Genomic DNA, 115,343 nt, shown 5'->3' with positions numbered 1-115,343 from the left:
AAAAATGGGGTCTCTAAAATCTTTTTACCTGGATTATTTGATAAAAAGGATCAACCTGCACTTGTATATTACAGCTTAGAAGAAGGACCCAACTATCATGGTTGGAAGGAAATTGATGGTAAAAAATATTATTTCAAGAGTGGCATACACTATACTTTCGATGGTAATGAAACTATTGACGGAAAAAAATATTACTTTAATCAAGAGGGACAAGCACTACCGACAGGGGTTGTTGACATTGACGGTATACCATTCTATCTGAATGATAAATCTGAAAAGGTAACAGGTGTTCATAAAATCGATGGCAATTTATATCTCTTCTCCCAAGGTGACAACCTTCGTGCATATGGAGAAAAGGTAAGAAATACAATTTATAAATTTGACGGAAAACGGTATTATACTGATCATACTGGTGTAATTTCCCAAAACTACAAGGGTTATGTTTATAGTCATAATCATGATTACTACATTGAAACGAACAATGAGGGAGTTATTACCAAGATATGGGAAAAGTAAGTATATAATAAAATTGAATAGAATAACGGATTTTTATTAGCCTTCACTCTTTATAAAGAGTGAAGTACTATGTGTGAAAATGGGTCATATTATGAAGCTTATGCCTATTGTATGACCCATTTTATTTTTAAACATTTCTCTGAGGTGTAACAAAATGCAACAAATACATATAAGATTATCTCTTATACAATTATTTCTGTTAGTACTGAACTTATTTATATTTTCTTCAGCCATGCCATTTTTACCTTGGTTTATCGAAAGCGCTTTTGAATGGTTAGGGATCTTGGCTACCGCTCCTTTATTGTTAATCATTGGTAGAATCATGCCACAGCTTAAAAAAAGCGAAGGATTTTGCATAACAAGAACAAGACAAGTTGTTCCCTTTATTGCATCCATTGTTTCACTATGCATCATGTTATTACCTACTATGGAATTATCGATTGTAATAGCTCTTATAATTAATGGTCTAATGGCTCTTATAACTATTGTATATTTGTTGCAAGATTTCTATAGACTCAATAAAAATATGAGTTCATAAAGTTGATTATCTAATATCATAAGTATTTTGCTGCTAAAATATTTGTTTTACTTATAAGAAAAGATGGAGCAATCGTAACGGAGAGTGTAAAGTATTTTTTGATATATGTATCCACAACAAGAAACAAAGGCTTTTGTAGATAGCTTGTTTGTTTTACTAATCTTACAGAACTGTCATCTTTATGTAAGGTTAGTAGATAGTTCATTTCAACGTTTAAATGTAATAATAAAATCATAAGAAGTGATAATAAATTTTAAAAATGATAAGAAAGTGCTGTTCATAGTTGTAACAGCAAATAAAAAATGACTAAGAAAAAATTCAATATATGTATAATAAGTGGAGGTAAATATAATGGCGTTAAAATTATTCGGTATCGTTTTTGGAGTGGTATTAATCTTATGGGGCGTATATAGAATGAAAAAAGATGATGCATTCGTAGGAAAAACCCAAACAAGAAAGAATCTTTTCAATTTGTTGATTCTTGGAGAGGCTTCTGGATTAGGACAATTATTAGGTGGAATTCTGCTTGTCATTTTAGTAATCGTATCCTTTATAATTAAATAATTTGCAAATAAGAGGAGCTAATATCTATAGTTTAGCTCCTTTTGTTGTGATAAAGTCTTTAAGCAAGAACGTGAATTTTTTAGAAATGGATATATTCTATAGAAGCATAGATGGTACTCGTTATCAATAAATTGCCTAATAATCATTTCGTTTTAATGTGCGATAAATAGTAGTTCTGTCAACATTTAAAAAATCAGCAATCTCCTGTTTCGTTTTTCCCTGATCAAGTAACTCAAGTATCAAATCAGTTTTAGACTTATTGATTTTAGGCATTCTCCCCAGTTTCCCGCCATTTTCTACATACTTCATACGACCAGCTTGTGTTCGCTCCAGTATATAATTTCGTTCAATATCAGCAAATAAAGATAAGATTGTAACCATTACTTTAGTAGTCATGTCATCTTTCTTCCGAGTATCAATGTTATCATTAATAGCAATGACTCCAATATCATTTTTAATCAGTTTTTCATGAGTACGAATCATATCAGAAAGATTTCTACCTAAACGATCTAGTTTATATATAATAAATGTATCTCCTGGATTTAATTGTTCCATAAGAATTTGGAATTGTTCCCTCTCCATATTTTTTCCACTTTTCTTTTCTTCAAAAATACATTCTTCCAACAATTTAATTTGATTAGTTTCACAATATGCAAGAATTTCCTTTTTCTGAAATATATAGTCTTGTTGTGGAGTGGATATTCGAATATATGCGTAATTCATTTTTGTTCTCCTAACGTTGCGTAAATCTATTTTTCTATTTTGCTACAAATCTTGTATCATTTTCAGGATTTAATTTGCAACGTAATATATGCAACGTTGTAGCGCTATAAAAATCAACCCTTAGGCAAGTGTTGCATAAATGTTAATTTTTGCAACGTTTTACTTAGGTCTATTTTACCCTTAGCGTACAGGGTATTGACTTAAATGTGTCTAAATTGTATCGTAACGTACAATTTTCTTTTTTTGATATGGTGACCCCATGCCCATCAACTTAACATTTTGAAGTATCCCCAAAATGAAAAAAATTGTACTGTCAAAGGTAAATATAGAATTAGAATGTGAATTTTCAAGAATTAATAATTAGTAATGTAGAAGCTTTCAATTAAAATTGGTACAATAATAACCAAGTATTGAAATTAGAAACAGGACTGTATTAAAAAAGGAGATTCTATACTATGGAGCAAATTATTTCAAACAATAAGAACGGATCTACAGAGATATATTATAAATTATTCTCTATGTTATCTTTGTTAACTTTTCATAAGATCACATCCATTGAAAAGAAAAAGAAAAGTCTTAAGCTTTCCCTCGAAAACGAATTGGAAAATTTAACGAAAAATAATCCTTATAAATTATAATACCGTTCCCAAAAATTAAACTCTACAAGAGAATTTATTTATAGGATATTATTAAACCAATATAACCTCATATTAATTTGACCTCAAAAACGCTATTCTTTTTGTAGAAATATACAGAAAGGATGGCGTTTGTTATGAATCTTTCGATTCAAGGTGAACTACAATTATTTGCTGAAGAGTTACATCAACATCTTACTCCCTCATTTTTAGAGAATCTTGCTAGAGAACTAACTTTTGTACAACGAAAGCGTAAATTTTCAGTTCATGATTTAGCTATTATCTGTGTCTGGATTAGTCAACGTGTCGCGAGTGATTCCTTAGTTCGACTGTGTAGTCAACTTCATGCTGTTACAGGAACTCTTATGAGTCCAGAAGGACTAAATAAACGTTTCAATAAGAAGGCGGTTTGCTTTTTAAAACATATTTTCTCCACATTATTAAAAAATAAAATTTGTGAAATATCAGTGATTCCAAGCTCTTCAATCACCTATTTTCAACGGATTCGTATTTTAGATGCAACGATTTTTCAAGTGCCAAAACATTTAGCTAGTGTGTATCCTGGGTCAGGTGGTTGTGCACAAACAGCGGGTATAAAGATTCAATTAGAATATGATTTACATAGCGGACAGTTTTTAAATTTTCAAGTTGAACCGGGGAAAAACAATGATAAGACCTTTGGAACAGAATGTTTAGCGACATTACGACCTGGCGATCTATGCATTCGGGATTTAGGCTATTATTCACTGGACGATTTAGATCAAATGGACCAACGTGGCGTGTATTATATATCGCGGCTTAAACTAAATAATATGGTGTATATCAAAAATGAGTTTCCTGAATACTTTCGAAATGGGACAGTAAAAAAACAGTCTCAGTACACCAAAGTTGATTTAGAACACATTATGAATACCTTAAAACCAGGACAGGTCCATGAAATAACAGACGGTTATATTGGAAAGGATAAAAAACTATTCACACGAGTGATTATGTATCGATTAACTGAAAAACAACTTCGTGAGCGTATGAAAAAACAAGTGTATACAGAAAGTAAGAAGGGCATTACATATTCAGAGAAAAGCAAAAGATTAGCCGGCATTAACATATATGTTACCAATACACCTTGGGAGATTGTTCCGATGGAACAAATACATGATTTTTACTCTCTCCGCTGGCAAATTGAAATCATTTTTAAGACTTGGAAATCCTTATTTCAAATTCATCATTGGCAAAATATCAAACAAGAGCGATTAGAATGCCATGTTTATGGAAAGCTCATTGCCATTTTTCTATGTTCTTCTACTATGTTTAAGATGCGACAATTGATTTTACAAAAGAAACAAAAGGAATTAAGCAAATATAAAGCACTTGGAATGATTCAAGATCATTTATACATTTTGTATCAAGCCATATAACAAAACACCCAAGAAATAACAAAGACTCTTATCCGTCTGTTCCACCTCCTACAGAAGAATGGACGGAAATCTCACCGATATGAGAAGAAAACAGTCTTTGATATTTTGGGTGTTGTCTATGAGTATAATGGATTGAGAAGACAAAAGAAATCTGCATAATTTTTGAAATTTGGCCGATTGAGGTTTATTTGGCATGTTCATTATTAATGGGTACAAAGTATTTTAAGAGTTTTTTCGTCCATATGAACGAAAGTTCATTTTATGTCCATTCTTAAGTTGATGGGCATGTATGGTGACCCCATCTAGGAGAATCAGGTATGAGATATTTTAAAGGAAAACAATTCAAACGGACCAAGCGAACCAGGATCTTGGTTTCATCTTGTCCTTTGTTGAATTTATTATGTATTAATTGCACATTAAAATTCATCATTCATAATTAAATTTCCTGCATCATTATCTTTCGTTAATCTTTGCTTCAGATAATTTTCTTTCGTTGTCCGATCATTTTTATGACCTACTGCAGCTGCGATAACATGAGGTGCAAGTCCCTTGTAGTCATATAAGTACTGCACATAGAAATGTCGGAAGAAGTGGGGAGTAATACGTATATTCTCCGTAAAGGACAATTTTGTATCTTTTATGATCTTAGAAATATATTGTGATAGATAATTTTCCCTATAAGCAGTATGGTTCTTCGTTTGAAATATGGTCCCACCATTTATATTTTCGATATCTACAGGCAATCTTCTACGTATTCGGAACGAAACGATACGGTTAAAAATCTCCTTATTAATAGAAACAATCCGTTCATTATCTCCCTTTGTATCAACTGTTAAATAGTAACGTTCACGTATAGCGTCATATTCGAGGTCTTTCCACATTGCGTGCGCTACTTCTGCAACACGTAATCCCGTGGTAGCCAGGACTGACAATAACGCATAGTTAATTTCGTTATCCTTATAGTAGTTTAGCAGCTGCTTCACTTCTTCATAGGATAACTCGCGCTTGGGTTTATGCTGTTCGTTTACTGTGGTACTAAGAATCTCCACATGAAGAGGTTCCTGGATATATTGAATATCATATAACCATCTTAAGTAAGAACGTATAACCCCCAATTTCCTACTAACTGTAGATGCTTTATATTTTTCTTTTGATTGATAGGAGATTGCCTCTTGGGATAGCCACTTTTGATAGTTACGGATATGCCGTTTTCTTAGATTTCTCCAAACTTGGCCATTTTTAAAATCTTTTACATCTTGCTGCAGAAATTCTGTGCTTTGTTTGATGAAAAAATAGAACTGGCTTAGATCACGTGCATATAGAGTCCTGGATGCATCCTTTATACGTTTTTCTTGGTCAAAATGTGTTTGCCGATTTAAGTAGTAGTACAATATTTCTTCATCTGAAAATCCCTCATATGTATATGAATCTTCTCTTTCGTTATTTTCCTTTTTAAATTCAGCTTCATTTATATAATCACGATTCCATAATGCAATTATGTTTGCAAAATTTTGTTTTTGTTTTTCTATATTTTCTAAAGAAGTTTCACTATGAATTGTATTCAATTCAAATTTCATTATTCTTCAACTCCTTATTAATTACCTTTATACCTATTATTATAACTTAAGTTTATTCAAAATTATTTAGAAAGTAAAATTAAACTTTATAAAAATGAAAGTGTAAAACAACTGTAGAAAATGTTCTATTTTCTATACTTATACTTAAATTAATTTTAAATATAATTTTATATATGTTTTTTAAACATAAAAAAGTTAATTTAGTTAGAAAACGTAGTTGCATTTCTTATCATTTTAAAAATAAATTAAGTGTTAATTGTGTTATAATTAATTGGAATTATATACTTTAGTAATTTAACTTTACATAATAAGATTATAAGTTTCACATAAAAGAATTATACTCGTAGGGGGAAAGAAAATGTTTGAAATGCAAGAAACGAATATGAATACGAATGAAGTAAAGGCTTATTTAGAAATTAGTAGCTTCATTTTCAGTACTCTTATGAAGCAAGGCCAATTAAATCCAATTAATAGAGATACCTGGCGTTTAGATGGTAGTTTTTTATTTAGGCGAGAAGATATAGAAAAATTGAAAGAAGAACGTGAAATAGAAGGGATTACCTTATATCAAGCAACCAAAAGTTATAATTTGAGTATGTATCAGCTTGAAAAGTGGATTGAAGAAAAGGATTTAACTTATACTATACAGAAACATCGTAATCGTGAAACAAAATTTGTAAAAGAAGATGAAATACAAGAATTGGTGCAGCAATTGGATCAGACAAATACTCTCTACACATTCTCACAAAAGCATAATGTAGTATTGTTCCAAAAGTTTATGGAGGGTAATAAATTAGCACGAATAATATCCATTCCGAAGCGTGGGGATATTATTCTTATTGATGAGTTTGGAAACAATATGACATTAGAGGATGCACTAAAAATGGGGTATGAACCTTCATATGTTCTATCAGATAAACCAAGAAGCCATCATCAAAGGTTTGTGAAATTTCGTTTTCCTAAATCTGATCAATTACGTAGTAATATTTTTCAATTAATTGATTTGATACTACAGTATGTATCACCACGAAATATAAGAGTTTCTGAAGAAGATGGATTCTGGTATTTTGATATTCGTCAATCTATTATTCAATTACCAGTGCAAATGCAGATAGAATGGATTGATTGTTTAAGCCCATATATAATAGAAGGGAAATTAACAAAACGTGTTAATAATAGCGTGTATCTAGATAGCAGCAGCGTGACTAAGTCAGTAACGATTACAAGCAATGAATACCATACAATCACAAAAATTGTAAATGACACGAACAGTTCTATTGAAGAATTTATCGCAAGCGCAATCCGAGATAAAATTAATCAACATATGTTGTATAAAAGCTAAAATTTTCATCATATTAGAAAGATACCAATGAAAAGAGAACCACTGTACTTCTAGTGGTTCTCTTTTCATTACAATAATCTAGAAATGTTTTAATATGGGTAATTTGTCTGTTTATATTTAGTGTAAGGAAAAATCAATAATAAAAAAAGCCTTCTTTCTGGCTTTAAATTTTGTATTTTACAAAGTTACTTTGCGTTCTATGACAGCAACCCTGTCACTACGCCTGAAAAGATGAAGGAGTATTTGGAAGAACAAAAACGTTCAGGTAAACAAACTTCATTCATGCTTGATGTAGCTCCTGGATTTGGTGAAATAAAACAAGGGATTGAACTCTTTACAGGTAAAGATCTAGTAACTGGTGAAAAATATGGTCCAAGTGACTTTGTATATGGAACGCTTACTGCAGTTACTGGTGGTACAACGAAAGTAATCGGTCGTACATTTGGTAAACTAGGCGATTTTGAGAAAAATGCACAGAAACTTGGTACAGTTTCAAAAGGTGCTCAATCTGGTGAAATTGATGAATTCTAAAACATGAAATATAAAAAGAAATACCTTATAGAAATATAAGGTATTTCTTATACAAAAGGCGCCTATATAGGCGCCTTTTGTATCTTTTAAGATGACTTATGATACGTTTACTTGAGTTCATTAGGTAGTTAGTTAGGGTTTGGCATACTAACTTAAACGAACAATGTTGAGCAGTTCATTTTCATTATACATCATTATATCCAAATAAAAGATGCAATTTTGCATCAGAGATACTTATCTCATCCTAGTAAAGGACAAGCATACAATTTCTATATCATTAGTTCCAAATTTGACTCACATATAGAAAAACAATAATAATGATACTTATCCGATACATCCATAGATTTTCTTCTTTTTCTCCCGTTTCTTTTCTTTATTTTGTAGTATTCCCAAAGTGGTAATAGCCATACTAAGGAAAGGACTTATGAAGCAAAGTTGAACTGTTAAAAAAAGTCGCACCGTTTTTATATTATCAAGACCTAAATCTAAAAAACTTTAAAAGATAAGGGATACAACATATTATACATGCCAATATTATGTAATAAAGAAGTTACGCTAAATTAGAAGAAAATAAATAAGGGAGAGAAGCTACTATTATGAGATTTGCGAATCAACACGTAGATAACACGATTTTAGAAGAGGATGTAGAGCTTTTAAAAGTTATGGCACACCCAATGCGTTTAAAACTAATCAGTGCGCTTTCTAAGCATAAAACACTAAACGTGACTCAAATAACCGAAATTTTAAACATTCCACAATCAATAGTATCCCAACACTTATCTAAAATGAGAGGGAAGGTTTTAAAAGGTGACCGCCAGGGTTTAGAAATTTACTACAGCATTAAAAATCCAAAAGCTGAAAAAATTATGGGGTTATTATGTCCGATACAATAAGAAGTTATTGAATTTGAATAATACAAGTTGAAAGATCAATTGGATATTTTTTACACAATAAAATAATTGATTTGTTACTTAAAATAATCTGTTTAAATAATCTATTAAATTCCTTTCCAAACTTTAAATTCTTTTTAAAAGTTTGGAAAGGAATTTATGTCATGATAATGTTATATTTTATCTATAATCTCAAAAATCAAGAATACTTTACATTTTGAGATGTGGTTTTTTTATTCTCATTTATATAAGCCTGGTAATTCATAAAATAAAACATAGAGTGATGTGGTTCTGCGATAATCTATAAATTTCCCATATCAATAAGATAAGATAACTTTTAATTTTGAGACATAATTTTTTTCACACTTTACAACTGATGATAATATATCTTATGTAAACTAGATGGTGATAAACTCATATAGAAAGCTCATACAATTGTATGAGCTTTCTCGTTTTGGGGAAGAATGTATTTCTTAACTTGATGACGATGGGGACGAGTCCTTTCATGCACTTTACAAACAAAAACGAAGTCATTCGTAAGACCACGTTTTTTGGCATACCAGGAATTGCAACCGTTAATAGGGATTTCTTAAACCCTATACCTAATATATCGACATACTTTATACTTTTTTAAACTTTGCAACAGAAATCTTGGATTTCAGTCTTTCCAAACCGCGTAAACAACGTTTTGTGGTATTTAAACTATGCATATGATCAAGAAGGGACAAACTCTTCAAGGAGAGAAGTCTGTTCGAAATCAGATACAACTTATCAATACGCTCTTTGGTTTCTTGGCATAACAAGGGATTCTTAATAGAATCTGTCGCTCTCTTTTCAAATTTGATTACATTTACAACCTTACCTTACCTCTTATCCCATGAGACTTCGGATGCTGTCTTTTCCAAAGTACATTCTAATGTCTCTAATTTTGTAAGTCCATATTTTCTATTTAGTGCTTGCAATATTAACCAGTTTGCTACATGAATATTACTACTTAAAAATGGCCCATGTAAGTACGTACCTATCAGATTTTTGTACAGAAGGCCTTCCTTTTTTTCTGTTACATTATTCCCATATCCCTGTAGAACTTGACCGAGACATTCAAAAGAATGGAATGTTTGGCCACTATGATTTTCAAAACCGGTTATTCTTCCGAATTTTTCAGATTGTACTCTTACATTCCCTACTAATCGATTCATTGAGCCAGTGTTCTTACATGATGTATAGAATGGTAATACTCCTAGACCTTGAATGATATCACTGTTTGCAGTTTCATAATAATCCCCTAATAGTTGATATCCTCCACAAATACAAAGTGCTGCTAAACCATCCTCTATTGCTGCTTTCAATTCTTTTCGAATTGAAAGCAATTGTTCTTGAACTATTTGTTGTTCACTGTCACTCCCTCCCCCAATAAAGATTAGATCGGCCTGAGATACAGGATAATCTTTTACTTGTTCCACATAATGAACATCAGCTTCTATTCCTCTCCATTCTAATTGCTTTTGTAGAATGGTTACATTCCCACGATCGCCATATAAATTAAGAGTATTGGGAAAGTAATGATAGATAATCAATTTTTTCATAGTACCTCCAGATGTTAAAAACGTAATCGGGCCTTATTATAAATTCTAAGGGAAGTACCCAATTTATATCGTTTTTTTAGTGTCAACTCTCTATTCTGTGTATTTACAATCTATATACGCTCAGTTAAATTATTAAACTAAACGTAAATATATACGATTTTATTTATGAAGGGGATAGTGTTCCACTCGTGCTTAAAAATTGCCGGGCAGTATTTAACCCTGTGTAATTACTAATTACGGATGTTTCATTCCCTTCCGCAATGCTATTCTGTATGGCAGCAGAAATATTGGGGATAACTTTTATCCTATTCACAGAAATCCCCGCATATTTTAAACGCACTGCAAGGTCATAGGCACGTGTTCCTGCACAAATTATATGGTTTACATTGGAGTTTGCTAATAGTTCATAATCTACATCCCAAATCCAAGAGATATCTTTCCCATCAGCAAGCAAGTCATTTAAAATAAAAACATATTGTGTTATATTTTTATTTTGTATGCAATAATCTATCGTACAGTTCATCCCCTGTGGATTTTTAGCTAAGTTAAGATGGTATGTATTTTTCGCAATGAGAAACTGTTGCATACGTCCATTGCTTGGGTGATATTCTCTTAATCCTTTGTGAATTTGTTCATAACTAAAACCTAAAAATTCTCCAGTTTTTATAGCCGATAGCATATTATATGCATTGTATTCTCCCTTCAAATTGGAAGTATAGGATTGATTTTGTATAGTAATCGTTAAGTTGTTTTGTGATTGAATTGAAGTAACCTCCACATCTAATACGGGACTACTCATGGAGCATGAACAATAATATTTTCCAAGGTGTCCATAGTGAGTATATATATATTTCAATAGACGGCCACAACAACAATAGACGGCATCTCTAATATTACTTTTATGAAAATCCCCTACATTTTGCTTTAAACCAAAATACATGGTTTTATTCTTTTGTTTAGTAAAATGTCTACTATATGGATCATCACCATTTAATAGTAAGTAAGCATCACTAGAATGAATAGCGGTTTGTACTTTTGAAATCAGCGTGTTGATTTCTCCGTAACGATCCAGCTGATCTCGAAATATATTTGTTACAACAATCAATTGAGGCTGTATTTGTTTCAAAACTTCAGTCATTGTCAATTCATCGACTTCGAGAACTGCTATTTTCACACCTTTTATTTTCCCTCGTATATTACTTTTTTTTATAAAAGCAGAAGTAATTCCCTCTAATAAGTTAGATCCTTCTATATTACTGATATATTCACTTTTATTGGACTTAAAAATGGAAGAAACTAAATTACAAGTTGTTGTTTTTCCATTTGTACCAGTAACCAAAACCACAGTTTCCACCTGTACCGCTAATTTTTTTAATGCATTCTTATATAAGTAATTCGTAATTTTCCCTGGAATGTTAGATCCATTAAAACCAAACTTTTTAGTACTATATCCTGCTAACTTTCCAACTATCAATCCTATATAAAATAACACTATTAATCGCCGTCCTTACTTGTTTCTTTCTAACTACTAAATAATTAATATTTATCTATTGTAGCCCCAAGGGAAGAAGCTCTAATAAATTCTTTATTTTGATACTTCTTTAACTCATCAGGAGTACCAGTTACCACAGCTCCAACAATCTTCACCTTTTCTGAATCTAATTTAGGATTATCTTTTTTTAATCTTGTTAATACTTTTTTTGCTTTATCAGCATAGTCTCCATAAAAATCAGGAGATTTTAATGTATCTATAAACAATTCAGGAGATTGCCAGTCGTTTTGTGAGTTATACGGATAACCATATACGTTTCCACGATGAAAAGATTCTCTTTCTTCTTCACCTTTAAGTTCCTGCTGATTCATACTTTGTATCTCTTCATCATGTTCTGTTTCAACCCAAAGCCATTCTGTATTTTGTTTATCTAACAATTTTTGAACTTCACTAAATGAATAAGGTCGATCAAAGGATAGTGCATACTCAACATATTTATTCGCTCCTATTTCATCAAGTAAGTTTAAATCATTAGGAACTTGCTTATATTGAACTTTAGGATGATAAAAAATAAGCTCTCTTTGGCCGTTCTGACCGTTATAAGTTTCAAAACCTTTTCTTTTTTCATTATAATGAGTTATCCAATTAGAAGATTCTTTTTCTGAACGTATAAGATTATAATGTCCTGATAACGATTCCCAAGGTATCATACGCTCTCCTATTTTTTTCGAGTATTCGTGAGTTGCGTCAACGGAAAAAGAATTCCAATTATAAAATGTTGCATTTTGCTCAATATTAGGTTCAGTAATAGATAACCATGACCCTTCTACATCATCTTCCTTTGTCAGACGCTCAGATAGCCAATAATTATTAGCAAAAGTCAATCCACCATACAATGCAATTAGTACACTCCCCGTAATGACTACATTTTTTATAATTGCTTTTCTTCTACTTTTTCGCATTGTTTTTTCAAATTCCTTATCATCTAGAAAAAAATCAGATTGATTTTCATCATTTTTTATGTTCATTATTCGCCCTCCTATATATATCAATAAAATATTCCTTGGCTCGAAATACCGTTGTTTTAACAGTTCCAGTAGTAACTTCAAACAAAAGAGCTATATCATCATAACGTAATCCTACTACGTATTTTAGAATTAAAACTTCTCTATATCTTTTAGGAAGTAAGTCTAATGTTTTTTTGATTTCACCACTTTGCTCTTCCTTTAAAAGACAATCCTCCGGTAAATCGGATTCAAGATTTTCTAATATACATAATTCTATTAAAAACTTATCTTTTCTTTTTTCTCTTCTCAAAATATCATAGCTTTTGTTTATAGCTACTCTAAACAGCCAACTTTTCACTTTTTCAGGGGGAATACCTTCTAAGTTTTGAATATATTTTAAAGCAGCTTCTTGTACAATATCTTCTGCATCCTCTCTAGATATTCCGAGTTTTAATAAATAATTAAAAATAAAACCTAAGTATTGCTTTAATCGTTTTTGAAAAACATCATCTCGCATCTCTTACCTCCTTCTATATTTATAACGTTTAAGTTTCAATTTGGTTGACAGGATAATCAATTTATTTTAAATAATTTTAATTATTAATGAAAAAACGAACAGTTCTCATTTATATTTTAGAATTTGCCCTTATTACAAAAGGAATTTTTAACTATTAGTTTACATTCATTCCCTCTATTTTATTGAATGTATCGTAAGTCACTCGTTTTCTCCTAAACCACTAATTAAAGGGTTCTGTTGCAAAAAATCTATAAAACTTGGACATGCTATGATTGAAGGATTGCTGCGGCATTGTACAAATATGGAAGTAGAGAAGAATTATGTAGATACACATGGACAAAGTGAAGTTGCTTTTGCTTTTTGTCATTTGCTAGGCTTCCAACTGATGCCAAGGTTCAAAGCTATTCATGCACAAAAATTGTATCGTCCAGATGTAGGTATGCAAGACTCAAATTCCAACTTGCAGCCAGTTTTAACTCGACCAATCAATTGGAATTAAATTGAACAACAATATGATCAAATGATTAAGTATGCTACATCCTTACGGCTTGGTACAGCTGAAACGGAAGCGGTTCTCAAACGATTTACCCGCAACAGTGGACATCCAACTTATTGAGCACTTAGTGAATTAGGAAAAGCAGGATTTTTATCGACTGTTATAACACGAGGATTTGAAACATGAAAATCAATAATAATTCCTTTTGAATCAACAGCACGATATAGGTACATCCATTGACATTTAACTTTCACATACGTCTCATCGACTCGCCAAGAATCTTTGGTTGACTTAAGAGGTTTTGGTGCAAAGATTACTAATTTTCACTTACAATAAATAGTTTCTAATCTAATAATATTTCGACAATGGAATTAATAGTTTTGTTTTGAGCACTATAGTAAACCGCTAATCCTTTTCTATCACTCATAATGAATTTTTGAGATTTCATCTTCGATAAATGCTGCGAAACAGTAGATTGTGGGATACCAAGAATATCTACAATTTGAGTTACATTACATGCCCCTCTTGTAATTAATTCTTTCAAAATTTTAATTCGATTTGGATGCGCTAACACTTTTAAAACTTCTGCGTTTTTTTCATAATTCAACAAACTAAACATCTCCTTGTGAACCGATATATTTTTATTATATTAATAGTTTAATAAGAGAAATTTGAATATTCTACTTTTGCAGAATTTATGCTGTAGCATCTTTTCAATTTAATTTGTGTTTTATTTCGTCAACATAACCCAGTATGCTCCAGACACCCTTATTCTCTTTTTTTGCTTGCACTTCTACTGCCTTTAATTCATCTGAACTATAATATTAAAATGCTTTCAATAGCAAAAATAGTATTTGTAAGTTTTATAACTACTTTTGTAATTTAAAAAAGTATAAGCGACTTATATTAAGTCGCTTATACGTAAAAACCTATTTTATTTTGGTCAATACATCTCAATTTACTCACAGGTCTTCCCACATGTTGATACACCATTTCATTCTCTAATACTCCGATTTCAGTCAAAAACATTACATACTTTCGAATAGAAACTCTTGAAACTCCTACTAATTGCGCCATTTCATCTGTTGTAAACGCCTGTCCATTAAGCGACTTGATTTTCTGCCAAATGAGTTGCAACGTTTGCTTCGTTAATCCTTTCGGAAGCTCTTTAGTGACAGTAGACTCTCTTTTTTCTTTTTGTAAAATTAACGAATCTAATTCCGATTGATTAATTTTTTGTTGTTCTTTCATAAAAGTAAGTTTTTCTCGATATACAGTTAATGCCTCTTTAAATCGATCAAATGTAAATGGTTTAATTAAATAATCTACTACGCCATATTGTAATGCTTTTTTGATACTCCCCATATCCTGTACGGCTGAAATCATCATAATATCGATTTCTTTTTCTTGATTCCGAATATGCATTAAAAGCTCAAACCCGGTCTCTTCACGCATAAAAATATCAAGTAATACTAAATCTACTCGTGATTTCTCTAATACTTCTATCGCTTCTTTAACTGAGTTAACTGCATGAACAAGTTCAAACCCTCCTACTTGCTCTAAATAATGTGTATTTAACATTGCTACCATCGGATCATCTTCTACAATTAAAACTTTAATCATCTTTATCTCTCATCCCTACTATTAGGTATTTCAATTGTTATCGTTGTTCCTTCTCCTACCAATGAATGAATATGAATTTCCCCATTTATTCGCTGTATACTTTCTTTTATAAGATGCAAACCATACCCCCGATTATCACCCTTTGTAGAATAACCTTTTATAAATAATGCATCAATTTCATTTTCTTGTATGCCTTTCCCTGTATCTTGTACTGTAATGATTAATGTATCCCCATATTGTATTCCAACTTCAACCTTCTTCTTCTCACAATTCATCACTGCGTCTAATGCATTATTAATCAAATTTCCGACAATGGTGATCAGTTCATGAATGATACGTTCATCATATATTTCTGGTAAGTAAGAATCTTCTTTTATAATTAACTTTATATTTTTCTCTCTAGCATAACTAAGTTTACCTAATAAAAATCCAGCAAATACCGGACTTTCAATTCTTTTCATAACCCCACCAATTTCATACTGATGCTCTGACACCATACTACTTACATATTTTTGAAGTTCTTCATACTGTTTCATATGTGTAAGTCCTAATACAACATGCATTTTATTCATAAATTCATGGGACTGTGCCCGTAATGCTTCCGCATATAGCCTGATACCGGTTAGTTCCTCTGCCAATTTTCTAATCTCTGTTTTATCACGAAATGTTGCAATCACGCCAACTATTTCTCCTTTTACATATAAAGGAATCCGATTAGTAACAATCGTAATCCCATAAATATTTTGTTCTTCGTTTAATTGTACCTCTCCTGTTTGCAACACTTCTTTTATACGTGAATTCGGCGTATACAATTCAACATCTTTACCGATAAAATCTTCTGTAAGTCCAACTTTCTTTAATATTCGTTTTGCTTCATTATTAATTAAAGTTACTCTCGCCTCTTTATCTAGAGCAATAATACCTTCTTTCACCGAAAGCAGCATCGTATTTCTTTCTTCTAAAATTTTCGCTATCCTATGCGGCTCAAGACCAAATAAAATTTTCTTTATATGTCTAGCTAGCAATATCGCTCCTATAATTCCAACTAATATTCCAACACCAACACCGATACAAATAATATGTCTACTTTCTTTCACTCTCTCTTTTATATTATCAGCTGAAATGCCAACAGCGACCGCACCAAGTTGCTCACCTGTGTCAGCAAAAATAGGTACGAATACTCGCATAGAAATCCCTAAAGTTCCTTCTGCTAACGAGGCGTGTTCCTTTCCCTTCAATACAGTTCCTTCATCGCCTCCAACAATATGATGCCCTATTTTTTGAGGGTTTGGATGAGATTTTCGTATTCCATTCATATCCATAACTACAATAAATTGAACATCTGTACTCTTTAATAGCTTATTTGTATACACCTGAATCAAGGAGGTATCTACCTTCCCCGTCAACCCATCAATTACAGTAGAATCATTCGCCACAATACGTGCAATCGTTTTTGCCTTCTCTGCTTGGCTATCTTCTGTCGCCCGTTCAACATTATGGCTAATTAAAATGTCTGTTACGAGTAAAGAAAAAATTACAACTGTACACACTAATAATGTAATCGTTTTCCATAAATCCAATAGTTTTTTCCTTTTTTTCATCTCTTCATTGACTCCCCTAGTTCTTCTACGCTATCTTTCGTAAATAAAAAATAAGTAAGCTGTTATTATAAGTCTAATCTTACTTACTTGATGTTATTATACTTTAAATTTACTCGTCATTTCTTGTAGTTTTTCTATCGTCTTTTCTAAGTTTTAATTAGCTAAACGAATTTATTCCATAATAAAAAATAAAATAAGAGAACTTCAATATAACAAGTATACTGAATTTCTCTTATTTTTCATTTCGAAAATCTAATATTGTCATTACTTTTGTAGTAAGAAGCATAAGATATCCGTTTTAGTGTTGTCTATGAGTATAGTGAATTTTCAAAACAAAAGAAAGCTGCATAATTTTTAAAAATAATACCTAACTAGGTGTATTTGGCGTGCTCATTTTTAAGGATATATAGTATTTTAAGAGTTTTTTAGTTTATTTGAACGAAAGTTCATTTTGTTTCCGCTCTTAAGTTGATGGGCATGTATGGTGACCCCTATTAAAAGATATTGATGGAAAAGATGTTGTAATCGATTTAGCTCGTGACGATAAAAAATACAGTGAAAAAAGGACACCCTCGTCAGATACTCCTAGCAAGCGTGTCCTTTTACACTTTTCTATCAATGAAACTATTATTTTACTCCTACGTCATTCCAAGCTTTTTGCACAGCTTGATATGTCGCGCTATTAACGCCATCGTAATCAGCAACAGATTGTAATAAAGCAGCACGTGCCTTGCTGAAATCACTTGTCGGTGTAAGGTACGTTGTTAAAGCACGGTAGTAGATTTTTTCTGCTTTTTCCTTACCAATAGCATTGATTGTTAAATAAGCAGCTTTATTTGGAATACCGCTATTGATATGTACGCCGCCATTGTCTCCTTCTTCTGTTGGTGGTAAATATTGATAGTCATTCATATGAGCAGGTTGGCCATACTTTTCAGGATTTGATAAGCTGCGAAGTGCATCTCCTGCAACTTTTGGCGTAGTTACAGCTTCTCCTAAATCCCAGTTGGTTGGCTCAACGAAATATCCAAATACATCAGAAAAAGATTCATTTAGTGCCCCGGATTGATTTAGGTATTCAAGCTCAGCTGACTTTTCAGTTACCGCATGTGTTAGTTCGTGTGCAACAACATCAAGCGAACCTGACAGCGGTGCGAATTTAACACCATCACCATCACCATAAACCATTTGTTGTCCATTCCAGAAAGCATTATTATAGTTGGTTCCAAAATTGATTGATGAACGAATCGTTTTACCGTTTCCATCAAAACTGTTGCGATTATGAACATTTTTATAATAATCATATACTTTTCCTGCATTAAAATGAGCATCAACTGCAGGAGCTTGGTTCTTATCTACCCAAGCGTTATCTGTATCGAATAGATAGTAATTCTTTATATTCTCGTAATCAGCGCCATGATTAACTGTAAATGTCTCAATAACGCCACCATTCATCGGCTTTGTTGTGTCTTTTAAATAGTATTCTCCATATTGACTGCTATAAGTTGTATTCAGGTTTTTTCGATCCCCAGATACGCCGTTTCCGTAGCCTTTTTGCGGAGTATCTGCATCTGTAACTGCATTATATGAACCTACAATTGTTCCATCTTCTGCGTTTACATAGATTTGCCAGTTTGCTCCATAAGGTTTAATGAATTGTAATTGTACTTTATAAGTTAAGTAATAATTCCCGTCTTTTTCATAAATAACTAAATCTGCTTTTTCATTTGTAGATTGTACTTTTTCTTTTATTTGTTCTAACGGAGTCCCATTTGTTTCTACAAATGTATCTTTTTTTGCTAGATTAATATGTTTCCATGCATTTGAAAGGGCAGTTTCATTTGAAATCTTTGCCTTTGTATTTTCTTTCAAACGGTCAGCGGCAGCGGGATGTACGTCTCCGTTTACTGTTGTTACTTTGCCCTCACGATTTGTATGAACAATGAATCGTGCCCCATCAACTGGAACTTTATTGATAGATTGAATATACACATAATGTTTCATCCCTAAATCATCTGACTTTACTTCTTTCAGTGTTAAGTCAGTTTGTGGATTGATTTTAAATAACTCTTTATTTTCTTCAAGGAACGATTTCACTGCTTTTTCTGATTCTACTTTTTTATCAGATAATTCTCCTGAAAGAAAGGATGGATTTCCTTGTTCATCATTCCACTTTTTTTGAACGACTTCCATTTTGTCCAAAGCTTCTTGCTGCGATACTTGTTCTTCTGCAAAGGCATTTGAAAATGGAGCACCTAGAACCATCCCTGTTGCTAGTAATGTAACGACGGATTTCTTCATTTCTATTTCTCCTCTCAATATTCCATATAATAAATATGGATCTTATTAAGGAGTATACAAAAAAAACATTCTCTTGAGATTATTCATGTAAAATTGCATATTTTTTTAAAGATTCTAATACCTTAAATTTTCTATCCTTTTCCTGTTATAGAAACATCCTTTTTCACAATGATTTATGGATAGGGGTACAGTTTTTTATCTATTTACACACGTACAGCTGTACCGCTTACCGCAACCATTAGCATTCCGTCGCGATTGCTCCGTCTTCTCTTATACGTAAAATAAATATTTTAACAGTAAAATACTTAAGATATTAGCTAATAAACTTATATTTTTTATTCAATCTATAAAAATCTTGCAACAAAAATGCAATTGTGATGATCACCATTAAACCATTCACCGCAAGAGCTATTACAATCGATAATTCCATGGTAGGTAATAACATGATACATAGTGAAACAATGGATGCAATAAAAGGAACAACTTTTCTTGTTCTTGTTATGCAAAATTCTTCACTTTTTTTTAGTTGCGGCATGATTCTACCAATGATTAACAAGAAAGGAGTGGTAGCCAAGATCCCTAACCACCCGAAAGCGCTTTCGATAAACCAAGGTGAAAATGGCATGGCTGAAGAGAATATAAATAAGTTCAGTATTAACAAAAATAGTTGAATAAGAGATAATTTTATATGTATTTGTTTCATGTTGTTACACCTCAGAAAAATGAATAAAATGAAAGTGGGTCATATAATAGGCATAATATGATCCACTTTCACACATCGTACTTCACTCTTTATAAGAGATACGGCTATTAAAAATCTTCGCCATGCTTCACGTACCTTGAAAGGAATCGAAACCATTCATGCTATATATAAATGAAACCGCAGTTTACAGTCAAACTGCGGTTTCATTTATATATAGCATGAATGAAACCGCAGTTTACAGTCAAACTGCGGTTTTTCAACGTACAAGGAATTACACAAATTATTAGTCACTGCCTAAATAGTTTTCCTTATTTATCAATATCTGTTTCTACTTTTTTAAACTTTGCAACGGAACCTTTTAGCTCCTTTTACTTGCAAATTATTTATTATTTTCTCCAATATTTAACAACATGCCCCTCGTTGTTAATGTAAACATAGTATTCAGCTTCTGTTTTCTCGTCCCATACATACTCATCTTTGTTTAGCAAAGCCGCCCCCCAAGAGCCCGCAAAATACAATTTTCCATCATACTTAAAAAAGGTATTACTCTGCATTTGTCCGAGGGTTTCAGTATTTTCCGAGAAGTAAAACGTAAAACCATTTATTTTTTGTCCACCTGTTTGCATGACGCCTTTATCATTGTAATAATATTTTTTTCCATCTTTTTCTATAAAATCTGTCGGTAGAACTTCTCCCTCATTATTAAAGTAATATTTTTTTTCGTCAATAGTTATATTATAGTCAAAATTATAGTTATTTCCAGAATTGAAATAATATTTTTTACCATCAATTTCCTTCCAACCACTATAGAAAGGCCCTTCTTCTAAGCTGTAATATACAAGTACAGGTATTTTCCTTGTAGTATCAAATAAGTCATCAAAAAAGATTTTAGAGACCCCACTTTTTCTAATAGAACCATCTTTTTCAAACACTAGCTTTTTCTCATCAAGAGTAATATAAGTTCCAGTATTACTTAGCGCTCCTCCATCCAGACTAGAAGCCTTCTCAAGTGCGCCTTTATCACCAGAAAAGTGAAGCACGATATTTTGATCTTCTAAACGCACCTCCTTTTTCGTTGATCCCGCCCGACTTTGGAAGTAATAAATCTTACCATCGATTTCTCGTAGACCTTCTTCAACAAACGCTCCGGAAGCATCAGAATATGCGGAATACCCTTCGCTGTGACTTGTCCATGCTGATCGCTGTAAAGCACCGTTATCATCAAAATTGTAGAACTTATTGTTAATAGGTGTGTCCCATGAATTTTCCTTTAACATGCTAGAATCATCTTTAAAATAATACGTCTTACCTTCGATTTCCTGCCAACCCTTCAACAAGACTCCATCGGAACCTGCATAATAATGAACGCCAGCAACGGTTACCCAATTGTTCTTTATCACGTTTCCAGAAGAATCTTTTGCAAGCAATTTATGACGATCATATTCATCAGATACTATCTGTATTCCGTCATACTTCGGTTTCTCATTTTCTTTACCAGGATACCACTCTCTTAGCCAATTATGAATTTCATTGTTGGTTTTTGCAGTGAAACGAATTTCAGATTTGAAGCTCGAATCCGTACCAAATTGGTAAGTATACAAATTACCAGCCAAACTTACTCCATTTTTGTTATTCAAACGGAATTGAAATTCTCCCTGATGAGAATTTCCAATCTGAACAAGTTCAAACAATTCATCATCACCAATTGAATCAGAGTATTGAAGATTCTTACCTTCTTTTCCTGAAAGGTATTGTGAACCTTTTCTTACAAACACTTTATTCGACCCTTTTTTATAAGGAATAATTTTATAATTCTCACCACCATTTAATGTAATAAATGGTAATGCAATAGGTGTATCTAGACCCAATTTCGTCTCTGCAAATACATTTACTACACGGTTATTAAAATCTGCAAGAGCTTCAGAATCACTTGTGAGATAATTCCGAAGAACATCTTTACTTACCGGCTCTGAAGTAGCTGTTCCTAATTTTCGTTTACCTTCTGGTAGTTGGTTAAAAAGATCCTTAAAATTCTGACCAATAGCAAGCACACCACCTGTAGTATAAGCACCTGGGAATGCTTGTCTTACAAATTTATCTGCTAAATTCGTGTAATGACCTTCATTGCTACTTTCTAGATAAAAGGTTTGCCAGTTTGTAAGAGCAACACCTGTTTTTCCTTCATCTAATTGTTTTTGTGTAATATACAAAAGAATATGTTTAGATAATTCTGGTTCATCAGGAGTTAAGTCTACTATTGTACCAGCTTGCTTAATACGCATTTGTTCCCCATGCTTGATTTTTTTATATTCAACCTTTCCATCAGCGTAAGCAATTTTAACCTTCTTGCTAAAATTTTTATCTTTATAATAATCAAACGCACTAATACCAAACTCTCCTTTTTGGAAAGTAGGTGCTATGTAAGCACTGTTTTCAACCCCACGATTATAAGTGGATTTTGCATCGGTTTCTTCTAAAAACTTAACAAACGGCTCTTTTAAAAACGCATCATAAATATTCCCAAATGTTGTAACAATCGTTCCGAACGTATCAACATCTGCCTTCACTTTATATTCTGTTACGGGGCTGGCGCTGAATAAAATCCCCATTGCAATCCCTACAGGAAGGACTTTTCGCATACTTTTTTTTACTTTTCCATTCATAATTGTGCTCCTCACTTTGTGCTACCCTATTTTTTCTATTTATTAAACTGCATTTAACGTTCCAAAGTTTATCTTAGTTTAAATACCTTTCAAAAGTCTTTCATAAATGTTACAAAAGTCTTTCATTAATATCGTATAAAATCTGATTTTTTACGATATTCTATATTTTTCAGCTTGGCCCCATGCTCATTAAGCGAAGATTTTTAAGTATCCCAAAACAAAATATTTATCTGTAAAATGAATGAAGTAGTAAACAAGAAAGGCTGGCAAAATGCCAACCTTTCTTGTTTTTTTGGTCTCAATTTTTATTTTAATAAATCAATAATAACTAAAAGGAATCGTTTGTCTCGTTCTTGTTATACAAAGGCCTTTTCTTTTCTTAAGATATGTCATAATTACACCAATAAATAATAATAAAGGTGTAGTAACGAAAATTCCAAGTAAACCGAAACTATCTTCAACAAACCAAGGTAAGAACAGCCTCCTTGAGGAAGATATAAATAGGTCCAGTACTAGAGAAAATAACTGTACGAGTAATAATCTCACACTTATGTTTTTGAGATTCATGGTGTTAAGATCTTCGCAAAAGTGTATTTTTAGACTATATGATCGGTGGTTTACTTATGTATCAATCCTTTTATTCTTATCGGTATGTCTAAGTTTAAGAAATTACTTACAAAAGTACTGAAGTGTTTGTATGAGAAACAATGAAATGGTTTTGTAACATTTATGAAAGACTTTTGAAAGGGATTTAAATTAAGATAAACTTACTGATATGAATGTAAATACGTTGAAAACAGTATAAATTAGAAAGTAAGGAGCAAATCCATGAAGGAAAAGATAAAGAGATATATAAAAAAAATTCCCCCTGTAGGAATAGCGATGGGGATTGTATTCAGTTTCAACCCATTTACAAAACATAAAGCAAAAGCAGACGTTGATACAAGAGAAACTATTCTTACAACATTTGGAGATACCTATGATACGTTTCTAAAAGAGCCTTTTGTTATTTCTTTATCCGAACAAAGTGCTAAAAATGATTATCTAGCTAACAATGAAAACCGTGCTTACAAACCTCCTACTTTTAACAAAGGAGAATTTGGTATTAGTGTGTATGATTATTATAAAAACCAAAACTTTTCTAAGGAAATTAAAATTTTCTATAAAGATGGGAAAGTTGAATATAAAACGATAAAACATGGTCAACAACTTATGATTAAGCAAGCTGGTATCATAGTGGACTTAAATCCAGATGCCTCAGATCTATATGAACGTGATGTGTATTTTATTACACAAAAACAATTAGATGAAGGGAATACTGGTATTGCGCTTACGAATTGGCAAACATATTACTTGAAAAGTGAAAATAGTGGTCAAATGAATGGTCCTTTAGCTCTAAAATATATTAGACAGGAGTTTCCAAATATAAAACCAGGTAGTGCTTCTTTTGACCTAGAGAAACTTTTTCATGCACTACCAGGAGAGAAGCGAAAACTGGCAACGATAACTTCGAATCCAGTAAAAGAATCTGAAATTTTTAGTTATACCTCTGATGAGCTTGCTGAGATAAAAAGACATAAGCTGGCCGTCGTTACACAACATAAAAATAAAAAAGAAAGTCACAGGTAAATGAATTCATTAAGAAGTGATACAAAAACATTGTTTTTTGGTAAACAATGTTTTTGTTTAAAGCTACTTAGTGCTTTTATCTCGACCCCTTATAGGCCTCAAATTACGAATGTTTCAAGATAGCTTTATATAGGAAACTACAAGACAAAGTATAAAAAAAATCACCCGCTGAAATTGGGAATTTTTTCAGATGTGGCGGGTTATTCTTTGAATCGTTTCCGTACCCCTATATATCTCGGCTGAACCCCTTATTCCCCCTTTTCGAGGGGATGGGCAAAAACACCCAATATGGGAATAGATCTTGCAAATACATTTATGGATTCCGCTAATAGAATAGCAAGTCATAAGATTGAGCAGCCATCAACGTTGGAAATATTGATTTAAGTAATGCACTACGTGATTTAGGTGGCGATCCTTCTAAGAATATATAATCGTGGCGATGACCAAGATCTAGCGTTTATCTTAGGTATTTCACCGGGTTTTGGAACAGCAATAGAAATTGGACAGTTAATCAAAGGTGAAGACTTAATAACAGGTAGAAAATATGGACCAGAAGATTATGCATGGGGCACATTGTCGGTCGTATCCGGTGGTACATCCTGAGTAGTCGGAAAAGTCGTTGGAAAAATTGGTGACCTAGAGAAGAAAGGAAAGGCTCTAGAAGCGGCTGCTAAATATAAGCCAAAAACCATAGAAATAAATAATCCTGTTTTAGATAACATTCGTACAGGTAGTGCATTAAAAATAGATGAACTACATGCATTTAATAAAATTATTGATAATTATGTTAGTTATGCATCGAAATTTGATTTAGTTGGAGGTGACGGAATTAAGCGACAGCTTTATCAGGTAGAAGGTTCGTTAAATGGTAAAAAAGGTGTATTCGAATGGATTGTTGACCCTGACCCTAAAAAAGGTGTTACACACAGAAGGTTTATTGAGGGAGTTGGCGTAACAGGGAAAGCGAATGCAAGAAAGAAGTGATAATATAATGTATAGTTATAAAATTTTCAAAACGTATAGACTACAATATAGTTGGGCTACTTTGCTAACCGGATTAAAATTAGGCCTTTTATCCATTGAAGAAATAGATACATATGCTGCAAATTATTTGATTGATAATCCCCACGTAAGCGATGATGCATTATTAGAACTTACATGGGGATTATGCGAGAAAGAAAAAGCTATTGAATTAATAGAAACCATAGTAATGGATTTAGCAATACCTTGGAATGGTGATGTTGAGGAACGAAAATGGAAGTACTGTATTTTAATGTCTATGAGAGAAAAAAATAACGATTACGATGCTTTATTAGAGAATATAGCTAACCTGTATAGTGATTTTAATTATCCAGACTATATGAAAGGATTTATTTATTATTTAGAACCGGATGACGGTTATGATCCAAGTAAGTATACCAAAAGTGAAAATATTAAACGACTGATAAATAAACTAGATTCATTCTTACAAAGTGAACAGAAAGCTTTACAGGAGGTTTAAATCGTAAGAATAAACCTTTAGAGGATATTTTATAGTAAATCAAGATTCCTTTTACAAAGCCGTAGGTATTATACTCCTACGGCTTTTATTATACATTATTTAAGTGAAAACTACTTTTTTCGAAGAAAATGAAAGGTCAAATGGTAGTTCGGATGGTTTTCGATTTGAATCAATATGATACTTTCCAAATCGATTTACATGTGCTGTCATATAGGGACTTAAAATGGATAGCAAATCCTTATATAATGATTTGCGCACCTCGAAAAAAAGAAGTAAAACTTGATAAATTGACAATGAGATTGTTTCAACATTCTTTGAAAAATCTTAAAGATCAAAATGGTAAAAAGGTGAAATTGCCAACTAGATTTTTTTAGACTGTATCAACTTGATACAGTCTATTTTTTATGTACTTTATAATTTTTTAGGTGTGACGAAAACGTCACAAAAAGGACTAAAAGTGTGACGTTTTCGTCATACCCTAAAAAGTACTATAAACCCTTGGTACAACTGGATTTATAGTACTTTTAAACAATCGTCTCTATTATCACTATTATTAAGGAACAGGTAGTATTTTTGAGCAAACAACGCTCAAAAATCTCCACCTTCATAATAAAAAAGTCGGTTCGTGTGCTTTTCTCGCCAAGCCGACAGACAAAAAGCAAAGCAATGGTACTCGACTTGGACTAGCAAGTATACGAGCCGAACCGCTTAGATCAATCGCTCAAAAATAGTTCTTATTCTATATATTGATACGTTTAATACGTGGGATTTCGGCCCCACACGACGAGCCAGCACTCTAGCCAAAAAGCAAATATAAGACCAAAAGACAAGAACAAAACTATAAAAAAAAGAAAAACCCTCTTTGAATACTTATTCATAGAGGGTTAACATAACGTACTATTATCAGTAGTCTTATATTTAAAAATCTATAAACCTTTTATTTAAATACAACAACCTCCTCACCTGAATACACTTTCAAGTCTTCCATTGCTATGGCTATGGCATGTTTTTCTGTATCAATTAACGATAACCCCTGTTTAATAGGAGCCCAATACTCATATCCGTAATCCTCAAACCACGCAAAAACTTCTGTACTGAAAAAACCATCATTTCGTTTGATAACTTGGACTTTGTATCTTTTGCTTGGAGAAACAATCTCTTTAATGATTTCTTCCATTGTCTATCTCCCTCTATCTTTTATCCAGATTGTACCACATCAAGAATATAGATGATGAAAGGTATTTTGATTGCATAAGGTATACATGTGAAGTTAACATAACATATCATTATCGGTAGTTATAAAAACACAAAATATTCCGTTTCAAAATCAAAAGTATTCTTATCTTATTGAGATATAATCAAAAATTTCTAAGATATTTTTTTATCTGCATTACGTTGTGATTTTTATTTATTCGACGATCCTATTTTTTAAGAATTACAAGGTTTATATTATGGTATGAATAAAATAAATGGATATATAGAAAAAAACCTTCCATCTCAAATTGAAAAGTACTCTTAGTTTTTGAGATGGAAGATGAAATTGAAATGTCACCACGACATATATTCCGTCCCTATCCGTTTAAAAAATAAATATTTTAGTAACTGATGCTTAATGTGGAAATGGTAACGCGTGAAAAAATGTCGAATTTATTAGAAAATTGTATATTTTTGTTGTTTTATTTTTTTTTCATGCTAGACTTATAATTACAAAGAAAGAGTATACAAAAACCCTTAGCGATATAATTATCTGAATTTTTAGTTTCGTTTGTTGGTTTGCTTTACATCATTGACATGTGTGTATGCATTTTTTCCTCCACTCTTTCTTTGCTGTGCCCTTTAGAAAAAAACAACTTGTCCTTATCCAAGTTGTTTTTTTTCTGTAAAGATTTCATTTATTGTTTATGATAGTTGAGGTAGTAATTCAAAAAAGCACCTATCAGGGACATAGTTTTTAAGGTGAGTTTTTGGAAAGCATTTTTATGAAAAATTGGCGAGAATCGTTTGGAAATTAAAATAGCCCCTCTTTTCTGTGTACCTCGACACATTTAATTTGTATAATAGAAAAACTAAGAAAATTAAAAAATTAATACATATGCACGTTTACATAAATAGGGGTGAGAGAATATGTACAAACTGACCGAGATTATTGACGTAAAAGAAATACAAACTATGGCAGAACACTTTTATCTTTTAACACAGATTTCACATCAGCTGCTTGATTGCAACGGAGAAATCATATTTCATTACGGCACACCATCCTCTGATATACATTTACATACAAAAATTCATGTCCCTATTATATTCAATGAAAATACGATTGGTGATTTTGTGATTTTGTCGCCTAAAGATCGTATTGAATCTTGCACTATATACTTTAAATCCCTTGCAACGATTATAACGAATAAAGGAATGAATACAATACAGCAATTGCAGAAAGATCAATCTATCCCTGCTGAAAAATTATATACGATTTTACACAACATGCCCGTTATGGTTGATGCTTGTGATGAAGAAGGGAATATTGTCATATGGAACCGAGAGTGTGAACTTGTAACAGGTTATAGTGCCGCTGAAATTATTAACAATCCTTGCGCGTTAGAGCTACTTTATCCAGATGAAACGTATCGGAACCAGTTACTTCATGGATTTTCTGAACTCGGTAAAAACTTTCGTGATTGGGAAATGACACTTACTTGTAAAAACGGTGATGAAAAAACAATCCTGTGGTCAAACCTTTCAGAAGAATTCCCTGTTCCTGGATACAGTCACTGGGCAGTTGGTATTGATATTACGTATCGGAAACAGGTAGAAGAGAAACTTATAGAAAAATCTTCAGAGTTAGAATTAATTTTTAAAGCACTTCCAGACTTATGTTTTTTAACAAGACTTGACGGAGTAATCGTTGATTATAAAGCCGGCTGTCCATCAAGATTTTATGTACCTGTCGAACAATTTATGTATAAAAAATTTCAGGATGTGTTACCTTTAGATGTTGCCCTGCAGCTACAAGAAGCAATTGCAAGGGTACAGCAGAATAATTCCATAGAAATTGTAGATTACTCCTTGCTCATGCATAATAGTATTTACTTTTTTGAAGCACGATGTTTACCGCTATTAACAGATAAAGTGATGGTTATGGTTCGCGATATTACAGAGCGGAAAAAGACAGCGGAACTATTAAATAAATCAGATAAATTAGCTACTGTCGGTCAACTCGCTGCAGGGGTTGCACATGAAGTGCGAAACCCACTCACTGTTATTAAAGGATTTATACAATTATTAGAGATACAAATGAAACATGAATCAAAACATTTTCAACTCATACTTTCTGAAATTGAGCGCATTGAATCTATTATTCACGAATTTTTATCTATTGCTAAACCTGAGGTATGTTCTTTTGAACAAGAGAGCATCGATGTAATTTTAGAAAACGTTGTATTTTTAATTAACACAAAGGCAATTATGACAAATATTCATGTCACATTCCAAACGGATCCTGACGTTGTATATATTGATTGTTGTAAAAAACAATTAAAACAAGTGTTTATCAATGTTTTACAAAATTCGATTGAAGCAATGCCACATGGGGGAGACATAATCATTACCACTAAGAAAGTAAGTAACAATGAGGTGGAAATTTGTATTTCAGATGAAGGGATTGGTATTCCAGAAGAAAGAATTGCAAAACTTGCTGAACCTTTTTATAGTACGAAAGAAAAAGGAACAGGTCTCGGTTTAATGATTAGTTACAAAATTATTGAAAGTCATCAGGGAAGAATTTGTATAACAAGTAAAGTTGGAGTAGGAACCTCGGTGTACATTTATTTACCGCTTTTGAAAAATGTTTAAAAACTGATATAAAACTTTTCTCAGGTAGTAGAGTACATTTTAAAAGGTGCACCGTAACAATTAGGTTCTGGTGCGAATAATTAAATACGATATAAAAAGGCGTGGATTTTTTATTTTCCTTGGGTTTAAGTAATTAATTCAAACAGTTGGTGGATGAATTCTTTCTAATTTTGGACAGACTGGTTCCGTAAATCAATCTGTTCTTTTTTCATCATATGCATAGCCTCTACTCCAAAAAGAATGGATGTAGCTGTGTCCAAGCATTTGAATCCTAGCATAGAACGGATTCGCTTCTTTATAAAGCGATGATCTTGTTCTACTATGTTATTCAAGTACTACATAAACCCACAACTCATTTCTTTATTTTACTATCCCAAACAGAACGATTGTTTCCTGAAAATTAAAAAGAAGATTGAGACATCTCAATCTTCTTTTCAGGCAGAATTAGATAGAATTTTATTGAATAAAATTCTATCTTTAAAAACTAGCTCTGCAAGAATCGCTGTATTTCTATTTCTGGTAATGTAAGTTCATTATTACGCAATTATTTATAAAATTTATCATACAAATGATATGCGTGGTTTAGGAATAAGAAGGTTCTGTTACGAAGTTTTTAAAAATAAGTAAAACTGCACGGTTATTTTGAGATTTGGATGAAACTTTTATAAAAGTGAAAGGCGAAGTCTTTAATACGACTCCGCCTTTTCGGTCTATAAGGAATTATTAATTGCTACATTACTATTCAACAATGTAATCATAGATTCTCTATGTTTTAGGTCACTTTGCAACGGAACTAATACTCCCCTATTTTTGTGGAGTAACAAGTTCCACTTTAAATTCTTTTATCCCTTCTTTTAATGTGACAGCATCTGTTCGTAATGTTTTCCAACTGTCTTTAGCTGCATTCAAGTTAGGTTTTAGGAATCTAAATTTATTTTGATCCGCTTTTTGAGCTGCATTCTCAATATGCCCAAGTACTCCCGAATATTGAGAATCTAAATCATGCCATTGCGTGGACATATAAGTAAGAGCGTTAATAGCATCATCAAGCGCACTATGCATCTCACTAATATTATTATATGCAACCCCAACTACACGATTTAATGTTAGTTTACCATCTACGGTCTGACGTAATTCTGCTAATAAAGGCTCTAACTTGCCTAAATTATCTCGTGCTACACCCACTATTATCCCACCAATTACCGGTAAGCCCAAAATGGCACCCTTCATTACATTAAATCCATCAGATTCTAACTGTTTATAATAGTTTACTGATCCTAAAACCTCATTTAGACGCTTTTGATCAGCCTCAACATCAGCACCTTGGTTCTTTAAAATCGACTGTAAGAGATCTTTATTGCTTCCAAATGCTCTAACATCTTGTCCAATAGCGTCTCTTAATTTAGTTAATTCTTGTATTAATTGTTGTGCAACCTTTTGGTTTTGTTGAATCTCACCTCGTAAATCTGTAATCCCTTCTTTTAAAGCATCTCCATCCCCTTTATTAATCGCCTCTACCATTGTTTCATAATAATTGTCAAATGTTGTATCGTATTCAATAATACCAGTCAATGTATCTATAAGCTGTTTTTTCACTTGCGTATCCCATGTAACAGCATGTGCTCTTGCATTCTTTTGATCTTGTACAATTTTATCAGGTAAATCTGCATACCCATTAATAGTGATTCCTTCAAAGTTCACATCTGGATTCTTAATTAGCATATAAGAATAGGCATTCATAGATTTTGCAAATAACCCAGCCTTTTTCAAGGTTTCTTTCATTTTCACTTCATTTGCTGAAAGAGACATATCTCCATTGTTAGTTTGTTCAATTCCACTTGCAAAAGTTGCTACTGGTGAGACCACAGAAGTTGTTGTCAAAGTTAAAAACGTCGATACAGCGAGTAGTTTGTAAGGGATTTTTTTTATCATTTCATATTCCTCCTATATAGGTTTGATTTTTAGTTCGTTTCTTCTTGTTTAAAAGCGATGTCTTTCGAAATGAATTCTGCATCTTTATGAATATCATTCCAACTTTGTTTAGCCGCCTTTAAATCATCAGGTATTAAAGAGAGTTTATGTTCTTGCATTTGGTCGATACTATCATATAAATCTTTATAATTGGCCCCCATTGTATTCCATTGTTTTTGAATATTTGTTAGAGACAGTATCGCTTGATCCACTGTCTGATACAGATATGTCAAAGTATCTTTTGTGCTAGTAAGCGAAATAACTGCTTGGTTAGCAAGATCGGCTTTCGTACTTAATTGTCCGATTTTGTTAGAAATTTCGTTATAAGAGTTCATATGATTAGACGCTGTGACACCAGCTGCCGTTCCTAAACCGATACCAGCTGCACCGAGAGCCGTAAGGCCACCGACAACAACCGGTGTTGCTGTACCGCCAGTTACAACAATTACTACCGCTCCTCCAATGGCTGCAATAACTAAAATGGCTGCTCCCAATCCACCACCAATTGACCATGCTAATACATTGTCAAAATGTTCTTTCTGAGTAGCACTTAGTTGCTCAATTTCAGCCTGAAGTTGTGGAATCAGTGCTTGTTTTCCCGCTAATATTGCCGTTAAGCCACCTTTCCCATCTGGGCCACCAACATTATTTTTAAAATCTGTAGTATTTGTGTACAGTTTTGTTTTGAAGGCTTCTAACATCTTAATTACTTCTGTAACTTCTTTTGAATTTGTATCAATTGTAGTGATTAAATCATTTATGCCCTCTTTTAATCCTTCCTTATCTTTCTTTTGTACAGTATCTACTAATGTATCGTAATAATTTTTAAATTGTTCATCGTAATTTACAATATTACGTGCTGTATTTTGAATCTTCGGTTTTGCTGTATCTAGCCAATAATTCGCATTGATTCGAGATAGTTCCTGATTAAGGTGAATATTTTTGATTAATTCTTCCCCTTCTGAACCTAAATCGATATTAGATAAATTTACATTCGGTTGTTTAATCATTGTTTTTGCGTACAAATCCATTACAAGAATATGAGATCCTGTTTCAGCCAATGCTTTCTTTAGTCCTTCAGGTCCTAATGCATAATTCCCTATTTTCTGTTCTTGTGCAGTCTGTTCTTGTACAAGTGCATGGATCGTGTTACCGTTCGTAGCCGTTATAACCGTTGCCAGAGTAGCCAAAGTTAACACTTTAAATGGAAACTTCATCATATTAATTCTCCTCCCTATTTTTCAATAGATTCTTATAATCATCATTCCGCTTTATAAATTCAGAATATTAGAACTTATAAACTTGTTCTTCAAGGTAACTTGTTACATTTTTTAATTGTCTTAATGTATCTTTTTGAGACTGCTGATCAGTTGTATCAACATTAGAAGATAATTTTGTAATATTATTTTTAATTAGATTCATATCTTCTTTATAGCGCTTTAATAGGTCAAGTTCTACATCTACTTGATTTGCAAATGTATGTAAATCATTTTGCATAATAAGAAGCATAGACTTTTGTAAATCTGCTACTGTTAGGCTCTTTGTTAAATCATATAATTTTTGGTTTTGTTTCTCTAAATCATCTAAATGTGCTCGCTGCTCTGTAGTAAGTTTATTTACTTCAGCGAAGGCACTATAAGTTTTTTTAATTTTTTCAGGGTCAATAACCTTCGTAAGGTCATACTCTTTTGTCTTTGTAATTGCAGCTGCAGCTATTTCAGCTTGTTTGCTTTTCTCAATTGCTTCACGGGCTTCTTTTTTGGCAGCTTCAATCTCTAGAGCAGATTTACCCTTTTCTTTCGCTTCTTGCTCTGCTTTTTTCTCTGCTTCTAAAATAGAATTGTTAATTTCTTTTCCTTTGTTATACGCTGCTACTGCTGTTTGAGCAGCAGGTTCAATGATATCTTTTGAAAGGTTATAGACTTCTTTGAATATAACAAACCCTTGTTCATTTAAAGCTCCTGGTAATAATGCTATTTGTTGTAAATCACTTTGAATTGATTTTTGGGTATTTAGCAATTCATTTTTTAGCTGGTCTATTTTCCCTGTTCCCTCTGAACTTAGTACACCTTGTGCTTTTGTCACGTCAGTATCGAGATCTTTAAGCTTTTTATCAATCTGTAATTTAATATCTGTTAATTCATTAATCTGACGTTGTACGCTTTCTTGGTTTGTCGTAGTTTTATCTTGAAGAATTTCAAGTCTATCCAAGAACCCTTCTTTATCTTCATTATTGTCTACAAACTGTTTTAATGTTGGATAATAGCTATTAAATTGGGTTACAAATCCTTTACTTTTTGAATTTAATAGAATTAATTTTGGATAAAGTTCTGATGACCATTCGTTCATATCTTGTTTGATCAGGGATTGGTTCGTATTTAAAGCTGGGACTTCCTCAAGCTGTACATTAGGACTCATTAAAGCTTGATCAATATATGTTTGGATTAATTTAGATTGTGCACCTAATTTTCGTAAGGATGAGGAAATATCCGTATTCTCTTGTTGAGTTTCTGCCTGAACGATTGGCATTGCAAGAGTATTGATAGGAATATTCGCCCCAGTAACAATGGATGTTATTAAAAAACCTGTAATTATTTTATTTTTCATTCCATACACCTCTTCACTATTGTCTTTTTACAATCTTATTCACACCTCTAGAACAACCTAGCGCTAGGGTCTCTCCTTCCACACGCTTGAGGAAGAAGAATTCTTTCGGATAGAGTGTTAGACTCTCGTTATTATTTACTTCTCATAGAATGTAAGGCCTTACTTCCCCCTCATTTAAACACTATGTTTTTACTAAGTAAACAATAAAATCCCATTATTTATATTTAATAATTCAGACACTTCATGTTTGTATTAGAAAAAAATTATATTTAAAAAAGTTAAATCCTATTAATTAATTCACTAAGTGAAATAATTACATCAGTGTAATTAGACTTAAAATATAGTGATTTTCATTTATTTATATTAATCGTTTGATATAAAATGTTTTTAATATAACTTAATAGTACTTTGTATATCATTTACCTTTTTTTGTAAAATGTAAAATTACATATTTCTCCACACTAAAAAACCAACAATTAGCAACAAATAAACCAACAAATAACAACATTTTTAAAAAAACAGGTCGTTATTTGTTGGTTTTTATTGTAAGATGCATAACGTAATATAAAGATTTAATAAGGGGTGGTTTAATGTCAGTTCTAAAAAACAGTAAAATTGGTACAAAGTTGAATACATTAATGATTACAGCGAGTATCGCATGTATTCTCTTATCCATTATAGGAGTTATCTCTTTAAAGAAAACAGGTGAAGCTTCTGCAAGTATGTATGACGAAAGATTACTTCCAATTTTTTGGATACAATCTCTAGAATCTAATTTCCGATACGGAAACAGTAATTTTATGGAACTCATGGTTACAACTGATGAAAAAAGAAACAAAGAATTAGCAAATAACATAGATCAAACACGTAAAGAAAATGATCAGTTATTAAAAAACTTTGAGTCTAAGATCAGCTCACAAGAAGAAAAGCAATTATATAAGAATTTCCAAAAAAACTTTCAAGAATTTAGAACTCAAATGAAAGAAGCACAAAATTTAGCAGTAAACAATAAAAATGAAGAAGCTTATTCTTATTATTTAAAAAACACTGAGCCTGCTATGCAAAATGCGATTAATTCTATTCAAGAACTTGTGAAATATAATAGTAGCCAGGCAGAACAATTACAAAAAAGTAATACGAACAGTGCACATACTACAATACTGATGTTTATTATTATTTCAGTTATTGCGACTGCAATTATTATAGGTATTGGATATGTCATCAAAACAGCTATTCAACGTCCAATTACTTTATTACAGCATGATATAAAACAAGTAGCAGATGGAAATTTAGTAATACGTACTTCCTATCAAGCAAATGATGAATTAGGAGCTATTGTTACTTCTTTTAATAACATGTTAGATAATTTACAACATTTAATTGAGAAAATACAAGTAACGACATACGAAGTTACCTCTTCTACTGACAGTATGTTGCAGAATACAAAACAGGCATCTAAAATATCTAATGAAGCTGTTCTAACAATTAATAAAGTAAATAAACAAATAGAAGGACAAGTTACTAATATTCATGAAAGTTCAACAGCAATGAATGACTTAACAAATGGAGTTCAATCAGTAGCTGAATCAGCATTAACTGTTGCTGAAGTATCTGTTGCTACAACAGATCGTGTAAATAATGGTAGTAAAGTAATCAAGCAATCTATTACTCAAATGAATAATGTGCATGCAGTTGTTGAAGAAACATCTACGGTGATAGAACGTCTTATTATGCGTACACAGCATATAGATAAAGCTTTAGACGCGATTACAAATATTGCGGAACAAACAAATTTGCTTGCTTTAAATGCTGCAATCGAAGCAGCACGTGCAGGAGAGAATGGAAAAGGATTTGCAGTTGTTGCAGCTGAAGTGAGAGATTTAGCTGAACAATCTAAGCAATCCGCACATGAAATTAATAATTTAATTAAATCAATCCAACAAGATACAAAAGATACTGTTCAAATCATGAGAAAAGGACACGAAGAAGCTATACAAGGAAGAAATGCTGCTAATGAAGCAGACGAAGCCTTTTCAACAATCATGAAAGACATTCATAAGATAACACATCAAATTCAAGAAGTATCAGCTACAACAGAAGAAATGTCTGCTGGAACTGAAGAAATTAACGCTTCACTATCAGTAGTATCAGAAACTTCTACAAGAGTAGCGAAAGATACAAATCAAACCGTACAAGCCATTCAAACTCAAGCATCATCCATTACAGAAATAACAAATCAATCCATGCAAATAAAGAAAAAAATCGAGGAATTAGAAGGATTAATTTCACGATTTAAAATTAAAGAATAAAAAAATAAAAGGAAAAAGCAATTACTTTAAGCTTGATTGACATGTCGTGCTACACCAAGTTGACAAATAGCCCAAAAAAGAACCCAATTAATAGGTTCTTTTTTTGTTGCTAATTATTTTTGTTCTAAAATACGTTCGACCTCATCTATGCTTAATTTACTGGCTTTAGCAATCGTTTCAAGTGGTACACCAAGTTCATGCATACCTTTAATCATCTGTATTTTTCCTTGCTGAACCCCTTCTTGAATTCCTTCTTGAATTCCTTCTTTTTTCCCCTCATTACGAGCATGAGCAAACTTTGCAGCCTCATCCATTAAGGCCTTTTCTCTTGCTTCATATGCTTGACGGAAAGAAGAATCTTGACTCATATGTTCCCACTTATTCATTGCTTTTTGTAAAATTGGATCTTGGTTCATGGCAATGTCCTCCAATGTTTGTGTGAGATACTCATCTTCATTCGCTGGTAATAATAATAACCAACGAACAAACGAATCTTCCCACGGATTGACTTTCTCTTCGCGCCATTGCTGTAGTAACTTTGGAATCTCTACAATATGAACTTCTATATCGTCACTTAATAACTTTTGTTGTTGCTGATTCCAAAGGATTCCTGTTGTATGAAACGCTTCATATTCTGGAAACATCACAAAGTTTAACAAGTTAATGGTAATCGTTTTATGAAGTGAACTATAAGGCATTCCTTTTTGCAATTGAGAGGTGTATAACCTTCCCCAATAATACAAGCTTCGTTTGATCATATCATGATTGTTATTCAATTGTATTTCTACATTTACCTTTGTTCCTGTATTTAATGTAGCCGAAATATCTAAAATCGATAATTTATCTTCTTCATATTCTCGATGCAAATGTGGATCTTCTAATTGCAGGGAAACAATAGGTGATTCTAAAGAATCCTTTAATATGGCATTTAAAAAGGCAACTAAAATATCTTCATTCCCATTTGTGCCAAATAACTGCTTAAATGCAAAATCGATACGTAAATTTACTAATGAATTGGACATGGTTTTCCTCTTCCTGTTTCAAACTATATCTTTACCTTTATTGTACATAAAACCAAAGTCAACATGCAAACAATCCCTATGATTTATATAGGGGATGCATACAGATGTACACAATAAATTATCGAAGACGATTTGGGATCACCATACATGCCCATCAACTTAAGAATTTTATAACACCCCTAAAACAAAAATTGTACATTTTCACCGGGAGATGCCACTTTTCTCGTTTTGGGGTATATGCTTTTCTTAGCTTGATGGCGATGTGGTGCTACCCCATGTAGTTTTCTATGTCTCTTTCAAATGATTTTTGCACCAGAACCAAAATTCATCATATCGACCTAAATATATTCACCGTAATGTAATAATGAATTTAAATATGAAATTTTGCATATATTCAAAAAGCAATCTACTTCCTTACTGATCAATGCTAGGATTATACATGAGGGTGATGTTAGATTATATATCAAATGGAGGAATATTTATGAAAAGAAAAATTTTTGCTTTAGCTTCAGTAATTGCTTTATCAGCCCCTATTCAAAGTGTGGCGTTTGCACATGAAAATAGCCATCAATATGGGACATCTTTTGGTCATAAGTGGTCCGCAGAAGCCATCCATGATGAAGGAGTAAGTACTCATTTATGGATTGTTAACAGAGGCATTGAAGTTATGGCCCAAAATAAGACCGTTGTGAAGCCAAATGAGATATCTCTATTAAATGAATGGCGTAATGAGTTAGAGAAGGGTGTCTACTCTGCCGATTATGAAAATCCGTACTTTGATAATGGCACATTCGCTTCACACTTCTATGATCCTGATACAGGAAGTACGTATCTTCCACTTGCCAAACACGCAAAAGAAACAGGAGCAAAATATTTTAAATTAGCTGGTGAATCCTATCAAAATAAAGATTTTAAAAATGCATTTTTCTATTTAGGATTATCACTTCATTATTTAGGGGATGTTAATCAGCCTATGCATGCAGCGAACTTTACCAACGTTTCGCTTCCTATTGCCTTACACTCAAAATATGAAAACTTCGTCGATACTGTGAAAGACAATTATAAAGTAAAAGATGGAAATGGCTATTGGAACTGGAAAAGTGTAAATCCAGAAGATTGGGTTCATGCTTCTGCAGTTGGTGCAAAAGCAGATTTCCCACTAATTGTTAATGATAAGACAAAAAAGTTGTTTCTAGATGCCGCTATATCACAAGACGCTGCTGATAAATGGCGTGCTGAAGTAACACCGGTTACTGGAAAACGTTTAATGGAAGCGCAACGTATTACAGCTGGATATATCCACTTATGGTTTGATACGTATGTGAATAATAAATAATAAAATACGAAAAGAGAGTCCTTTTTCAAAGAAGGCACTCTCTTTTTTCAATTAGATAGTTTCTCCATGATTTAAACAAATTAGATTAGCTTTAGCTGATGGCTCTTCAATGGATTGATTAGCAGCACCAACAGACGAATCTTTTTTTCTACTGGTTGCGCTTCTGATTCTCCAAGAATAGACACAAGGTATGTACCGCCCTGGGTTTCGTCTAATCGTAACATTTAGAATATGCCCTTTTATTGTCCATTACAGCAATATTACCGTTAGTTAGTTTGTTTTGTTGTATAGGATTGAACTTTATTGTTTTTAGACTTGAATCGTGGCATATCATTCTGTTTTGTGAAAAAACGTGAAAAAGCATCTGCGAGGTTTTTTTATGTGGATTGAAGAGCAATACTATCTACTTCTTTTAACCAAAGCGTATCCTATTGCTTCTTTAATTGAGTGGGCTCAGCAGAGCAAGAAGGATAGTTAATCCTTTGCCAGTTTCTTTAGAGGTGTCATTCCGAAGAGCAAGAAAATGATTAAATACAAAGCGACTGCACCCAATGGTCTTAGCAATTAATATTTCTTGTCGCTTATTTGGATAGATACGGAACTTATATGCTTTATTTACTAACACGGGTTGCACCTCGCTTTCTTGTATGATGCCTTCAGTATACAAAAAACGTAGGATTATGCCTACAGACATTCATCTCTTACCTAAAATTGGTGTTTCACACCTTCACATTTTTGAGGAAGAAGTTTTCTGTCGGAACAAGATAAATATAATAAGGGAATGCATGTATACTGATTTATACTGCATTCCCTTATTGTAATTGTATGTCCACTATATTTTATTCTTCCTTTTCTAAAATTTAAAAACTAACATCCAAATTTCTTAGTTTTCACCTCTTTCTAGATCCACTCCATTGTAAAAAAACTCTTCATTAAATGTCCAAACTATTAACTGGTGTCCCCCCTAAACTATAATAACTTTTAAAATTTTCCCAACAAAAAAATCCCCGTAAAGCATATACACTTTACGGGGAGAGCCTGTTTTCTATCTTATTATATACGTACAGCCGTACCACTTACAGCAACCATTAACATACCATCACGAACAACTTCGTAGTCTACGTCAACACCAACGATTGCATTAGCACCTTTTTGTCTTGCAAGTTCTTTCATTTCGTCCATTGCAATATCACGTGCTTCTTTTAATTTACTTTCATAAGCACCAGCACGACCACCAACAACATCACGGACTGAAGCGAATAAATCGCGGACAATATTCGCACCCATAATAGCTTCACCATTTACAATATCAATATATTCACTAATTTCTTTCCCTTGAATTCCCTGCGTTGTTGTTACAATCATGATTGACACTCTCCTATAACTTATAATTTTTAATCGGCGTTTCTTATGTCTTTATTATGACATGGAAAAAGTAGCTAGACTATCTAATAACCTTACAGGAATGTGACATTTTTGTAAGGAAAACTTACTCATTTTCTATTCGGATTTCTTTAAATATTAGACGAGAAATCTAAAGCAAATACCACGGAAAATATATGTTTTTTTACAGATGATGGTTGAGTTCAAACATATTTTTAATATCCAAAAATATCTACCTCAACTGCAGAAGCATATCCATTTTTTCCATTTGTCACTTCTATTTTTACATATTTAATAGCAAACCGGTTCAAATGTTACAGTTTTGTTATCCTTATTATTTTCCCATGTTCCAAACGATACTTTTTCATACTTAAGACCATCCACACTCGTATAGATATTGTAATTTAAAATATGACCATTTTCTGACCAATCTTGTCGGGGTAGATATACTAATTCTGTAATTGTTCGCTTTCCATCAAGCTCTAACGATAAAAAAGCCTTGCTGATTGCAAGACTCCTCTCCTCATTTCATACAATTGTGTATCGACTATTCTCTGAAACAAGTAAACTTGTATGATCAATCTTGACACGACATTTCCCTAACCTCCGCTTTACTTCCGATTGTAATTTCTTGTTTGCTTCTTCTAAAGAATGTGCTGGAATAATTGCTGATTGTAAGTCTGTTACCTTGCCATCATACATCACAGAAAAATCAATTTCATATCGATGTATCATAATTTCTCCACTTCCTTTCCAGTAGTTCGCTTACAACTCATCCTTACATGCTTTTTGTTTTCGTATATTTTTACAATTACACTAAGTTTCTTCACAATCCTCGCTAACCCTACCAAAATAACCTTTAAAAATTCCAATACTTAATAAAACATATGCAACAACCGTGAACTACCCGCCACTTAACGACCTAACGGACTGTCTGAAGTGGGGGCTTCTCGGTTAGTCGTTACTTTTGATAGCTAACGAATTAGTCCTTAGACAGCCGAGCTAACTCCCTTGTTCCAAAGGTTATTTTATTGCTATTTATGCTAACACTAATAGGCGTATTGCTTCATTTTTGATATTGATAGCTGAGTTATAATCTCTATCGAGATTTACACCGCATATACAAGAATATACTCGTTCTGACAAGGACATATTTTTTACATTTCCACAACTGCTACATGTTTTTGTGGAAGGAAACCATTTGTCTATTTTCACAAGTTGTTTGCCTTGTTCGTGTAGTTTATAAGCTAAAAAAGAAGTGAACATACCCCAACCATTGTCAGCGACACTTTTTCCAAAATGAAGTGCTTGCGACATCCCTTTCATGTTTAAATCTTCAATAGCTATAACATCAAAATTAGTAGCTAACTCCTTAGACTTATGATGAAGAAAATTCTTACGTTGGTTTGCTATTTTCTCATGTAACTTAGCTACACGAATACGTTGTTTATTCCACCGTTCAGAACCTTTATTGCGCCTTGCTAATACTCGTTGTGCCTTTACTAATTGGTCCAACATGTTACGATAGAACTGAGGATAATTGGCTTTCTCATCCTCAGAACTAACGTATAATCCATCCATCGCAAAGTCTAACCCAACAACTGTTTCTACTTCTTTTTGTACAATCTCTTTTTCGTATTCAGTCAAGATGGACACATAGTATTTACCAGTAGGTGTCATAGAAATTGTACATGACTTGATCATATAATCTTGTGGTATCTCTCTATGTTGTTTGATACGTACCATTTTCAGTTTTGGCAATTTGATATGACCATTAAGCAACATAATATTTCCGTTTACTACATTCGTTGTATAAGACTTTCTGTCTTTTTTACTTTTGAATGTTGGGAACTCATTTTGACCACTAAAGAAATTCTTATAGGCAGTTTGCAAGTTTAGTTGAGCATTTGCCAAAGCTAATGAATCAACTTCTTTTAACCACTCAAATTCTGCTTTGTATTTCGCTGGAGTTGGAAGCTTTTGTTTCTTTAGTTGTTCCTTATCATCTTTGTATTTTTCGTACACTTCTTTCCGTTCAGCTAACATTCTGTTATACACGAAACGTACACAACCGAAGGTTTTACGCATAAGATATGCTTGTTCTTCTGTTGGATACAAACGGAATTTATAGGCTTTATTATGCTTTGTCATATCATTTCACCTCACTTTTCACCTTGATTTTCAATATATTTCTTTACTACGTCTATTGGCGAACCACCAGTAGTTAGTAAGCAAAAACTTCTTGACCAAAACATTTCTTTCCAAAGTTTCTTTTTCACTTGTGGAAAGTCTCTCTTGATTAGTCGAGAACTTGCACTTTTATAAGCATTAATAAATTTTGTCATTTCTGTATTCGGATGTGCCTTGAACAAAATATGAACATGGTCTACATCATGATTCCACTCTACCAGTGTTATGTTGTAATTCTCGGATAACCTGACAAACATGTCTTTTGCATAGTCTGACATATCATCATCAAACACATTTCTTCTGTATTTTACGACCAACACAAGATGATAATATAACAAGAACACTGAATGATTATTGCTATCTAATTTCATTTATATACCAACCTTTATGCTTTATAAGACTGATTTTATCAGAGGCAAAATAAAAAACAAAGCCTTTTGGCTACGCCAAACCGAAATTCATCTCCCACCTACCGTTGGGCTACGCCCTTCACACACTTGAGGAAGGAGAATTCTTTCGGGGAATTCGTTAAAAAATCATTCTCACACCTTTTTTCTGAAACTTCATTTAAGCTACTTAAAATCCCGAATAACAAGCATAATCTCATTCGATACCAAATGTATTAACAATTCATTAAAAATCGATTACAAACAAATCTGGAATGTTATTTTTTCTGGAATGGAAACTTTTTGTGCTGAAAATTAAATAAATATTATTATCCATCACAACCAATTGATAATCCTGGTAAAAAGGATCTAGATTTTCATCACTACTCATATCTCTCTCCCGAAAACAAACTTATTCTTTAGAATAATAAGTCTAATTATGATGTAATTTGTAGGATTTTTATACTCTTTGTCGAATACATGTAAAAAGGAGGGAATATGGCATGCTATTCACAGGATTCTTCATTAATCTATCTATTTTTTCTTTCCTAGCTAGTTCAGCTATTTTTATTCAAGTATTTATAAGGAAAACGGATCACAAATTTATCCATTTATTTCAGGGCACATATGCGGGTATCGTAGCTGCTATTTTGATGATTTTTAATTTTAAGCACATGGGATTGTTTTATGACTTGCGAGCCGTTCCTCTTATTATTTCGTTTATTTATTTTGGTCGTACAGCTGGTTGGATCACGTTAATGTTTATTTTATTTATGCGTATTTTCTACCTTGGTGGTGATTGGGGACCAGCTTTGATAGCTGCTTTAGGAATTGCTACTATATATACTATATTCAAAACATATCTCAAAAATACCCATCCCTTTAAAAGCGTCTTTCTTTATCTAGCTGTTTATCTAGCCATAATTCATTGGGTATTTGGATTCTTTTTTCCTTCTATCTCACTTATACTTCTTAACATCCAAGGTACATTATTTATATCTTGCGGACTCTTAATTGGCGTTTTCCTTATGGAATCCTATCAAAATTTATATAACTTAACACAAGACCTAGCTAAAGCGAATGAAACTTTATTAGAATCAAAGCAAGAATTAAGGGATACCGTACATGAACTACAAGGAGGTATTTTTAAATTTAAAAAAGCAAATGGGAAATTTATTCATACTCTGTGTGATGGACAATTATTTTATCAACAAGGATTTCACTCTGAACAAGTTGTAGGGAAGAATTTACCTACTATAGATTCTTCCATTATTTCATCCCATTTAGTTTCTCGAATACTAAAGTATTATCAACAGGCATGGAATGGTGAAGAAATAACTTTCGAACTACCATGGCCGAATGATGAGACTATGATACTTGTCTCTCTTAGGCCTGTTAAAAGAGAGGGAACAGTGGTTGAGGTGGTTGGTTCTACTGTTGATATAACGAAAAGAATAAATGCGGAAAATGAACTAAAGGTAACGAAAGAGCGACTGGAATCATTTATTAATCATAACGTAGATGCTATCACTATATTTGATTTAGACGGACATATGTTGCAAGCGAATAAAGCCTATGAGAAGATTTTTGGTTGGTCAGAAAAAGAATCCGTAGGAAAAAAATTACCTTGCGTACCTGATTTTTTAATGAATGAAACTTTAGAGTTAATCAAAAATATTAGTAATACCAATATACAAGACCCTATTATTACTAGGTTAGAAACAGTTAGACAACGAAAAGATAAAACTCTAATTGATGTAAACGTGACGGTTTCACCAATTCTAGATTTAAGGGGCAATATAATTGCTTTATCAGGAATTTGTAGAGACATTTCTGAAAGGAAACAAGCAGAAAGAGAACGCCGTCAATTACATCAACAATTAAGAGACAGTGAAATGAAATACCGTGCGCTCATCGAACAAGCAACTGATGCGGTTTACGTAGTAGAACTGAATGAGGATAAGGTTCCAACTCAATTCATTGAAGTAAATCCTGTCGGGTGTAAAAGATTTGGGTATAGTAGAGAAAAGCTTCTCTCAATACCGTTTTTCAATATTGTTTCTCAAGATTCTAGAATGATCATAAAAATGTTAGAAAAAATTAAAGAAGGACAATCTTTTTTTACTTTACAAGATGAATATACTTTTCCAACAGGAAAAACAATAACAACAGAATTTAGTATCCATATTTTCAGCTTGAATGGCAAAAACGTTTTCTTAAGTATCTCTCGAGATATCACTGAACGATTAAAAACAGAGGAATTATTACGAAAATCGGAGAAACTTGCTGTAGTAGGTCAATTATCCACTGCAATTGCTCATGAAATTAAAAATCCTTTAACAGCAATGAAAGGATTCATGCAGTTATTAAAATCAATGGAAAATAAGAACATTGAGCATTATATAGATATAGTGTTATCAGAGATTGAACGTATAGATAGTATTACTAATGAATTTATGACATTAGCAAAACCTGAGGCATTAGAAATTAAAACTAATGACCTGAATGTATTAATGAAGCAAATTGTAATGTTACTTGAACCTCAAGCGATAATGAATTGCATACAAATTACAACTGAGTTTACATCTGATACTTCATTCATACTTTGTGAAGGGAATCAATTAAAGCAAGCTTTTATAAATATCTTAAAAAATGCGATTGAAGCAACACCAATGGGAGGGGAAATCTTGATTCAAATCGAATATGCACCTGATAAAAAACAGGTAAACATTCAATTTACCGATTACGGGTGTGGAATTGAAAAAGAACGTTTACCTTATCTAGGGGAACCATTTTATAGTATCAAAGAAAATGGTATCGGTTTAGGATTAATGATTTGTTATAAAATTATTGAAAAACACCAAGGAAAGATACTTATTGAAAGTGAAGTAGGAAAAGGAACAACAGTTAATATAAATCTTCCTATATCTACTCTCGAAAAAGAAAACTCTTATTCATCTTTTTAGGTACATCCTAGAACCATGAAGTATTAGTTAACAAACAAGTAGTTTCTGTGAAAAAAACGGAAATTTCATTCCAAACCTAAAAGTTGGACTAAAGTCTTCCATACACTTTCCCATATCACAAAACCTGTTATAACAAAAGATTTTAAAATAAGAAAAGGCCGCAAAGCGTTTTACACAAAGCGCTTTACGGCCTTTTGATTTTTTATTCTACCTAAATAAAAATCAATTGTATTTCCTTTTGAATCAACGGTACGTTATAAATACATCTATTCCCCATTTACTTTCATATAGATGATTTAATTCTGAATCATAATGATAAATCCAGATTATAATCACTACATAAGCAATAAACATTCTATTTTCCCCTATTATTTCTACTAAGTCACTTATGATTAAGATTATTCCTAGTTGATAATAGTTTCCCATTGAAATTGCTTGGCTTAGATATACATAATCTCTAGTCTTTCTAAGTTGATAGTATTAGTATGTCCAAGTTTGATAGATTTTTTATACCATAACCAGTCTTTTTATCTCATTCGTTGACGAACAAATACAAATCCACCTAAAGCCATCAACAACATTCCTACAATATATGAAATCATCTCCATTGATGTTCCACCTGTGTTAGGAAGCCATACTGATGTCTTAGTATTTTCTTTAGTAGGTGGAACTTTTGAATCTGTGCTTGGATCTTTTGGATCTGTGCTCGGATCTTTTGGATCTGTGCTCGGGTCTTTTGGATCTGTGCTCGGGTCTTTTGGATCTACGCCCGGATCTTTTGGATCTACGCCCGGATCTTTTGGATCTTCCTTGATTTTTGTATTCGTAATATCATAACCTTTTACTTCGGATTTATATCCATCTACCGGTTGTTCTTTTACTTCATACTTATATACCTTACCTTCGGCATCATATGCCGTTAAATCTGTAAACGCATATTTCCATTCGCTTGCTGCGCTCACTTCTTGTGTTGCGATCAATTTGCCATTTTGTAGTAGGTCGACCTTGATCATTACCGGACGATCTTTCGCATTGTCGTCCTTCCATGTTTTTGTTCCTTCTACTGTTGTTTTACCAGCCTTTGTATTTGTAATGTCATAACCTTTTACTTCGGATTTATATCCATCCACTGGTTGTTCTTTCACTTCATACTTATATACCTTACCTTCGGCATCATATGCCGCTAAGTCTTTGAATCCATATTTCCAACCTGTTGCTTCACCTACTTCTTGTGTCGCAACTACTTGGCCATTTTGTAGTAGGTCGACCTTGATCATTGCCGGACGATCTTTCGCATTGTCGTCCTTCCATGTCTTCGTTCCTTCTACTGTTGTTTTACCAACCTTTGTATTTGTAATGTCATAACCTTTTACTTCGGATTTATATCCATCCACTGGTTGTTCTTTCACTTCATACTTATATACCTTACCTTCGGCATCATATGCCGCTAAGTCTTTGAATCCATATTTCCAACCTGTTGCTTCACTTACTTCTTGCGTCGCAACTACTTGGCCATTTTGTAGTAGGTCGACCTTGATCATTGCTGGACGATCTTTCGCATTGTCGTCCTTCCATGTCTTCGTTCCTTCTACTGTTGTTTTACCAACCTTTGTATTTGTAATGTCATAACCGTGAACTTCGGATTTATATCCATCCACTGGTTGTTCTTTCACTTCATACTTGTATGCATTGCCTTCGGCATCATATGCCGCTAAGTCTTTGAATCCATATTTCCAACCTGTTGCTTCACTTACTTCTTGCGTCGCAACTACTTGGCCATTTTGTAGTAGGTCGACCTTGATCATTGCCGGACGATCCTTTGCATTGTCGTCCTTCCATGTCTTCGTTCCTTCTACTGTTGTTTTGCCAACCTTTGTATTTGTAATGTCATAACCTTTTACTTCAGATTTATATCCATCCACCGGTTGTTCTTTTACTTCATACTTGTATGCATTGCCTTCGGCATCATATGCCGCTAAGTCTTTGAATCCATATTTCCAGCCTGTTGCTTCACTTACTTCTTGCGTCGCAACTACTTGGCTATTTTGTAGTAAGTCTACTTTGATTGTTGCCGGACGATTTGTTGCGTTTCCGTCCTTCCACGTTTTTGTTCCTTCTACTGTTGTTTGCGCTACTTTTGTATTTGTAATGTCATAACCTTTTACTTCAGATTTATATCCATCCACCGGTTGTTCTTTTACTTCATACTTGTACGCATTGCCTTCGGCATTGTATGCTTGAAGTTTTTCAAATGTATACTTCCAGTTTGTTGCCGCTGTTACTTCTTTTGTGTCTACTACTTTACCGTCTTGTAGTAAGTCTACTTTGATTGTTGCCGGACGATTCGTTGCGTTTCCGTCCTTCCACGTTTTTGTTCCTTCTACTGTTGTTTGCGCTACTTTTGTATTTGTAATGTCATAACCTTTTACTTCAGATTTATATCCATCCACCGGTTGTTCTTTTACTTCATACTTGTACGCATTGCCTTCGGCATTGTATGCTTGAAGTTTTTCAAATGTATACTTCCAGTTTGTTGCCGCTGTTACTTCTTTTGTGTCTACTACTTTACCGTCTTGTAGTAAGTCTACTTTGATTGTTGCCGGACGATTCGTTGCGTTTCCGTCCTTCCACGTTTTTGTTCCTTCTACTGTTGTTTGCGCTACTTTTGTATTTGTAATGTCATAACCTTTTACTTCAGATTTATATCCATCCACCGGTTGTTCTTTTACTTCATACTTGTACGCATTGCCTTCGGCATCATATGCCGCTAAGTCTTTGAATCCATATTTCCAGCCTGTTGCTTCACTTACTTCTTGCGTCGCAACTACTTGGCTATTTTGTAGTAAGTCTACTTTGATTGTTGCCGGACGATTTGTTGCGTTTCCGTCCTTCCACGTTTTTGTTCCTTCTACTGTTGTTTGCGCTACTTTTGTATTTGTAATGTCATAACCTTTTACTTCAGATTTATATCCATCCACCGGTTGTTCTTTTACTTCATACTTGTACGCATTGCCTTCGGCATTGTATGCTTGAAGTTTTTCAAATGTATACTTCCAGTTTGTTGCCGCTGTTACTTCTTTTGTGTCTACTACTTTACCATCTTGTAGTAAGTCTACTTTGATTGTTGCCGGACGATTCGTTGCGTTTCCGTCCTTCCACGTTTTTGTTCCTTCTACTGTTGTTTGCGCTACTTTTGTATTTGTAATGTCATAACCTTTTACTTCAGATTTATATCCATCCACCGGTTGTTCTTTTACTTCATACTTGTACGCATTGCCTTCGGCATCATATGCCGCTAAGTCTTTGAATCCATATTTCCAGCCTGTTGCTTCACTTACTTCTTGCGTCGCAACTACTTGGCTATTTTGTAGTAAGTCTACTTTGATTGTTGCCGGACGATTTGTTGCGTTTCCGTCCTTCCACGTTTTTGTTCCTTCTACTGTTGTTTGCGCTACTTTTGTATTTGTAATGTCATAACCTTTTACTTCAGATTTATATCCATCCACCGGTTGTTCTTTTACTTCATACTTGTACGCATTGCCTTCGGCATCATATGCCGCTAAGTCTTTGAATCCATATTTCCAGCCTGTTGCTTCACTTACTTCTTGCGTCGCAACTACTTGGCCATTTTGTAGTAAGTCTACTTTGATTGTTGCCGGACGATTTGTTGCGTTTCCGTCCTTCCACGTTTTTGTTCCTTCTACTGTTGTTTGACCTACCTTTGTATTTGTAATGTCATAACCTTTTACCTCGGATTTATATCCATCTACCGATTGTTCTTTCACTGTATAGATGTAAGCTACCCCGTTTGTATCGTATGCTTGGAGTTTTTCAAATGTATACTTCCAGTTTGTTGCCGCTGTTACTTCTTTTGTGTCTACTACTTTACCGTTTTGTAGTAAATCTACTTTAACTGAGCTTGGGCGATCTGTTGCGTTGTTATCGTTCCAAGTCTTTGTTCCTTCTACTTTCGTTTCGCCTAATTTTGTATTCGTAATGTCATAACCGCTTACGCTAGATTGATATCCCACTACTAGTTGTTCTTTCACTTCATACTGATAAGCTATTCCATTCGCATCGTATGCTTCTAAATCTGCAAATATATATTTCCAACCCATTACTGCTAGTACGTCTTGTGTTTTGATCACGTTTCCGTTTTGTAGTAAGTCTACTTTGATCATTGTCGGACGATTTATTGCGTTTCCGTCTTTCCACGTTTTCGTTCCTTCTACTGTTGTTTGCGCTACTTTTGTATTTGTAATGTCATAACCTTTTACTTCAGATTTATATCCATCCACCGGTTGTTCTTTTACTTCATACTTGTACGCATTGCCTTCGGCATCGTATGCCGCTAAGTCTTTGAATCCATATTTCCAGCCTGTTGCTTCACTTACTTCTTGCGTCGCAACTACTTGGCCATTTTGTAGTAAGTCTACTTTGATTGTTGCCGGACGATTTGTTGCGTTTCCGTCCTTCCACGTTTTTGTTCCTTCTACTGTTGTTTGACCTACCTTTGTATTTGTAATGTCATAACCTTTTACCTCGGATTTATATCCATCTACCGATTGTTCTTTCACTGTATAGATGTAAGCTACCCCGTTTGTATCGTATGCTTGGAGTTTTTCAAATGTATACTTCCAGTTTGTTGCCGCTGTTACTTCTTTTGTGTCTACTACTTTACCGTTTTGTAGTAAATCTACTTTAACTGAGCTTGGGCGATCTGTTGCGTTGTTATCGTTCCAAGTCTTTGTTCCTTCTACTTTCGTTTCGCCTAATTTTGTATTCGTAATGTCATAACCGCTTACGCTAGATTGATATCCCACTACTAGTTGTTCTTTCACTTCATACTGATAAGCTATTCCATTCGCATCGTATGCTTCTAAATCTGCAAATATATATTTCCAACCCATTACTGCTAGTACGTCTTGTGTTTTGATCACGTTTCCGTTTTGTAGTAAGTCTACTTTGATCATTGTCGGACGATTTATTGCGTTTCCGTCTTTCCACGTTTTCGTTCCTTCTACTGTTGTTTGCGCTACTTTTGTATTTGTAATGTCATAACCTTTTACTTCAGATTTATATCCATCCACCGGTTGTTCTTTTACTTCATACTTGTACGCATTGCCTTCGGCATCGTATGCCGCTAAGTCTTTGAATCCATATTTCCAGCCTGTTGCTTCACTTACTTCTTGCGTCGCAACTACTTGGCCATTTTGTAGTAAGTCTACTTTGATTGTTGTCGGACGATTCGTTGCGTTTCCGTCCTTCCACGTTTTTGTTCCTTCTACTGTTGTTTGCGCTACTTTTGTATTTGTAATGTCATAACCTTTTACTTCAGATTTATATCCATCCACCGGTTGTTCTTTTACTTCATACTTGTACGCATTGCCTTCGGCATCATATGCCGCTAAGTCTTTGAATCCATATTTCCAGCCTGTTGCTTCACTTACTTCTTGCGTCGCAACTACTTGGCCATTTTGTAGTAAGTCTACTTTGATTGTTGTCGGACGATTCGTTGCGTTTCCGTCCTTCCACGTTTTTGTTCCTTCTACTGTTGTTTGCGCTACTTTTGTATTTGTAATGTCATAACCTTTTACTTCAGATTTATATCCATCCACCGGTTGCTCTTTTACTGTATATGTATAAGCAACACCGCTCGCATCATATGATTCTAAATTTGTAAATGTATATTTCCAACCATTTGCCGCTGTTACGTCCTGTGTTCCGATTACATTGCCATTTTGTAGTAAGTCTACTTTGATCGTTGCCGGACGGTCTGTTGCATTTCCGTCTTTCCACGTCTTCGTTCCTTCTACTGTCATTTTCGCTACTTTTGTATTTGTAATATTGTAGCCATTTACTTCCGATTTGTATCCCGCTACCGGTTTTTCTTTTACTGTGTACGTATAAGAAACACCATTTGCATCATATTGTGCTAGGTCTGCAAATGTATAATTCCAACTGCTTGCTGCTGTTACGTCTTGTGTTTGAATTACGTTTTCATTTTGCAATAAGTCTACTTGGATTGAGCTTGGACGATCTGTTGCATTGTTGTCATTCCAATTTTTCGTTCCTGAAACAGATGTTTTTGCATCTTTTGTATTCGTAATGTTGTAGCCATTTACTTCCGATTTGTATCCCGCTACCGGTTTTTCTTTTACTGTATACGTATAAGTATTACCATCATTATCATATGCTGGTAGATCTGCAAACGTATAGTTCCAGTTATTCGCTGCTGATACATCTTGTGTTTTGATTGAATTTCCATTTTGCAGTAACTCTACTTGGATTGAGCTTGGGCGATCTGTTGCATTGTTGTCATTCCAATTTTTCGTTCCTGAAACAGATGTCGTTTTCACTTTATTCGGAATAGCAAGCTTTACGCCTTTTTCAGCATTTGCATCAATTGTAAAAGGCACTTTTACTTGAGGATCAAAATCCAAATAGTTTGGACCTGCAATCTCTTGTACATAGTAATTACCTGGGGATAAATCTGGGACCTCCACCATACCTTGGCCATCCGTTGTATACGTACCGCCAATTTGCTGACCTGACTCTGTATATAAGTTAAATGAAACATTCGGTATAAATTTCGTCTCATCTCCGGCAATGTGCTTCACAATTCTTAACATTCCTTTAGGGGGTAAATCGCCTTGCGCACCGCCGCCTGCGTTTATATTATCAGCCCAGGCCTGCTCTGAAAACGTTACTGGTTGCTCATTTAAAATTTGGTAATTAATCGTATAGTTATTGAAAAAAGTTTTTTGCTGCATTCCACTATCAGTTACAGTAGCTGTATATCTTAAAAGTAGGTTCTTACCGCTACTCTGATCTTTATAAAACCTAACTTCGAAAGAATTACCATTAAAGGTAATCGTCCCATAACCCCCATCATTAAATTGTTGAGGTGTTAAATTTTGATTTCCAACAGCTATACTAAAACCATCTTGATCCAGCGTTTGTCCCGCCTCTAAAGTATCAGTCAAAACTATATCAGAACTAAATTGTTGCTTGTTATTATTTATAGGTATATCCCACTTCACTTTAGTTGGAGCATCCGCATCCATTCTACCTGTTTTATAGACAAATGGTACTGTACCTCCACCACCTTCAGTTGGACCCTTAATTGTGATCCTTTGCGTTTGTAATTGTGTACCTAAGTTTGTATCAACTGTGAGCGTTTGTCCCGTTGCTACATCCTTAGTTGCTTGAACTCCAAAATAAAAATATCCTCTAATATTTTGAAGTTTCTCAACAACATCGCTAAATGTACATATCACATTCGTTGACGTTACTTGACAAGTACCAAAGCTTACACCTGCCTCATTTTTTAAATCAATCGTTCTAGCATAGCCCTGTAATTCGGGTGGTAATGTTAATGTTAGTGTGTCTCCAGCCTTCATTTTATTTCCAGATTTATCACTAAAATCAACTTTTATTCCCGTTCGTTCTCCGTAAGTTAGATCCGTTTTGTCGAACTTAAATGTATCAACAAATCCTGTTGTATTTAATTCTTGTGCATTTGCTATTATAGATGTGAAATTCTGACCTATAGTAAATATAAAAATCATTATAATCGAAAAAATCGAAGTCACTCTTTTTATCATGTCATTCTCCTATAAATTATATTTAGATGGATTCTAATATGAATATACAATGACAATGACTTAATAGGCTGATGGCATACCGTTTCCTTCAAATGTTATAAACTAAAAAACTTGAAAATAGATTTCTATAAACGATTTCTCTACCCTCCAATAAGCTTCAATTCTTTAATCTAACATTAATTTTACTAAGTTTACTATTTACAACTTTAATAGTTTTTGATATCATTGTAACTATTGAAGTTACGTTTATCATCATCCCTATCAAATCTTGAAAGCTTGTATCATATCTACCATCTTATGGATAGCATAAATTTCTAATTAATAATGTTTTCATTTCAATGCTATTAGTTTATTCATACTACTTTCCATTATTTTCAGATTCATAGCATCAGTATGTCCCAATTTGATAGCACTTTTTTATTGATTCACAATTTTATTTACCGGAACCTTTTGCCCCCTCCTACAGGCATTACCCCCATGCTCTCATCCATACTATAAAACTATTTGGATATCAAAAATAGTTTCTGTAACTTTTGTAACTGATTTTGTAATTTAAAAAACCAAACATAAATTAATACCTCATTTGGGATAAACTTCTTATTTTATAATCCCTCCTACATACACTGAAATATCATCCTTAAGTACTTGTGCTAAACCTCTACCTAAATTTTGATTCATTTAGTGAAAATCACAAACAATTTTGTTTATTCATGTACCTCTTACATATCATTTCTTAGGTTTATAATTAAGTCGTCCTATGCTTTTTAAAAAAATGAACAGTAACGTTCACTAATTTGTGTTAGCTTATGAATTTAGAATTTTAATCTCAATCTACATGACTTATAAACTTCATGGTTAAATCTCGCTATACCAAACCTTCAATTAAATTCTCAGCATGACGACTAGATTCATAATTAATTGTAGTTGCTTATTTCCTTATTTGCATGTAACCAAATTTCACATTGCTAGATCAGTACATTGGGCCTCAATTCCCTTTACAAATATTCGTAATAAATGTGCACTTAAGTGATTAAGGTGTCATAAGAATAACAGAATACTCACACTCTACTTTTACCAATTAATCACATCTCAGTCACCTCGCTATCTATACCCGATATAATATATAAAATAAAACAAAGAAAGAGTAGTAAGCGTAAATATCAATCAGACGTATACTAGACTGAATTTTCAATATTTTCAGTTTAAATTGGGGTTTTTCAGCTACTCTTTCTTTGTATTATGAGTTTAGCACTAAATATAAAGTATAACAAGATAAAAAAATTCAAATTTCGTATAATTTCGACATTTTTTTCACAAAATCAATACCGGTCGTTAATTAGCATGGATTTCTATATATATCCATCAAATTAAGAATTTTATGACGCTCTCAAAATAAAAAAGTGTACATTTTCATCTTGAGAAGTCATTTTTTTATTTTTGGGATATTTTCTTAGCTTGATGGTGATGGAAAGTGACCCCAATTAAGCTAATTCCCCCATTTCGCAGATTTGAGTAAAAACACCCCAATAATATCTTGTTTGAATTGTTTTACTTTAAAACATTTAACTTATTACGCTTCCGTTTATCTTTTCAAAAACATAACTTCGTTTCGAAAGATTTGCAACAGAACCAGAAATATATAGTATCATATCAAAAAATATAAATCTATATTGATTTTTTTTTAATAATTTATATATAATTATAATGAATATAAATTGAAAGTCAATCTCAATTAGGTATAAGGGGGGAATATAGACAAAACAAGACATTTAGTCGGAAAGCAAGCCCATGTTTCAAAATGAATGAAGTAATGCCAAATAAAAATGACCAGATTAATAAAATTGGAACCAAAATTAGACTACAAAATCGATTTTGGGTATTGGTAAGATGTCATTCTATTTAATGCTAAATAAGGACACACGGAATAATAGCAAATTAGGAAATGTAATATGTTCTTGCTTCCATTTCTTATAGTATTTAATAACTTTTGACTTCAATCTGGCTTTGTATAAAGCTTTTCTAACTTGAGAAATGAGCACAGTTACTCCTTTGCTCACAAATTAACTGTATAGCTTCCGATATTCCATTTTTCTACTTAAAAGTTTAAATTGTATAATAATGGAACGATGCTTCTCTAGATTCTTGATATTTTTGGTGAATTTGTAACAGAACCTTTAGTTACACGCAATATTCTTTAAATACAATATTTTATCATCTTAGGAGGAAACAGTATGAAAGGCTTAAAGTTTCTTTATAAAACTCCCCTTATATTGACAATGAGTGCAGTGTTAATGGGGTGTAACACAGCAAAACAAGAACAGTCAAACAAGGATACAGCTACACAAGAAAAATCTACGAAAAAAAATACGCAATGGTCATATGAAGGGACTACTGGTCCAGAACACTGGGGAGAATTGAAACCAGAATACAAAATGTGTTTAAATGGGCAAGAACAATCTCCGATAGATATCAAAACGGAACAAATAAAATCATCAGTTGAGGATGCTAATCATTTGCAAATTAATTATCAACCAATATCATTTTCTATTAAAAATAATGGGCATAGTATTGAGGGGAAAGCAAATAGTTCTGATGATTATCTCACGCTTGGAGAAAGTCGTTACACATTAAAACAATTCCATTTCCATACACCAAGTGAACATCAATTTGAAGGAAAACATGCAGATATGGAACTACATCTGGTCCATCAAAATGATCAAGGTCAGTTAGCAGTAATAGGTATTATGATAAAAGAGGGACAAACAAACGAAAGTTTTGCAGAAATGTGGAAAAATCTCCCGAACAGCAAAAATACACAGAGTGATGTGCAGCATACCATTGATGTAAAACAGCTTCTTCCTTCAGATCATTCGTCATTCCGTTACATGGGTTCTTTGACAACACCTCCTTGTACAGAAAATGTCCAGTGGATTGTGATGAAACAGACAATAGAGATGTCCAAAAAACAAATTGAAACGTTTCATAAATTATTCCCAACGAATAACCGACCAGTTCAGCCGATTAATGGAAGAGAAGTATCGTAAACATAAGGAATTGTTGGAATATAAAGCAAAATGGTATAGCAAACAAGTGGTTTTGGTATCTAAAACATTCGCTTCTAGTCAATTATGTTCCAATTGCGAATATAAAAACAAAGGCGTAAAAAATCTAACCATCCGTGAGTGAGAGTGTCCTTCTTGTGGCACACATCAAGATAGAGATCGAAATGCAGTGCTCAATCTTAGAAACGAAGCAATTCGCCTTTTAATCGTAGGAACTACGGGGATAGCCTAAACCGTTAGGTTTCTGTACTTAGGAATCTCCCACTTCAAACAGTCCGTAAGGATGTTAAGTGGTGAGTAGTTCAAGAATAATTTCAGTATACACAATGATATTATTTTTTGTACCAGAACGGAAAAAAGCTGCTGTCCTAATGGGACAACAGCTTTTTCATTATGCTACGTCTTCTTTTTGTTCCTTTTGTAGTGTACTATTTTTGTAACCGTAACTGAAATAGACAACAAGTCCAATTACAAGCCATATTGCAAAGCCGATCCATGTTGTTGCTGGGAGTTGTAATGCTAAGTATCCACAGAATAGAACAGCTAAAGCAGGAATCCATGGTACCAAAGGCACTTTAAAAGCACGCGGTAGTTCTGGTTGTTTTTTACGTAAAATAATTACTCCAATTGATACAATGATGAATGCGAATAATGTACCGATATTTGTTAATTCTGCTAGTTTACTTAAAGGAACAAAACCAGCAAAGAAAGCAACCATAGTGGCAGTAATCCAACTATTGATAACAGGTGTTTTTGTTTTTTTATTTACGCGAGAAAGTGCTTTTGGTAGTAAGCCATCGCGGCTAATTGCGTAAAATAATCGTGTTTGTCCATATAACATAACAAGTAATACAGTTGTAATTCCAGTAATCGCTCCTAAAGAAATGAAACCAGCAACCCAATCTTGTTGAATATATTGTAGTGCAAATGCAACAGGGTTTTTCACACCTAACTGATCGTAAGGTACAATTCCAGTTAAAACCAATGAAACAACGATATATAGAATCGTACAAATTGTTAAAGAAGCAATAATGCCGATTGGCATGTTACGCTGTGGATTTTTGACTTCTTCAGCAGCTGTTGATACAGCGTCAAATCCGATGTAAGCAAAGAATACAGTTGCAGCCCCAGTTGTTACGCCAGAGAAGCCGAACGGCATAAAGGGTGTCCAGTTTTCAGGCTTTACATAGAAAGCGCCAACGCCGATAAATAGTAAGACAACAAAAAGTTTGATAGTTACCATGATAGCGTTAAAACGCGCTGATTTTTTTGCTCCTCTTGTTAATAACAACGTCATTAGAAAGATGATACAGATTGCTGGTAAGTCTATATATGTTCCCACTTCAGGATTATATGCGCTTGTTAAAGCCGTAGGTAATGTAATCCCAAATCCACTTAATAGACCTTGTAAATACCCTGACCAACCAGATGCAACAGCTGAGGAAGCTAATCCATATTCTAAAATTAAATCCCAACCTAAAATCCAAGCGATTAATTCTCCAAATGTTGCATAGCTATAAGTGTACGCACTACCGGATACCGGTACAGTTGATGCAAATTCAGAATAACATAATGCTGCAAATACACAGGCTAAACCGGATAAAATAAACGACAAAACAAGTGCGGGTCCTGCGTGTTCTGCTGCGGCAACACCGGTAAGAACGAAAATCCCAGTTCCGATGATAGCGCCGACCCCGAGCATAGTAAGATCAAATGCACCGAGTTCTTTTTTTAAAGATGCTCCTTTTTGTTCTGACTGTGCTAATAATGCTGAAATAGATTTTTTTCGAAATAGATTCATATAGATACCTCACCTCTAGTTGTTGTAATATTCTGAAAAATGATTTCATTTTGTCGTATAACGTCGAATCTTTGTAGTTCGTATTTTAATTCAAATAAATATTTTTGTGAATGTTTTTTCAGAAAATTCAACCTCTTGAGAGGACTTTAAGTATCTCCTTATTTCCTTTTGGTTATTTCCCATCATTCCAAAAGGTATTAAATATCCAATCTATTACCTGTCGCCTCCCTATAAACCATAATAATTTTAAAATAGTAATCCCAACTGTTATAAAAACAACAAATTAAATTTTTACAAAAGAAAACAACCTGTATAAAAACAGGTTGTTTTCTTTTATAGGGTAAAACAAAGAAAGAGTGGAAAAAAATGCACAAACTTCTACGGCACAAGAAGTAACTGATCGGAGAAAACTAAAAATTCTGACATCTTACTAGATAAGGGTTTTTGTTTTCTCTTTCTTTGTTGTTATGAGTATAGCATTAAAAACGACATAAATCAACAAAAAAATCTCACAATTCTTTTTTTTTCGACATTCTACCATAATTCCTCCACACATTATTTTTTTAAGCGTTATGTATATTTTATATCTGTTACATGATTAATATATATTACATTATTATGATTATTCCTAATTCCTAATTCATTACAAATCATGTCGTAGTAATTGGGGTAGCACCCCATCGCTATCAAGCTAAGAAGACAAGTCACCCCCAAAACGATAAAATATGCTTCTTTGTTACAAGAAAGCCTGAAAATTTCATTCTGGGGGTGCAATAAAACTTTAACTTGATGGGCATGGGGTAATTCTGAGTTATTAACTTGATAGGCATGTATGGTGACCCCAACTAACGTAAAAACTCCATTTTGAATAAAGATTGTTCAAAACGGAGTTAATTCTTTAAATTATGTTTTTGATTTTTATAAAAAAGTTTAAGCATTTCTTATGATTGTTATTAAAGAAAAGCGCCCGGTGCATCTTTGTTTCAAACCGACACTATATTATTGTTATTACAAACAACGTTTAATAAAGGAGACTACTTATACTTGTTGGTTTAGAATAAAGTTTGATTAAAGCTACCTCTTTTGTTTGCAAATTATTTAATTATAAAGGATACGATTACTGCAATTACAAGTAGAATTCCACCTAATAATTGTCCTAATCCAGAAGCTTCTCCGAGAATCAACAAATTGAAAAGATTTTTTCTTGTTTGAGTTTTTCCTACGAATGCATCATCTTTTTTCATTCTATATAACCCCCATAAGATTAATACCACTCCAAAAACGATACCAAATAATTTTAAAGCCATTATATTTACCTCCACTTATTATACAAATAATGAATTTTTTCCTACTTATATTCATTATTTGTATTTTGCTATATTGTTTGAATGTTTCTTGTCAATTATATTTGTATACTACTATTAGTCATCTTCTTCAAATATAAAAACTTCTTCAATTGATAGGTTGAAAACAGCAGATATTCTATATGCTAGTAAAACAGATGGATTATACTTTTGCTTTTCCAACGAAATAATCGTTCTTGAAGATACAAATACTTTATCAGCTAATTCTTGTTGTGTTATTCCATCTTTTAAACGTAGCTCTTTTACTATATTTTTCATAGTAACCTCCTAATTAAAGAAAACAACTATAATATTTTTTAGCTAATGTTTTAGTAATTAGGCAACATATTATAATGAGAAATAGCCCAGCATTAATTGGAATTATAATCCATTTCGAAAGAAACATCATAAGAATAATCATGACCATTAGAATACTTATGGTAAATTGTGAAGCTTTTCCTTCTATTAAATCATCCCTCTCATCATATTCTTTTGATAGCTCTCTCTCTAACTGTTTACGATTGGTATTAGATTTAGTTTGAGAAACTAAAGCGAAAATTAAAAAGATTATTCCTGTAAGTATCTTTAAATTACCTAAATAAAATCCCTCAGCAAAACTCGCTTCATTGTGATCAAAAATTATTTCACTAAAACCTATTGCAATAATTGCAAACGAACATAAATAAAGTTCTTTAAATCTATTGTTCAAACAAATCACTCCTAACACAACTTTATGTGAAGTTTATTTCATGTGAAGTCCTCTTCATGTTATACTACCTTGAAGAGGATGTCTAGCATTAATTGGTTCTGACGCGAAAACTTCAAAACATATGCAAGTAATCTCTAAATCTGGTTCTGGTGAAAATATATAATGAAGAACAAAAATAACAATAGATTCCTAACAGAGTTCCCCTTATACTACAAGATCAAATACTTTATGAATGAATTTTTTTTGATTTTGAACAGACTGGTTTTCTAAATTACGGTGCTATCCGTCAATTAGGTAAAAGTGAAGCATATCAAGTATGGGCAAAACAAGGAGATTGGTTAAACCTTGGCGGTAATCAATGGTTTTACTACAACCCATCTTATATCCGATATGAATGGGAGAAAACTTCTTCTGCAAGCTCTGTAGCAGGTAAACGCGTTGTTTCTAAAGTGGACAACCTACGTTTCTATGACTCTGCTTCCTGGTCTGATAAAGATGTAGCTGGAACTGTAGATGAAGGTTTAGGATTTGTTATCGATGCAAAAGTTACGGTAAATGAATCGGCGCAATATAAAGTACACAATAGCAGAGGAATAACATCCTATGTTACTACGAATGAAGCCTATGTATATATGAAGTAGAAAAAAGGGTATGTCCAAGTTTTGGCATACCCTTTTTTGTTGGTGGGACCCCATCGCTATCAAGCTAATATTTTTAATTACCCCCATAACGAAAAAAATGAGCTGGATTCTCATAAATAACTATACATTAATAAATTTTTTGTTTTGGGGCACTTCAAGAAATCGGTTTCTTTATTTACGATTTTTAAAATCAAAAAATTAATACCCCAAAATATCTATTTCTGCTGCTGAAGCATATCCATTTATTCCGTTTACTATTTCTAACTTCACATATTTAGCAGATACGGGTTTGAATGTTGCCAATTGTTGTTTTGTACTATTTTCCCATGTTCCAAAAGCTACCTTTTGATAATCAACACCGTCTGTACTTGTGTAAATGTTGTAGATTAAAATGCGACCATTTGTAGATGTATCTTGTCTCGGAAGATATGATAGCTGTGTAATTGTACGAGTGTCACCAAGGTCTAGTGTTAAATTGAACGGATATTGGTTTGGTGTACTCCATTTGCTATGCCAAATTGTATTTGGATTACCATCAATCGCATTGCTAGCAGGGTCATGCCATGATTCCTCACTGTTTGCAGTTGCTTTCATGATTGTTTTAGATAATACAGCTAGCGGCTTCACAGGTTTAGAATCCTTTGCTTCCCAAATAGGCGCAGTTAATGTTGGGTAATGTAAAGCTTCTATTTTTTGTTTTGTTTCCGCTGATGCCATAAGCCCCCATTTATCAAAAAACGGAAGTAAATTTTGCTTTGCTACTTTAGATGCATTGTAAATAAAGGCTTGGGTTTTCTCTTCACTTGTTTTTGGAAGCTCTGCTCTAGGTATGGAGCGATACAATTGATGTAATTTCGGATAAAATTCCTCTCCAAAAGCTAAGTCCAATTGCCAAAACATTGTAAGTTTCACAAAGCCATCATCAATTTTATTATAGTCTTTTTCCGATTGAGGCTTACTTAAATAAGTAAATGCTTTTTCATATGTTCCATCCGTCTCTAATCTCGATGGATTTCCAAAAGCACGTTGGACAGACATACTATAAATGTTTGTAGTCACTTCTCCTAATCCATCCCACATCCAAGGAGTTTGTTGTCTTTGATGTCCCATTTCATGCCAAGGTCCCCATCCATCTTTTGTAAACTTATTTATATCTAATACGCTTTTAATCGCATCTCCAACGTATGCTGTTCTACTAGGATACGCATACATATAATAATCAGATTGATTATCCTCCACAAAATGCACGTAATGCTTATCTGCTTGTTCTTCAGTTAAACCAGAAACCCGATCTTCAATTCTAATCGCTTCGTCTATTTTTTTTAAGAGTTCGACAGGATCTGTATTAGAACCTACTAAATATTTTTTCACCCGTTCAGGAGTTGCCGTTATTAATGAGCGCTCTCCTTTTAATTCCACCGCATGGGCGTTAGGATATGTATCTAGCATATGAATTAAATCTTGTTTCGTATGTTTGCCTAATTCAAAGAAAGGCGTAGGTACTCCCCCAGTTTTTATCTCAGCTTGTACTGTTCCGCCTTGTAGTGGATTGTTGAAATAAATCATTCCACCGTTTGGAGATTCAATTGTATTTTCGCCTGGTGCTAAAGTAAATGATTTTATTAATGAATCTTGATTCCATTTGGCATCATATGAAAATGTTCCTATATAAGCTACAATAGGCTGTGTTCCTTCTACTCGAATTGTTATTTTTTCATTGGGGCTTGCATATAATCCGGTTGGTTCATATGGACTAAATTTAAATTGACGTCTATCCATATTTTGGATTATATCTACATTCCCCTTACCCATAACATGAAAAATTCGTTCGGTGAATACTTGTGTTGCAACAGTTTGTTCTTGAGTTTCAGCACGAGCAACTACATGATTTGTCATGATAGGTGTAAATAACGTAGTTGTTAAAATGGCAGAAGTTGCAAGTACTTTTAATGGTTTTTGTAACATTTGAAGCCTCCTTTTGTCACAAGAATTATTTTTTTACTTTAAGGATAATACCACATGTCCATCAAACTAAGGTTTTAATATATCCCCTAAATGAAAATTTTCTTTCTCTACAGGTAGCTACTTTAAGAAGTCAGCTCATCTTTTTGTTTTTGGGGCGTTTATTTTTCTTAAGTTGATGGATATGTATGGTGACCCCTATAAGAGTATTAACACATGCATGCTACCCGATTTTACAAGTATCTTCATACTACATTCATGACCAAAGTACTTTAAACAAACGTTTGATTAATAAAGAACACCTGATTAATAAGCCTCCCAAAAACTCATCTTAAAAACTATGTCCCTGATACGTACTTTCTTGAATTACTACCTCAGCTATCATGAAAAAATAAATTAAATCTTTACAGAAAAAAACAACTTGGATAAGGACAAGTTGTTTTTTTCTGTAGGGTACAACAAAGAAAGAGTGGAGGACACGATACACCCATGTCAATGAGGTAAAGCAAACCAACTAATAAAACTAAAAATTCTGATAATTAAATCACTAAGGGTTTTTGTTTACTCTTTCTTTGTAAGAATGAGTTTAGCATGAAAAATAAAATAAAACAACAAAATTATACAAATTTCCGATAAATTCGACATTTTCTTATTACCATTTCCAAAATTAACAATAATGAAATAAAAAAGAAAGTAGTAAGTACAGATCAATAATAGGTTTATGCTACGTAATACACACTAAATTTATGTAAATGTCTCTCATATATCGTTTTATTATTTATATTTTTGTTATTTCCTGTTGCAGAACCCTTAAGAAGATAAGAATTCTTTTTTTATATTAAATTTCTACAAAAAAAGATAAGATCGGAGAATTCGATCTTATCTTTAACACATGGAGTAAACAATAGTGATGACCATCATATTTTTATTTTACTTTATTTTTCGTTAATTAAGAATATTAATCTCATAATCAACAAGTATATCTATATTGAGAAATATGTTGTAAATGTTTAAAAAATCGAATGTAAACTTTCATCCAAAAGTTTACATTAGTACATATTAATAGTTTGGTGTCGCATAGATCGCAAAAGTTTCCCCGATTGAGAATGCCCCAAAAAAATAACACCTACAAACATTTGTAGGTGTTATTTTGATTTATTTAGGATTGTAATAATAGAGCATTTATTTGATTCAAAACTGAGATGACTGCTGGTATCTATGAACAAAAAAATATAGAAAGAAAAAAATAAATATAATAAGGGAATGCAAGTATACTAATCTATACTGCATTCCCTTATTGTAATTGTATATCCACTATATTTTTATTCTTCCTTTTCCAAAATTTTAAAAATAACATCCGAATTTCTTAGTTTTCACCTCTTTCTAGATTCACTCTATTGTAATGCAAACTCCTCATTAAATATCCAATCTATTAGCTATCGCCCCCCTATAAACCATAATAACTTTTAAAATAGTAACCCCAACTGTTATAAAAACAACAAATTACATTTTTACAAAAGAAAACAACTTGGATAAAAACAGGTTGTTTTCTTTTATAGGGTAGAACAAAGAAAGAGTGGAAAAGCAATACACAAACGTGTAAATCACATGGAGTAAACCGATAATTAAGACTAAAAATTCTGAAAATTTAATCGATAAGGGTTTTCGGTGACTCTTTCTTTGTTGTTATGAGTTTAACATAAAAAATAACAAGAATCAACAAAAAAACTAAAAATTCCGTTTAATTCGACATTTTTTGATATTTTTTTACCACAACTTTTAAAAATCTGCTATTCTTTTTATATATCTTTCACTTTAATATTGTTTTCATTTTAATGTTGTAATACATTCCCGAAGGAGGCTTATTATTATATGAAGATGATCACTACCACTTTTTCATTAACAACTGCTGCAATTGCTACACTTCTCCCTTCAGTAGTAGCAGCTGATTCTCATGCTGTATCAATACAACAAAATGACAAAGTAAAAATCGGATTTATAAATTTTGACAAAGTACATCTGTATCAGGGCGCTACTACAAATAGCAACTCTATTGAAAGTATTACATTCAATACTCCAGTTAAAATATTAGAAACAACACCTGACTGGTATAAAGTAGATGTACAAAATAAAATTGGTTACATGCAAAAATCTTATCTTTCTCCCACAAAACAAACACAACCAAAAAATCAATATATTGTAAATGCGATTGCATTAAATGTTCGTATAGAGCCAAATGCAGAATCTACTATTCTCGGTGTACTACCAAATGGAAAATACATCTCCATTTTAGAAGAATGTGGTGAATGGTATAAAATTTCTTATAATGGAAAAACAGGATATGTGAAAAAAGAATTTGTCTCTGATGGTTCCCATTCAATGGTTAAAGGAACCACCGTACAAGGAAATTCATCTTATTATGTTGCAACTCCTGTATTAAGAGTGCGAAGCGGAGCGGGAACTAACACTTCTATAATTGGATCTTTAAAAAATGGTACCCAATTACAAGTTGTAGAAACAGTAGGTTCTTGGTATAAAATACGTTTCGGTTCAGGTTTTGGATATGTAGCTAAACATTATGTATTACAAAACAAACCACAAGAAACTCCTTCTATTCCAGCTGTTTTCAAGTCCCCAACGAAAGGGATAGTCAGCTCTACATTTGATGTTCGTTGGGGAGAAATGCATTACGGAGTAGATTTCACAGCTCCAGGTGAAGTTCCAATCCTGGCAGCAACAAGCGGAAAAGTAATAAAATCCTACTACTCTAATTCCTATGGAAATGTTGTGTTTATTGCTCATACGATAGATGGGAAATTATATACAACCGTTTATGCACATTTGAAGGATCGTACAGTACAAGCGGGTGATCGGGTTGAAACCGGACAAATGATAGGACACATGGGGAATACAGGACATTCAACCGGGCAACATCTTCATTTTGAATTACATAACGGCGAGTGGAATTTTGAAAAAACAAATGCAGTGAATCCCATACCTTATCTAGTTCAGTAAAGTATTCTACCAAGTATTTGTAAAGAGAACCACTACGGATCTATTTCCGGGTGGTTCTTTTGTTTTCTATGAATAGATTATAAGAATGAACAGCTTTTTATTCGTGCAATCATCCTGCCCATCACTACATCACTTAATAATCCAATTATAAATATAATATTAAAACAAATTAATATAAATTTACAATAATTTCATAGGAATAACTTCCGCATCAAAAGGTACACTTTTCATAACATGTTGAATGATATGTCGGTAGGAAAAAAGTCGAGATTCACTTTAAGAATGATTTAAAGGTTATATTTTGTTACAACAATAAATTTGTCGAACTACAATAAATTATATTTAAATTTAAATATTGGTTAATAAGTAATAATGCTTGGTACTTACTGGTTCGTTGTACAAAACCAACATCTCTAGCAAAATCCCGTAAGGTATTTGGAGATAAAAAACTTTGAATCTTTTGAGCAAATAGTTGTAATTCGTCAGACACAGAAACAGACATAAAAAACGCCATCCTTTCCTATGATTCTACAGAAAGAATAGCGTATTTTTTCATTTTAGGGGGCATTTCTTTTTATTAGCTTGATAGCGATGTGGCGGTAGCCCTTCTATAGCTAATTGATTAAGTTTAGCGAGAGACATATAGCGATATAACTCTTCGGCAAATAAAGACAACTCTTGTTTTTGATGCATATTCATAAAAAGCACGTTACTAGTTAGATGAATTATACCCAAATCGATTTATAAAGAGCATGTTATTTGGTTATAAAGGCTGAGATAACATTAAGTTAATTTGCAAAAAAAATGTCGAATTCATTCGGATTTTGTTGTTTTATTTTATTTCCAGTGATAAAATCTTAATTATAGATAGAGTGGACACAAACCACTTTTCAGTTTTATTTTCTGAAAATTTAGAATTATAGCGATTGACATGTTTGTACACTTTCCATCTCTACTCTTTCTTTTTTCTTCCATGAAAGTTTTATTTATCATTTTAGATGTTACACGATGAACCGTAACGATAATAACTAGTGGTAAAAAACTATAGAAGAGTTTATTCCTTAATTAAGGAATACCACATTATTAAATGAAATTGAATTTTGTTATGATTCCATCCGAGAGTGAAATTCGATAAAGGCAAAATTAGTGAAAGCTAATGGCGCAAAGCTATAGGGACTAAGGTGCATTCCACTATGTCAGCCAGTTGCCGAAAGGTTAGGAAACTACCAAATTATATTCATGTTGGCTGTTTAATTCCTCATGCCTTTAGGTGTGGGGAATTATTTTATATAAAGGAGGATAATGCAGCAGTTAAAGGTCAAAAACAAAACAAGGGGGACTTATTTTGAAAAAGATTTCATCTTTATTATTAACTATGCCGATTATTTTAGGGAGTATTGCTACGATTCCGTATACAAAAGTTTCAGCTGAAACGGTGTCATCCAATCTAGAAACATTCAATCTAGAAACATTGAACCAAAAGACAAATCAGGCAATTGCAAATGGTAATTTTGAGGGTCATTTGAGTTATCTCACAGCGTATCTGAATGGAAATATTGGGAATATCACTGAAGCGAATTTAAAAAATAAGCTTGGAGACCCAGTATTTGCAGCGGCTTTGGCTCAGTGGCAATTCATATCACAAACAGGCGCTGCAGCAATGAATACATTCGCTAAAAAAGATGCTGCTCATCAAAATTTTCTTAATTGGGTTATGAAAAATACAGATGTAATGAATACGTTTCTTGAAGGAGGTAGTCCAACTGGAAAGAATCCAGTAAATGCACTTGAAATATGGAATACAATATGGAATACAGATGCAGATTCTCATGAAGGATTGTATTTGAAATTAGCGATAGCGACATCGTTAGCTCATGCTGAACCTATAAAATATTGGACAAATAATACACCTATTAATCCATTAACAAGGTACCAACATTATAAATTAGCAGATCAAAATAATGAGTTACTTCCTTGCTTTAGAACATATGATGTTTGGCATTTAAGATTAGTAGTGAATACTTGGTCACCAGAAGAAGATTTAACTTGGGCAAGAAAAATGATTAATACGGAACATCCAGAACTGAAAAGTCAAGAAAAGATAGGAAAAAGTGCATATTTGATTAAATATGTAACAAAGAACAAAGATGGGATTAGCGTTCAAGCTGGAAATAATGCATTCTATGGTTTAGGTTGGAATCTTTCCTCAATTTACAGAAATGGTGCGGTATGCGGTGGTATTTCAAAGTTTGGTGTGCAAGTAAGTCAAGCCTTTGGTGTGGCAGCTATGCCTGTTACACAGCCTGGACATTGTGCACTCATATGGAATGACAAACCATCTTCTTGGAATTTAGGAAATGATATATCTGGATGGGGAGAGTCGGGCCGTCATGATGTAACTGTTATTCCTTGGTCAGATAATAGTTTGAAAAATCAAGTACCGAACATATTATTATTTGAAAATGCTGAACGTGATTCAGTAAAACTAGATCAATCAGAGCGATTACGCTGGTTAGCGAAAGCGATGTCTTCATCAGATAAGAAAAGTGCAATTTATAAAACGGCTACTAATATTCTACCAATTAATGTTTTAGTATGGAAAGATTACGTTTCTCTCATGTTACAAAATCCAAATGTAACAGATGCTGAGTGGCAAGAATTAAATAACGGTATAGTTACTGCTTTTGCTAATGAGCCAAGACCTATGTTGGATCTTCTTACTCAAATTAGAAGCCATGTTCTTAATACAGGTGATAGAGCTAAGCTTCAGCAATATACTTTAAATATATTAAATGCATTCTCCACAATAACAAATGTTAATGAGAAGCAAGTAGCTAATAATATAAAAGCCAAAATGCCAAGTTTAGGGTTGTCCCTTGCTACTTTTAGTTTTGATGGAGTAAATGCAGGGAAATTAATGGGAATTAAAACCGATACGGAATACAGTATTGATGGGGGGAAAACGTATAGAGCTGCTACAAGCAATGATATGCTTCTTAGTAATGAAGAAATATCAGCAATCAATTCAACGAATGATATTTTAGTAAGAGTGATTGGAACAACGCAGCCTTTACTAATTCCAATTGGACAAGCTGCTAAATTAAATGTTTCTTCAAATGATGATGAGAACTTAGTTTTTGGTATAAATGGTACGATGGAATTCAGCACGGATCAAGGTTCGAACTGGACAAAATATAATCCAACTTCACCTAACTTACCAGATTTAACAGGAAATGTTACTTTAACAGTTAGAAAGTTTGCTGTTGGTTCAAATCCAGCAAGTGATGCTGTTAACTTAAAGTTTACTGATAATTCTGTAGTAGGATTAATACCGCATACAAGTTTATCGGTTGCAGGTTTCTCAAGTCAACAAAATGCAAGGGATAATGCTGCTTCAAATGCAGTTGATGGAAACTCTACAACAATGTGGCATACGTTATGGAATGGATGCGATAAGGCTCCATACATTACTATAAAGCTTAATGAAGTTACTAGTATATCGCAGTTAGCTTATATTCCAAGACAAGATAGTAATAATAACGGTAACATAACTAGCTATAATATATACACAAGTTTGGATGGAGTTAACTTTACAAAGGTTGCTACTGGAAGTTGGGAAAATAATAAGCTTACAAAGAATGTAAGTTTCAGTAAAGTAGATACGCAATATGTAAAGCTTGAAGTGGTATCAGGACGTGGTGGATTTGCTTCAGCTTCAGAAATAAAATTATATAATAACTAGTTGAAAAATGAATGGGGACTGTAGCAAAAGTATTTTATATTTTTGTTACAGTCTTTTTTCTATTTGTTCTTTTATCAAGGTTTATTAAGTTAATTTAATCAAATTTTATTCAAAAGCTACATTTCCATCTATATTTTGGATAGATTTCTTGCGAAATATGTCCCTAAAGCAGTATTTCAATTTAAATGTGATACGATAGTTATATATTCGTTTTGCTAGTAAAAGGAGATGAGTGTCGATGAAAAACCATATAAAAGTAAATGGCAAAATCCTTCAAACAAATAAAAAATGGTCACATCTCAAACAAAAACAAAAAGAACATATTTCTAATTGGTTACGTAGAGAATATACACAGTTTGTAAAAACATATCATAGAAAACCTAGGAAGTATGAACATGATGAGATTCTTCATGAAGTGATGAATCAAATACAGGAACGTGAAATTTGGATTCCTTATGGTGAAGTAAAAAGATATTATCTAAGCAAAATAGGAAAATGGTTTAGAAAAATAGAAAGTGAATGGGAATCACAAATATCCAACAGTGAAAAGCAGCAGGTATTAGAAGAAAAGTAAATACAAACAAACCAGGGGGCGCATTCCATGTTTAATTTACAAGAAGATATGTATGAACAATTGAAAGAGAAAAAAAGCGAGGTCACTATATTTTTAAAGAGTGGTGTTCGCATACCTGGGCAGATTATTGCAATGGATAAATTTACTGTCCTTATGATGGTTCATGGTAAGCAACAGCTAGTCTATAAACAAGCCATTTCTACAATTGCTACGTAATACATACTGGATTTATGTAAATATTTCTCAATATTTCTTTATTACTATATACACTATAATATAAGTAATTCTTTTTATTATTTATATTTTTGTTATTTCCTGTTGCAGAATCCTTATAATAAGGATTCTGTTTTTTTTGCATTAAATTTCTACAAACAAAAAAATAAGATCGGAGAATTCGATCTTATCTTTAAAACAGGGGGTAAATAAAATTGATAACCATCATATCTTTATTATATACTATTTTTTGTTAATTTTGAACATTAATAACATTATTAACAAGTATATCTATATCAAGTAAATTTATTGAAAAATTAGTTGAGAATGTTATAAAAATCGAAAGTATTGACTTCATTAGCCTTATCCGACTTCAGCTATTTTTAGCAAAATCACAAACAAAAGTATACATTCAAAACTTGATGAATAAAGAGATTAAAACACCCGTGATCAAAAAAGAAAAAGCTAGATTCATGTTAGCTTTTTCATATAATTCCCGTTAGCGGTAGTGAAAAATTATACTTTATCATTTTTTTTAATATTAGATCTCAATTCTTTAAATGTTTCAATTAATTTTTCCCCGAAAATATAAATAGTTTTTTCCCAAGGATGCCCTAAATAGCCCCATTTAAAGTCTTTTTGCAAAAAGAAATAGTAATCTCCATCCGGAAAAAATGGGATTTTCCAGTGATTATCATCTTCGTTTAGATTTAAACTAGGATTCATCCAGTAGCCAGCATACTGCCAATCTAACGCATATATATATTCATGTTCCGTGGTACATAGAATAAGAGATCCCAATAATATATGATCAAAATTATCATAATCGTCATCAGTCCATTTCCCTTCAAAACAATCAGATAAATCATAAGTAATATATGGACAAGAAAATTTAAATGATTGGTCACCATCTATATTAGGATTAAAACAAAATTCATCTTCAAATCTATCCCAAACATCCTCATACTCTTTCGTATTTAACAAAATCCACTTATTCAAAATCATTACCTACTTTCTAGTATAATCACATAATTAAAAATAACATGATGGAACTGCTTATTCTATTCGCATCTGGTTACCATAACCCCACTTATCAGCAGTCAATCTAGAATCCTATTAAAGTCCCTTTAGAATATCTGAAGGGACTTTTCGTTTACATGATCAAACGTTATTACTAATTTGTAATTGCTCTAAAAGATAATCACAGACATTCACAAAAATACATTGTTTTTTTAAATTTAATAACAAGTATTTCAATTCAAATTCTTGATAAAAAATCTTAGTAATATATAGTTTAAACTCATCTAAATTAGGCTTTTCTGAGCTGTATAGCATATCTAAAGGAAGTTTAAATTTAGAAAATAAATGATCATTTTGGGCAAAAATCGAAACTTCTTCTCTAGTTAATCGATCACGAAATGCAATTAAAATTTTTGTTAAAGCCTTTACTTGTTCTTCTTCAAATTCATAATCTATAGCAAATCTATAAAATGGGAATTCGTCTGACTGAATCATACTTTGCATAAGTCTAAATTGATATCTTAATAAAGTCACTTCTTTGATTAAATCCATGTTCCTCCTCCTTTTTTTCCTAAATTAACCAGATTATCATAACAATATATAATTTGAAATACAAATACTTATGATATATCACCCATACAATCTTTGCACCAGAACCCTACATTTCCAGATCTTTCACCCATTTGTATATCATCACGATTTAAAGCCACTAATTTGGAAATACGTAAACCTGTATGAAGTAAAAAATAAGCAATGGCAATAGATCGAAGATTTCCAGGACGTTCTAACTCCCGAAATATTCGATTCCTTTCATTCCGAGATAATGATATCGGTGAAATATGTCTGGTATGACGAATACCAGGATGCTGAATATTTTCGACTTGATATGATTTCTGACAATATTGAGAGTAGGCGGCAATAGAACTAAACTTAAAATGTATTGTTGTACTTCATAACGAGTTAATGTTTTTAAACTACCCCCTTCAAATCTTAGTCATTTTCCTTCATTATTATACAAATCCATAAATCAACAAAAAACGCAGAGGGTTTTAAGTCCTGCGTTTTTACTTTCCTTAACTAGCTTAAAGAGCTTATCATTTCACTTGTACAAACGGCGTGGCTCCACCACTTACTTGCGGAAGTTTTCCGTCCCACTTCTCAATTTTCTTTATTTCTACTATTTCAGGAGATAGAGATTGTTTTAAGATTTCGTTTGCCTGTGCCTTACCTTTTGCTTCTTCTATATCACGTTCCGCTGCCACAACGGCTTGTTTTTTCTCAATCTCTAGTTTTTCCAATCTTTGTTGCGCATCCACAACACCCTGAATTGCTTTTGCTGTATTTTCGTCTGGTTTTGGTGCTTCTAGTGTTACTGAATCAACCATAAATCCAGTATCATCTACAGTTCCACGAAATTCTTTTTCGATCGCTGCATTAATTTCTCCTTGGTGTTGAAATACTTCAAGAACGGAATACTTTGAAAACACGTTAAGCGTAGCTTTTTTGATACGTGTTTGTAACCAACCATTCTCAATCACATCTGGAGATTGCCCTTTAAATTTGTTATAGATTTTAGGCAGTTTTTCTACATCGTTTGCATAGTCATAAGATAAGCTAACTGCCAATGGCTTACCATCCTTCGTTTGTACATTGAAATTCTTTACTCGTACCGTTTCTGTAGAAACTGGATATTCTGTAACACGTTTAAATGGCGAAACTAGATGCCAACCTTGTCCTAATGTTTCTTTTTCAACACCTGTACTTCTATTATAAACTACACCTGCATGTCCTTGTTCAATTACTTTCACACTCATTGCGGTTAAAATTCCAACTACTACAAGTCCTACTCCTACTATAATAGCGCCTATTTTCTTTTTCATTTCTTGTCTTCCTCCTTGAAGATATTTTTCATTTTTAATGCGAAATTACCTATCCAGTCAAAAATCCCTAACTTCCCAACTACGAACCAAACCGCCGACAAAATCAGCACCAATAAGAACACGCCCACCACTAATGAATACATCAGATGCCTCCCTTCTCTTCACAGCATGCCTTTCTTCAACAACTCACGCTCCATATATAAGAAATGATCATAAATATAATTTCCATTTGTATTTGGCATAAGAAAGACTGTTGAAAAATGATAGCTGACTTCACATATTTTCAAACGTCCCCTCCTTATTCATTTTGATTACATAGGTACACCAGGTAAGAATGTTGCTATTAATACCATAATGGCAGTTAAGAATACTATTTTAATAATGAATAAAATAATAATCGGAATAGCTGCTTTTACTTTACTTAATCCCGCTGTGATTTGTAACCCTAACCAAACTAGAACTAAATTCCATATGTAAAATACTTCAATTGCATTACCAATCCCATATGCAAATGTACCTTCAGAAAATATTGCACCTAAACCTGTATAGTGTGTCGATCCACCACCCACAATGAAACTTAAAATAGTATTTATAAGTTCACCAACGATAAGAATAATGTTTGTATATATAACTATGGTTAATAATGTTTTATAAGATGTATCATTTCTAAAAAATATCATAAACACTTTGTAAATAGCTGCTATAAACAGTGCTCCAATCATTGCACCCACAAAATTTGATACAATCCCAGAAATAACTTCCCCTGTAAGTGTACTCTGTCCAGCAAGTTCTCCTAATTCTTTCCTCATTCGGACCATCTCAGGTGATGTATACATCCCATACTTACTCAAACCGCCTAGAAGTCCTTGTAACATTGCTACTAAAAAGAATATCCCCAAAACTTTTTCGCTTGTTTTGATCCTCTCAAACTGTAGGCTAGGAGAAGTAAACATTCCAAGTAGTGATGGTTTCTTCTCCCATTCTTCCATTTTTACATTTGTTTGCATTTTGAATCCTCCCCATTCTGTCCCATTAAAATTATATGTAGTAGGAATTTTTCTCTTTACTACATGAGAGATGTATTCATGTATCATATCTTCATTTTAATAAGGTACACAGAAAATTATAAGTTCTAAGAACAAGTTCATTTGACCTTGTTCTTAGAACTTATAATTAATATATATTGAATTTGCTGAAAAATCAACAAGGAATTCAGATAAAACAATAATAAATCATTTTTTATTTTTCTCTGTTTCAAAAGGTACACCTTTTGATGTATTATGAATCGTAATAAAATTAGCACTTCAAAAGGTTTAAAAACACACTTTTGAAGTGCTAATTAAATGAATATACCTTTTATAACTTTATTAGGGCTACCGCCACATTGCCATCAAGCTAATTTTTTAAAGTACCCCCTAAACGAAAAATTTGTGTTTTTTATAGAACCGATATTCATTTTTATCGTTTTGGAGAACAACTAATTTCTTAAGTTAATGGACATACGGTAGGGATCAAGTTGAACGTTGATTATTAACCATTAATACTGGTCTTACTATTTTCTCATAAATAAACACATATACAACATCTACTCCCTTCATATCTAACGATACCCTTTGCTATTGGTGTGTGGTGTAGAGATAATAGTGTTGTTTAATTTTGTTCTCCAAAATACAATAACCTCCTACCTGTTGATTTGGTAGGAGGTTATTAAAGTTATTTAAAAATCTATCTGATAAATTTAAATTAAGATGATAATTCCTTTAATGTATCATGTAATTTAAACTTTCTAAGTTGATAAGCAGCAATTAATCCTGCACAAGTTCCCAACAATATACTGATTATGACTAAAGATAATATTTGTACATAAGGAATATTTACTATCCTTAGATCCAAGCTAGGCAAAATAATATAACTAAATATAATCCCTCCAAACGCTAACATAAATCCAAAGGATAATATTGCAACTGAAATTGCTGCTTTTTGTCTATTGCGAATCACGTTTTGACTACTTATAGAGGTTTCTATACACTTCCCCAATGACAGCTAATTTTACTTTCAGTGGATCTAAACCTCTCATAACACATGCACAACTGGCAAAAAATCATTCGATTCATGCATTTTGAGTAATCAAACATCGTTCCCTCAAAAAAACAGAACATTTGTCCTTGTTATAAACTTATTGCTTTGTGTTATACAACCATTTAGGAAATATTTTTTTATTATCACTATGGTACGTGAAATTATATATATTCTTCAATATTCGACCACTGAACAATATAATATCTCTTAATTTATTAAACTCGTTTTCATTCCTCCATAAATTAAGAAAAGCCTAAACCCTTGTGTACCAACGGGTTTAAGCTTTTAATTTTATAGGAATACCTTTTGCAACAAGTTGCCATTAGAATAGTGTATCAGCAACTTGTAGCTATTACTATGAATGCTAGATTCCACAAAATTATTACAAGTTTTTTCACTTTATTATTTTGTTTATTCTATGCGTTTAAGATTTAAAACATGTTAATTAATTGACATGTTTTAAACATTGAACTTTAGGACAAGCTAATAGTAAAAAACTTAGATTAATTGAGGTGAATATAATGGATTGGTTTGATATTGGCAAACCCAGAAGTAAATTTGGTAAATTCCTAGATAAGCACCATTTAACTCAACAAGATATCGCTAAAGAGAGTGGCGTTAGTAGAGGAACCGTTAGTCGGTTGTGTAAAGGAAGTGCTTTTCATCCATCTCTAAAAAACGGTAACAAAATTATTAGAGCTTTAAAAAAGTTAACTAATAAAAATGTAGATCATCAAGATTTTTGGTTTTAATCAAAAAATATCATTCATCACAAAAGTTCTCATAAATACATTTTGTTTTACAGCATATTGCTCCAGCTTTGATTGTCTATAGTCTGATAATGTGAAAAAGATAATTACTGGAACAATAGCATTCTGTCTTTTATAGATATCTGTTATATGGCCATATAACTGTATTTTATGTTCGTTTGCTTTCATATGTTGCATACGATCTATTTCAACGAAATGGGGAACATTATCCTCAAAATACGTTGCGTCAGGAATAATCTGATACCGTTGACCATTGATTGAAAACTCGATAGGTCTTTCTGTTTTCCATTCTGGAAATCCAAGCCACATCCAACTCTCGTTTCGCATTAAAATGTGCTGTAATTGACTACTTTTCTTTACTTCTTTTGTAATACCTAATAAATCCCGTCCTTTTTTATTTAAATAATATACGTGTTCACGAGCCATTTTAGTAATGTGACAATACGGGTGCATATCCTTTAATACACGATTTGCATTTCGAATACTTCCTAGACAGTGGATGGCTTGCAATTGCCTCCTGGTTGCAAAATCCAACTTACTCAAAGTGGATAAAATCTCGATTTGTCTCGCTTTCTGTTTGAGTGTTTGATGCCTCATTTTGCTTCACCACCTTATATTGCTTCAGCAACTCCCACATGTCTGTATCCTTTAAAAAAGGTACCTGGATTTCTTCTGTACGATCTGTCTTAAATAATGCTCTTCCTGGAAGAGAAGGCAAATCCTCCAGACCTGGTTCATCCAATGCAACTTGGGAAGCAACCGCTGTTGGTAATCGAAAACCTAGCTTTGCATCAGCATTTTGTTTGATCTGTCTTGGCAATGTATCAGAGGTTGGATATTGAGTACAAAATATGAGCCGGAATCCTAAACCGCCTCCAATTCTTGCGATTTCAGATAACATCTCCTGGCACAAAAATAATACATCACGTTGTTTTTTAGGTAATCCTTGTGTAGGACAAAGGTTTGCTCCTTCATCTACTATGATGAAGCAACGTTCTCTAATCGATGTGTCTATGATATTGGTAAAATAGGACTTCTTCATCATTTCAATCTGTTTTACCATCTTTTCACGTACTCTCCCCAACATCTCTAACGCCTGTTCCGGGTTTTCAGCTACTTCTACAACTTGGGATAGCTCTTTGTAAGGACTAAATTCTAGTCCTTCTTTCAGATCAACAATAAAAAATTTCACGTGTTGAGATTGTTGTAAAATTAAACTAGTCATCACATTTTTTAAGAATACTGTCTTTCCAAAACGAGTCATTCCACTTACACACATATGCGGTGTTTTCTCGAAATCATGATATACGTATTTATCTAGCGCTTTCCCCATCATAACGCTCCATGTGTGCTTTTTTAACAGATCCTTAGACCAATTCCACATTTCAGGTATTTGTTGCTTAAATACGCGAATATGAAGCTCTCTTTGATGGAACGATATTTTAACAGGTTTGTATAGTCCTTCTTCTAATACTTCAACTAACTTCTTGATAAGTTGACTAGGTACGCCAAGTGGTAACTTGTAAACATAATTCATACTTATGTCATCTTCAATTTCTTTTATAAAAATGGGGTATTGTAATTCACCTTTATGTTGAACACATATCTTTGCAATTTCAAAAAACGTTGCAATTTTTTTCTTATCACTCATTCCGTTACTTTGATAAAAATAAGCTACAGTTATAAAGGTTGCTGGTATTAATAAAAGTGACAACATTCCCTCCATACCTCCTTAAGGTAGTTGAGCCTGTATGGAAGCTTAGAAACAAATGTTTAAGATGCGCTATTATAATCATTTTCAACTACCAGATATAATACTAACGTAGAAACACATCCAGTATATCCATTAGAACGTACCAAACACTCCCTATCAGCAAGCATTTAAGACCCGCATGTAGCAACCAATCTGGAAGGTAAAGACCTTTCTTTTTCAGCAATTTTATTCCTAAAACTGAAACTCCTGTCACGCCATAAACAATCCCTAGCTCTCCAATGATTGTCATGTTAATCCCATCCTTTTGGTTTAATGGACAAATTCCCCTTACGATCCCTGTAAAGTTGATATTCATCTAATAGCTCATTCCAAGACACAGTCTGTTCATCGCCATATAAATCCTCTTCAATTTTTTGGCTTAAATAATAATAACCTCGGTATTGTCGGTCCAGGTATACTTCATGGCGTAGCATGTGCTCTCGTATAGCACAAAGGTTATCATCCTTCTTGGTTCCTTTGTACATTTGTCTGAGCGTTTCTGAAGAGTAGAGATACGGAGTGCTGTATAACATTTGATATTGGCTCATATTTTCACCATCCATATAGATTTCTAGTTACACTAAATACATATGAGGATGATCCGAATTTTTGAAGTTGTACCTTAAAAAAGTACAAAAATACGCCTCCCCAATTTTGGGATGACGTTCAACAAAAATTTTAACTTATCCGAATCAACACTATAATGACAGCAGCTATTGGCATAAATCAATCTGGAATCTCTTGAACTACCCCCACTTTCACTCCGTTTAGAAGAGGGGGATTCCTAAGTAAAAAGTTCTATCGAACTCTAATTTATTAGGCTATCTCCACAGTCCTTGCGGTTAGAAGCCTTATCGCTTCATTCTTTAGATTGATACTTGCGTTAATATCTCTATCATGGTGTGTAAGACAAGAAGGGCAGTCCCATTTACGTAGGTTTAGATTTTTAACATCTTTGTTTTGATATCCACAACAAGAACATAATTGGCTTGAAGCAAATGTTTCCGATATGACAATGACTTGTTTACCATACCATTTTGCTTTATATTCCAACATAGTTCGAAACTGTGACCAGGATACCTCACTAATTGCTTTTGCTAGCCTATGATTCTTTAACATATTCGATACTTGCAAATCCTCTATACCGATAACATCGTGGTTTTTGATGATTTCAGTTGAGACTTTGTCCAAATAATCTTTTCTAGCATTTGCCATGTATTCATGAATTCTAGCTACCTTTACTCGCTGTTTATTCCAGCGAGAAGATCCTTTCGTTCTTCTAGAAAGAACACGCTGTGCTTTCACCAATTTCTCTTCTAATGATCGAAAAAACTTCGGGTTTTTATAGGTTGTTCCATCTGACAAAATGGCGAAATCTTTTAGTCCTACATCCATTCCAATGTAAGATTGTGTTTTCGGAAGTTCTTGCACTTCTGTTTCAACTAACAATGACACAAAGTATCTGCCAGAAGGGTTCCGTCTAACCGTAGCATTTAAAATACGTCCCTTTACTTCACGACTTTTGGCAAATCGAACAAGACCTAGTTTTGGCAATTTAATTTTGTTTCCTACAACGGCAATGTTTTCATTTGTTTGTTTTGTGGTATAAGATTGTACGTTGTTCTTCTTAGATTTGAAACGCGGGACACTGTTTTGTTTTTTGAAAAAGCGTGTATAAGCATCCGCAAGGTTGCGAACAGACGACTGAATAGCAATACTATCCACTTCCTTTAACCAAACAAACTCTTTCTTCATGGCAGGAAGTTTGGCAGAGCATGTACCATATGTCAAACCTTTCCCTGTCTCTTTGTATGCGTTATCCCATAGAGAGAGGAAATGATTGAATACAAAACGAGAACAGCCAATCGTTTTATTGATTAGGGTTGTTTGTGCTCTATTTGGATAGATACGAAATTTATATGCTTTATTGATCATCATTCATTTCACCTCCATTTCGATATGCGTCTATTATACAAGAAACATACATTCGATAGGTTGCGAAGTAACACTTTATGTATGTCGAACAATTAAGATGGCTTCCTACCATCCCTTGTCCGAAGTCAATTCATCTCCCACCTACTTACTTCGCGGTCCTTGAGGAAGGAGTCTTCTTGGCTAAAATGATAAAAATATTGCAGTAATATCTTTCTCTATATATTTTTTAGCATCTCATACAGGAGACATGTTTTGTAAAACGTAAAAATGATACTTTTATCCTCTGTCTAAAGAAAGACTTAATTCCTACAAGGATTTTCTTGTATCGTAAATTTATAATTAAAAATTAGTTAATAAAATCTAATATAAATATATATCTTATATATATTTAAAATATAAAGATAAAACTTATATAGGACTGGTAAATGTACGTATATCCTTACTGTAACAAAGGCCTGTAGCATCTCAGAGTGTAAAAAATCATAAATAGTAGAATCTAACAACGGAAAATTAGGTATTATTATGATTTAAAATCTACAAATAATCATAAATGAAATTTAGTGTTCCTACATAAAAAATGAAACAAATTGATACATTGTTAAACATATTTATTTAATCGTAGAATTCCATATAAATCCACTGAATCTCCACAATTTTATTATCTTTATCCACAAAAGATTCACATTATGTGTTAATTAATCAACATCATCCAAATCCATCACATAACTCACATTAATATTGATGATTTTTGATAGATAAAGGTGTATAAGCTATTTATATCAATGATAATTGCACTAAATTATTCACATTATGTGCTATTTATCTACTTATCCACGAAATTTAATTTTTTTCTTATGATTTCTTGTAGATATTTGAATGTATTTAGACAGCTCATAACGTGTTTATATGAAAGTATGTGTGGAAATTTAGATAGGTACCGTACTATTTTTGTATATGATTGCATAAAAAAAGACTCTATTATGAATAGAATCGAGTAAAGTTACTTATTGTGAAAAATGAGTAAAAGTCTTTTAAAGAAACGTATCAACACGAATAGCCCTCTATCTTGAATTTTTTCAAAAATAGAGAGCTGATTATGATTAGTTTGTTTTCATTGCTGTTAGTACTTGCTCAGCTGTTGTTACTGGGACACCAGCGCGTATTAACTGTTCAAAGGCACGCATAAATGTAATTAAATTGAAGCTATCTGGTACTTCAATAACGCGAAGCTTTTCTTTTGGTAATCTATCTATCTTTTCAATGAACAATTCACGAACATCACTTGGAATAAAGCGATCTTTATGTCCTCTTGCTTTTAAGAGTTCACGTATTTCTATTTCTAAAGCCATATAAGCGTTTAGGTTTGTACCTTGTTCATAGGCATACTTTCTAAATAACGTTTCTTCTTGATACTTTAGATAGTTGCGGTGATACGATTCCTCTGTAACAGGTACAGCAAATTTGTAGTTTAGTAATTCATACGTTTTGCGGAACAGCTTTTTGATGTTTCGAAGAGAGTACATAGAGAAATGCAATCCGAAATCAAATACAGCTTGTTCTTTTTGTTCTTTTGGAACATGTTGTGTAATAAGAGGATAAATACCTTCTTTAGCCGCTGTATCAAGAATTTGATATTGTGATGTTTGATTTAATAATTTTTTCAGTGTATATACTAACTTGCTTGGATATTCTTCATTACGATCTATCATGTCACGTAAGCTATGAATTACGCTTCGAATTTGTCGATGGCATGTATATTTAAGTACAGCAATAAATTTATTCATGTCTTGTGTAAACTCACCAATATTCATCTCTTGTAGCACGGATTCGATAAAACGAGCTTTACGAGCATAAGTAAGCTTTGGTGTGAATGGATCGCGATACTGTACTTCGCCTGTTTCTTTTGTACATAAGAAATCCGTATGTAAGGATAGATATAGAGTTGTATATCTTTTTTTATTCTTAGTCCCTTTTTGTAATTTACAAATTTTGAATAGTGGAGTCCCTGTACATGGTAATGCAGTCGTTAATTCTGTTATAACTGCGCGTATTTGATGTGGGTATTTTTTATGTAAAAAGCGGTACATCCCACCAAAATGAGTTCTATTCCCTCTTTCATCTTGTTTGTCTAAGGAACGTTTTAGTGTAGTTTCACTGTGCTGTTGCATAGCAATATCTAAGAATAGCTTCTTAGCTGCAACTGATAACTCAAAGAAAGCTTTCGTAAACACCACTGGGCTAATATAAACATATGCATTGGCCTTTTCAGTTTCTTCATTCATAAAATGAGTTAATTTAATTGTATATCGGCCATCTAATTCATTTTCAATCGTAATAATGTTATGTAGGTTTAATTTTTTTAATGAAATATAAAATTGAGAATGCTGTATGTAAGCAAATTCTTCTTTATATAGTTTGTAATCTTCCCACATCATATGTATTGTTACATTTGGAATGACTCCATTCGTGTAACATTTTTTATGTAGATATAAGAAGACTTCCAAATCTGCATTTGTAATGCCATATAATTTATGCTTTCTCCCCATTGTTTCCGAAATAGCAGATAGTGTACGACGTGAAAAAGATGGTTTAGCCTTTGCTACGAAGCCATCCACATCGGCAATACGCTCCTCATATGTCATATGATCAACAATATCCTCAAGGTATGTATCTTTATAGCTGTAGTATTTCTCTTCGAAAGTTTCAACAAGTTTTTGCCAAGACTTCAGTGTTACTAAAACTGCATTTGTAGATTGTCCATTTAGACTACGTTGATTACGAATAATAAATGATTTTCCCATCTTTTTCACCTCCTACCTATAAATTCAGAAATAAATGCCAAAACAATATAAAATATACCAGTTTTAATTATACCAAATCGGAATTTGCTGAAATACGTCCCTTTAAGAGGAAAAATAAAAAGATGAAACGTCCTTTAATCCCTTGTGTATCAAGGGGTTTCAGGATTTGTGTATTTTTTTTTATGGACATGATATAGCTATGAATTTTCATATTGGTAGAAAAGATGGAAAATAGAAAAAAAGCCTTGTAAACATGATTAAATCAACGGTTATATCGATTTTTTTAAAAATAAAAGGGACATCATATAGCTATGGATTTTCATGTTTATAGTTGTGAGATAAACAGATAAAACCCTTTAAATAGTGATGTTAATGGGTTTTATCTCTAATTTTATAGTTTCAAAAGGAACATGAAGTGGCTAGATAAGTTTTCATGTTTGGTTAAAAAAAGGGACATCATACAGCTATGGATTTTCATGTTGCATAAATACGTGAAAATAAGGTTATAAACGCGTAAAGCCTTAAGATGAAAAGGTTTATGGGATTTTCATCTAAAATAAAAGGGACATCATATAGCTATAAATTTTCATAACTAATAATATAGCGTAATAGAAAAGCTTATATATCAAGCTTTAAGCACTTTTATAAAAAAATTTCGAGTTAGTAAAAAGAGTTACATAATGTCATTTTTGTTTCATGTTTTGATGGAAAGGGGAATGATAAGACTATAAATTTTCATTTTTGATGAATTTGGGGTATTCGAAGTAAAGTGTATATTTTCATTTTTACATTTTGGGTTTTACTTCTCTTTTAAATATAAGAGCAACTTAGGGAGATAAATATGAATAATAGTACTGAAAATCTAATAGAAAAAGAGTTAATGAATGAAAGATAGGTTATTGTATAATTGCTATTTGGATTTTACAAATCGATTGAGTCTTGTATAATCAGTTACAGAGTGGGCTATGAGTATGCAAAATAGAGGCCTTAACATGTTAACAGCGAAACGAAAGAATGAAAATTCTGACTTTATTTCTAGTTTTATAAAAAGGAACATCATATAGCTAATTATTTTCAAATTAAGATCAATAATAACTAAATGTGTGTAAGGAGCCGAATTTATATGGAAGACGTTCTACAATTGTTTAGAGATGCACTATCAATAACAGAACAACTGTATAAACAAGATGAGCAATTGTGGCATAAATGGGTTTCCTATTATGTTGAGGTTGAAGCAGATCAAAGTAAAATTGTGACTTCAAAATACCTTTCTCCATCATTTTCAATGCTTGTACAGTGGATAGAACAACAACAAAGAAAAGGTATTTCTTCTCTAGATATATTTAAAAACATAGATGATTACAGATTAATCATTCATGAGACAATAGGTATCTTTATTGAACAAGAGTTTCGTAAAAATCAGACACCTAGTACTATAATGGATACAGCAACAAGTAAATCAGATGCAAACATATTGAATGAAAACTATTTAGAAGTAAATAACTCTGCTGTCTATTATAAGTTAAGAGATGGAATAGCTAAAAATCAATTTGAAGAAGATGAAAACACACGGTTAAAGTCATATCCTATTGAAACAAAGGATAGTAATGGAGTGGCCCAGCTTTCCTCTCATAAAGATGAAGATCTAAGGTTAACGAATATTGAAGAGACAGCAAGATGGAATACATTAGTAGATGGCGTAATGAGTAATATGGATGATTTAACTGCAGATTGTTTAGATACCATCACAATTCAATGGTTGAATGAAGCAAAATCGCCGGATGAATTTATTGATTTTTCATATGAACAAGTTTTAGAAATGTGCAGTATTTCAAAGGCTAAGGCAAATGGTGTCGAATATTATAGGGTAGAAGATAAAATTAAGGTAGCGAAGCGGATTGCAGCCCTAGCGAGTATTTTTATATATCTAAATGATGAAAATGAAGTAGTCGTATTAAATGATCGCGCTGAAACAGGTAAGCATTATGAAGTAAAACGCGAGGTAATTAAAAGACTATTTGTATTAGATTCCGTAGTTCTATGGAGAGATAAAAACACAAACGAATACATGGGGATAGAATCGTGCCGAATCAAACCGGGAAGTTTCTTATCCGGATATCTATATGGATCTAATAGTACTACCGCACTATTATCAAAGAAGGCACTTGAATATAATAGCTATAGACACAAATATCATAAAAGATTAATTCGGTATTTGACATGGCAATGGAGAATCCGTCAAATGTTTTCTAGCTTACAAAGACCTTATTCTATAGGTGGAGATAAAGGTTTGTTAGCAGTTATGGGTATAAACCAGAAACAAAAACCTAATCGTATCCGCGAACAATTAGAAAATGTTCTTAGTGATTTAGAAAAAGAAGAAGTAATTTCTCATTGGGAATATCATAATGGTTTAGAAGAAGAAAAACTGACAAAGAAGAATTGGTTTAAAAACTATTATTCACAGTTAGGAATAGTAATATTGCCACCAAAAGAATTAATTAGTTCAATGGAAAACTTAGCGAAAAAGAAAACAATTGATACAATACATGAGGAAAATCATCCAATAAAAATTGTAGAAAAACCATTAGATACGAATGAAAATGAACAACTAATCAGGGAGAAAATAGAGTTGATTCATATGAAAAAAAATATAACTATGCGAGAACTTTCAATAGAGATAGGTATATCACAGCCTACTCTTTCTAGATTCTATAATAAAAAAACAAAACGTCTCTCTGGTACTGCGAGAAGCAAATTAAATCAATGGTATAAACGACAGTTAATTATTGATAAGATGTAAGTTGAAAATTAAAGTCTAAAAAAAAGAGTCCTATTTCTAGGACTCTTTTTTTTAGAGTATTTACATACTAATTCCCCCCACTTCAGACAGTCCGTTAGGACGTTAAGTGGCGGGTAGTTCACGATGGATTTATAGCGTCATTCTCTTTATCCCCTCGAACTCGGTGTGAGCACACTCGACCTCGTCAAACGTTACAAAACTAAGAAAGTGTGGATGAACATAGAAACGAAGGTGGAGGCAGGTGCACCAAATGAAACCGTTCCCCGTGAAGAATTCGTGCAAATCGTAGCCCGCCAGGTTCGCGAGGTCAGGATGCTCGACTAATAGTCCGGAGTTCTTGTAGCCTGGACAACCTAGGGTATTTTCATTGTTGGGTGGTATTGACATCGTCGACTTTTGGGGAGATTTTGTGGGAGCAACCCACTCATCCGGCGTAGACGCTATCTCCCCCGTACATGGTTTCCCCTACCACAGAACGGAAAAATTACCGACGAGAACTACGAGCCCGACGTGACGAAATAAATGCTAGGACATGCATGAAGATATGTACATATTCATTATTGAAGTTATTAATAATAAAATGTATTATAGAAAAGCGCAATTTATAATTCAAGTAATTAGGACTATTCATTCAGAGTAAATTAAATATTCAGAAATAACACGATTATCTGAAAAAAGAGGTGAAATTAATAGAAACAGTACATATTTAATGGTATGGATCGTATAGTTTAAATGATTTTTATAAACACGGAGGTTTGAAAATGGGACAAGGAAGCAGGTTTCAAGAAAAACAACAAAATCGTCGTCAAAAGGGAATTTTTAATATCGCATTTAGTTTAGTATTAGTGACAGTTGGTCTAGTGACATATCAGTTGTTTTTCACTTCTGATACATCAAAGAAAGCAATTGCTCAAGAAAAGAAAGCAACAAAGATAGAAGAGAAGAAAAGTGAAGATAAAAAAGCAACAAAGATAGAAGAGAAGAAAAGTGAAGATAAAGAAGCAGCAAAGATAGAAGAGAAGAAGAGTGAAGATAAAGAAGTAGCAAAGATAGAAGAGAAGAAAAGTGAAGATAAAGAAGTAGCACAGTTAGAAGAGAAACAAAAAGTAGAAGAATCAGTAAAAACGAACGGAAATGAAAATAAAGAGGGAGAAAAAACGATACCTCAAGAAAAAGGTTCTCAAACCAATTCTTCTTGGAAGCCAATTGGTACAGAGCAAGGAGCAAAACCTGCAATGAAATTTGAAGAAGGAACAGTAGATTGGAATGAGATGAAAAAAGCAATTTCTTATGCTGTTGATGTTCCAGAGAGCCAATTGATTTTTGAATTCATTGGAAATAATGGTAATAATAAAGCCTACGGTAATGTACGAGATAAGCAAAGTAATAAAAAATATAAGGTTGATATTGATTGGGTAGAGGATCAGGGATGGAAACCTGCATCTGTTCAAGTGGTAAAATAAATGAGAGAAATGTAAACGTTCCCCTCTCTCGTTATGAGGGACTAAGCTATTAAGATAAACCTGGTTCTATATGATGTTTGACGTAAATGCTCAAAAAAGAGTCCGTATCACTCAGGACTCTTTTTGTTATGTTGACAGTATTAATTACCAAATAAACTTGCTGTATCAAGATCTTCATATTCATCATTCAAAACGTTTGTTTCAGATTTAGAAACATCTTCTTTTTTTACATCTTTATTATCGGATTGCTCTTCAGAAGTCTCAATTTTCTCATTAGGAGATTTTCTTTCATTATGGATGGTATGGATGGTATGGATGCTTGAGTCTTCATTTTCGATAATGAGATTTGAATCATTTAATATGACCCGTTTAATCTCATTTAAAAAATCTTTATCTTGAAGCAAGATTTCTCTTTGCATTTGTTGTTGAATCTTATAATCCCCAACATCTTGTAAGCCATGTTTATCAATAAAGTAACAGACAAGTTTATATAATGAATCTGCTATATTTCCTTGAGATTCAAACCATTTAAAGAATTCCTCGTTCTCAATTTTTTTGAGATTCCAAAAGAAAGATTCTCTTTTCTTGTCAGACATATTATCTCACCTTTTTTCGAGTAAGAATTTTCTTGATAACTTGCATCCCTCTAGCATTCATATCTACAGCATATTTTTCTGGAATCCATAATAAGTACATACCCACTCGCTCACAGTACTCTAATAATTGGTCATATAATTCATCTTTAAAAGTAACACTTCCCCCACCATATACACATAAAATTTCAGCTTCACTAGCTGTATTACTTACATATTTTTCACCTGTATCTTCTAAGATAAGTTCAGCCTGTTCCACTTTTGTGATATTAAAGTACCCAGTTGCTTCTTCATGATATTTATGGTCTGGATCTTGAAGGATTTGTGAGAATTGTTGGCGTTTAATGTTTGTTCCACGCTCTTGGTTTAATAGCTTAACAGCTTCTTCTGTAGCATGCCCAACTCCACGTCTTTCTCCACTACAAGCATCAATTACTGGATTTACGCCAACTGTGTATATATACTCAGTTGTTCCATCTCCAATGTCACTATGCAAGATTTTTTTGTTCTTAAAGAATGATTTTTTTACAGTCTCTACCTCAAGTTTGTCTTTATATAGTTTAATAAAATCACTAAACATATCTTCTTCGCCTTCAAGGATTGCATATAAAGGAGGAACACCTTCTTGAGTAATGCTTGCACTGTTAAATGCTAAGCTGACCGTTACTTGTTCTTCCCCTACATAAACAACTACAACATGATTTGAATTAGTAAAACGTTGCTCTAGGTGCTTAGCATTTACAGGTGTCCATTGGCTTGCTGGAATAGCTGAAATAAGATCAACAGTCACATTAATTGATTGTGGTAGTTGTTCAGTTCTTTCCCACTCAAGCTGAACTGATTTATTTGCAATTAGTCCTAGCATATTAATTAACGGTAAATCATCATTATATTTTTGGCCTACTTTAATGTTCATGTTTTTTGGGTTCTTCCCTGTTAGCATTGCTCGATTACCAATAAAATACATCCCGGATCTTCTAATTGATTTACTAGCAATATTTACAAACATGTTGTCTACTAAATTGATTACATTTTTTTGAGTGTTTGTTTCAGTTACATTGGGCATTGAGTAAACGCTTTGATATACGTTTTTCATTTTTATGTATTCACCATTGATGTAACCTTTAAAAGAATCGTTTCCAATATCGCCTTCAATGTCTATATGAAGATTATTCCCTTTTAAATCTGTCATTATACATCACCTCTATAATTTTTATTTCTTATTTATATTTATTAACTATATTATAACTTAAAATCAGAATAAAATCAAGGGTTTGAAAGGAATTAATATCAATAAAATATAAAATGAATATATTTTGGATATAATTAAAATATTCATAGGATTAATGTTATTTTATGAGTTGGTGTGTTAGGGATTCTATTCCAATGAAATATAAAATAAATATATAATAGATATTTATTTTATATTTCATTTCAGTGTATTGGATAGATTTACTTTTTAAAAGTTAATAGTATGTTTGGTACTTCATTTGTATAAGTCCTGGAGAAGTTTTCTATATTCGTTGATAGGATTCCTTTAAGGTATATTTAGAAATTAAAGTTAGACTTAAAAGTTTAAATTGTAATATTCTTAAGAGAATTTGATGTTTTAGAGGGTGTATCCGAATCCCCTAACAGCACAAACGTTATCGAAGTGTTATTTTAGTGTTTAACATTACATGAACGCTATCCGTTTTCATAGCGATTATCCCTTTAATATCAACGTTTATAAGTTTTTTGAGAGGGATGCGAATGATACAAACGATCTACTCATTCTATATTTGTAATAAATAAACATACTTTAAGGAACATCCCAAGAATCAATCTATAAATTAATATATCTATAACGACATATCAATGAAACCTGGAGAATATAGATCTGTGCTATAGCGACACATAAATTAGTTGCTAATATTAAAGTTGCATCATTATGTCTAAATCGTATCGTTATATAGGGCTAAGATATTCATTGCACACTTATTGAAAGCTATGCGTTCATGAGTCGTTATATCCATTAATATACGGTGCTAAGATATCTTTGCTTCGGGTGTATAATGTAACTTTGTTATGATATATTTTTAATTAACAGCATACGTTGTCATAGCGTTCTTGAACTACTCACCACTTAATGTTCTTATGGACTGTTTGAAGCGGGAGATTCCTACGATTAAGAGACGAATAGCTTCGTTTCTAAGATTTAGGTCCTGCGTTAACATCTTTATCGTGAAATGGGATACAAGAAGAGCAATCCCACTCACGAAGTTTTAGATTTTTAACGTCCTTATTTTGGTAACCACAACTTGCTTCCCGTATCAGTTTGCCTTTTTAGTTGGGTGAGCTCTGCAGAGCAAGAATTATAAGTTAATCCTTTTCCTGTTTCTTTGTAGGTGTCATTTCATAGAGCAAGTAAACTAATTTAGGGCGTTTTGCTTTCTTTGATCCATGTATATAATGTGAGTTCACAGTTTACATAATAAAGTTTGGTATTGCTCTCTAGGTCTAGAGTAATAACTGATAGGCCGCTTAAGTTGTAGTGTTCAGAAAGTAATAATGAAAGCATCGATTAGAGTGAGTATTTTGTATATGATCCAACTCAATTATTTAAGTTGAAATTCATTTTTAGCAAATAAAGTAGTTGGATTTGAAAGTTTAATACTTTCAAGAGAATTTGATGTTTTAGAGAATGTATCTGAATTCCCTACCGTATAAACGTTATCGAAGTGTTATTTTAGTGTTTAACATTACGTGAACGCTATCCGTTTTTGTAGCGACTATCCTTTTAATATCAACGTTTATGAGTTTTTTGAGAGAAATGCGACTGATACTAAGGTAGTTTATAAAGTTTGATAAAAGATGTACAAGTTGATGATCAAGAAGGCTTTGTTTGTGAAATTTAGGAGGACATTATTTTGACCTTGTAGTTTTATTTAAATGATACAAATGAGTTTATCATTCTATATTTGTAATAAATAAGCATAATTTAAGGAACATCCCGAGAATTAATCAACAAATTAATATAGTTATGACGGCATATCAATGAAGTCTGGATAAGATAGATCTGAGCTATAACTACATATATATTAGTTGCTAAAATTAAAGCTGGATCATTATATATAAGGTTAAAAGATTCATTGCAACATATACTGAACGCTATAATAACGATCAGTACTTAATGACAACCAAATTTTAATATAGTAAACGCTCTTCAACATATCTTAGCTCTTTGTAAAACTAGTGTTACAAAGAGCTATCTTAATAATAAAATATAGAAGATAATCTTTTAAGTATTAAATATATAATTTCATTACAACAAGATTAAAAAAATATAGTATGAGTGCTTGCAAAGCGTTAAATTAACGCTTTGCAAAACGTGAACGCTATGCGTTCATAAGCTATTAAATCCATTACCATAAGTTGTTAAGATATCCTTGCTTGGGTTGTATAATGTAAATTTATTAATAGCGTTCATAAAGCTCAATTATTTAGCGATAATGAAAGCTTTAATTAGTAACATTATTGTATGCTAATCGAATGTCGCACTTAATATGGAAGACACGACCTGGTAAAAATATTAAAGAAGACTTGCAAAAACATGGAGTTTCCTATGAAGATTTATTAAAATGTTGGGAAATTATAGAACCTAGTCAATCTTCCCTAAAAATCGATAAAAAAATTTGCTGATTTCTGCAAAGTATGATGAATATGTTGATATTAACGATACTGAGAATATTTGGAATTCACAGGAAAGGCAAAAGAGATATGTATATAATTGTGATCACGCTGAAATTTCCTTAAAACGCAATAAAATTGCAACCGATACTTCAAATTTCATACAAGATCGAATTAAAATTTGAGTTGAGGAACAACTATATAGAATTTAAGTATATACACACTGGAATTTAGCATGAACGCTAGGCGTTCATGGCGCGTTCGGCCTTTTAATATCAAGGGATTAAGATGTTTTTGATTCGTTTGAATTTAGAAAAGTATTTTGGATAAGGATGATAAAAGACAGGAATTCTTGAGGTTTTTTCAATTAATAATATTATAAATTAAATCACTTTACCTTCTCTTCAATGTACAAAGACGGTATGTATGAAGCTAAGTAAAAATGTATAGCTATATGAACGTTTGATGAGTGTTAGTTAGATGTATATTATAAAAAAATGTTTTACTTTCAAAGTTAAATGGCTATTAAAAAAAGATATAAGAGGAACTCCTTTTGAAAAATGTACACTCAGCATTGTGAAGATGAGTTAAAAAAATAAAAAAAGCGGTAATTACCGCTTTTTTTATTTTTTTACTAATTCGGATATGTATTTGATAGAAAATGCATATCCGAATTAGTTTCGATTGAACAAACGTTGAATGAACGTTTTCTTAGTGTTATCTTGTTGCTCTTGGCGATCTTCATTTAACAATTGAATTGTTTTATCCAGTTTTTCTTGTAGTAACTGAATTTGTAAATCTTTTTCTTCCTTTTCTGAGCGTTCCTGTAATAGTAAATTAATAATATCTTGGTTTTGTTGTACAATTTTTTCTTGTTGGTTAAACATATAGGAAAACTTATCTTGAATTATTGAAATATCCGTTTGTGAACGTTTCTGAAGTGTTACTTCAGTATCAGGTTCTTCTTGAACGCTATCCGTTTTTTTGGCGTTTTCTTCGACTATATCCATGCTTCGTGTAGCGGCCTCTTCTAATTTCCAGTTTTGATTTAGGTATTCCTTCATTTGTTTTAAAATATCTATATCATTTTCATAATAAATTCGTTGGTTACGTTCATTTCTTTCAAATATGTACTCCATTTTTTCTAGTTCAATTGACCATCTACGAAGTGTATTAGTGTTAATATCTAGTTGCTTTGCTACTTCTTGTGCAAAATATCCATATTCCAAACTTCACACCTCCATTATTTGTGTGTTAGATATTCTTTCTTTATTAGGAGGATCATTCCTCTAAAAATAGAAATCTTTATAGGGCTACAAGGTAAGATTTTTAATTACTTTCAAAAGGTTTCCTGTGCAGATACTTGTGTATTAGATTAGTCTATGTATCTAGTATTGAGGTTAATTAAATTATAAACGCTATCCGTTTTCATAACGTTCACCTTTGAAAACAAGAAAATATTTATTAGATTATACAATAATTAAAGAATTACTTGAAATTTTATTATTAGAAGTTTGTTTCCAATATAAGAATTTTACTAGATATATGTGCAAGAATCAAAGCTTTCATTAATAGAATTAGTATCTAGTTAATATTCTTTTAATTTAAAATACATGAAAAGTTAATAAGGAAATCTATTTGAATGCTATCCGTTTACGTAGCGTTTTACTAGTGAATAATAATTCTCGATTTAAAAGGTACGTATTATTTAAATCTTGAATAATTATTTTGAGTTTCTTATATATAACAATTATAAGTCCTTTATTGAGGGTCAAAAGGGATAATTCTAGATATTACTAGTAATATTCCTGGCTCCTAAAACGGCTTAATCTTCGCCAAGAATGGCTTATGGGGGTGTCTTAGACTTTTACAAAATCTGCCGGGCATTAGAGGTGTTTAGTCTTAGATCGAAATGATTTTACAAATCCCTATTTAGGAGTTCACATTTATTAGTATGGACCATCTTTTCAGAATGCATTCAATTGCTAATGATATTAGAAGTGGGGGAAGAAGGGGAGCATATTAATGTGCTTAATTTGAAACAAATAGAATTTCATCAGATTTTAGGGAAGCCAATAATAGGAATCTACATAATTATTTATATGTTTTGCAAGTTTAATCGGATTCCCTAAAATTAGACAATACAGAAAGATTTTCAGAATGCTATATTAAATAAATCTTGTTTTAATAAGTATAACCAATAAAAACATTAGAATAAATTATGATGCCTTTAAACATACTCTGGCAAGGTATTCAGGATTTTCTCTTAGTAAATTTCAAATTAAATTTGATAGTAAATGACGAATTATCCATAAATAAATTACGGTTAATCGTATACGTAAATTGTACGGGACTTCATAGAAAGATTCTATAAAATGATTTGTATTTTGAAGTTTCTTGTGTCGAAAAATAACAAGTTTATGACCTTTTATAAGAGGATATGACAAATAGCCTTGCTATATTTGATTTTTTTAAGCAAGGCTACATACTAGTATAATTTTTAAAATTTAATTATTCTCTTCTAAGAAATTATAGAAAAGAAATTTTCTTTTTTTATTTGTACCATGTAGGGAATTCTTTTCTATTGCGTTATGATTTCTTCGTTCCCAATTTTGTTTTGATTTTTGTCCAAACATTTTTATAAAATGTGCGGGATTACTATTTTGAGCTTCATTGTATTGGAACCATTGCACACATTCTTCAAAATCCCATCTAGCATAGCGGTCGATATAAGGTGGCATCCTTAAAGCAATTGTGTATGCATCCTTTTCACTAAGATGATTTAGTTCTTGACTTAAAATGTAGTAGTAAGCCTTTCTCTGATCCTCACTTAAATATTCTTCTAAATCTTGTAATCTGTTATTCTTTTCTTTTAATTCACAATCCGTATTTGATTTCGCTTGTTTGTTTGCGCTGAAAATATCTACAGAATTAGACGAGACTGGTATATCATTCTTTATATCTTTGTGATTGGCTACAACAGTTTTCTTAAAGAGTTTTTCACTTAGAAAATCAGTGAAAGTAGAGCACACATCAATTGCTACAGCCCATTTTATCTTGAAGTATTCAATAATTTTTAAATAGTTGTTATGTATGGATAAAATGTAAATTGAAGGGGCAATCTTACCATGTCTTCGTACTTTAATTTGTTGGCATACTCCCAGATCTTGCAGCCATGTTAACACGTAGTTAATGAGAGGTTTTGAAATACCTGATTTTTTGCTGATATGATCTTGCTTTACTTGGGAATATCCTTCTTGTACTAGGTATGATAAAACTGTTTCTAAAGCTTCATACTTACGTTTGGTGAGGTAATCCTTTGTAGTAACACCCTCATATTCTAGGACAACATTATCAATATAAGTAATAACTTTCTTAATTGATTGATTAATAGCCCCAGTTTTCTTTGATAAGTGATTGATGTGGGGACTTAGTTCCGCTTTTGCTCGACTGAGCAAAAAGTTGTGCAATAACACAGAAAAAACCTCCTATATTTCCCACCGCAAATAAACAGGAAAAACAGGGGTTTTATATTCACATTGTATATGCATTATGATATAATTTTAATATCAAGTATGATATTATAGAAAAACACATATATTTATAGTGTGAATTAAAACCCTATCTTAGGAGTTTTTAATTGGTTCCGGTCGCCAAACTAGAAGCCAATTAAAAACTGGACGGTGGGGTTTTATTTTTTGTTTTCTAAAAAACTTTCGTGCATAGATAAGTTATTTGTATTTTACAATTGTATGTGAATAATATCAACACCCTAAGTTCATATTTTTTGCAATTAATAAACAGAAAATTCTGTTAATATTTGAGCAAACACTTGTTTTTGGGTAATGTGGTATAATTTTCTTGATTATATGTACGTTTCTGAATGTTCGTGAAAAAAGACGAGGTGAAAATACATGAAGAAATTAGCCAAAGAAATTGATGATTATTTATCATCTAAAAATAGGACATATACTGATCTTTCAAAAGAAATTGGGGTTGCTAAATCTACAATTTCTAATTGGATTAATAAGGACAAAGAAATATCTGTATATACTTTTTCGAAAATTGCTTATGTCATTTTTGCATATGATAAAGATAAACAAGAACAAAAAATAATTGATTATTTAGGTACGTTAGACGATAGATTAAACATAAATGTGAAGGTTGCATTTGCACTTGCTCATTTGAACGATCACATAGTATTAATGGAATATCTCTCTAAAATATGTGAAGAGAGCAAGGATTTAGAAATGAGACGGTTTGCAAATATTTTTAATTTATATATCGACCGCTTGAAAGGGGGAAATGTCAGAAAAGTGTACTTGGATGTCCAAAAAGCTAGAAATTCAAATGCGGATGTAGAAATTTTTTGTGATATTCTGAGTATGTTAATTCTTTGTGATTTAGGGGATTTTGGACTAATGGAAGGTTATAAGTCGAGAGTTGAGAATAATATAATGGATGATAAATTAGTAACCAATATTTATTTAAAGAGTTTATACGGATTTTGGGTAAAAGAACTATGGAGTTATTCAATATTAAGGAAAAATAATTCTTTACAATTTGTAAGAGAAAATGGAGAATTAAGAACACATAAGGATATAAATTTCTTCCCTGTCATGGAAGCTTTGTTGAATATTAGGAGTGGAGAAAACCTCATGTTTTCTGATTATAAGAAATCTTTGTATTTCTTTCGAGAAGCGTTAAATGTATTGAAGGGTGCTAAAGGTAGTTTGAAATACAATATAGCTCTAAATGATATTAACTTCATTAGAATCTTTTGGTGGAAAGATTTAAATAAAATAGATTTTGATAAATTACATCCGGCTGAGTATGCTTTATTTTTAATCAAAAAAGGAAAATATCAACAAGCAATAAATATACTAGAAGAAATTAGATTAAAAAAGAACATGTTAACGCCACTTCAAACATGTTATCTAGGAATGGCTAAAAAAGATATACATTTAATTGAGCAATCTATAGATATGTTTAAAGCAAATAATGATTTTTTGTACGTGAAATTTGCTGAAGTAATATATAACGAATATTCGGAAATTATAATATAGTTGTCAAGGGATGGTGAGGAAATGGTGAAAAAGTTATACGTATTAATAGTAGCCGCTATACTGTTATTACCCGTAGTGAATAGTTCACTAGGTAAAATGGAAACACAACAGTACTCCCAACAAGCTAAAGATTCTGGGAAACAGTATAAGCTTTATAGAATGATGGTTGATCCTGGTGGAGGTGGATGATTTTTCTGTTTATTATTAAACTTTATATTTTTACAAAAGACATCGTTTTGAACGGTGTCTTTTGTGATTTTATAAACTGTTTTATAAATATCTACATGTGGAATTATGAAACTTTTGTGTTACTTTTCACAATGTAAAAATAAAAAATGGAGGGGCAGCAATGGGGAGAATAGGATTAAGTGTAAATGAAATAGTAGAGATTGTAAAAACGATTGATTTACAAACTTTTAGTGAAATTATGGAGTTATGTGCGAGTTACGAACAAGAGGAATAGGAGAGCCTCTGGAATGAGGTTCTCCTATTCTTCTTGTTCAACTTGCTTTTTTAATTGGCTAGCATATTTTAATAATTCTTCTTCAATACGAGGTTTATGTTTATCTGGTACACTCATGTATCGTTCATAGAGTAGTCTGGCTAAACGTTCAACTGGATCTTCGCCTCTAATACTTTTTAAGAGGTCTTCATCCGGAATTTCATTTTTTAATAAAGAAGGGACACTGACATTTAAATAATTAGCAATTTCCTCTAATTTATTTAAGCGTGGTGTTTTTTCTCCAGTTTCCCAGCTAGATACAGTTCTATATGTAGCATTTAAATCTTCAGCCATTTCTTTTCGGCTTACTCCTTTTATAGCTCTTAATTTTTTTATGTTTTTCCCTACAATATTTTCATCGATTGTCATTTTAATTATCACTCCAATTTCGCATAGTAAGATAGTTTTTGGAAAATACACTAAAAGTGTGTTAAATATGAACTTTAAGTGTTGACTTTAGGCTCAAAGACGAATAAACTGTAAATAAGGGGGTGAGACATTTGACAGTTTTAAGAGAATTTCGTGAATTAAAAGGTTATACAATTAATGAGGTTTCCAAAGGTTCAAAAATCCCAGTTAGCACTTTATATGATGTTGAATCGGGTAGAAAAGGTTTAATTTCTAGTCGGGCAAAAAGTATTTCGGATTTTTTTGGAGAACCAGTTGAAAACCTTTTTTTTGCAACATATTATCGAGCAAAGTTGGAATGAATTATTTTCATAAAAAATAATTATACATTTATATTGTAAATGAACAATCTATAAAAGGTACAATTTTGTAGTTATTTTTTTGAAAAATAAAGTCCGAATATTCAATTTTAATATCTGATCTTTGAAAACTGCATATCATTTGAGGGAGCTGTTAGTATGTTGAAACGATCGTATCAAACGTTACTCATTATCATGAGTATGCTTCTAATTGTCTTAAATTTTGTATTTCCACTTACGAAAGCGAGTGCTGAAGTCATTAATCGTGAGAAATACGAAATGAATTGGAGTTTTAGTCCCATGTATGGGAAAGAGTTACGGACAGAACTACTGAAGAATGCGAATGGGCAAATTGCGTATTGTTTAACTTATGGAAAATTAAGTCCCAACGGTAATGATCTTCCAGAGATGGGGCGCACAGATGATGTTGTGTACCGAGTTCTTCTAAATGGATATCCGCAAAAGAGTCCAGAAGAATTAGGAGTTTCTGACTGGAAAGAGGCGCATTATGCGACACAGCTTAGTGTTTGGGCAGCGTTAGGTCAAATTGACATTAACGAAGTTCAGCATCGCAATGGGAATGTTGCAAAAGCCGTAAAAACCATTATTGATGGGGCAAATGCAAGCCAGGAAACACAAGACGTGTACATGAATGTAACACCAACAGACAATCAAGAAGCAAAGTTAAACGGTGAGTACTTTGAAACGACAGTGTATCAAATTGAAAGTAACGCTAAGAACGGTGTATTTACAGTTCAACTAGCTAATGCACCGAATGGAACGAAAGTTGTTTCAACAAAAGGTGAAGCAAAACAACAATTCAATTTAGGAGAACAATTCCGTATTTTGATACCGAAATCCTCTCAAACAGGTAACTTTTCCTTAAAAGTAACATCTAATCTTTCTAATTTGCAGGCAGTAGCGTATCAAGGAACTGATAAAGTCCAGGATGCAACAGTCCTTTTAGAAAAAAATGAGGAAAAGGTGAGTGCCGATCTACAAGTAAACTGGAAATCCCTTGGTGGATTGAAAGTTGTAAAAGTGGGAGAACAAAAAGAATTGCTACAAGGTGCAGTATTTGAAGTCATGAACAGTGCAAATGAAAAAGTAGGCACAATGACTACAAATGAGCAAGGTTCAGCAAGCCTTTCTGGTTTAGAAATCGGAACTTATACTCTTAAAGAGGTAAAATCACCTACTGGTTATGTACTAAATGGGCAGCCACAACAGATTGAAGTTAAAACAGGCGAGGTTGCAACGATTACAGTACAAAATACTAAAGTAAAAGGAAACATCGAGATTAAGAAATTAAGTGATAGCGGAAAAACTCTTCCAAAAGTAGAGTTCACAGTGTATACAGCAGAGGGAAAAGAAATTACAAAAACAACGACAAATGAACAAGGGATCGCACAAGTGAAGGATCTTCCATATGGAAAGTATTATTTTGTTGAGACAAAAGGGGTAGAAGGATACCTTCTTAATCAAACAAAATATCCATTCGAGATTAAAGAGCAAGGAAAAACACTAACATTTACAGTTGAAAATAAAGAAGTAAAAGGAAACGTGCAACTTCTTAAAGTGGATGGAGAGAATCCAGATAAAAAATTAGAAGGGGCGGTGTTCATTCTTCAAGATAGTAAAGGAAAGAAAATAAGTGAACACAAAAGTGATAAAAACGGCTTGATTGAAGTAAAAGACTTACCATTTGGAGCATACTCATTTGTTGAGAAGCAAGCACCAACTGGCTATGTTTTAACGAAAGAACTTATTCCTTTTAGTATCTCGGAACAAGGAAAGACAGTCATGCTAACAGCGCAAAATAAGCGAATCATAGGAGAGTTGGAGATTAGTAAGGTAGATATTGCGGATGGCAACAATAAACTTCCAAACGCTGAATTTACTATCTTTAACGAACAAGGAAAAGAAGTTGCAAAAGGAAAAACGGATGAAAACGGCATTGCAAAATTCAAACTTCCATATGGAAAGTACACATATAAAGAAACATTCGCACCAGACGGCTATTTACTGAATGAAGAAGTATTCCCTTTTGAAATTAAAGAGGATGGTCAAATTATTAAGCACACGGTGAAGGATCAGAAGAAACCGACACCACCTACACCAGAGACACCACAACCAGAACAGCCAGAACAACCACAAAAACCAGAAATACCACAAAAACCAGATCAACCAGAAGCGCCACAACCACAGGTACCGGAACAACCAAAAGCAACCGAAAAACCTGTCATTCCACAACTAGAGAAACCACAACAGATTGTTATGAAACCACAACTAGAACAAACACCAAAGAAAATTGAAACGTATCTTCCGACAACAGGCGGTAAAGCCGAAAATCCATACATAAAATGGATCGGTCTTGCATGTGTCGTACTTGGCTTAATTGGAGCTGTATTTGCAGTGAGAAATCGCAAGAAAACTCAATCATGAAAGGACTAAGAGTATATGACAAAATACCAAGCTCGTTTTAGTGAAATAGATGAAAATCCGCTTGGTTTTGCTATTGGATTTCGTAATGCATGTATACTCGTAATTCCCATTTGGACAGTTGTTTTTTGGATAGGGAGCAAGATATAAGAAACCGAGAGGGAGATTAAATGAGATGTCAGAAATCTACGTCGGTAAAACGAAAAAAATAGGGAAACTTGGGGAAGACGTTATGCATCGCAAGAGTGCTTGGTTGCCTGAAGAATTGATGCAAGCAATTTCAATCGCTCAAACTGTAATGAAACCATTAAAGCAACATGATTATTGGATAGAATCCGCTACAAAATTATTGGCAGGAAGTATTTTGTATCTGGATCAACGACATAAAAACCTATATTACCTAGATGTGAAAAAAGTTATTGAGTTCACTGAAATAATATATAAAAGTGAAGCGAACTTGGTAGAAGTAGTACATTCGCTTGAGAATGAGCATCCAGCTTATCATATCTTTCATGAGCTAGGTCTTTATTCAAAAGAAACAAGGGATGCGATAGCTATCACTTTGCTATACATTCTTGAAAAACATCAACGTGAAAAGCAAGAGGAACAAAAAGAGTATTTTTGGTTTCAGTAGTAGTCAGAAGAGGAAAATGAAATAGGAAGGAGTGCAATACATGTTAGGCGTAGCTAAGAAGTATACAAAGGTGATTAGAGCGTTGAAAGAGATGAATGAAGGGGAAAAGGTTGCAGGTGTGATAAAAGCTCGATTTGGGGCTTATAAATCGGTCATAGAAGGTGTGGAAGAAACAAACGATGATTTTATTTTCATTTTTGATCCGAAAGGCATCTTTTTTGAAGATACACATCATGAAAAACAAAAACAAGGATATCACATCATCAAACATGATTTGCTAACTAATTATGAAACGCTTGAAGTGGATTTAAAACAAAAGTCAGTTGTGTATATCAGTATAGAAACGGAAAGAAGTACGTATCAAGAGAGAGGAGAAGCATTATCAAATTTTCTTCAGTATCTAACAGAATGCAAGAATATAAGACCAATTCACCTGGTATTTCATCAATATGATTTGTACCCAATCCCTCATATGGAGCAGTTTTTGAAAGAAAGCGCAACATACCACATTCAGCATTCAATCGTAGTTGAATCTCAATCCGCATTACAACACATATACGGAAAAGAGGCAGCGCAACGCATCATAACCTCGTATAACACAACAATCCTAGCATGATATGAAGCACTCGTTCACTATTTCATCCTATATAGATGGCTAGAAAACTATACAAGGGAGAAGCGCTTTTCTCCCTTCTTTATCAAAAATAGGAGGCGTTCATATGAGAAAAGAACAAAGGCTCACATTCTATGATATTGCCGCATCACAAGCTCATAGTGTCAAAACTTTTGATGGAAAAACATACGAACTGAAAGGCACCATCGCAATTGAAAATAACACAGGAAGCATTGAAAATGTAGCTCAAATTTATTATCAAGTGCGTTCTGTCAGAGACGAACATCAAAACTTGATCGCAAAAAGGAAACATAAACAAGCGGAATTAGTAGCCGTAAAACAAAAGTGTAAATAAAAAAAGCGATTTTGAAGTGTGCTGAGAACATAGCACAAAGTAATTTGCTCTTTGACAATTTAGATATATATTGCGTATATCTTCCTTTCAGTAATGATGTAGAAGGATGATATACGGCTTTCAATATATATGCGTGCCTCCCTTGAAACGGTCACTAGAGGGGTTAGGTATACGATTATCGTTAGAAGAGTGCGTACGTAAAACTCATATCTGTGACCATTGGAAATGCATTGTATCAAAAATCTGTTTGCGCTAGTGATCGTGAGGAATATCCCATTTTGACATTCTAAAGAAGCGATAAACCATACAAACAGTAGATACATAAGGTTCTACGTTCATGCCAAAATACGTAGTGCGGTATTGGGCATATAGAAGCTAGGTCGGGGTTAGTTTCTATACGCATACCAATACAGGGTTCGTCATTCCAGCCATAAATGATATTTCCATTTTCTATCCCACTTTCCTTTAAATGTTATAAAATAAAGACAGATGTTGAAGTTTAAACGTGTCTCACCACACTTCAAAATCGCTTATAAAAATATGACATAGGGAGGAACATGCATGAGTCGTAAAGGGTGGATCATTTCCGCTGTTGTTGGACTGTTAATTGCAATTGGTATTGGTTCAACATTTGTCTTTAGTTCGGGAAAAGGGGAAGTAATGGAACTTAGTCCGTTAGAAATGAAAAAGTTCATGAGTGAGGATGGCACAGGTTTTGTAATATTGAATAATGATAAGAAAACAAGAGAAGATATACTTTTTAAAGTCGAAAAATTAGCAAAGCAAAACGATATACAGGTTAGAGAATTATTTGGGGGGAGAGAGGATGTTCCAAGAACAAGTAATCAGCATGACTTCGGCTTGTCACAAAAACGTGATACCCTTGCTTACTATGAAAAAGGAGAGTTGAAGAAAGCAATAAAGTTTGAAGAAATTAAACCATCTGATTTTGAAAAAGAAGTTACCTATTTTGTTCAAAATTGTAAAGAGCAATATCAGAAGTAATCACATAATCATTGAAAGGTGGTGATATAGTGACGATTTCACAGAGGGAATTAAGAAAAGAAAAAGATATGGTAGCAAACCTATTAAGAGCCAATGGTCAGGATTATAACCATTGGCTTCATTTACATCATCAGAAATACATTGAAGAAAATCAAGATTTAGTAATGAAAGCTTTACAAGCTTATAAAGCAACATCAACAGAAGTAAAAGAAGACAGCAAGGCGAATGAATCAAGTCAGCTTAGTAACGTATAAGCATTTAAAAATGAAAAGGGAGTGAATATATATGTCAATGTTGGAAACATTATCTCAAATGTTAGTGTTAGGTGATGCGATGGACGGTCTAATTAATACAGGGAATTCATTTATTGCATGGATGCAAAGAGGGGCGATGGTTAGTACAGCGATTGTATTTTGCTGGGGCGCTTATCTATTAATTTGGGGCGGTGAACGAGGAAGACATAAATGTATTTGGTGGTTTCTTGGTGGGGCAGCCGGACTTGTTATCGTAATGGGATGCCAATACTTAGCAGAGAGCGTAAATAGCAATGTAAAATTTGGTCAAATCTTATTCCCGTTTTTCTGGATGAAATAGTGAAAAAATATAAATAAGGCAATGAGGAGGCTATGCAAAGGGTATGGCTTTTTTTGTTGCCTTTTTTATTAGAATTTGAATTTGATACAAAAAGGGGGCTGGATTATGGGGTTTATCATTCAGTTTTTTAAAGAGTTTTATAGTAATCCAGTAGGATTCTACTTGATCGTGGCAATGATAGCTATGTTAGCATTTACTGTTTTTTATTTTATTTTCATGTGTATGGTGTCAACTGAGCGAGCTTATGATTTTTTAGGAAGGTTGTTAAGAGACCTTTTACCAATAATGTTTCTATTTGCTGTCTTCCTTGTATTAGGTTCTTTTTTGTACTATGCATTTTGAGATCAATTGAAATGAAAGTAAATATAAATCAAATGGAAGAAAGGAGAAGCCATGTTTGTCATTTTTAAGAGTAGCAATGGAACAGAAATTGAGTCGGGTAAGCAATATTCGTTTCATGAAGCTTATATCTTAACGAAACGATTAGAACGAGTTTATAGAGAGGCAGGGCGGCAAGAACATATTGATTTCGATTTGTTAGATGGTCATTCTAATGAAATTTATAACGGTACGTTATCGCTTGGTTCGAGATATGCAGACCATATTTTTGATCACATTTCTAAAAAAATGAATGTGATGCAATTAGATCCAGAACAAGAGGAACAAAAGAAGGAGCTGTTAGAAACATTAGAAAGAGAAATCAATGATTCTCCTTTTCATGAAGAATATGAATATCAAGAAGAATCACCAGAAAGGAAGGAAGAACCCTCTTATAGTCCATCGGATAAAGTGAAAACACAAATAAAGCCTGGAAAGGAAAATAGAAAAGTATTCAAGATTATTGCGAGTGTCATAGGAAGCGTGGTGTTAATTGGAGCTGGTGCCATATTTGCCTTTAAGTTATTCTCTTCCGAGCCAGTTTCGAGTGCAAATGCTGGTTCTGAACAATATGTAGTAAAAGGATTACAGCAGGCAGCCATTCAACAGTATGGAGAAGCCGTTAAATACTTCGATAAGGTCAATTACACAGAATTAGATAAAGATAGTCAGAAGGCAGTTTTATTTACTTATTTATTAAATGGAAAGGCAAATAAGGCATTACAATATGAGCCGAAATTTGCAGAAAGTGTGGTTGCTTATTTTATTGGGATAGACAACATGAATAAAATCAATGAAATTGATGTCAAAAATGATGTAATCGACTTTGAAAAAGCAGCGCTTAATAAGAAATATGAGGAGGTAATCAAGCTTAAGGGGAAAGTCAATATGGATGGTAGACGTGAAAAACTCATTGTTGAAGCTTTTGTACATCTAAAAAAATATGAAGATTGTTATTCTTTTGCTAAAACGCAAGGAAATAAAAACTTGATGAAAGAGGTCAAAGAATTAGAGAAACGAGATATCCAACAATCTACGATAAGTGAAGAGGAAAAGAAAGCTAAGATTGAAAGAATTGATAAAGATCTACAGAACATCTAAGGGGGAGAGAATAACATGCCTTTAAATTATGAGAATCTGTACAAAAAAATGGGAATTGTTTTTCTTGGTGGTTCATTGATATTAAGTACGACAGGTTGCAGTTGGTTTGGAAGTAAGGAATCATCAAAAAGTAAATCAGCTATTACAAAAAAGGTAGATAAGAATAAGCCGGATGAAAAGAAAGAAGATCTGAACAAACAAGATTTTGAAGCAATTACAGAAAACGCAATTCAAAGTAAGGATAATGAAGTTGCTTATGTACTCGAAGAGCTTGATAAATCAAAAATTAATTTTAAGGAAAAATCTATTGTAAGTAATCTTCAAAATGGGGATGAAACCACTTCTCGTGTTCTAGCACTCTTTGATAAAGAAACAACAGATAAAACACTTCAAGATACAACAAAAGATAATGTGATAGCAGCTATTACAGATAATAAGCCACAAGTCACCGTGAATGGAGATCATTTTGCATTTGGTGATCAAAATATTGATTCTTCAGTAGCGAGTATAGGAGATATTCTTCCAACAGAGAAGAAACCAGATGCAATTGTGAACCCACCAATTACACCGGAAGGTGAGAATGGTAATACGGAAAATACAGGGACAGAAAAACCAACAGAATCGGAGAAACCAACAAATCCAGAGAAGCCAACAGAACCGGAGAAACCAACAAATCCAGAAAAGCCAACAGAACCGGAGAAACCAACAGATCCAGAAAAACCAACAGAACCAGAGAAACCAACAGATCCAGAAAAACCGACTGATCCAGAAAAACCAACAGAACCAGAGAAGCCAACAGAACCAGAGAAGCCAACAGAACCGGAGAAACCAACAGATCCAGAAAAACCAACAGAACCAGAGAAGCCAACAGAACCGGAGAAACCAACAGATCCAGAAAAACCGACTGATCCAGAGAAACCAACAGATCCAGAAAAACCGACTGATCCAGAGAAACCGACAGATCCAGAAAAACCGACTGATCCAGAGAAACCGACTGATCCAGAGAAACCAACAGATCCAGAAAAACCAACAGAACCAGAGAAGCCAACAGATCCAGAGAAACCAACAGAACCGGAGAAACCAACAGAACCAGAGAAGCCAACAGAACCAGAAAAACCAACAGAACCAGAAAAACCGACTGATCCAGAAAAACCAACAGAACCAGAAAAACCGACTGATCCAGAAAAACCAACAGAACCAGAGAAGCCAACAGATCCAGAGAAACCAACAGAACCGGAGAAACCAACAAATCCAGAGAAGCCAACAGAACCGGAGAAACCAACAAATCCAGAGAAGCCAACAGAACCGGAGAGACCAACAAATCCAGAAAAGCCAACAGAATTAAATAAACAAGAATCAAAATCAGATGTAACAGTTTAAAGGGGGATTCGCTTACCCATGTACAAGGATGAAATTTCAATTAAATATAAATTAGCTGAAAAAAAAGTACTCATTCCATTGAGTACTTTTTTGTTTGTTGGAATGTTTTTAATCGCTAATTTTTTACTCAATTTATCTTTAGAGCTGATAGAAACAACATTTAGTGATTTATTACACCCTAAACCATTTCATATAGAGGTAGGATTTCTTTTTCGGATGCTAATTGCAGAACATCCGATTTACTACATGCTTGTTTTCCTTGTAGTAATTGGAACCATTGCAAGAACAGTGTACAAATTGAAATCTTCCTTTAAAAACTTAAATAATCATCAGAAAGGATCTAGTCGCTTTACAACAGTTGAAGAGTTGAAAAAGCAATACCGAGCTGTACCAGATCGAGAGGAATCATTTAAAGGTGGCGGTGGTGTTGTTATATCTCGATTAGGTGACAAGGTATTTATTGATGATAGCCCGGTAAACAATTTAATCATTGGTACAACACGGTCTGGTAAAGGGGAAACTTATGTATTTCCTACAATTGATGTCTATTCTAGAGCGGAACATAAACCATCATTAATTTTTAACGATCCAAAAGGTGAGCTCTTCAGTGCATCGAAAGAAACACTGGAAGAACGAGGCTATCACATTGAAGTTTTGAATTTGTTAACCCCACTCGATTCTATGAGCTACAACTTATTGCAGCTTGTCAAAGATGCCTATAAAGATGGGGATTATTCAACGGCACAGGCATTATGTAAAACACTCTCTCACACTTTGTATTATAAACCAGGTGTTAAAGATCCTTTTTGGCAAGATTGCGCTATGAGTTTATGTAATGCAATGGTCTTAGCTATAACAGATAAATGTATTGCGGAGGGAGCAGAAGAAAAAATAACGATGTATGCAGTAGCTAACATGTTATCGGAACTTGGTTCGAAAGAGATAATTATAGATCCAGATGAACCACCTAAAAATGCTTTGGATTTATATTTTGAAAGTTTACCATCAGACAGTGTTGCGAAAATGCAATATGCAACTTCTAATTTCTCAAAAGGGCAAGCTAGAGGCGGTATTTTCACACAAACAATGAATGGTTTATCTATTTTTACTTTTGATGAAATTGCTAAAATGACAGCGAAAAATAGTGTGGATTTAAAACGTGTAGGTTTTGGAAAAACGATAAAAGGAAAAGTAACACCTAGAAAACGAGTAGAAATTGTATTTCCGGATGGTTCAAAGGAGTCTATCAAATCAGATATTACGGGTCGTTTTGCATTAGATTTTAAGAAAGTAATACAAGTTGGGGATACCATCCAATTTAATGAAAAAGGAAATAAGAAAAAGAAAACATCTATTTCTATTATGAAAATAGATGAAGAGACAGGTGATACAGAATTTAAAGTAGTAGAAGAAAATGAAGATATACAAGTAACAACAGTGGATTATTTTGATAAACCAGTGGCTATTTTTATGATTACACCAGACTTTGATTCTTCGAATCATGTCATTGCTTCTATTTTCGTAAGACAGCTTTATTTTATATTGGCTAAGGGTGCATCCCTCGCTCGTGGAGGGAAATGTCACCGTGAAGTGGTTTTTTGCCTAGATGAGTTTGGAAATATGCCGAGTATTGAAGGAATGGCAAATATTATCACGGTTTGTCTTGGTAGAAATGTTCGCTTTAACCTTGTAATCCAGGCATATGCACAATTGAAAAATAAGTATGGTGAGGATGCAGATACGATTGATGGAAACTGTGGGAATACCATCTATATTCTAACTAACGATCAAGAAACCGCCGAAAAAGTGTCCAAAAAACTAGGGAATCAGACAATTAACCTACCTTCCCGAAGTGGAAAAGGTCTTTCTACTGATAAAAATAAAACGGAAGGTCTAGATCAACGACCATTGTTAACAGCAAATGAACTTATGAATTTTAAAGAAGGAGAAAGTGCCGTTATTCGTGTCATAAAACGTCAGGATAATAACCGAAGACGTATCAGACCTCGACCAATTTATAATACGGGAGAAACAGCCTTAAAATATAGATGGGAGTACTTAGGAGTAGAGTTCGATACAGATAAATCTATTTTAGATATAGATATTGATTCCCTACATGATGATGTAAATCCAAAATCACTCATTGTAGATTTTCTAGGAGAAAAAAAGGAAGAACAAGTTAAGAAAGAACCATCAGAGCCGGAACGGGAAGATTTGCCAACAGTAGAGACAACGCAGCCAGTAGAAGAGCCAACAATGATGGGAATTGATGAAGAGATTCCGGAAGAGGCGTTTCAACAGGAAGATAGCCCGTTTGATTCCCTTTCCATTGAAAATTGGAAAGGAAAAACGGTTAACGAATTTTTCGAATCTGATTTAGCGGTTTTGAAACTGGTTGATAAGTTCTTTTTAGCACAGTTAGGGAAAGCAATAGATGAGGTTGAAAATCAAGAAATGGGCGAGTTTTACAGTGAATTTCAAATGTTAGCTAACAATGACCACATCGACAAAAGTGTTTATCAAGCAGTCGAAAACAAGATTAATCGAATCTTGCGTGATTTAGAAGAAAAAGAACAAGTGACGAGTTAGAAAAGCACTCAAATGATTGAGTGCTTTTTTGAATTCAAACTAAAGGAGGAAGAGGGAATGTGCGTACCGACAATAACGGATAAAATGCAATTGATTTTGGATAGTTACTCGCCATTTGTAACAGAAGAAAATGAGGTCATTCTTGGTCTAGAAGATGCGGTTCTTTTCCTTTCAGTAGATCGGGAACAAAAAGGGAAATTGATTATTCGTATTGACAGACTGAATGAAAGGGTGAATTGGACAGCAAAGGAAGTATTAGGGCAGTAGTAAGCAAGAGAGGAGGATAAATGGTGAAAGATGAAGAGATTTTAAAAACTATAGAAGCGTTCTCGGATTATCTTCAAGTAGGAGACATCGTGAATTATGTATTGCGTTGGCTAGGATGGTTCCTAATTGTAGGCTTATCTTTAATTGTAGATGCTTTAGAAGGTGTCACAGATGCCATACTGGGGATTAAAGGATTCTTTAATTCACCGGAAATACAAAATTTTGTTGATATGTTATATCCATTGTTTGTCGTTCTTTTAGCCATATCATTTTTATATATTGGCTACATGTTCATTATGAACAAACAAATGAACCGTTCTCAAATTATCATCAATATTTTTGTAACACTGAGTGTACTTTGTTTATTAAGTACTGGTATGACAAAGGTTGATAAGTTCACCGATGATGCCATAGCAGTTGTAAAATCAGAACAAAAGGGTTCTTTAAGTGATGAAATTATTAAGAAAAACATAACGGATATTGCAGTAATTGACCAAAACGGATGGAAAAAGAAAGAAGATATGAATCCGAAAAATAATATTCCGGAAAAAAGTATTAGACAAATTGATATTACTGAAAAGATAGATAAAGATTTTGAATTTGCGAAGGATAAGGAATTATCTGAAGGTGGTCAAGATATTCTTAAGTATAAAAGAGTGATGGATGGAATGGGAGTGGCATCTATAGCTGAATTAAAAGATGGCTGGTTTGATTTCTTTCCAGAAAAGTATTATCGCTGGCATTGGAACTTTTGGAACATATTCTTTACTTTACTAATAACTGGCGCAACGTTGTTATTGGTAAGTATTAAATTAGCTAGATTATTTTATGAATTGGCATTTAACTATTTGTTAGCCAACATCTTAGCACCAGCCGATGTTGCAAATGGTCAAAAATTAAAAGCGGTGTTATCGAATATCCTCAATATATTTATAGCAACGATTATGATATTCCTATCTTTGAAGCTATATATAATGGGAACGGCGTTTCTCCATGACAAATTAAATGGTGTACCGTATCTGATTGCATTAGCGGCATTTAGTATGGCAGTTCTAGATGGCCCGGCAGTCGTAGAAAGGTTATTCGGTATAGATATTGGATTAAAGAGCAGTTGGGGCATGTTAGCAGGTGGTATAGCAGGTGGTTTCGCACTTGGTAAAGGAATTGGTGCTCTTGCAAACTCAAAACCAATGAAGAGTCTAGGGAATATGATTGGAAAAGGGGCGAAAGGTGCAGCAGAAGGAACGGGTGTTGCAGCTAAAAAAGCAGGTGCGGCAGCGATGGCAACAGGTGGTGGCGTCGCTGGGCTCATAAGTGGCTTAAAAAAAGGGAATGAGTCTGAAAATAAAGAGTCCTTGCAAGATCAAATGAAAAAAGCGGATCAGAAGAAAGGAAATGGAAATGATTTAGCAAAAAATGAAAAAGAAAAAGGTAACTTAAATAAGGAAGAAGATAAAAAGAATGGTGGCACGCCATCTATTCAAGAAGATATAAAAAAAGAAGGGAACGAGAACCCTGGGGTAGCAAATGGGCAAGAATCGGGAACAACAAGTCTTCAAGATGAAATGAAGGAAGCTGGAAAAGCAAATGGAGCAAGTGAAGGAAATCCAACAGCCGGAACGGTAAAACAAGGAGCAAGCGCAGGAGGTCAAACACCAGGAACAGTAAGACAGGGAACAAGCGCAGGAAGTCAAACAGCCGGAGCGGTAAGACAAGGAGCAAGTGAAGGAAGTCAAACAGCAGGAACAGTAAGACAAGGAGCAAATGAAGGAAGTCAAACAGCAGGAACAGTAAGACAAGGAGCAAGTGAAGGAAGTCAAACAGCAGGAACAGTAAGACAAGGGGCAAGTGAAGGAAGTCAAACGCCAGGAACAGTAAGACAAGGGGCAAGTGAAGGAAGTCAAACGCCAGGAACAGTAAGACAAGGAGCAAGTGAAGGAAGTCAAACACCAGGAACGGCAAGACAAGGAGCAAGTGAAGGAAGTCAAACACCGGGAACAGTAAGACAAGGAGCAAGTGAAGGAAGTCCGGCACCAGTAGAAACATCAAGACCAGCACCAAGCGGAAGTAGCCCGGCACCAGTGGAAACATCAAGACCAGTACCAAGTGGAAGTAGCCCGGCACCAGTAGAAGCATCAAGACCAGTACCAAGTGGAGGAAGCCTGGCACCAATGGAAACACCAAGATCAGTGCCAAGTGGAAGTAGCCCGGCACCAGTAGAAGCATCAAGACCAGTACCAAGTGGAGGAAGCCCGGCACCAGTGGAAACACCAAGATCAGTGCCAAGTGGAGGAAGCCCGGCACCAATGGAAACACCAAGATCAGTGCCAAGTGGAGGAAGCCCGGCATCAGCCGACATCGTAACGGTGACACATAGTAGCCCAATTATTCCTTATGAAAGTGATAAAGAAGTGGCAGCAAGTAGAAGTCAGGAAACACGGACATTAGGACAATATACAACCGATAAAGTTAAAAATACAACATCATCCGTGAAACAAAAGGTAAGAGGAGTACAAGAGCGCATTCATAATTCTGAAACGGTACAGAATACAAAGCGTTTTTATCAGATGGGGCAAAACACAGGTAAAAGTTGGAGAGATATTGTAAACAAAAATAAAAATAATACAGATAAAAAATAAGCGTAATCGTACGCTTATTTTTTATTGTCGAAAAGGAGGGAATCCCGATGAGAAGCTATCGGATTCCGAAGGAAATCAGTACAGAATTACGGATTAATAAAGTGCTTTATTTAATAGATTTCTTTTTATTAATTGGCTTATTAGTTGTAACGATGATTCTTAGGAATTTTGTACATGATTCCTTTCAATTACCATTTGTTATTTTCATGGCAGCTATTGCAATTATCATGATATGGCGACCAAGTACGAATCCTCAAAAACGAATGTATGAAGTGTTGATTATTACATTGCTAAGAAGAAAAGGCGCATATTGTGCCATTGATAACGATCAATAAGGGAGGGATCACATATGGCGTTATTCAGCGAAAAAGATGTGGAGAAAGAAGAGCCCAAACAACTAGAAATACCGAAGAAAAAAGCATTTCGATTTAACGAAAAAAATGTAAAAGAATCACTTTCTGAACCAAAAGAAATTGTGAAGGTGGTACCCAACCAAAAGAAAGAAGAAAAAACAAAGGTAGAACCAAAAGTAAAAAGACAAAAGAAAGAAAAACCAAAGAAAGATGTTTCGAATAAGAAAAATCCCAAACTTTTAGGTTTTTTATCTAGAAAAAAGAAAGAAGCACCACCGAAGGTAAAGAAAAGTATTGCGGAAATTATGCAAATCGTAGACATGACGGAGGATGGCATATTTGAGCTGAAAAATGAGGAGTTTTTAGAAATTCTTCAAGTCGAAGGTGATGATATGTTCTCAAAGAATAGCGACGAACAAGCATTTGTTATTTTCTCACATGCTTATTTTTATCAAGCCTACAAACATTCCATTAAACTCGTTTTTTTAAACTTCCCATGTCAAACAACTGAACAACAACGATATATGGAGAAGAAAATTAAAGAATGTACCAGTCCTTTGTATGAACGGATTTTAAATCAAAAGTTAAAAGAACTTCAGTTTTTAGAATGGGGCAGAACAAATCGTGAAGCCTTCCTATTTATTTACGGAGAAACAGAACTAATCGTAAAAGAACGTGTGGATGCAGCAAAGCGATATATCAAACGCTCTACCGAGCTATTAGAGGTGGATGAAGAGAAAAAGTTAGAGCTTATGTTTAAATTGTTTAATCAAAATGCAAAATTAGGAACGAAAAATATATGGTAGTAAGGGGGAAACAATATGTTTGCGTTCAAAAGTAAAAAATCTAAAAAAGAAAAACAAGAAGAACTAAAAAAGAAGAAAGGTTACAACCCATATTTCGTGGCTAGAGTTCAGCCACAAGGGGGAATCAGCTTTAAAGAAAGTTATGTGCAAACAGGTGATGGAGTAGGTACTTGTATTCATGTTTTTGATTATCCAACAGAAGTAAATGATTTTTGGTTAGAACAAATTATGAATATGCCAAATGTGATCACAACATTAGATGTAATGAGTGATGATCGAAAAGAGGTTGTTGAATCGATTAATAAATCCATGAGTGAACAAAGTGTTCGGCATGATACAGCGAAAGATAATATAGATCGGATTGATGCGAAAAATGAATTTTTAGAGTTAGAAGCTCTCTACACGGATTTGAAACAAGGTGAGGTCATGAAACGTATCCATATCCGTATCTATGTTTCCGCTAGAACATTAGATGAATTAGAAAAACAAGTAAAAGAGATCATGGAAACTTTAGAATCTTATAATTTTCGAGGAGCTGTCTTTTTAAATGAACAAGAGTATGAATGGGATGCACTTGTAACGAGCTTTGATACACAAAAAAATTATGTGAACCGAAGAAAAGGAAAAGAAATTCCGGCAGTCAGTTTGGCTGGTGGATGTCCATTTCACTACTCTTATTTGCACGATCCATACGGTACGTATTATGGAACAACGAAAACAAAAGGAAATGTTATTTTTGATATGTTTCATAAAGACAAACAAAGAAAGAGTTATAACGGTGTAATGGTTGGAAAGCCTGGTGCTGGAAAATCAACATTGTTAAAAAAGAAAACCGTGGACTATGCAAGTAAAGGTCACTTTGTTCGGGTATTTGATGTTGTAGAAGAGTTTACAGATACGGTAGAAGAGCTAGGTGGAAAGACAATTGCATTAGATGGATCGCAAGGTCAGATTAACCCACTTCAAGTGTATAAGACAGCAGAAAGTGAGGAAGTTAGTTTTACTCAGCATTTATCTAAACTGACAATTATTTATCGATTCATTGCGCCAGAAGCAAAAGATGATGAAATTAAAGAATATGAAAATTTGCTTCGTAGATTATATATTCGTATGGGATTATGGAATGATGAAAAAGGAGCAAAAAATGAAATTACAACAAGAAAGCCAAAAGAATATCCGATTTTCTCTGACTTTTTAATGTTTGTTTGTAAAGAATTATATCAAGATGTAAAAGCTAGAAAGCATCATGATAATTTAGGAGACAGTAGAATTCATCGTTTAGAGTTAATTGAGTTAAATCTTACGAATTTAGTAGAAGCATATGCAGAATTATTTGATGGGCATTCTACAATTGAAGATTTCAAGAAAGAACAAGTTGTATCTTTTTCCTTACGGAATATATCCAGTTTTAAACCAGAGGTATTCCAGGCACAGATTTTTAATGTGTTAACTCTCCTTTGGAATGAAATGATTTCAAATGGTGCGCCTCAATTAAGAGCCTTTAACAAAAAGCAACTTGCTTTTGAAGATGTAATTCGTTATTTCATTATTATTGACGAGGCGCATCATATTATAAATACGAAAAAAGAAAGTGCTCATGCTCTACAATTTTTAACGAAACTTAGTCGAGAAGATCGAAAATATTTTGCAGGGCTTTTATATGCAAGTCACACGATTCGAGATTTTGTACCGGAAGGATCTTCACAAGAAATGATTGATGAAATTAAAAAGCTATTTGAACTTACACAGTACAAATTTATTATGCAGCAAGATAATAACAGTTTAGATATGTTACGAAAAGTATTTGCAGGACAGTTAAGTGAAAGTGAGATTGCAGCCATTCCGCATTTGCCAACAGGGGATGTCATTTTAAGTATTGGGGCTGTAAAAAACATTCATTTTCATGTAGAAGTAACAGACGAAGAATTGATGTTATTTGGGGGAGGTGCTTAATACCATGCATCTAGTTTTAAAGATTATACCAAGGAAATGGCTCATCACTTTAGCATTAATTGTGATGGGTCTTTTTTCTTTTCTTTTACTTGGAGTTATGAGTATTTTTATTGCGGCAATGGGTGGAGAGAGTGGAACAGACGCAGGTGATATTACGTATACAGGTGAAGGGCAAGTCATGAATGTTTCACCCGAAGTTTTGAAATGGGAGCCAACCATTCGGAAGCATGCGAAAGCCTTTGGTGTGGAACCGTTTGTCGCTTTAATGCTTGCTCAAATGATGCAAGAAAGCGGAGGGCGTGGCAGCGATCCGATGCAGAGTTCCGAAGGCGCATTTAATACGAAATATTGTAAATCACCAAACTGTATTACTGATCCAGATTACAGTATTTGGGCTGGTGTACAGGAGTTTAAACATGCGATAGAGCGAGCTGGTGTAACGAGTCCAGGAGACATGGATCATATCAAAACAGCACTTCAAGCATACAACTTTGGAACAGGATTTTTTGATTTTGTTGGTGCAAATGGTGGTAAATATACGAAAGAAATAGCAATCAAATTTTCACAACAACAGTATCAAAAAGTAAAACATACTGGCATGTATCATTGCCTTAGACCAGAAGCTGTACCGTATCAAGCGTGTTATGGCGATATC

At 33.2% G+C, this 115,343-nt stretch carries 86 protein-coding genes, 14 pseudogenes and 1 riboswitch (1 of these 101 running past the window's edge); of the genes and pseudogenes, 49 read left to right on the top strand and 51 right to left on the bottom strand.

From position 1 onward, the window contains the following. The 3 genes from MKX77_RS29635 to MKX77_RS29625 all read left to right on the top strand — a co-directional run. Positions 1 to 516, top strand: partial view of a cell wall-binding protein gene (locus MKX77_RS29635; protein WP_341308618.1) — the 3' portion only. Its footprint begins 1,770 nt before the window's first position; only the last 516 of its 2,286 coding nucleotides appear in the window; its start codon lies off the left edge, out of view; it ends in the stop codon at positions 514 to 516. Between the two features lie 154 nt (positions 517 to 670). Then, positions 671 to 1,054: a hypothetical protein gene (locus MKX77_RS29630; protein WP_341308617.1), complete on the top strand. Its 384-nt coding sequence runs from the start codon at positions 671 to 673 to the stop codon at positions 1,052 to 1,054. 351 nt (positions 1,055 to 1,405) lie between these two features. Then, the gene (locus tag MKX77_RS29625; protein WP_251227736.1) at positions 1,406 to 1,618 is read left to right on the top strand and encodes a hypothetical protein; all 213 of its coding nucleotides are present in this window, start codon (positions 1,406 to 1,408) and stop codon (positions 1,616 to 1,618) included. Positions 1,619 to 1,753: 135 nt separating this feature from the next. Here the strand turns inward: MKX77_RS29625 and MKX77_RS29620 are convergent, their stop codons facing one another. Beyond that, entirely contained in the window at positions 1,754 to 2,341 is a 588-nt protein-coding gene (locus MKX77_RS29620; RefSeq protein WP_341308616.1) for a recombinase family protein, read from the bottom strand. Between the two features lie 455 nt (positions 2,342 to 2,796). Between MKX77_RS29620 and MKX77_RS29615 the strand changes: the two genes are divergently transcribed. Both MKX77_RS29615 and MKX77_RS29610 read left to right on the top strand, forming a co-directional pair. Continuing rightward, positions 2,797 to 2,979, top strand: coding sequence for a hypothetical protein (locus MKX77_RS29615; RefSeq protein WP_070129366.1), 183 nt, complete (start codon positions 2,797 to 2,799; stop codon positions 2,977 to 2,979). 134 nt (positions 2,980 to 3,113) lie between these two features. Next, positions 3,114 to 4,550, top strand: a pseudogene (locus tag MKX77_RS29610) (IS4 family transposase). Positions 4,551 to 4,807: 257 nt separating this feature from the next. Here MKX77_RS29610 and MKX77_RS29605 read toward each other — a convergent pair. Next, positions 4,808 to 5,968: a tyrosine-type recombinase/integrase gene (locus MKX77_RS29605; protein WP_341308615.1), complete on the bottom strand. Its 1,161-nt coding sequence runs from the start codon at positions 5,966 to 5,968 to the stop codon at positions 4,808 to 4,810. 358 nt (positions 5,969 to 6,326) lie between these two features. Here MKX77_RS29605 and MKX77_RS29600 point away from each other — a divergent pair, with 358 nt between their 5' ends. From MKX77_RS29600 to MKX77_RS30810, 4 genes and pseudogenes are all read left to right on the top strand, one after another. After that, positions 6,327 to 7,310, top strand: coding sequence for a DNA-binding protein (locus tag MKX77_RS29600; protein WP_341308614.1), 984 nt, complete (start codon positions 6,327 to 6,329; stop codon positions 7,308 to 7,310). Between the two features lie 243 nt (positions 7,311 to 7,553). Further along, the gene (locus MKX77_RS29595) at positions 7,554 to 7,841 is read left to right on the top strand and encodes a pre-toxin TG domain-containing protein (protein WP_341308613.1); all 288 of its coding nucleotides are present in this window, start codon (positions 7,554 to 7,556) and stop codon (positions 7,839 to 7,841) included. 593 nt (positions 7,842 to 8,434) lie between these two features. Then, positions 8,435 to 8,734: an ArsR/SmtB family transcription factor gene (locus MKX77_RS29590; protein WP_341308658.1), complete on the top strand. Its 300-nt coding sequence runs from the start codon at positions 8,435 to 8,437 to the stop codon at positions 8,732 to 8,734. A gap of 701 nt (positions 8,735 to 9,435) precedes the next feature. After that, positions 9,436 to 9,531: pseudogene (locus MKX77_RS30810) on the top strand (IS6 family transposase); the annotation flags it as partial. Positions 9,532 to 9,594: 63 nt separating this feature from the next. Here the strand turns inward: MKX77_RS30810 and MKX77_RS29580 are convergent. The 4 genes from MKX77_RS29580 to MKX77_RS29565 form a co-directional block, all read right to left on the bottom strand. After that, entirely contained in the window at positions 9,595 to 10,317 is a 723-nt protein-coding gene (locus MKX77_RS29580; protein WP_341308612.1) for a type 1 glutamine amidotransferase, read from the bottom strand. A 163-nt stretch (positions 10,318 to 10,480) separates the two neighbouring features. Next, on the bottom strand, positions 10,481 to 11,809 hold the full coding sequence (locus MKX77_RS29575) for a MurT ligase domain-containing protein (RefSeq protein WP_341308611.1): 1,329 nt from the start codon (positions 11,807 to 11,809) through the stop codon (positions 10,481 to 10,483). Between the two features lie 44 nt (positions 11,810 to 11,853). Further along, positions 11,854 to 12,837 carry an anti sigma factor C-terminal domain-containing protein gene (locus MKX77_RS29570; RefSeq protein ID WP_341308610.1) on the bottom strand — a complete coding sequence of 328 codons (984 nt, stop codon included), beginning with the start codon at positions 12,835 to 12,837 and terminating at the stop codon, positions 11,854 to 11,856. Then, complete coding sequence (locus MKX77_RS29565; RefSeq protein WP_341308609.1) at positions 12,821 to 13,333, bottom strand: RNA polymerase sigma factor; 513 nt, start codon at positions 13,331 to 13,333, stop codon at positions 12,821 to 12,823. Before MKX77_RS29565 ends, MKX77_RS29570 begins: the two co-directional genes overlap by 17 nt. A gap of 265 nt (positions 13,334 to 13,598) precedes the next feature. Here MKX77_RS29565 and MKX77_RS29560 point away from each other — a divergent pair. Next, positions 13,599 to 13,946, top strand: a pseudogene (locus tag MKX77_RS29560) (Tn3 family transposase); the annotation flags it as partial. Positions 13,947 to 13,963: 17 nt separating this feature from the next. Here MKX77_RS29560 and MKX77_RS29555 read toward each other — a convergent pair. From MKX77_RS29555 to MKX77_RS29520, 7 genes and pseudogenes are all read right to left on the bottom strand, one after another. After that, a pseudogene (locus MKX77_RS29555) lies at positions 13,964 to 14,125 on the bottom strand (DDE-type integrase/transposase/recombinase); the annotation flags it as partial. Between the two features lie 47 nt (positions 14,126 to 14,172). Continuing rightward, positions 14,173 to 14,439 carry an ArsR/SmtB family transcription factor gene (locus MKX77_RS29550; RefSeq protein WP_341308608.1) on the bottom strand — a complete coding sequence of 89 codons (267 nt, stop codon included), beginning with the start codon at positions 14,437 to 14,439 and terminating at the stop codon, positions 14,173 to 14,175. A gap of 305 nt (positions 14,440 to 14,744) precedes the next feature. Further along, positions 14,745 to 15,452, bottom strand: a complete 708-nt coding sequence (locus tag MKX77_RS29545; protein WP_193659116.1) for a response regulator — start codon at positions 15,450 to 15,452, stop codon at positions 14,745 to 14,747. 2 nt (positions 15,453 to 15,454) lie between these two features. Beyond that, positions 15,455 to 17,053 carry a sensor histidine kinase gene (locus MKX77_RS29540; RefSeq protein ID WP_341308607.1) on the bottom strand — a complete coding sequence of 533 codons (1,599 nt, stop codon included), beginning with the start codon at positions 17,051 to 17,053 and terminating at the stop codon, positions 15,455 to 15,457. A gap of 627 nt (positions 17,054 to 17,680) precedes the next feature. Beyond that, entirely contained in the window at positions 17,681 to 19,354 is a 1,674-nt protein-coding gene (locus tag MKX77_RS29535) for a M4 family metallopeptidase (protein WP_341308606.1), read from the bottom strand. 313 nt (positions 19,355 to 19,667) lie between these two features. After that, positions 19,668 to 20,057 carry a hypothetical protein gene (locus MKX77_RS29530; protein ID WP_341308605.1) on the bottom strand — a complete coding sequence of 130 codons (390 nt, stop codon included), beginning with the start codon at positions 20,055 to 20,057 and terminating at the stop codon, positions 19,668 to 19,670. A gap of 386 nt (positions 20,058 to 20,443) precedes the next feature. Then, positions 20,444 to 22,720, bottom strand: a complete 2,277-nt coding sequence (locus MKX77_RS29520) for an N-acetylmuramoyl-L-alanine amidase family protein (protein ID WP_341308604.1) — start codon at positions 22,718 to 22,720, stop codon at positions 20,444 to 20,446. Positions 22,721 to 23,548: 828 nt separating this feature from the next. Here MKX77_RS29520 and MKX77_RS29515 point away from each other — a divergent pair. From MKX77_RS29515 to MKX77_RS29500, 4 genes and pseudogenes are all read left to right on the top strand, one after another. Beyond that, positions 23,549 to 24,349 carry a hypothetical protein gene (locus tag MKX77_RS29515; RefSeq protein WP_341308603.1) on the top strand — a complete coding sequence of 267 codons (801 nt, stop codon included), beginning with the start codon at positions 23,549 to 23,551 and terminating at the stop codon, positions 24,347 to 24,349. A 285-nt stretch (positions 24,350 to 24,634) separates the two neighbouring features. Then, positions 24,635 to 25,024 (top strand): annotated as a pseudogene (locus tag MKX77_RS29510) (S-layer protein); the annotation flags it as partial. A gap of 292 nt (positions 25,025 to 25,316) precedes the next feature. After that, entirely contained in the window at positions 25,317 to 25,850 is a 534-nt protein-coding gene (locus tag MKX77_RS29505; RefSeq protein ID WP_341308602.1) for a DUF2247 family protein, read from the top strand. Positions 25,851 to 26,074: 224 nt separating this feature from the next. Further along, positions 26,075 to 26,224: pseudogene (locus tag MKX77_RS29500) on the top strand (Rep protein); the annotation flags it as partial. A gap of 563 nt (positions 26,225 to 26,787) precedes the next feature. Here MKX77_RS29500 and MKX77_RS29495 read toward each other — a convergent pair. Next, the gene (locus MKX77_RS29495; RefSeq protein ID WP_341308601.1) at positions 26,788 to 27,027 is read right to left on the bottom strand and encodes a hypothetical protein; all 240 of its coding nucleotides are present in this window, start codon (positions 27,025 to 27,027) and stop codon (positions 26,788 to 26,790) included. Between the two features lie 947 nt (positions 27,028 to 27,974). Here MKX77_RS29495 and MKX77_RS29490 point away from each other — a divergent pair. Beyond that, complete coding sequence (locus MKX77_RS29490) at positions 27,975 to 29,699, top strand: PAS domain-containing sensor histidine kinase (protein WP_341308600.1); 1,725 nt, start codon at positions 27,975 to 27,977, stop codon at positions 29,697 to 29,699. A gap of 164 nt (positions 29,700 to 29,863) precedes the next feature. Here the strand turns inward: MKX77_RS29490 and MKX77_RS29485 are convergent. The 4 genes and pseudogenes from MKX77_RS29485 to hblC form a co-directional block, all read right to left on the bottom strand. Then, a pseudogene (locus tag MKX77_RS29485) lies at positions 29,864 to 30,034 on the bottom strand (DDE-type integrase/transposase/recombinase); the annotation flags it as partial. Between the two features lie 469 nt (positions 30,035 to 30,503). After that, a complete protein-coding gene (hblA, locus tag MKX77_RS29480; protein ID WP_341308599.1) occupies positions 30,504 to 31,631 on the bottom strand; it encodes a hemolysin BL binding component B in 1,128 nt (375 codons plus the stop codon). A 29-nt stretch (positions 31,632 to 31,660) separates the two neighbouring features. Further along, entirely contained in the window at positions 31,661 to 32,890 is a 1,230-nt protein-coding gene (hblD, locus tag MKX77_RS29475; RefSeq protein ID WP_341308598.1) for a hemolysin BL lytic component L1, read from the bottom strand. A 67-nt stretch (positions 32,891 to 32,957) separates the two neighbouring features. Further along, positions 32,958 to 34,277, bottom strand: a complete 1,320-nt coding sequence (gene hblC, locus MKX77_RS29470; protein WP_341026811.1) for a hemolysin BL lytic component L2 — start codon at positions 34,275 to 34,277, stop codon at positions 32,958 to 32,960. A 590-nt stretch (positions 34,278 to 34,867) separates the two neighbouring features. Here hblC and MKX77_RS29465 point away from each other — a divergent pair. After that, a complete protein-coding gene (locus MKX77_RS29465) occupies positions 34,868 to 36,586 on the top strand; it encodes a methyl-accepting chemotaxis protein (RefSeq protein ID WP_341308597.1) in 1,719 nt (572 codons plus the stop codon). A 113-nt stretch (positions 36,587 to 36,699) separates the two neighbouring features. Here MKX77_RS29465 and MKX77_RS29460 read toward each other — a convergent pair whose 3' ends face one another. After that, the gene (locus MKX77_RS29460) at positions 36,700 to 37,608 is read right to left on the bottom strand and encodes an Rpn family recombination-promoting nuclease/putative transposase (RefSeq protein WP_340804963.1); all 909 of its coding nucleotides are present in this window, start codon (positions 37,606 to 37,608) and stop codon (positions 36,700 to 36,702) included. A 481-nt stretch (positions 37,609 to 38,089) separates the two neighbouring features. On the opposite strand from MKX77_RS29460, the gene MKX77_RS29455 reads away from it, so the two are divergent. Continuing rightward, entirely contained in the window at positions 38,090 to 38,944 is an 855-nt protein-coding gene (locus tag MKX77_RS29455; RefSeq protein WP_193658943.1) for a phospholipase C, read from the top strand. Positions 38,945 to 39,087: 143 nt separating this feature from the next. Here MKX77_RS29455 and MKX77_RS29450 read toward each other — a convergent pair. The 6 genes and pseudogenes from MKX77_RS29450 to tnpA all read right to left on the bottom strand — a co-directional run. Next, positions 39,088 to 39,569 (bottom strand): annotated as a pseudogene (locus MKX77_RS29450) (helix-turn-helix domain-containing protein); the annotation flags it as partial. Positions 39,570 to 39,997: 428 nt separating this feature from the next. Next, a complete protein-coding gene (locus tag MKX77_RS29445) occupies positions 39,998 to 40,309 on the bottom strand; it encodes a heavy metal-binding domain-containing protein (RefSeq protein ID WP_000637500.1) in 312 nt (103 codons plus the stop codon). A gap of 233 nt (positions 40,310 to 40,542) precedes the next feature. Further along, positions 40,543 to 40,819: pseudogene (locus tag MKX77_RS29440) on the bottom strand (discoidin domain-containing protein); the annotation flags it as partial. A 36-nt stretch (positions 40,820 to 40,855) separates the two neighbouring features. Next, entirely contained in the window at positions 40,856 to 41,062 is a 207-nt protein-coding gene (locus tag MKX77_RS29435; protein WP_193649153.1) for a hypothetical protein, read from the bottom strand. Positions 41,063 to 41,365: 303 nt separating this feature from the next. Then, positions 41,366 to 42,478: an RNA-guided endonuclease TnpB family protein gene (locus MKX77_RS29430; RefSeq protein WP_341308596.1), complete on the bottom strand. Its 1,113-nt coding sequence runs from the start codon at positions 42,476 to 42,478 to the stop codon at positions 41,366 to 41,368. An 11-nt stretch (positions 42,479 to 42,489) separates the two neighbouring features. Then, positions 42,490 to 42,888, bottom strand: a complete 399-nt coding sequence (tnpA, locus tag MKX77_RS29425; protein ID WP_002169923.1) for an IS200/IS605 family transposase — start codon at positions 42,886 to 42,888, stop codon at positions 42,490 to 42,492. A gap of 518 nt (positions 42,889 to 43,406) precedes the next feature. On the opposite strand from tnpA, the gene MKX77_RS29420 reads away from it, so the two are divergent. After that, a complete protein-coding gene (locus MKX77_RS29420; protein ID WP_340804970.1) occupies positions 43,407 to 45,869 on the top strand; it encodes a PAS domain S-box protein in 2,463 nt (820 codons plus the stop codon). A 527-nt stretch (positions 45,870 to 46,396) separates the two neighbouring features. Here MKX77_RS29420 and MKX77_RS29415 read toward each other — a convergent pair. After that, positions 46,397 to 53,476: a Cna B-type domain-containing protein gene (locus MKX77_RS29415; RefSeq protein ID WP_341308595.1), complete on the bottom strand. Its 7,080-nt coding sequence runs from the start codon at positions 53,474 to 53,476 to the stop codon at positions 46,397 to 46,399. A gap of 2,231 nt (positions 53,477 to 55,707) precedes the next feature. On the opposite strand from MKX77_RS29415, the gene MKX77_RS29410 reads away from it, so the two are divergent. Next, positions 55,708 to 56,520: a carbonic anhydrase gene (locus MKX77_RS29410; RefSeq protein WP_340804975.1), complete on the top strand. Its 813-nt coding sequence runs from the start codon at positions 55,708 to 55,710 to the stop codon at positions 56,518 to 56,520. Further along, positions 56,498 to 56,770: pseudogene (locus tag MKX77_RS29405) on the top strand (zinc ribbon domain-containing protein); the annotation flags it as partial. The gene MKX77_RS29410 and the pseudogene MKX77_RS29405, both read left to right, overlap by 23 nt. Before the next feature lie 159 nt (positions 56,771 to 56,929). On the opposite strand, the gene MKX77_RS29400 reads toward MKX77_RS29405, so the two are convergent. The 4 genes from MKX77_RS29400 to MKX77_RS29385 form a co-directional block, all read right to left on the bottom strand. Then, entirely contained in the window at positions 56,930 to 58,339 is a 1,410-nt protein-coding gene (locus tag MKX77_RS29400) for an amino acid permease (RefSeq protein WP_341308594.1), read from the bottom strand. Positions 58,340 to 59,433: 1,094 nt separating this feature from the next. After that, positions 59,434 to 59,646, bottom strand: a complete 213-nt coding sequence (locus MKX77_RS29395) for a hypothetical protein (protein WP_340780622.1) — start codon at positions 59,644 to 59,646, stop codon at positions 59,434 to 59,436. A 114-nt stretch (positions 59,647 to 59,760) separates the two neighbouring features. Further along, entirely contained in the window at positions 59,761 to 59,961 is a 201-nt protein-coding gene (locus MKX77_RS29390) for a helix-turn-helix transcriptional regulator (RefSeq protein WP_341308593.1), read from the bottom strand. A gap of 13 nt (positions 59,962 to 59,974) precedes the next feature. Beyond that, positions 59,975 to 60,391, bottom strand: a complete 417-nt coding sequence (locus MKX77_RS29385; protein ID WP_340780621.1) for a hypothetical protein — start codon at positions 60,389 to 60,391, stop codon at positions 59,975 to 59,977. Between the two features lie 269 nt (positions 60,392 to 60,660). Between MKX77_RS29385 and MKX77_RS29380 the strand changes: the two are divergent. Continuing rightward, a pseudogene (locus MKX77_RS29380) lies at positions 60,661 to 61,032 on the top strand (N-acetylmuramoyl-L-alanine amidase); the annotation flags it as partial. Between the two features lie 198 nt (positions 61,033 to 61,230). Here MKX77_RS29380 and MKX77_RS29375 read toward each other — a convergent pair. Beyond that, complete coding sequence (locus MKX77_RS29375) at positions 61,231 to 62,997, bottom strand: M60 family metallopeptidase (RefSeq protein WP_340804978.1); 1,767 nt, start codon at positions 62,995 to 62,997, stop codon at positions 61,231 to 61,233. Between the two features lie 1,869 nt (positions 62,998 to 64,866). On the opposite strand from MKX77_RS29375, the gene MKX77_RS29370 reads away from it, so the two are divergent. Continuing rightward, positions 64,867 to 66,009, top strand: a complete 1,143-nt coding sequence (locus MKX77_RS29370) for an SH3 domain-containing protein (RefSeq protein WP_340804979.1) — start codon at positions 64,867 to 64,869, stop codon at positions 66,007 to 66,009. Positions 66,010 to 66,322: 313 nt separating this feature from the next. Here the strand turns inward: MKX77_RS29370 and MKX77_RS29365 are convergent. Further along, positions 66,323 to 66,511, bottom strand: a pseudogene (locus MKX77_RS29365) (IS4 family transposase); the annotation flags it as partial. Positions 66,512 to 67,135: 624 nt separating this feature from the next. Continuing rightward, a riboswitch (cyclic di-GMP riboswitch) is annotated at positions 67,136 to 67,221 on the top strand. A gap of 133 nt (positions 67,222 to 67,354) precedes the next feature. Here MKX77_RS29365 and MKX77_RS29360 point away from each other — a divergent pair. The 3 genes from MKX77_RS29360 (at position 67,355) to hfq (ending at position 70,541) form a co-directional block, all read left to right on the top strand. Beyond that, complete coding sequence (locus MKX77_RS29360) at positions 67,355 to 69,751, top strand: discoidin domain-containing protein (RefSeq protein WP_341308592.1); 2,397 nt, start codon at positions 67,355 to 67,357, stop codon at positions 69,749 to 69,751. Positions 69,752 to 69,989: 238 nt separating this feature from the next. Continuing rightward, complete coding sequence (locus MKX77_RS29355; RefSeq protein ID WP_340780617.1) at positions 69,990 to 70,325, top strand: transposase; 336 nt, start codon at positions 69,990 to 69,992, stop codon at positions 70,323 to 70,325. Positions 70,326 to 70,352: 27 nt separating this feature from the next. Beyond that, positions 70,353 to 70,541, top strand: a complete 189-nt coding sequence (gene hfq / locus MKX77_RS29350) for an RNA chaperone Hfq (RefSeq protein ID WP_098815943.1) — start codon at positions 70,353 to 70,355, stop codon at positions 70,539 to 70,541. A gap of 513 nt (positions 70,542 to 71,054) precedes the next feature. On the opposite strand, the gene MKX77_RS29345 is transcribed toward hfq, so the two are convergent. The 7 genes and pseudogenes from MKX77_RS29345 to MKX77_RS29315 form a co-directional block, all read right to left on the bottom strand. After that, positions 71,055 to 71,537 carry a DUF2716 domain-containing protein gene (locus MKX77_RS29345; protein WP_341308591.1) on the bottom strand — a complete coding sequence of 161 codons (483 nt, stop codon included), beginning with the start codon at positions 71,535 to 71,537 and terminating at the stop codon, positions 71,055 to 71,057. 162 nt (positions 71,538 to 71,699) lie between these two features. Continuing rightward, positions 71,700 to 72,110, bottom strand: coding sequence for a DUF1878 family protein (locus MKX77_RS29340; RefSeq protein WP_341026822.1), 411 nt, complete (start codon positions 72,108 to 72,110; stop codon positions 71,700 to 71,702). A gap of 542 nt (positions 72,111 to 72,652) precedes the next feature. After that, positions 72,653 to 73,438, bottom strand: coding sequence for a prohibitin family protein (locus tag MKX77_RS29335; RefSeq protein WP_340804988.1), 786 nt, complete (start codon positions 73,436 to 73,438; stop codon positions 72,653 to 72,655). Then, on the bottom strand, positions 73,435 to 73,581 hold the full coding sequence (locus tag MKX77_RS29330; protein ID WP_002114369.1) for a hypothetical protein: 147 nt from the start codon (positions 73,579 to 73,581) through the stop codon (positions 73,435 to 73,437). Before MKX77_RS29330 ends, MKX77_RS29335 begins: the two co-directional genes overlap by 4 nt. Before the next feature lie 18 nt (positions 73,582 to 73,599). After that, positions 73,600 to 73,725, bottom strand: coding sequence for a hypothetical protein (locus tag MKX77_RS29325; protein ID WP_373261194.1), 126 nt, complete (start codon positions 73,723 to 73,725; stop codon positions 73,600 to 73,602). Between the two features lie 24 nt (positions 73,726 to 73,749). Next, entirely contained in the window at positions 73,750 to 74,445 is a 696-nt protein-coding gene (locus MKX77_RS29320) for a Yip1 family protein (RefSeq protein ID WP_341308590.1), read from the bottom strand. A gap of 736 nt (positions 74,446 to 75,181) precedes the next feature. Then, positions 75,182 to 75,370, bottom strand: a pseudogene (locus MKX77_RS29315) (hypothetical protein); the annotation flags it as partial. A 668-nt stretch (positions 75,371 to 76,038) separates the two neighbouring features. Here MKX77_RS29315 and MKX77_RS29310 point away from each other — a divergent pair. Further along, on the top strand, positions 76,039 to 76,269 hold the full coding sequence (locus MKX77_RS29310; RefSeq protein WP_340780614.1) for a helix-turn-helix transcriptional regulator: 231 nt from the start codon (positions 76,039 to 76,041) through the stop codon (positions 76,267 to 76,269). On the opposite strand, the gene MKX77_RS29305 is transcribed toward MKX77_RS29310, so the two are convergent. The 6 genes from MKX77_RS29305 to MKX77_RS29280 form a co-directional block, all read right to left on the bottom strand. Beyond that, a complete protein-coding gene (locus MKX77_RS29305) occupies positions 76,270 to 76,884 on the bottom strand; it encodes a replication-relaxation family protein (RefSeq protein ID WP_340780613.1) in 615 nt (204 codons plus the stop codon). Further along, on the bottom strand, positions 76,823 to 78,004 hold the full coding sequence (locus tag MKX77_RS29300) for an FtsK/SpoIIIE domain-containing protein (RefSeq protein ID WP_340805008.1): 1,182 nt from the start codon (positions 78,002 to 78,004) through the stop codon (positions 76,823 to 76,825). The genes MKX77_RS29305 and MKX77_RS29300 overlap by 62 nt, the downstream gene beginning before the upstream one ends. A gap of 100 nt (positions 78,005 to 78,104) precedes the next feature. Beyond that, entirely contained in the window at positions 78,105 to 78,290 is a 186-nt protein-coding gene (locus MKX77_RS29295; protein WP_340780611.1) for a hypothetical protein, read from the bottom strand. Between the two features lies 1 nt (position 78,291). Next, positions 78,292 to 78,588, bottom strand: a complete 297-nt coding sequence (locus MKX77_RS29290) for a hypothetical protein (RefSeq protein WP_340780610.1) — start codon at positions 78,586 to 78,588, stop codon at positions 78,292 to 78,294. Between the two features lie 268 nt (positions 78,589 to 78,856). Beyond that, on the bottom strand, positions 78,857 to 79,978 hold the full coding sequence (tnpB, locus tag MKX77_RS29285) for an IS200/IS605 family element RNA-guided endonuclease TnpB (protein WP_341308589.1): 1,122 nt from the start codon (positions 79,976 to 79,978) through the stop codon (positions 78,857 to 78,859). 1,097 nt (positions 79,979 to 81,075) lie between these two features. Beyond that, positions 81,076 to 82,776, bottom strand: a complete 1,701-nt coding sequence (locus MKX77_RS29280) for a hypothetical protein (protein WP_341308588.1) — start codon at positions 82,774 to 82,776, stop codon at positions 81,076 to 81,078. Between the two features lie 1,123 nt (positions 82,777 to 83,899). On the opposite strand from MKX77_RS29280, the gene MKX77_RS29275 reads away from it, so the two are divergent. Together MKX77_RS29275 and MKX77_RS29270 are read left to right on the top strand one after the other, a co-directional pair. Next, entirely contained in the window at positions 83,900 to 85,579 is a 1,680-nt protein-coding gene (locus MKX77_RS29275; RefSeq protein ID WP_341308587.1) for a helix-turn-helix domain-containing protein, read from the top strand. Positions 85,580 to 86,340: 761 nt separating this feature from the next. After that, entirely contained in the window at positions 86,341 to 87,042 is a 702-nt protein-coding gene (locus MKX77_RS29270; RefSeq protein ID WP_341308586.1) for a YrrS family protein, read from the top strand. A 140-nt stretch (positions 87,043 to 87,182) separates the two neighbouring features. Here MKX77_RS29270 and MKX77_RS29265 read toward each other — a convergent pair whose 3' ends face one another. The 5 genes and pseudogenes from MKX77_RS29265 to MKX77_RS29245 form a co-directional block, all read right to left on the bottom strand. Beyond that, positions 87,183 to 87,638 (bottom strand): hypothetical protein, encoded by a 456-nt coding sequence (locus tag MKX77_RS29265; protein ID WP_341308585.1) that lies wholly within the window; start codon positions 87,636 to 87,638, stop codon positions 87,183 to 87,185. Position 87,639: 1 nt separating this feature from the next. Continuing rightward, the gene (locus MKX77_RS29260) at positions 87,640 to 88,827 is read right to left on the bottom strand and encodes a ParM/StbA family protein (protein WP_341308584.1); all 1,188 of its coding nucleotides are present in this window, start codon (positions 88,825 to 88,827) and stop codon (positions 87,640 to 87,642) included. 922 nt (positions 88,828 to 89,749) lie between these two features. Next, positions 89,750 to 89,933, bottom strand: a pseudogene (locus MKX77_RS29255) (hypothetical protein); the annotation flags it as partial. Between the two features lie 2,045 nt (positions 89,934 to 91,978). Next, on the bottom strand, positions 91,979 to 92,533 hold the full coding sequence (locus tag MKX77_RS29250) for a MerR family transcriptional regulator (RefSeq protein WP_340805020.1): 555 nt from the start codon (positions 92,531 to 92,533) through the stop codon (positions 91,979 to 91,981). Positions 92,534 to 93,811: 1,278 nt separating this feature from the next. Beyond that, positions 93,812 to 94,780: a Replicase RepFR55 gene (locus MKX77_RS29245; RefSeq protein WP_340805022.1), complete on the bottom strand. Its 969-nt coding sequence runs from the start codon at positions 94,778 to 94,780 to the stop codon at positions 93,812 to 93,814. A gap of 438 nt (positions 94,781 to 95,218) precedes the next feature. On the opposite strand from MKX77_RS29245, the gene MKX77_RS29240 reads away from it, so the two are divergent. Together MKX77_RS29240 and MKX77_RS29235 are read left to right on the top strand one after the other, a co-directional pair. Next, positions 95,219 to 96,370, top strand: a complete 1,152-nt coding sequence (locus MKX77_RS29240; protein WP_341308583.1) for an AimR family lysis-lysogeny pheromone receptor — start codon at positions 95,219 to 95,221, stop codon at positions 96,368 to 96,370. Positions 96,371 to 96,391: 21 nt separating this feature from the next. Continuing rightward, positions 96,392 to 96,559, top strand: a complete 168-nt coding sequence (locus MKX77_RS29235; protein ID WP_341308582.1) for a hypothetical protein — start codon at positions 96,392 to 96,394, stop codon at positions 96,557 to 96,559. A gap of 298 nt (positions 96,560 to 96,857) precedes the next feature. Here MKX77_RS29235 and MKX77_RS29230 read toward each other — a convergent pair whose 3' ends face one another. Next, positions 96,858 to 97,241 carry a helix-turn-helix domain-containing protein gene (locus MKX77_RS29230; protein WP_340780600.1) on the bottom strand — a complete coding sequence of 128 codons (384 nt, stop codon included), beginning with the start codon at positions 97,239 to 97,241 and terminating at the stop codon, positions 96,858 to 96,860. Between the two features lie 131 nt (positions 97,242 to 97,372). On the opposite strand from MKX77_RS29230, the gene MKX77_RS29225 reads away from it, so the two are divergent. The 19 genes from MKX77_RS29225 to MKX77_RS29135 form a co-directional block, all read left to right on the top strand. Further along, a complete protein-coding gene (locus tag MKX77_RS29225; protein WP_340780599.1) occupies positions 97,373 to 97,582 on the top strand; it encodes a helix-turn-helix domain-containing protein in 210 nt (69 codons plus the stop codon). Between the two features lie 156 nt (positions 97,583 to 97,738). After that, on the top strand, positions 97,739 to 100,024 hold the full coding sequence (locus MKX77_RS29220; protein WP_341308581.1) for a SpaA isopeptide-forming pilin-related protein: 2,286 nt from the start codon (positions 97,739 to 97,741) through the stop codon (positions 100,022 to 100,024). Positions 100,025 to 100,039: 15 nt separating this feature from the next. Next, positions 100,040 to 100,171 (top strand): hypothetical protein, encoded by a 132-nt coding sequence (locus MKX77_RS29215; protein WP_309515460.1) that lies wholly within the window; start codon positions 100,040 to 100,042, stop codon positions 100,169 to 100,171. 25 nt (positions 100,172 to 100,196) lie between these two features. Then, a complete protein-coding gene (locus MKX77_RS29210) occupies positions 100,197 to 100,655 on the top strand; it encodes a TRAG family protein (protein ID WP_098342629.1) in 459 nt (152 codons plus the stop codon). A 40-nt stretch (positions 100,656 to 100,695) separates the two neighbouring features. After that, entirely contained in the window at positions 100,696 to 101,271 is a 576-nt protein-coding gene (locus MKX77_RS29205) for a type IV secretory system conjugative DNA transfer family protein (protein ID WP_219375550.1), read from the top strand. Positions 101,272 to 101,374: 103 nt separating this feature from the next. Then, positions 101,375 to 101,623 (top strand): hypothetical protein, encoded by a 249-nt coding sequence (locus tag MKX77_RS29200; protein WP_113710522.1) that lies wholly within the window; start codon positions 101,375 to 101,377, stop codon positions 101,621 to 101,623. Positions 101,624 to 102,184: 561 nt separating this feature from the next. Continuing rightward, positions 102,185 to 102,628, top strand: coding sequence for a hypothetical protein (locus MKX77_RS29195; RefSeq protein WP_341308580.1), 444 nt, complete (start codon positions 102,185 to 102,187; stop codon positions 102,626 to 102,628). 29 nt (positions 102,629 to 102,657) lie between these two features. Next, positions 102,658 to 102,882: a hypothetical protein gene (locus tag MKX77_RS29190; protein WP_341308579.1), complete on the top strand. Its 225-nt coding sequence runs from the start codon at positions 102,658 to 102,660 to the stop codon at positions 102,880 to 102,882. A 31-nt stretch (positions 102,883 to 102,913) separates the two neighbouring features. Next, entirely contained in the window at positions 102,914 to 103,222 is a 309-nt protein-coding gene (locus MKX77_RS29185) for a hypothetical protein (RefSeq protein ID WP_000062187.1), read from the top strand. 105 nt (positions 103,223 to 103,327) lie between these two features. Further along, positions 103,328 to 103,564 carry a hypothetical protein gene (locus tag MKX77_RS29180; protein ID WP_341308578.1) on the top strand — a complete coding sequence of 79 codons (237 nt, stop codon included), beginning with the start codon at positions 103,328 to 103,330 and terminating at the stop codon, positions 103,562 to 103,564. 51 nt (positions 103,565 to 103,615) lie between these two features. Continuing rightward, on the top strand, positions 103,616 to 104,701 hold the full coding sequence (locus tag MKX77_RS29175) for a hypothetical protein (RefSeq protein ID WP_341308577.1): 1,086 nt from the start codon (positions 103,616 to 103,618) through the stop codon (positions 104,699 to 104,701). A 15-nt stretch (positions 104,702 to 104,716) separates the two neighbouring features. After that, the gene (locus MKX77_RS29170) at positions 104,717 to 106,081 is read left to right on the top strand and encodes a hypothetical protein (RefSeq protein WP_341308576.1); all 1,365 of its coding nucleotides are present in this window, start codon (positions 104,717 to 104,719) and stop codon (positions 106,079 to 106,081) included. An 18-nt stretch (positions 106,082 to 106,099) separates the two neighbouring features. Then, positions 106,100 to 108,670, top strand: a complete 2,571-nt coding sequence (locus tag MKX77_RS29165) for a VirD4-like conjugal transfer protein, CD1115 family (protein ID WP_341308575.1) — start codon at positions 106,100 to 106,102, stop codon at positions 108,668 to 108,670. 57 nt (positions 108,671 to 108,727) lie between these two features. Next, entirely contained in the window at positions 108,728 to 108,937 is a 210-nt protein-coding gene (locus MKX77_RS29160) for a hypothetical protein (RefSeq protein WP_000338017.1), read from the top strand. A 23-nt stretch (positions 108,938 to 108,960) separates the two neighbouring features. Further along, on the top strand, positions 108,961 to 111,576 hold the full coding sequence (locus MKX77_RS29155) for a pLS20_p028 family conjugation system transmembrane protein (RefSeq protein ID WP_341308574.1): 2,616 nt from the start codon (positions 108,961 to 108,963) through the stop codon (positions 111,574 to 111,576). A gap of 47 nt (positions 111,577 to 111,623) precedes the next feature. Continuing rightward, positions 111,624 to 111,911 carry a DUF5592 family protein gene (locus MKX77_RS29150; protein ID WP_002130425.1) on the top strand — a complete coding sequence of 96 codons (288 nt, stop codon included), beginning with the start codon at positions 111,624 to 111,626 and terminating at the stop codon, positions 111,909 to 111,911. Between the two features lie 14 nt (positions 111,912 to 111,925). Continuing rightward, positions 111,926 to 112,735: a hypothetical protein gene (locus MKX77_RS29145; RefSeq protein ID WP_341308573.1), complete on the top strand. Its 810-nt coding sequence runs from the start codon at positions 111,926 to 111,928 to the stop codon at positions 112,733 to 112,735. Positions 112,736 to 112,750: 15 nt separating this feature from the next. Further along, on the top strand, positions 112,751 to 114,688 hold the full coding sequence (locus MKX77_RS29140; protein WP_341308572.1) for a VirB4 family type IV secretion system protein: 1,938 nt from the start codon (positions 112,751 to 112,753) through the stop codon (positions 114,686 to 114,688). 4 nt (positions 114,689 to 114,692) lie between these two features. Beyond that, a partial coding sequence (locus MKX77_RS29135) for a lysozyme family protein (RefSeq protein WP_341308571.1) occupies positions 114,693 to 115,343 on the top strand: 651 nt, incomplete at its 3' end.

Origin of the sequence: Bacillus sp. FSL R9-9410 (genome assembly GCF_038050385.1) — a bacterium.
GTDB classification, from domain to species: domain Bacteria; phylum Bacillota; class Bacilli; order Bacillales; family Bacillaceae_G; genus Bacillus_A; species Bacillus_A cereus_U.
Note: the sequence above shows the minus strand (reverse complement) of the source record. Positions and strands in the feature narration are given on the sequence as shown.

Bases quoted from the DNA above. Each gene is read 5' to 3' on its own strand.
- MKX77_RS29630 (WP_341308617.1), top strand. From the start codon at position 671: ATGCAACAAATACATATAAGATTATCTCTTATACAATTATTTCTGTTA.
- MKX77_RS29625 (WP_251227736.1), top strand. From the start codon at position 1,406: ATGGCGTTAAAATTATTCGGTATCGTTTTTGGAGTGGTATTAATCTTA.
- MKX77_RS29620 (WP_341308616.1), bottom strand. From the start codon at position 2,341: ATGAATTACGCATATATTCGAATATCCACTCCACAACAAGACTATATA.
- MKX77_RS29615 (WP_070129366.1), top strand. From the start codon at position 2,797: ATGGAGCAAATTATTTCAAACAATAAGAACGGATCTACAGAGATATAT.
- MKX77_RS29605 (WP_341308615.1), bottom strand. From the start codon at position 5,968: ATGAAATTTGAATTGAATACAATTCATAGTGAAACTTCTTTAGAAAAT.
- MKX77_RS29600 (WP_341308614.1), top strand. From the start codon at position 6,327: ATGTTTGAAATGCAAGAAACGAATATGAATACGAATGAAGTAAAGGCT.
- MKX77_RS29580 (WP_341308612.1), bottom strand. From the start codon at position 10,317: ATGAAAAAATTGATTATCTATCATTACTTTCCCAATACTCTTAATTTA.
- MKX77_RS29570 (WP_341308610.1), bottom strand. From the start codon at position 12,837: ATGAACATAAAAAATGATGAAAATCAATCTGATTTTTTTCTAGATGAT.
- MKX77_RS29565 (WP_341308609.1), bottom strand. From the start codon at position 13,333: ATGCGAGATGATGTTTTTCAAAAACGATTAAAGCAATACTTAGGTTTT.
- MKX77_RS29545 (WP_193659116.1), bottom strand. From the start codon at position 15,452: ATGATTAAAGTTTTAATTGTAGAAGATGATCCGATGGTAGCAATGTTA.
- MKX77_RS29540 (WP_341308607.1), bottom strand. From the start codon at position 17,053: ATGAAAAAAAGGAAAAAACTATTGGATTTATGGAAAACGATTACATTA.
- MKX77_RS29535 (WP_341308606.1), bottom strand. From the start codon at position 19,354: ATGAAGAAATCCGTCGTTACATTACTAGCAACAGGGATGGTTCTAGGT.
- MKX77_RS29530 (WP_341308605.1), bottom strand. From the start codon at position 20,057: ATGAAACAAATACATATAAAATTATCTCTTATTCAACTATTTTTGTTA.
- MKX77_RS29520 (WP_341308604.1), bottom strand. From the start codon at position 22,720: ATGAATGGAAAAGTAAAAAAAAGTATGCGAAAAGTCCTTCCTGTAGGG.
- MKX77_RS29515 (WP_341308603.1), top strand. From the start codon at position 23,549: ATGAAGGAAAAGATAAAGAGATATATAAAAAAAATTCCCCCTGTAGGA.
- MKX77_RS29505 (WP_341308602.1), top strand. From the start codon at position 25,317: ATGCAAGAAAGAAGTGATAATATAATGTATAGTTATAAAATTTTCAAA.
- MKX77_RS29495 (WP_341308601.1), bottom strand. From the start codon at position 27,027: ATGGAAGAAATCATTAAAGAGATTGTTTCTCCAAGCAAAAGATACAAA.
- MKX77_RS29490 (WP_341308600.1), top strand. From the start codon at position 27,975: ATGTACAAACTGACCGAGATTATTGACGTAAAAGAAATACAAACTATG.
- hblA (WP_341308599.1), bottom strand. From the start codon at position 31,631: ATGATAAAAAAAATCCCTTACAAACTACTCGCTGTATCGACGTTTTTA.
- hblD (WP_341308598.1), bottom strand. From the start codon at position 32,890: ATGATGAAGTTTCCATTTAAAGTGTTAACTTTGGCTACTCTGGCAACG.
- hblC (WP_341026811.1), bottom strand. From the start codon at position 34,277: ATGAAAAATAAAATAATTACAGGTTTTTTAATAACATCCATTGTTACT.
- MKX77_RS29465 (WP_341308597.1), top strand. From the start codon at position 34,868: ATGTCAGTTCTAAAAAACAGTAAAATTGGTACAAAGTTGAATACATTA.
- MKX77_RS29460 (WP_340804963.1), bottom strand. From the start codon at position 37,608: ATGTCCAATTCATTAGTAAATTTACGTATCGATTTTGCATTTAAGCAG.
- MKX77_RS29455 (WP_193658943.1), top strand. From the start codon at position 38,090: ATGAAAAGAAAAATTTTTGCTTTAGCTTCAGTAATTGCTTTATCAGCC.
- MKX77_RS29445 (WP_000637500.1), bottom strand. From the start codon at position 40,309: ATGATTGTAACAACAACGCAGGGAATTCAAGGGAAAGAAATTAGTGAA.
- MKX77_RS29435 (WP_193649153.1), bottom strand. From the start codon at position 41,062: ATGATACATCGATATGAAATTGATTTTTCTGTGATGTATGATGGCAAG.
- MKX77_RS29430 (WP_341308596.1), bottom strand. From the start codon at position 42,478: ATGACAAAGCATAATAAAGCCTATAAATTCCGTTTGTATCCAACAGAA.
- tnpA (WP_002169923.1), bottom strand. From the start codon at position 42,888: ATGAAATTAGATAGCAATAATCATTCAGTGTTCTTGTTATATTATCAT.
- MKX77_RS29420 (WP_340804970.1), top strand. From the start codon at position 43,407: ATGCTATTCACAGGATTCTTCATTAATCTATCTATTTTTTCTTTCCTA.
- MKX77_RS29415 (WP_341308595.1), bottom strand. From the start codon at position 53,476: ATGATAAAAAGAGTGACTTCGATTTTTTCGATTATAATGATTTTTATA.
- MKX77_RS29410 (WP_340804975.1), top strand. From the start codon at position 55,708: ATGAAAGGCTTAAAGTTTCTTTATAAAACTCCCCTTATATTGACAATG.
- MKX77_RS29400 (WP_341308594.1), bottom strand. From the start codon at position 58,339: ATGAATCTATTTCGAAAAAAATCTATTTCAGCATTATTAGCACAGTCA.
- MKX77_RS29395 (WP_340780622.1), bottom strand. From the start codon at position 59,646: ATGGCTTTAAAATTATTTGGTATCGTTTTTGGAGTGGTATTAATCTTA.
- MKX77_RS29390 (WP_341308593.1), bottom strand. From the start codon at position 59,961: ATGAAAAATATAGTAAAAGAGCTACGTTTAAAAGATGGAATAACACAA.
- MKX77_RS29375 (WP_340804978.1), bottom strand. From the start codon at position 62,997: ATGTTACAAAAACCATTAAAAGTACTTGCAACTTCTGCCATTTTAACA.
- MKX77_RS29370 (WP_340804979.1), top strand. From the start codon at position 64,867: ATGAAGATGATCACTACCACTTTTTCATTAACAACTGCTGCAATTGCT.
- MKX77_RS29355 (WP_340780617.1), top strand. From the start codon at position 69,990: ATGAAAAACCATATAAAAGTAAATGGCAAAATCCTTCAAACAAATAAA.
- hfq (WP_098815943.1), top strand. From the start codon at position 70,353: ATGTTTAATTTACAAGAAGATATGTATGAACAATTGAAAGAGAAAAAA.
- MKX77_RS29340 (WP_341026822.1), bottom strand. From the start codon at position 72,110: ATGGATTTAATCAAAGAAGTGACTTTATTAAGATATCAATTTAGACTT.
- MKX77_RS29335 (WP_340804988.1), bottom strand. From the start codon at position 73,438: ATGAAAAAGAAAATAGGCGCTATTATAGTAGGAGTAGGACTTGTAGTA.
- MKX77_RS29330 (WP_002114369.1), bottom strand. From the start codon at position 73,581: ATGTATTCATTAGTGGTGGGCGTGTTCTTATTGGTGCTGATTTTGTCG.
- MKX77_RS29320 (WP_341308590.1), bottom strand. From the start codon at position 74,445: ATGCAAACAAATGTAAAAATGGAAGAATGGGAGAAGAAACCATCACTA.
- MKX77_RS29310 (WP_340780614.1), top strand. From the start codon at position 76,039: ATGGATTGGTTTGATATTGGCAAACCCAGAAGTAAATTTGGTAAATTC.
- MKX77_RS29305 (WP_340780613.1), bottom strand. From the start codon at position 76,884: ATGAGGCATCAAACACTCAAACAGAAAGCGAGACAAATCGAGATTTTA.
- MKX77_RS29300 (WP_340805008.1), bottom strand. From the start codon at position 78,004: ATGTTGTCACTTTTATTAATACCAGCAACCTTTATAACTGTAGCTTAT.
- MKX77_RS29295 (WP_340780611.1), bottom strand. From the start codon at position 78,290: ATGACAATCATTGGAGAGCTAGGGATTGTTTATGGCGTGACAGGAGTT.
- MKX77_RS29290 (WP_340780610.1), bottom strand. From the start codon at position 78,588: ATGAGCCAATATCAAATGTTATACAGCACTCCGTATCTCTACTCTTCA.
- tnpB (WP_341308589.1), bottom strand. From the start codon at position 79,978: ATGATGATCAATAAAGCATATAAATTTCGTATCTATCCAAATAGAGCA.
- MKX77_RS29280 (WP_341308588.1), bottom strand. From the start codon at position 82,776: ATGGGAAAATCATTTATTATTCGTAATCAACGTAGTCTAAATGGACAA.
- MKX77_RS29275 (WP_341308587.1), top strand. From the start codon at position 83,900: ATGGAAGACGTTCTACAATTGTTTAGAGATGCACTATCAATAACAGAA.
- MKX77_RS29270 (WP_341308586.1), top strand. From the start codon at position 86,341: ATGGGACAAGGAAGCAGGTTTCAAGAAAAACAACAAAATCGTCGTCAA.
- MKX77_RS29265 (WP_341308585.1), bottom strand. From the start codon at position 87,638: ATGTCTGACAAGAAAAGAGAATCTTTCTTTTGGAATCTCAAAAAAATT.
- MKX77_RS29260 (WP_341308584.1), bottom strand. From the start codon at position 88,827: ATGACAGATTTAAAAGGGAATAATCTTCATATAGACATTGAAGGCGAT.
- MKX77_RS29240 (WP_341308583.1), top strand. From the start codon at position 95,219: ATGAAGAAATTAGCCAAAGAAATTGATGATTATTTATCATCTAAAAAT.
- MKX77_RS29235 (WP_341308582.1), top strand. From the start codon at position 96,392: ATGGTGAAAAAGTTATACGTATTAATAGTAGCCGCTATACTGTTATTA.
- MKX77_RS29230 (WP_340780600.1), bottom strand. From the start codon at position 97,241: ATGACAATCGATGAAAATATTGTAGGGAAAAACATAAAAAAATTAAGA.
- MKX77_RS29220 (WP_341308581.1), top strand. From the start codon at position 97,739: ATGTTGAAACGATCGTATCAAACGTTACTCATTATCATGAGTATGCTT.
- MKX77_RS29215 (WP_309515460.1), top strand. From the start codon at position 100,040: ATGACAAAATACCAAGCTCGTTTTAGTGAAATAGATGAAAATCCGCTT.
- MKX77_RS29210 (WP_098342629.1), top strand. From the start codon at position 100,197: ATGTCAGAAATCTACGTCGGTAAAACGAAAAAAATAGGGAAACTTGGG.
- MKX77_RS29205 (WP_219375550.1), top strand. From the start codon at position 100,696: ATGTTAGGCGTAGCTAAGAAGTATACAAAGGTGATTAGAGCGTTGAAA.
- MKX77_RS29200 (WP_113710522.1), top strand. From the start codon at position 101,375: ATGAGAAAAGAACAAAGGCTCACATTCTATGATATTGCCGCATCACAA.
- MKX77_RS29195 (WP_341308580.1), top strand. From the start codon at position 102,185: ATGAGTCGTAAAGGGTGGATCATTTCCGCTGTTGTTGGACTGTTAATT.
- MKX77_RS29185 (WP_000062187.1), top strand. From the start codon at position 102,914: ATGTCAATGTTGGAAACATTATCTCAAATGTTAGTGTTAGGTGATGCG.
- MKX77_RS29180 (WP_341308578.1), top strand. From the start codon at position 103,328: ATGGGGTTTATCATTCAGTTTTTTAAAGAGTTTTATAGTAATCCAGTA.
- MKX77_RS29175 (WP_341308577.1), top strand. From the start codon at position 103,616: ATGTTTGTCATTTTTAAGAGTAGCAATGGAACAGAAATTGAGTCGGGT.
- MKX77_RS29170 (WP_341308576.1), top strand. From the start codon at position 104,717: ATGCCTTTAAATTATGAGAATCTGTACAAAAAAATGGGAATTGTTTTT.
- MKX77_RS29165 (WP_341308575.1), top strand. From the start codon at position 106,100: ATGTACAAGGATGAAATTTCAATTAAATATAAATTAGCTGAAAAAAAA.
- MKX77_RS29160 (WP_000338017.1), top strand. From the start codon at position 108,728: ATGTGCGTACCGACAATAACGGATAAAATGCAATTGATTTTGGATAGT.
- MKX77_RS29150 (WP_002130425.1), top strand. From the start codon at position 111,624: ATGAGAAGCTATCGGATTCCGAAGGAAATCAGTACAGAATTACGGATT.
- MKX77_RS29145 (WP_341308573.1), top strand. From the start codon at position 111,926: ATGGCGTTATTCAGCGAAAAAGATGTGGAGAAAGAAGAGCCCAAACAA.
- MKX77_RS29140 (WP_341308572.1), top strand. From the start codon at position 112,751: ATGTTTGCGTTCAAAAGTAAAAAATCTAAAAAAGAAAAACAAGAAGAA.